This window comes from Roseomonas sp. HF4 (assembly GCF_005222755.1).
Lineage (GTDB): Bacteria > Pseudomonadota > Alphaproteobacteria > Acetobacterales > Acetobacteraceae > Neoroseomonas.
This window is the reverse complement of the sequence record NZ_STGD01000011.1, coordinates 54,127-164,178: the sequence shown is the minus strand read 5'-3', so window position 1 is coordinate 164,178 and position 110,052 is coordinate 54,127. Positions and strand designations below refer to the sequence as shown.

The following is a 110,052-nucleotide window of genomic DNA, read 5'->3' as shown; positions in this document are numbered from 1 at the left end:
GCCAGGCGCACCCGTCGTAAATCGAGTGTCGGGACCAAAGGCCATGACGTTGAAGACTCCTCCAAAGGGGGGATGATTCCCCACGGCCCACGAATATGGAGAAAAATTCAGGGCGTTCAACGGGGGACCACGCCAAGCGGCGGCCCGGCAACGCTCCGTAACATCGCAAACTTCGAATGCGCGCCGGCCGCAGGATGGTCGGCGCGCCGAAGGCCGGCTACTGGGCGGCCGGTTCGACCGAGATCGCCACGGCCTCGGCGATCGCGACGTTCACGCGCTGGCCGGGCCGGAGCGTGCGAATGAACTCCTGCATCTGCGGGGCCCGCACCGGTAGGGTCCGGCGCACGCCGCGGGAGGATGTGAAGGTCACGGTATTCGCCGCGGTGTCCACGGCGTTGATCGTGACCGTGTCGCGCACCGTCGCGACCACGGCGCCGGCCGGGCGGTCGCCGGGCGCGGCGCGCGCGGCGCCGACATCGGCCTCGGCCGGCAGGCTGGTGCCGCGCGGCGTGAGCTGAACCGCCACCGCTTCCTCGAAGCGGACCCGGACGCGGTTGCCGCGGCGGATCTGCGCGAAGTTCCGCACCTCCGGCCCCGCGATCAGGGTGACGCGGCCCTCGTTGGGCGTGCGGACCACGACTTCGCGGGTGCGCGCGTTCACGCGCTCGACCACGCCCACGGCTTCCTTGGCGGAGGACACCACCGTCGGCGGCGGCGGGGTGACGGGCTGCTGCACGTCCGACGCGCACGCGCCGAGGCCGAGCAGCGGGACGGCAACGAGGGCGGTCAGCAACAGTCTGGAGCGGGTCGTACGGGACATCGGGTATCCTTGCGTTCTTGGGGGGCGCTTCGCCCGGCGCGAGCCTAGTCCAGGTGCCGCCCGCGCCGGAAGCGCCTCCGGGGGCGCCATGCCGCTTCCGGATGTCGTTATTCGTTCCGGAGCAGCGGCGCCGGCCGTGCGCGCAGCGCCAGCGCCGTGCCGGCATAGCCGAAGCCCAGCGTCAGCAGGGTGCAGGCCAGCACCACCACCGCAAGCGTTCCCGGCAGGAAGACCCAGTCGGCCCGCATGACATAGGTGACGACGCCCCAGGAGGCCGCCGTGCCCGCCGCCGCGGCGATCAGCCCGGCCGTCGCGCCGAGCAGGCCGAATTCCACCAGGAAGGCCCGGCGGATCTGCGCCCGCGTGGCGCCGACGGTCTTGAGCACCACCGCGTCGCGCACGCGGCGGCGCTGTCCGGCCGCCACCGCGCCGGCCAGCACCAGGGCGCCCGCGGCCAGCGTGAGCGAGGCGGTGGCCGACAGCGCCGTGCCGATCCGCGCGAGCAACCCGGCCACCGCCTCCAACGCGTCGCGCACCCGGATGCCGGAGACGTTCGGGAATGCCTCGCTGATCGTGCGCAGCACCGCGCCTTCCTGCGCTGCGTCGTTGCGCACGGTCGCGATGTGCGTGTGCGGCGCCGATTCCAGCAATCCGGGGGAGGCGACGAAGACGAAGTTCAGCCCCAGGCCGCGCCATTCGATGTCGCGCAGGTTCGCGATGCGGAACGGCAGGTCGCGGCCGAGCACGTTCAGCGTGATCGTGTCCCCGATGCCGACCCCCCAGCCGCGCGCGAGGGTCGCGTCGAAGGAGACCAGCATCTCGCCGCGATGGTCGGCGGGCCACCATTGGCCCTCGACGATGCGCGTGCCGTCGGGCGGCGTCGCGGCATAGGTCAGGCCGCGGTCGCCGCGCAGCGCCCAGGCGGTCTCGGGCGTGGGGCGCACCTCCTCGGCCGGCGTGCCGTTCACGGCGACGACGCGGGCGCGGAGCGAGGGAACGCGCTTCACCTCGGTCACGGTGGGCTGCGCCGCAGCCAGGCGGTCGAACGCCGCGGCCTGCGTCGACTGGATGTCGATGAAGTAGAAATTCGGCGCCTGGTCGGGCAGTTGCTCGGAGATCTGGCGCCGAAGGTTGCCCTCGATCAGCGCGATGGCCGCCAGCGTGGTCAGCCCGATGCCGAGAGAGACGAGGATGAGCGGCGTCGGCGCCCCCGGCCGGTGCAGGTTCGCGAGGCCGAGCCTGAGCGTCGGCCGCCGCACGCGGGCGAAGCGCCGCGCGACGCGCATCAGGCCCCAGGCGCCAAGGCGGAACAGCGCGAGCGTCGCGAGCGCCCCACCCACGAAGGATAGCGCGAAGAAGCGGTTCTCCGCCGTCGCCACGACCAGCAGCGCAAGCGCCCCCCCGGCCGCCGCCGTCGCCGCCACCAGCATCAGCCGCGGCCGCACGCCGGAGGGCTGCAGCGTGTCGCGGAACAGCGCCGCCCCCGGGATCTCCATGGCGCGGCCGAGCGGCCAGAGCGCGAAGGCGAGCGCCGTCAGTAGCCCATAGAGCGCCGCCAGCAGCAGCGGTTCGGGATAGAGCCCTATCCGCGGCGGCACCGGCAGCGCGCCGGCCAGCACGGAGGCGCCCGCGGCCGTCAGCGCGAAGCCCGCCGCCAGCCCGATGACGATGCCGGCCAGCGCCAGCGCCACCACCTGCACGAGGTAGGTCGCGAAGATCACGGAGGGCGAGGCGCCGAGGCAGCGCAGCGTCGCAATGGTGCGCGCGCGCTGGTCGAGCCAGGCGCGCACGCCGGTCGCGACGCCGATGCCGCCCACCAGCAGCGCGGTGAGGCTCGCCAGCGTCAGGAAGAAGGCGGCGCGGTCGACGAAACGGTTGACGCCGGGCGCCGCCTGGTCGGCGGTGCGCACCCGCCAGCCATTCTGCGGGAAGGCCTCGCGGAAGGCATCCGCGAAGGCGCGGCGGTCGGTGCCCTCCAGCAGCGCGGCGCGGTATTCGAAGGTGACCAGGCTGCCCGGCTGGATCAGCGCCGTGGCCGGCAGGTCCGCCATGCTGATCATGGCGCGCGGGCCGAGGATGGCCGGGCTCGTGACCTTGTCGGGCTCGCTTGCGATGATGCCGCGCAGGCGGAAGCGCGCTTCCCCGATGCGGATCTCGGCGCCGGGCGCGAGGCCGAGCCGGTCGGCCACCACGCGCTCGACCGCGACCTCGCCGGTGGACAGGCGGCCCGGCGGGTCGAGCACGAGTTCGCCGAACAGCGGATAGGCGCCGTCGACCGCCTTCAGCTCGACCAGCGTGCGCTCGCCATCCGGCGCGACCGCCATGGCGCGCATCTGCACGACCTGCGACAGCCGCGCGCCGCGTGCTGTCATCCAGTCCAGCGCCGCGTCGGGGACGGGGCCCTGCTGGGAGCCGATCTCGACCTCGCCGCCCAGGATGCGGGCGCCGTCGGCGCGCAGCCCCTCGGCCACGCCGGCCCGCAGCGTTCCGACCGCCGCGATCGCAGCGACGCCGAGCGCCAGGCAGGCGAGCACGATTCGCAGGCCCTTCACGCCGCCGCGCAGGTCCCGCCGCGCGAAGCGGAAGGCGAGGGTGAGCGTGCGCATGGTCAGGCCGCGCCGTCCGCGACGATGCGCCCGTCCTCGATCCGCACCTGCCGCTCGCAGCGTTCGGCCAGCAGGGGGTCGTGGGTGATCAGCAGCAGCGTGGTGCCGAATTGCTCGCGCAGGCCGAACAGCAGGTCCATGACGTGGCCGCCGGTGCCGCGGTCGAGGTTGCCGGTCGGCTCGTCCGCCAGCAGCAGCCGGGGCTCCGCCACGAAGGCGCGGGCGAGCGCCACGCGCTGCTGCTCGCCGCCGGAAAGCTGGCCCGGGTAATGCGTCAGGCGATGACCGAGCCCGACCGAGCGCAGCGCCGCCTCGGCGCGGTCGAAGGCATCGGCCCGGCCGGCGAATTCCAGCGGCACCGCCACATTCTCGATCGCCGTCATGGTCGGCACCAGATGGAAGGCCTGGAAGACGATGCCGACCGTCTCGCGCCGGAACACCGCAAGCGCGTCCTCGCCCATGCGCGTCAGGTCGTGGCCCGCGACGCTGAGGCTGCCCGCCGTCGGCCGGTCGAGCCCGGCCAGCAGCATGAGCAGCGAGGTCTTGCCCGAGCCCGAGGGGCCGACGATGCCGACCGCCTCGCCGCCCCGCACGGCGAGGTCAACGCCGCGCAGGATATTGATCTCGCCCGCCTGGGCCCTCACCTGGAACCCGAGGCCGAGGGCCTGGATCAGCGGCGCGTCGCCAGGGGCCCCGGCAAGCTTCGGGGCGGCATGTGGAAGGGTGTCCATGTCGTTTTTGTTTCCGCGGCGTCCGGCCGGATATGGGCGTCGCCGCGCGATCCGCAAACTTTCGGCCTGTATCGCAGTGTTGCCGCTGCTGGCCGCGGGACCTGCGCAGGCGCGCGAGGTCCGCATCATGGTGCTGGGCGACAGCATCACCGCGGGCTACGGGCTGCCGCGCGGCCAGGCTCTCCCGGTACGGCTCGAGGCCGCGCTGCGCGCGAAGGGGCACCAGGTCCGTATCATCGACGCCGGCGTCTCGGGCGACACGACCGCGGGCGGTCGCGCACGGCTCGACTGGGCGCTCGCGGACCGGCCGGACGCCGTGATCGTGGCGCTCGGCGGCAATGACGGGCTGCGCGGGATCGAGCCGCGCGCGACGGCGGAGAATCTCGCCGCCATCCTCGACGCGCTGGCCGCGCGCGGGCTGCCGGCGATGCTGGCGGGGATGCTGGCGCCGCCCAACCTCGGCGCCGATTACGGGCGCGAATTCGCCGCGACCTTCGCCCGCCTGGCGGAACAGCGGCCCGGGGTCGTGTTCTATCCCTTCCTGCTGGAGGGCGTGGCCGGCGAGGCCGCCCTCAACCAGCCGGATCGCATTCACCCGAATGACGCTGGCGTCGCGGAACTCGTCCGTCGCATGCTGCCCTCGGTCGAATCGCTGCTGGCGCGGATTCCCGCCGGCTGAAGACGCCGCGACACGGAAGGGGGCTCCCGATGCTGCGCCTGTTCGTCGCCCTGACCCTTCCCGCAGACCTGCGTTCCGCCATTGCCGGGCTGGCGGGCGGCATCCCGGGCGCGAAATGGGTGCCGCCGGACAACTACCACCTCACGCTCCGCTTCATCGGCGAGATCGAGAACTGGCGCGCGCAGGAGGTGGACGACGCGCTCGCCGCCATCCGCGGCAATGCCTTCGACCTGTCGCTGCGCGGCCTCGGCACCTTCGAGAAGGCCGGGCGCATCCAGTCGCTCTGGGTCGGCGCAGAGCGCAACGATGCGCTGTCGCACCTGCAGGGCAAGGTGGAGACGGCGCTGCAGCGCGTGGGGCTGCCGCCGGAGCGCAAGCGGTTCAGCCCGCATGTGACGATCGCGCGGGTGGACCGCGCCCCGCCCGACAAGGTCGTGGCCTTCGTCCAGGCGCACAACCTGTTCCGTGCCGCGCCCATGCGCGTGGAGCACTTCACGCTGCTGTCCTCGCGCCTCGGCAAGGAGGCGTCGGTCTACACGGCGGAGGTGGACTACGACCTGCTGTCCCGCGCCGCGGCCTGACCGGGCGCTTGCCCGGGCGCGGCCCGGGGGGTAGGTGACCGCGATGCGCCGGCTGCCCCGCCTCGTTGCGCGCCTGGTCGCCGCGGTCCTGTTCGTGCAGGTCGTGGCGGCACCGGCGCATTGCCTCGCCCTGGTCTCGGCGCCCGCCGGCCTCGCGGCGGTGATCTGCAGCGCCGAGGGTGCGCGCACGGTCCATCTCGGCCCTGACGGCCAGGAGATGCCGGCGCATGAGGCGGGTCGCGGCTTCTGCCCCGCCTGCCATGCGCTGCCGCAGGTCACGCTGCCCGCCCCGCCCGCCCCGCCGGCCCCCGCCTGGGCCGCATCCGGGCGCGCCTGGAACCCGACCGCGGCGGAGGCCCTGCCGCCGCCCGCCCGCGCGCCGCCCTTCGCGCCCCGCGCCCCGCCCGCCTTCGGCTGACCTCCCGGCGCCTCCGGCGCCCTCCGTCACGTCATTCCGAAGGACTTCCCGCCATGCTTCGTCGTTCCCTCCTGGCGGCGGCTGTCGCCGTCGCCGCCCTGCCCGCCGCCGCGCAGGACCGCGCCGCCGGCGATATCCGCATCGTCCGGCCCTGGACCCGCGCCGCCGGCGCCAATGCCAACGGCGCGGGCTTCATGACGCTGCGCAACGGCGGCACAGAGGCCGACCGCCTGCTCTCGGCCGCCACGCCCGCCGCCCGCACCGTGGAACTGCACACCCTCATCCGGGAGGGCGACGTGATGCGCATGCGCCCGGTGCAGGACATCCCGGTGCCGCCGGGCGCGACCGTCGAGCTTCGTCCTGGCGGCCTGCACATCATGCTGATCGGGCTGGCGGCGCCGCTCCAGCAGGGCGGCCGGGTGCCGCTCACGCTGCGCTTCGAGCGCGCGGGCGAGGTGCAGGTGGAACTCGTCGTCGAATCCGCCGGCGCCCGGAGCAGCGGCCACCGGCACTGATACCTGACGCACGAAGGTTGCACCTTCGTGCCCCTCAGACGCCGGGCGGGCCGCATCCGCGGCCCTTGGCTCCGCCGGACAACCGGCGGACCGCAGTCGCGGCCTCGGCCCTTCGGGCCGAACGTCGGAACTTCGTGCGCTTGGTATGAAGGGGCCGCGCCGCTCAGTCGAAGGGCTGGGCGGCGATGTCCACGCGGGCTTCCGACCGCCAGAGCGCGACGGCGAAGCCAGCCACCACCGAGGCGTTCCATTCGCGCCGGAACAGCGGGCTGTCGGCATTCGCCGCGCCCGAGAAATTCTCGACCCGCCCGCCGACCACGACCGACAGGCGCTCGTTCAGCGGCAGGCGGTAGGAGGCCGAGACGCGCGCGCCGACATAGCCCGCGCGGCCGTCGAAGGCCGCGCGATCCGGCCGGGCGTATTCCCGGTCGACCTCGTAGAAGTAGTCCCCGTAGCGTTCGGTGCCGAACGCCACGCCCGCCGACAGGCGCAACCGCGCGAAGGGCGACAGGAAGTTGACGTGCTCGTAGGCGATGTCGGGCGCGAAGGTGAAACCGCGGAAGGACACGGACGACCAATCGGTCGAGAACACCGCGCGCACCGGCGTGTCGATCAGGATGCGCCGCGGCGCGGCCGGGTCGTCCCCGCGCCAGAGCGTGAAGCGCAGCGTCGGCCCGATCTCGCCCAGCCATTCGAGGTCGGGCATGCCTTCGCGCGCGGTGATGTCGCGCGAGGACCCGTTCACACCGCCGGAGGCGCTGAGGGTGATCTCGATCCCGTCGGCCAGCGCGGCGCGGGCGCGCAGGCCGGAATCATCCGCCCGGAACAGGTCCCCGCGGTAGATCACGTAGGGCACGGCCAGCCCGCGCCAGCGGTTCTGGTCCGAGGCCGGGTAGGCCGGCAGCCAGCCGCCGCCGCCGGCGATGCCCGCCTCGAACACCGGGAGTTGCTGCGCCCGCGCCGGCAGCGCGACGGCGACGAGGAGAAGCAGCGGGAGGAGGCGAAGGATCATGGGCGTTCCGCCACCAGAAGCACATTCGGCAGGGGCGTGCCAGCCCAGCAGGGCGTGATCGTGACGGCATAGCCCGCCGCTTCCAGCGGGCGCGCGATCTGGCCGAGCGGTCGCGGCGCGACGGCCCCGTCCAGCCCGCGGTCGCCCCCGAGGCGACGGCGGACGCGTTCCATCGCGAAGCCCAGGCTGCTGCGCCAGCCGCGCTCGGGGTCGAAGGCGCGGATCGCGACGCAGCGCGGCGCGGCGGCGAGGATCCTTGCCATCAGCGCATCCTGCGCGGCCTCGGGCAGTTGCAGCAGCACGTCGACCAGAAGCACGGTATCGGCGCGGGGGACCTCCGCCGCGACCAGGTCGGCGACGTCGAACCGGGCCGCAAGCCCCTCGGCGGCGCGCTGCGCCAGGGCGATCTTGGCGGCGTCGATGTCGAGGCCGGTCACGCGTTCGGCGACGCCCGCCAGGAGCAGCGCGATCGCGAGCTGCCCACGGCCGCAGCCGAGGTCCACCACCGCGCCCAGGTGGCGCGCCTGCCCGAGCGCCAGCAGCGCGGCCACGGCCGGGTCCGCGCGCAGCTTGCCGCCGATGAAGCCGCGCTCGGTGCGCGAGATGCCGGGATAGCGCGCCGCCACGCGCGCCGGGAGGTCGTGCATGGTGCCGTCAGAGATCCTTGAGCACGGCCCAGAGGTCGCCCTTCGCCTCGAAGCCGATGCCGGGGATGTCCGGCATGCGGATGCGCCCGTCCACCACCGGCGTGTCGGTCGCGAAGCCGCCGAAGGGGGCGAAGACCTCCGGGTAGGATTCGTTGCCGCCGAGGCCGAGGCCGACCGCGATGTTGAGCGCGAACTGGTGCCCGCCATGCGGCACGCAGCGGCGCGGCGACCAGCCATGGGCCTGCAGCATCTCGAGCGTGCGGAGGTATTCGACCAGCCCGTAGGACAGCGCCGGGTCGAATTGCAGGATGTCGCGGTCCGGCCGCAGCCCGCCATGGCGGATGAGGTTGCGGGCATCCAGCATGGAGAACAGGTTCTCGCCGGTCGCGAGCGGCGGCGCGTAGTGCTCGACCAGCGTCGCATGCGTCGCGTAGTCGAGCGGGTCGAGCGGCTCCTCGTACCAGCGGAGGTTCAGCGGCGCGAGCGCGGCCCCGTAGGCGAGCGCCGCATGCAGGCCGAAGCGGCCGTTGACGTCGACCGCGAGCCGCGTGCCGTCGCCGCCCAGCAGCTTCAGCACCGCCTCGATACGCGCCAGGTCCTCCTTCAGCGCGTCGCGGAGTGCGGTGCCCGGGGCGCCGCCGATCTTCATCTTCACCGTCGTGTAGCCTAGGCCGAGGTAGCGCTTCATCTCCTCGACCAGCGTGTCGACGTCCTTGCCGGGATAGTAGTAGCCGCCGGCGGCGTAGACCCAGGCGGCCTCGTCGGCCTCGCCCTCCCGATACCGATCGGCCAGCAGGCGCCACAGCGGCTTGCCCTCGAGCTTCGCCGCCGCGTCCCACAGCGCCATGTCGAGCACGCCGACGGCCACGCTGCGGTCGCCATGCCCGCCGGGCTTCTCGTTCTTCATCATCGCGGCCCAGGCAGCGTGCACGTCGAGCGTGCCGTCCCCGGCCGTCAGCATCGCCTCGGTGCAGGCTTCGAGGCGCGGGACGAAGCGTTCCGCCAGCAGGCCGGGCTGCGCGTAGCGGCCGTTGGAGTTGAAGCCGTAGCCGGTGGCCGACTTGCCCGCACCATCCTCGACGGTGATCGCGACGACACTCGCGGTCATCTTGGAGAAGTCGATATACGCGTTGGCGATGGCGCTGCTGATGGGCACGACGCCCTGGCGGATGCTGGCGATGCGCATGGGGCGCTCCCCTGGTGTGCTTGAGAGACGGGGGGCGAAGGGGACTTCTCCCCCACGCCCCCCGACCTGTCCTGGTAGCTGACGCCCTACCTTGCGGGTTCAGCAGCGGATGACAAGGAAGGGCGGCGGATCGACGCGGGAATTCACGCCCCGTGACCTTCCGCCCCCACGTCCCACCACAGCCCCGCCATGAGCCCGAGCCCTTCCCGCAGCAGCGGCGCCAGTGCGTGCTCGTCCGGCCCGTGCTGGTTGCACCCCGGGTAGGAGTTCGGGATCCAGATCGCCGGCACGCCGAGGATCTGGCGGAACAGTTCCGTGGGCGAGGAGCCCGACGAATTCGGCAGCACGTTCGGGCGGCGGTTGCTGCTGCGCGCCAGGCTCGCGACCACGCGCTTCACCCAGGGGTTGTCGGGCGGCGTGCGGGAGGCCGGGAACATGGCGCGGTTCATCATCTCGTGGATCTGCACCATGCCGAAGCCCTGCGCATCGAGGTGCCGGCGCAGCGCGGGGACGACCTCCTCCGCCGGCAGGTCTACCGTGTGGCGCACCTGTAGCCGCGCGCGGGCGCGCCCCTGCACCGCATTGGTCGGCGCGTCCGGATGCCCGCAGGTGAAGGCAAGGACGATCACGCTGGTCCAGCCATAGATGCGCCGTGGCTTCGACAGGCCCGGCTCGCCCCAGTCCGCGCTGCCCTGGGGCACGCCCGGCATGTCCTCGATGGTCAGCCCGTCGATCGCCTCGGTCACGCTGGCGGGCACGTCCTTCGGCAGCCAGCCCTCGACCAGGATCCTGCCGCGCGGCGTGACGATGCTGGCCAATGCATGCGCGAGCACGAAGCCGGCATCGTCCAGGACACCGCCGAAATGGCCAGAATGGTGCTCGGTCGCCCGGAAATCCACCGCCAGGTCGAAGGCGACGGCGCCGCGCGCGCCGAGCGAGACCTCCGGCAGGAAGGTGGTCTGGCGCGGGCCGTCCAGCGCGATGAACACGTCGGCCGCGCAGGTCTCGCGGTGGCGCTCCAGGAATTCTGCGAGGCCGGGCGAGCCCACCTCCTCCCCGGTTTCGACCAGCACCTTCACGTTGAAGCCGAGCGAACCGCGCTCCGCCAGCACGGCGCGCAGCGATTCGATTGCGATCAGGTGCTGGCCTTTGTTGTCCACCGTGCCGCGGCCGTACCAGCGGTCGCCCTCGATCGTGACGGCCCAGGGGTCGCGGCCGTTCGACCATTGCGGGGCGAGGCCGCGCACCACGTCGCCATGGCCGTAGACAAGGACGGTCGGCCGTGCCGGATCCTCCATGCGGGTCGAGACCAGCACTGGGCCGCGCCCGGCCTCGGGGTTGTCCAGCACCTGGTGCGCGAAGCCCATGTCGTCGAGCAGCGGCGGCAGCGTCTCGGCGCAGTAGCGGCGGAGGTCGGGCAGGCGTTCGGGCAGCTGGCTCTCGGTCGGCACCGCGACCAGCGCGCGCAGGCGATCGAGGTAATCGCCGCCGTCGAAGCAGCGATGGGCGCGGGCGATGGCGCCGCTGCGGGTTCCTGGCATGGCTCGTCCTCCGTGGCTGCGCGCAGCATCGCGCGGCGGAGGCGGCGGATAAAGGTCCCGCCGGGGCCGTGCGGGATCGCACGGCGCCCGGCGGGTTCGCTGCCTGGCTGGGGGGCAAATCAGCGCGGCAGGAATTCGGCGAAGTACTCGTAGCTATCGGCGTTCATCTGCGCCGCGGCGGGGTCGTCCTTGGCCAGGTTCTCGGCGCCACGGGGCTGGTAGGCGTGGTCGCGGGTGCCGAGCGCCAGGTGGCTCATCTCATGCACGACGATGCCGCCCTGGCTGTCCTGGCCGGTGCGATCGGCCTGGAAGAACATCTGGCAGAAGCCCATCGTCTCGCGCGCGGCGCCGCCCCAGCGGACATAGGCGAAGGTGCTGCCGCGGCAGGCATCGGCGCGGTTGCATTCATAGGCGATGCGGCCCTCGCGCTGTTCGAGCCCCTGCGCGATGACGCGGAAGTTCTTCGCGATGGCGCCGGGCGGGTTGGAGCCGAAGAAGCGCGTCAGATGCGGCCGGACCGTCTCGGGCTCCAGCGTCAGGGCCGCAATCGAGGCGTTGGTCATCTGGCGGGCGTCGCCGAAGGCGCGGCGGATGACCACGCGCTCGGCCTCGGTGCAGGTGCCGTTGCGCGACAGCGCGGGCCGGTCCTGGCCCTTGGTGCCCTGGGCCGCGGCCGGCGGCGGCGCGACGGCCAGGACGGCAAGGGCGGCGACGGTGGCGACGAAGGTCTTGCGCATCTCGGTCTGCCTTGGTCTCGGGTGGCAGACGGAGAATGCATCGCCGGCGCCGGGCCGGCGATGAAACGGTTCAGCCGGACGCGGCCGCCGGCTTCATCGCGCGCTTCTCCCGCGCATTCCGCAGCAGCGCGATGCCGCGATACACGCCGTGCACCATCTTGGAATAGGGCATCACCACGAAGAAGGCGAAGACCAGGCCGAGATGGATGGCGAGCATCACGCCCATGGCGCCGGTATGCCGGATCGCCAGCAGCAGCAACCCCGTGGCCGCAATCAGGAACAGCAGCGCGAGCATGGCGAACTCGCCGCCCAGCACCTTGCGGGAGACCGGACCCGGGTCGGTCACGACCTTCACCTGCATCAGCCCCGCCGCGCCGATCATCATCAGCACGCCGCCCCAGGTGCCGAACTGCACCGGCAGCGACAGGAAGGCATGCGGCGACTTCCAGCCAAAGATGTGGTGGTAGATCGCCCCCGTGGTGGTGGCGGCGAAGCAGAGCAGGAACCCATACATCAGCGCCTGGTGCAGCCAGCGCCGGCGCATGGCGAAGCCTTCGTCGAGGTCGTTGCAGCCATGCCCGCCACCGCCGAGGTTGCGCATGGTCAGGATATCCACGGCCGCATCCGCCGCCGGCGCCGGCGCGAAGGCGCCACCCATGCCGCCGGTCTCCCGCCAGTAGTTGCGCGCGCCCATCGCCATGGCGAAGACGCCGTAGCCAAAGGTCAGCGTGGCGAGGGAGACCATCAGCCAGTAGGGGATGATGCGAAAGAACGCGCCTACGCCGGTCTGCGCGGAGTAGAGCACCGCCGGGTCCTGCAGCGCCGCGACCAGAATCAGCGTGACCGCAACGCCGAGGGCGGCAAGCAGCGAGACGATCGTGCCGTTGCGCTCGAACAGCCGGCCCATCGGCGCGGGCCAGGCGTGGCGCGCGTAGCCCTCGGTGCGGAGTTCCGCGAAGGTCGCCGGGATGTTGATCCCGAAGGCGTGCGGCGGTGCGTACTGGCAGGCGTGGTAGCAGCCCTTGCAGCCGTGACAGAGGTTGGCGAGGTGCGTGAGGTCCGCCTCCGCGAAGGACCGACGCATCGCCATGGCGGGGAAGACCGCGCAATAGCCCTCGCAGTAGCGGCAGGCGTTGCAGATCTCCATCTGCCGCCGCGCCTCGGCGACGGTTTCGCTCTCGTGCGCCATCGTCCTAGTTCCTGATCAGTTTCGCCGCTTCCTCGCCCGCGAGGCGGCCGAAGACGGTGCCGATGGTCATGCCGAAGCCCGCGAGATAGCCCTGGCCGAGGATGTTGCCGGACATGATCTCGCCGGACGCGAACATGTTCGCGCTGGGCTTGCCGTCGGCCATCATGACGCGGGCGCGGTCGTTCACCTTGACCGACAGGAAGGTGAAGGTGATGCCGGGCTTGAGCGGGTGGCAGTAGTAGGGCGGCGTGTCGATCCGCCGCGCCCAGTGGGACTTGGGCGGGCTCAGCCCCTCGGTCCGGCAATCGTCCAGCGACTGCGCGCGGAAGGTGCCGGGCTGCACCGCGGCGTTGTAGTCCGCGACCACCTTCTCGAGCCTGCCGGGATCGAGGCCGATCAGGCCGGCGAGTTCCGCGATGCTGTCGGCGCGATAGGGGGCGAAGACCGGCGGCAGGTAGTCGTGCTGCGCCTTGCTGTCGTTGATCGCGAAGGCGACCTGGCCGGGCTGTTGCGCGATCAGCCGGCCCCAGATGGCGTAGCGCTTGGGCCAGACATCCTCGCCCTCGTCGTAGAAGCGCTCGACGTCGCGGTTCACGACGATGGAGAACGGCACGCAGTCGAGCCGCATGGCGAGGCCGCCATCCTCCATCGGCGCGCGGGCGTCGTTGGCGACGGCGTGGAACTGGGTCGGGTCGCCCACCTCCTGCACGCCCTGGGCCAGCAGGTCCTTCAGGATGCGCCCCTGCGCATAGGGCGTGCCGCGGATCTGGAAATTGTCGGCGGCATCGCCCCAGTACTGGCGCAGCCATTCGCGGTTCGCCTGGAACCCGCCGGCGGAGGCGACCAGCGCCTTGAAGCGGATGCGCGCGGGGAAGCCGCGGTGTGAGACGACGGCCTCGGTCGCGAAGCCGTCCTTCACCTCGATGTGCTGCACCTCGGTGTCGTACAGGATGGTAATGCCGAGCCGTTCAGCGGTGCGGTACAGCGCATTCACCAGGGCCTTGCCGCCGCCCAGGAAGAAGGCATTGGTGCGGCTGAGCGAGAGCGTGCCCGACAGCGAGGGTTGGAACACCACGCCGCAGGATTCGAGGAATTTCGGCGCCTGCTCGCTGGCCCGGATGCACATGCGGGCGAGCGGCTCGTCGGTCCTGCCGGCTGTTACGCGCCGCAGGTCGTCCCAGTATTCTTCCTCGAGGTAGGCGTCGGTCAGGACGCCCGTCGGCCCGTGGTGCAGCGCGCGCAGATTGCGCGTGTGGCGCGAATTGCCGCCGCGCATCGCCTTCGGCGCGTGTTCGGCCAGCACGACCGTGGCGCCGACCTGGCGCGCCGTGATGGCGGCACAGAGCGCAGCATTGCCGCCGCCCACCACCAGCACGTCGAAGGTCTGTGTCAGGTCCGCCATGGCGTCCCGTTCCCCCTGGATCAGGCTACGGTGTACAGATGTATCCAAGGATGTCCAGTTGGATGGTGCGGCGCGGGCGACGCTCGGCTACGATACGCCCCATGGACGGCGCCACCCCCACCCCCACCCGCGACCTCGGCGAAAGCGCCTATGCGCGCATCCGCGCGGCGATCCGCGACGGCGGCCTCGCCCCGGGGGAAAGGCTGACCGAGACGGACCTCGCGGCGCGCTTCGGCGTCTCCCGCACCCCGGTCCGCCAGGCGATCGCCAGGCTGGAGGCGGAGGGGCTGCTGACCCACGAGGCGCGCCGCGGCCTGGCCGTCACGCGCCCCGACCACCAGCAGGTGGTCGAACTCTATGTCATGCGGGAAGTGCTGGAAGGCGCCGCCGCGCGCCTCGCCGCGCAGCACGCCAGCGAGACCGAGATCGCCGCCATGGCCGAGATCGTCGAGCACGAGCCGGACGCCTTCGGCGACGCACGGGCGCTGGCGGCGGTGAATCAGCGGCTGCACGGGCTGCTCTACCTCGCAGCGCACAACCGCTACCTGCTGCGCAGCCTCGAGCAGCTCTCGGCGACCATGTCCCTGCTGCCGACGCTGCTGACGCGGGGCGGGCGGGCGGAACAGGCGCATGCCGAGCACCGCGCCATGCTCAAGGCCATCGTGAAGCGCGACGGGGAGGCCGCCGAGGCTGCCGCGCGCCGCCATGCCCGCGCGGCGCAGAAGCACCGCCTGGCCTGGATGGTCGGCACGCTCGGCGTGCCGGTCGCGACGCCGGGCGCGGCCGGCCAGGGCTGAGATGACCGGCACGATCTTTCGACTCGTGCCGAGGCCGCGAACGCGGCGCGCCGGACGTCCGGCACAGCCAAGTAATCCGGAGGGTTCCGCCCGGCGCCTGAGGGCACGAAAAGGCGAATGCCGGCGGTCGAGGCATTCGGCCGCCCGCATGAGCGCTCAGCCCAGTTCCTGCCGCACCAGCCCGACCCAGAGCGCGACCCCATGGGGCAACGCCTCGTCGTTGAAGTCATAGAGCGGCGTGTGCAGCCCGGGCGTGTCGCCCGCCGTCGCCCCGCCATTGCCCATGAAGACGAAGGCGCCGGGCTTGGCGTCCAGCATGAAGGAGAAGTCCTCCCCGCCCGTCACCGGCGGCGTCGCCGTGTCCACGGCCGCGTCGCCGCCCGTCGCGCGCGCGGCGGCGGCCAGCACGCCGGTCTCCCGCGGATGGTTGACCAGCGGCAGCGTGCCCCAGGACAGCACCGTCTCGGCGCGCGCGCCCTGGCTCGCGGCGGCAAGCTCCGCCAGGTCGCGGATGCGCCGCTCCAGCAACTCCTGCATCGGGCGGTTGAAGGCGCGCATGGTGCCGCCGACGACGAGTTCCGACGGCATGACGTTCAGCGCCTCCCGCGTCCCGGCGCCGAGGTAGCCGACGCTGACCACGACGCTTTCCAGCGCCGGCGCGTCGCGGCTGACGATCCCCTGCATCGCCTGCACGAAGATCGCCTGCGCCAGCACCAGGTCGTTCGCCAGGTGCGCGGCCGCCCCGCCATGCCCGCCGGACCCGCGGAAGGTGACGACGAAGCGCCCTGACGCCGCCATCAGCGCCCCCTCGCGCAGCGCGAAGCTGCCGACCGGCATGCCCGGCATGTTGTGCAGGCCATAGACGGCATCGCAGGGGAAGCGATCGAACAGCCCGTCCGCCAGCATCGCCTTCGCGCCGCCGCGGCCTTCCTCGGCGGGCTGGAAGATGAAGTGGACCGTGCCGGCGAAGTCCGGGTCGTCCGCCAGCACGCGCGCGGCGCCGAGCAGCATCGCCGTGTGCCCGTCATGGCCGCAGGCATGCATGCGCCCCGGGATGGTGGAGGCATGCGGCAGGCCGGTCTGCTCGGTCAGCGCCAGCGCGTCCATGTCGGCGCGCAGCCCGATCGCGCCCTGGCCGGGGCGCTTCCCCCGCAGCGTCGCGACCACGCCGAAGCGGCCGATACCCTCCACCGTCTCGAGCCCCAGCGCGCGCAGTTCGCGCGCGACGAGGGCGGCGGTCCGAGTCTCCTCCATGCCGAGTTCCGGATGCGCATGGATGTCGCGGCGGATCGCGACGAGGTCCGGCAGATGGCGCGCGATGCGCGCGCCCAGCGCTGCGTCCTGCATGACCGCTATTTCACGGCCGAGAAGGCGGTCGGCTGCAGGATCGCATTGCTCACGCTCATGACGATCTGGCCGTCCTTCTCGGTCTCCGCGCGGCCCGCGATCCATTCGGGGTCGGCCACGAAGGCGGCCCATTTCGCCTCCCGCTCCGCGAGCGACGACCATTCCAGGAGGTAGTGCAGTTCCTGGTTCGATTCGCCGATCAGGGTGGTCCAGAAGCCGGCCTGGCGGATGCCGTGGCGGGCCCAGATGCCGAGCGTCAGCGTCTCGAAGCGCTTGAGCAGCGCCGGCAGGCGCCCGGGCACGCAGCGGTAGATGCGGAGTTCGTGGATCATGACGTTTCCTTGCTTGCGGGGTCAGGCGCGCCGGACGCCCCAGAACAGCGCCGGGCCGCCCTTCACCACGCCGGTGATGGAGCGACGATAGGCCTGCGGCGGCATCACCAGGCCAAGCGGGACGAAGGGCACTTCCTGCCAGACCGTCGTCTGGATCTCGCGGGCGATGCGCTTCTCGGCATCGAGGTCCGGGGCCTCGAACCACGCATCGCGCAGTTCCTCGAGGCGCGGGATGGTCGGCCAGCCCGCCCAGGCGCCGGTGCCGTGGCCACGGATCGGCTGGTGGCTGCCGGGCACCGACACGTCCAGCCCTTCCCAGGTGGTGCAGAAGGCGGACCAGCCGCCCTGGTCCACCGGGCCGCGGTTGGTGCGGCGCTGGATATGCGTGCCCCAGTCCATGGCGACGAGCTCGACGTTGAAGCCGACGCGCTGCAGCGTGTCGCGCGCCACCTCGGCCAGGTTCTGCAGCACCGGCAGGTCGGTGGCGGACAGCATCACCACGCGCTGGTTGGCGTAGCCGGCCTCGCGCAGCGCGCGGCGCGCGGCATCGATGCTGCGCGGGCCCGACAGCACCTCGAGCCCTGCATCATTGGCCAGCGGCGTGCCGGGCGTGAACACGCCGGCCGGCACGATGGACAGCGACGGGTCGGTGCCGATCGCCGCATCCATGAAGGCGCGCTGGTCGATGGCCGGCAGCAGCGCGCGGCGGATGGCGGGGTTGTCGAAGGGCGGATTCAGGAAGTTGAAGCGCAGCACGCCAAGGTTGCCTGCGCTGTTGATGCGGTCGATGACGATGTCGCGGTTGCGCCGCAGCAGCGGCAGCAGGTCGGCGAGCGGCGTCTCCCACCAGTCGGCCTCGTTGTTCTGCAGCGCGGCCGAGGCGGTGGACGGGTCGGGCATCACGCGCCATTCGACACGGTCGAAATGCACGGGCTTGCCGCCGGCCAGGAAGTCGGACGGTTCCTGCCGTGTCTCGTAGCGGTCGAAGCGTTCGTAGACGGCGATATCGCCGGGCCGGAACTGGTCGTGGCGGAACCGGAAGGGGCCGGAGCCCGTGTAGTCGCGGATCTGGGTGAAGGGGTCTGTCTCTGCCACCCGCTCGGGCATGATGGCGCAGATGTTGGCCGACGGCTTGCCGAGCGCCCAGGCGAGGCCGGCCCAGGGCTTCTTAAGGCGGATGACGATGGTGCGGTCGTCGGCCGCGCGCATCTCCTCGAGCAGCAGGCCGAGGCGCTGGCCGAGCACGTCGCGCTTCGACCAGCGGTTGATCGAGGCGACGCAGTCCGCGGCCCGCACGGCTTCGCCGTCGTGGAAGCGAAGCCCCGGTCGCAGCCGGATGGTCCAGGTCAGGCCATTATCCGTGACCTCGTGCCCCTCGGCCATCTGCGGGCGCGGGCGGAAATCCGCGCCGAGGCCGAACAGCGTGTCATAGATCATCAGCCCGTGGTTGCGGACGATGACGGCCGTGGACCAGACCGGGTCGATGTTCGAGAGGTTGCTCTGCGGGATAAAGCGCAGCGTGCGCGCGGCGGCCTGGCCGAAGGCGATGCGCGGGGCGGCGAGCAGCGCGGCCGGGGCAGCCAGGACAGTGCGGCGGGAGGGCATGGCGGTCTCCGTTGTTGGGGAGGCGGCGGGAGGATGGGGCGGCTTGCGGGGGCCGGCAAGGGCAGCCGGCACGCGGGGCCGCTGACAGCGCGCGCGCGCCGGCGCAGTCTGCGCGCGCCCCGCGAATCCGAGGAGACCGCAGATGGACTTGCCGCAGTACGAGACGCTCGCCCTCGAGGCGCCCGAGCCGCACATACTGGTGGTGCGGCTGAACCGGCCGCAGGCCGCGAACGCCCTGAACACGCAGATGGGCCGCGACCTCCATGCCTGCTGGTCGCACCTGATCGCCGAGCCCGGCGACGTTCGCTGCGTGGTCTTCGCCGCGGCCGGCGAGAAGGCCTTCTGCGGCGGCGGCGACCTCAAGGAACGCCACGGCATGACCGATGCGCAGTGGCGCCATCAGCACGAGATCTTCGAACGCGCCTACTGGACGCAGCTTGACTGCCCGATCCCGATCGTCGCGGCGGTGTCCGGGCACGCCTATGCCGGCGGGCTTGAGATGGTGCTGGCTTCCGACTTCGCTTACGGGCTTGCGGCCGCGCGCTTCGCGCTGACGGAGGTCACCATCGGCATCATGCCGGGCGCGGGCGGCACCCAGACCCTGCCGCGCATCGTGGGCGAGCGGCGCGCCAAGGAGATCATCCTGACCGGCCGCCCCTTCACCGCGGCCGATGCGCTCGACTGGGGCATCCTGAACCGCGTGCTCGACACGCGCGAGGCGCTGACGGAGGCCGTGATGGAAACCGCGCGCACCATCGCGCGCAACGCGCCGCTGTCGGTCCGCCAGGCGAAGCGGTCGATGCATTACGGCCTGCAGATGGACATCCGCACGGCGCTGCGCTTCGAGATCGAATGCTACAATCAGCTCGTCGGGACCGAGGACCGGCGCGAGGGCATCGCGTCCTTCAACGAGAAGCGGAAGCCGGTGTTCAGGGGGCGCTGAGCGCCCCCCTCAGTTCGCCGAGGCGCCGGTGGCCTGGATGATCGGGCGCCACTTCGCCGTCTCGGCGCGGATGTAGCCGACCAACTCCTCGGGCGTCGACGGCGCCGGCTCGAGCCCGTGCTTCGCCAGGTTCGCGACCACGTCGGGGTCGCGCATCGCCTCGTTCAGCGCGGCGTTCATGCGGTCGACGATCGGCCGCGCCATCCCGCGCGGGCCCATCAGCGCGTACCAGTTCGCGACCTCGTAGCCGGGCAGGTTGGCCGCCTCTGCGACCGTGGGGACCTCGGGCAGAAGGGGGCTGCGCCGCGGCAGCGGCACGGCCAGCGCGCGCAGCCGCCCGACCTCGACATGCGGCAGCACCGTCGCCGCCGTCGCGATCGAGAAATCGACCTTGCCCGACAGCAGGTCCGTGATGAGTTGCCCGCCGCCGCGGTAGGGCACGTGGACGGTGCGGATGCCGGCCATGCTGTCGAGCAGCGCGCCGCCGAGATGCCCCGCGCCGCCGACCCCGGAGGATCCATAGGCCAGCGCATCCGGTCGGGTGCGCGCCGCCGCGATCATCTCGGGCAGGCTGCGCCAGGGCCGGTCGGGCGGCACGACCAGCACGTTCGTCACCTCGACCGAACGGCCGATCGCCGTCAGGTCCGCCAGCACGTCGAAGGGCAGCCGCGTCATGATCGGGTTCATCACCAGGGAGGCGATGGTGCCCATCATGAAGGCGCTGCCGTCGGCCGGCGCGTTGACGGTCGCCTCGCTGGCCAGGTTGCCGCCGGCGCCGGGGCGGTTCTCGATCACGATCGGCTGGCCGAGCAGCGCCTGCAGCTTCGCGCCGATGGTGCGCGTGGTGATGTCGGTGCCGCCGCCCGGGGCGAAGCCGACCAGGATGCGCAGCGGCCGCGTCGGCTGCCATTGCGCGAGGGCGGGCCGGGCCAGGACCGTGAGCGCAGCCGCGCCCGCGAGGCGTCGTGTGAGCATGTCGTCTCCTCCGCCCCCGGCAGGGCTGTGGCAGGCTAGCCCGGCACCCTGCGTCGCGCCAGCCGGGGTCCGCGCTAAGCTGGCGTCACCGCGAGAGGGGCTGAGCATGGCGACGGGATCCATTCAACGCGCAGTCTTCCTGCGCGCGACGATGCGGGGATTGCGGCTGACCTGGCCGATCCTCTCGGCGACGCTCAGCGTCAAGCTCGGGCTCGGCCTGGCGGTCGCGCTGGCCGAGGGCTGGAGCGCGATGGACGGGCTGTACTTCGCCTTCGTCACGGGCCTGTCGATCGGCTACGGCGACCTGGTGCCGCATGGTGTCGCGACGAAGGTGCTTGCGGTCGCGATCGGGCTGACCGGGCTGGTGTTCACCGGGCTGGTGGCGTCGATCGCGGTCGCCGCGGTGCAGCAGGCGCTGCGCCAGGAGCCCGCGGCCGGCGCGAACCGGCGCTAGCCCGTGCGGGCCAGCGCCCGGCGGCGGACCTCGGCCGCCTCCAGCCCCGCCGCGCGCATGTCCCGCAGCGTTGCGGCGCGGTCGCGCTTGGCGAGCCGTCGGCCCGCCGCGTCGCTCAGCAGCGCATGATGCGCGTAGCGCGGCTCCGGCCAACCCATCAGGTGCTGCAGCAGCCGGTGCAGATGCGTCGCGGGGCGCAGGTCCTCCCCGCGCGTCACGAGCGTGACGCCCTGGACCGCGTCGTCATGCGTGACGCAAAGGTGGTAGGAGGCGGGCACGTCCTTGCGCGCCAGCACCGCGTCGCCGAACTGCGCCGGGTCGCAGACGAGCCGCGTGCCGTGTTCCTCGAAGGTCAGCGGCGCCGCGAGCGTCGCCAGCGCAGTCCGCATGTCGAGGCGCAGCGCATGCGCCTCCCCGTGCGCGAGGCGCGCGGCGCGCTCCGCGGTCGGCAGGCGCCGGCAGGTGCCGGGGTAGAGCGGCCCGTCCGGCCCGTGCGGCGCCGCGGCGCTCGCCGCGATCTCGCGCGCGATCTCGGCCCGCGTGCAGAAGCAGGGATAGAGCAGCCCGCGCGCCTGCAACGCATCCAGCGCCCGGCGATACTCCGGCAGGTGCGCCGACTGCACCCGCACCTCCCCGTCCCAGTCGAGGCCGAGCCAGGCGAGGTCCGCGAGGATCGCCGCCGTGAAGTCCGGGCGGCAGCGCTGGGGATCGATGTCCTCGATGCGCAGCAGGAAGCGCCCGCCAGCCTCGCGCGCCAGGCGCCACGCCACCAGCGCGGCATGCGCGTGGCCGAGATGGAGGTATCCCGTCGGGCTCGGTGCGAAGCGGGTGACGATGGCGGTTGCGCCCATGGCCCATGCCCGGTAGCGGGCTGGCCTTGGTCATCGCAAGGGGGATCGGCGGATGGAGAAGCTGGACGGGCCGCGCTTCGGCCCCGCGGCCGGCGGGGCGCCCGACGCGCTGGTCGTGCTGGTGCACGGCTTCGGCGCGGATGGGCATGACCTGATCGACCTGGCCGCGATGTGGGCGGAGGCGGTGCCGGGCGCGCTGTTCGTGGCCCCGCATGCGCCCGAAGCCTGCGACGGCGTGCCCTTCGGGCGGCAATGGTTCCCGCTTTGGGATCGTTCGGCGGCGCAGCTTGAGGCCGGGGTCGCTTCGGCCGCCACGGCGCTCGGCGCCTTCGTGGCGGCCGAGGCGGCGCGGCTGTCCCTGCCGCCGGGGCGGGTCGGCCTGATGGGATTCAGCCAGGGCGCGATGACGGTGCTGGAGGCCGGGCTGCGCGGCGCCGTGCCGGATGCGGCCTGCGTGCTCGCCTATTCGGGCGGCATGATCGGGGGCGAGCGTCCGGTCGCCGCGCGGCCGCCGGTGCTGATCGTGCATGGCGACGCCGACGAGGTCGTGCCCGCCGCCGCGTCCCGCACCGCGGAGGCTGCGCTGCAGGGCGCCGGCGTGCCGGTGCGCGCGCTGTTCCGACCCGGCCTCGGGCATGGGCTGGACGAGGTCGGGCTCGCCGCCGGGGCCGAGGTGCTGCGCGGCGTGCTGGGCGCCGTGTGACAAGCCCCTGACACCCTGAGCCGAGGGTTGCGGCGCCCCCGGGCGCATGGCAATCATGCACCGCACACGCGGCGGCGCCACTGTATCTGGGGCCTTTCCGCCGGGTCAGGCCCCAAGGTCTAGGTGGCGCACCGCTGGAAGGAGCGGCGCTTGCCAGACGGCGGACACTTCATCGGCGGCCAGTCCTACCCGGCGCTCGTGCTGAACGCCGATTTCCGTCCATTGTCCTATTTCCCGCTCTCGGTCTGGGCGTGGCAGGACGCGATCAAGGCGGTCTTCCTCGACCGGGTCTCCGTGCTGTCGGAATACGAGGTCGAGGTGCATTCGCCGTCGCTGGCGCTGCGGCTGCCCTCGGTCATCGCGCTCAAGGAATTCATCCCGGCGGCGCGGCGGCCGGCCTTCACGCGCTTCAACGTCTTCCTGCGCGACCGGTTTGAATGCCAGTACTGCGGCCTGGGCCGGCCGACGCCGGAACTCACCTTCGACCACGTCATCCCCCGCTCGCGCGGCGGGCGGACCAGCTGGGACAACGTCGTGACCGCCTGCGGCCCGTGCAACCTGCGCAAGGGCAGCCGCCTGCCGCGGGAATGCCACATGCTGCCGCGCCAGGAACCGCGCCAGCCCACCACCTGGGAACTGCAGGACAACGGGCGCGGCTTCCCGCCGAACTACCTGCACGAATCCTGGCGCGACTACCTCTATTGGGACAGCGAGTTGGAAGGCTAGGTCGACACAGCCGCCACGGCCTGTCGCGCGCCTGCGTCATGGCCCGCAGGGATACGGGACCAGCCACCAGCCGGGATGCCCTGTCCGCGACGGCCCTCGGCAACACGCGGCCGGCGAAAGCGTCACCCCTTCACCGCCCCGGCCGTCAGCCCCGCCACGATCCGCCGCTGGAACACGAGCGCCAGGGCGATCAGCGGCACCGTCACGATGACGGAGGCCGCCATGATCCGCCCCCAGGGCAGCTCGAAGCTGCTCGACCCGCTGATCAGCGCGATCGCGACCGGCACGGTGCGCATCTCGTCCGTCAGGGTGAAGGTCAGCGCGAACAGGAACTCGTTCCACGCCGCGATGAAGGCGAGCAGCGCGGTCGTCACCATCGCGGGGCCCATCAGCGGCAGGAAGATGCGCGTCAGCACGATCCAGGGCGTGGCGCCGTCGATCACGGCCGCCTCCTCCAGCTCGAGCGGCATCTCGCGCATGAAGGTGGTCAGCACCCAGGTCGTGAAGGGCAGCGTGAAGATCAGGTAGGACAGCACGAGCCCGCCCAGGCTGTTGTAGAGGCCGAGCGCACGGATCAGCTCGAACAGCCCCGCCAGCACCGCCACCTGCGGGAACATCGAGACCGCGAGGATGGCCGAAAGCATCAGCCCCCGCCCGCGGAACACCACGCGGCCGAGCGCGAAGGCGGCCGTGACCGCAAGCGCCAGCGAGATCGCCACCACCGACCCCGCGACGACGACCGAATTCAGGATGTTCCGCGCGAAGGGGCCGTCGCGGAAGACGGCGGCGTAGTTGTCCCAGGCCGGGCGCGCGGGAAAGGCCTCCACCGTGAACAGCGCGCTTCCCGCCTTCAGCGAGGACACCACGGCCCAGTAGAAGGGGAACAGCGTGTAGAGCGCGATCGCCGCCAGCAGCAGCGCGAAGGCTGCGCGCCCGACCAGGCGCCTCAGGCGCCGCGCGCTCATCGCCCGGGCTCCCCGGCGCCCAGCCGCACGCGGCCGAGTGTCACCAGCAGCACCGTCGCCGCCGCGATCACCAGGAACAGCCCGGTCGCCGCCGCAGAGCCGTAGCCGACATCCTGGAACTCCACGAGGTGCCGGCGCGCATAGACCGACATCGATGCCGTTGCCGCGCTGCCGCCCGTCAGCACGTACATCAGGTCGAAGACGCGCAGCGCATCCAGCGTGCGGAAGATGATGGCGACCATCAGCGCCGGGCGGATCAGCGGCAGGGTGATGCGGAAGAAGCGGCCGACCGGGCCGAGCCCGTCGATCTCCGCGGCCTCGTACAATTCGCCCGGCAGCAGTTGCAGGGCGGCCAGCGTCAGCAGCGCCATGAAGGGCGTGGTCTTCCAGACATCCACCGCGACCACGGCCCAGAGCGCCAGGTCCGGGTCGGCGGTGAAGGCGAGCGGCTCCGCGATCAGGCCGAGGCCGAGCAGCGCCTCGTTCACCACGCCCACCTGGTCGTGCAGCATCCAGCCCCACATCTGCGCCGAGACGACGGTCGGAATCGCCCAGGGCACGAGCATCGCGGCCCGCATCAGCCCGCGCCCGCGCATCCGCGCATCGAGCGCGAGGGCGATGACGATGCCGAGCACCGTCTCGATCGCCACCGACACGATCGCGAAGACGAGCGTGTTGCGGACCGCGCCCCACCACTCCGGGTCCTCGGCCAGGAAGGCGTAGTTGAGCAGCCCGACGAAGGCCGGCGGCGCAAGGTCGTCGAGCCGCGCATCGGTGAAGGACAGCCAGATCGTGCGCGCCAGCGGCCAGCCCGCGACCAGCAGCAGCGCCACCACCATGGGCAGCAGGAACAACCAGGCGGCGCGGCGGCGTTCCAGCGCGAGCGCGGACAGGCCGCGTCGTGCGCGCGCTACCACCGCCCGCCGCGCCCGATGCGCGTCAGGTTGCGTTCGAGCCGCAGCAGCGCCGGTGCCGCCTGGCTGCGGCCGGACAGCACCGCATGCACGGCGTTCCAGACCTCCGCCGAGACCTGGTTGTAGCGCCCGCCCGTGACGCCCGAGGGGCGCGCCACGGCATTCTCGAAGGTGGCGCGCAGCGTCCCGAAGAAGGGATTGGCGGCGAGCACCTCGGCATCGTCATAGAGGTCGCGGATGGTCGGGTTGAAGCCGCCCGCGATGGCGCGGCGCTTCTGCTCGGCGCGGGAGGCGAGGTGGCGCACCAGCGCCACCGCGGCCTCCGGATGGCGCGAATAGCGCGGCACGCCGAGCTGCTCCCCGCCCAGCGTCGCAACGGGGCGACCGCCGTCGATCCCCCGCGGCAGCGCGGCGACGCCGACCCGGCCGGCGACCGCGCTGCCCGGCGCGTTCAGCAGCGGCCAGGCGTAGGGCCAGTTGCGCATGAACACCGCGTTGCCGGACTGGAACACGGCGCGCGCCTCCTCCTCGGCGTAGTTCAGCACGCCGGGCGGCGCGATGGTGCCGACCCAGGCGGCGGCATCGGTCAGCGCCGCCGCGGCGCGCGGGTTGTTCACCGTGATGCGGCCATCGGCGTCGACGATCGTGCCGCCATCGTGGCTCGCGATCCATTCGAGCGCGTTGACCGTCAGCCCCTCATAGGCGCGGCCCTGGAACACGAACCCCCAGAGGCGCGCATCGCCGGCGGCGCGCTCGGCCTGCATGATGGCCTGCGCGGTCTCGGCCAGCGCCTCCCATGTCGCGGGCACCGGGTGCCCGTGCTTCTCCAGCAGATCGCGGCGGTAATACAGCACGCCCGCGTTGGTGAACCACGGCATGGCGACGAGCCGCCCGTCCACCGTGTTGTTCGCCACCACGGCCGGGAAATGCGCGTCGAGCGTCGCGCGGTCGACATGCGGCGCGAGGTCGAGCAGGTGCGCGCCAAGGATGCCGGGCCACACGACGTCGAGCTGGAGCACGTCGATGTCGCCCGACCGCGCGGCGAGCAGCTGCTGGTAGAGCGCCAGGCGTTCGGTGCTGCCGGCCGGCGTCGAGACCATCTCGACGCGGTTGCCGGTCTCGCGCGCCCAGGCCTCGGCGCCCTCCCGGCAGAGCGCCGCCTCGATGCCGACGGCGCCGCAGGAGACGGTGAGCGTGACCTCCGCCCGGGCGGGGAGGATCGCGAAACACGCGGCCAATGCCGCGGCGAGGGTGAGGCGCATATCCTTCCTCCCGGCTGCGTTTGCGTGGGCAGTCTACCCCCGCAACGCGCCGGGAGGCGAAAAAGCGGCGCGTCAGATCCGTTCGCTGAGCCGGATCGCGACCTTGCAGCCAGCCTTGATCGCCGCGCTCAGCAGGCGGTAGGCGGGCGCCTGCTCCGCTTCGTTCTCGAGGCCGATGTCGCGGTGCTCCAGTTCCTCGGCGCGGAATTTCTCGATATGCGCCTTCAGCTCGGCCTCGTCCTCGCCGAGTTCCTCCTCCTGCGCGCGGTAGTGCTCGTCGATCGCTTCCTCGACCGCGACGGTGCAGGCCATGGCGCCCCGGTGTCCGAGCAGCGCCGTCGCGGCGCCGAGCGCGAAGCCGGCAACATGCCAGACCGGCAGCAGCGCGGTCGGGCGCACGCGGCGCTCCCCGATCAGGCGGGAGAACGTGTCGAGGTGGACCTGCTCCTGCGCCTTCATGTGTTCGATCATCGGGCCGTATTTCGTCCGGCCGAGCACGGCGAGCTGCCCCTCGTAGATGCGCTTGGCGCCGTATTCCCCGGCATGGTCGACGCGGATGGCGCGCCGCACGTATTGGCGCGGGGTCGGGTCGCCGGGCAGGCGGGTCTCGGCGGTGGTGCGGGCGGTCATGCGCGTGCTCCTCGGCGGGCCAGCAGCAGCGCCAGCGCGCCAAGGCCCAGCCCATAGATGAGGTTCATCGCCGCCATGGAAAGCGGCAATCCGGGAATGAGGTAGGTGGCGGCATCGCAGGGCTTGGCGGGCGCCGCGGCCAGGCTGCGCATCATGTCGTCGACGGACAGCCCGGCGCCCGCGGTCGGCGCCGCGCAGCCGGGCAGCGGGGAGGGCCACCAGCCCTGCTCCACGCCCACATGCAGGGCGCCGATCCCGGCCGAGGCCAGGGCCGCGACCCCGGCCAGCGCCAGCAGCGCCGCGCGTCCCCGCCCGGGCACCAGCAACGCGAGCGCCGCCAGCCCGGCCCCGGCCCAATAGGGCCAGCGCTGCCAGAGGCAGAGCGCGCAGGGCGGCAGCCCCCACCAGGTCTCGGTGCCCAGGGCGAACAGCGGCGCGCCGGCGGAAAGCAGCAGGATGATCACGGCCGGACCCATGGCCCATCATGTCGCGCGGCCGGCCGGCCGGCGCAACTGGACCGCCCGGGGCCGCCCGCCTAGCCTTCGCCGCGACAAGCGGGAGGGACGCGATGCGCAAGCTCTGGGGCCGGGCAAGTTCGAGCAACGTCATGAAGGTGCTCTGGACGCTGGAGGAACTCGGACTCGACTACGAGCGGATCGATGCCGGCGGTACCTTCGGGCGCACCCGCGAACCCGCCTACCGCAGCATGAACCCGATGGGCCTGGTGCCGACGCTGCAGGACGACGACGGCTGGTCGGCCTGGGAAAGCAACACGATCTGCCGCTATCTCTGCAACGCCCATGCGCCCGACAGCCCGCTCTATCCCGCGGCGGCGCGCGCCCGCGCGGCGGTCGAGACCTGGATGGACTGGACGCTCGGCCACGTCACCAACCCGATGGTGACCATCTTCTTCACCCATGTCCGCATCCCAGAGCCCGACCGCGACTGGGCGGCTGAGGGCAAGGCGCGGGAAGACTGCGGCAAGCTCTGGCGCATCGTCGATGCCGCCGCCGCGGGCAAGCGGTTCCTGTGCGGGGATGACCTGACGCTGGCCGACATCGCGATGGGGTGCTGGATCCACCGCTGGTTCGCGCTGCCGATCGAGCGGCCGGACCTGCCGAACCTGCGCCGGCTGTACGATGCACTGCTGGAACGTCCGGGCTTCACCCGGCACGTCGCGCTGCCGCTGGCGTAGAACAGGCCGGGGGAGGAGAATCTCCCCCCGGGGCTCCCGCCCTTCCCTGGCACCCGTTGCGGGTCCGGGAAGCGGGAGCGCCACGCCGAAAAGGAAGGTTGGGGGGCGGACGGAGAGGTTGCCTTCCCCCATTCGCTCGCAAGGGAGGACCAAATGACCGAGACCACCACCAGCCACGCCGAGGAAGCCCATTTCGAGCGCGGCCTGCGCGCCTTCTTCGAATACCGCGACCTCGGCATCCGGGAGGCCACCGGCGGTGCCTTCGGCGCGCATGTCATCCGCGCCATCCCCGGGGAGCACGCCACCGGCCAGTGGCACACCCACGACCTGAAGTTCCAGATGTTCTTCGTGTTGAAGGGCTGGGTGCGCTTCGAATACGAGGATATCGGCGAGAAGACCTTCTGCGCCGGCGATTCCTGCTACCAGCCGCCTTTGGTCAGGCACCGGGAGGTCGAGCATTCGGATGACCTGGAACTGATCGAGATCGTGGGGCCGTCCGAGTTCGCGACGGAGAACGTCCCGGCCCCGGCGCGTGCGGCGGAATAGCCCGGTGGGCTGGACGCGAGGCGGCGGGCCCGGCTAGGCAGGGGTCGGCCAGGGCCCCTGTGGCGGAACGGTAGACGCAGGCGACTCAAAATCGCTCGCCCGAAAGGGTGTGGGAGTTCGAATCTCCCCGGGGGCATGGCCATGGGTTCGAGACGGCAAAGGATCGGCAGGTGCCACCTGACCTGCCGCCGATCGTTCCCCACCTTGATCACGTCCGCTTCATCCTTGGCCTGCCCGCGGTCGGCTTCCTCGCCGCGCCGCTCCTCATCCTGGTCCATGACGGCTGCGGGGCTCTCATCGCCTTCGCCGCGATGGGATAGGGAGCCTCTGCCGTCCTGCCCACCTGCGCCCTTTGCGGTGCTCGGCCGCTGTTTATGGTCCTGACGCTCGGCACGGGCCTGAACCTCCTGTGTCCTGGTCCGGCAACGGCCCCACCCTTTCCGCGCTTCGACGCCGCAACCGGTGAGATGGTGGGCCGCTACGGGCGGCGCGGGTGCCCGGCGCAGCATGGGAGGGCACCTGGGATCCTGGGCCGGCAGGAACCAGCGGCCACCCCGTTCCCCGGGTTGCGCGAAGCGCCGCCGGGCGCCGCGGGATCGCCGGCACCCCCGACACTCCGGCAACGGGTCCCCATGAGAATTCGGTCTCCGCGCCGGGGGCCGGGAAGTCTTCGGCCCGTTCGTCCCGCTCCCGTTCCTGAGGGGCTCCGGCGTTGTTGTCGCGGCGATCCAGTCCATCCGGCAACCGCTCCGCTGGTGGTGAACCCGGCACCACCCCCGGCCGGCCAAACCTTGCCTTTCGCGTCCATTCGCGCCAAAGACGGCGCCCGATCCCTTACCCCACCCCGGATTCCGGAGGGCCACCCATGGCCTCGTCCTTCGACCGCATCGCCGACATCATCGCCGAGAACAGCGAAGTCGAGCGGGACAACATCCTGCCCGACAGTCACGTCATCAACGACCTCGGCATCGACAGCCTGGACTTCCTCGACATCGTCTTCGCCATCGACAAGGCCTTCGGCATCAAGGTCCCGGTCGAGGCCTGGACGCAGGAGGTCAACGCGGGCAACGCGCCGGCCGAGCAGTACTTCGTCATGAAGAACCTGGCCGCTCGCATCGACGAGCTCGTGGCGGCGAAGGCGGGCTGACGTCGTGACGCGGCCGCGCCGGCCGTCCGATCACCGTCGCGCCGTCGGCGCGACGCATCTGCGCCGCGCGGCTGGCGCGATCCGTCGACACCGCGCCGCGGGCGCGAAGACCTGAATCGACCGGCCCCCGAACATGCGCCTGGAATACTTCCAGATGGTGGACCGCGTGGCCTCGCTCGACGGTGAGGCCATCGTGGTGGAAAGCACCATCCCCGACGCCTCCCCGGTCTTCGAGGGGCACTTCCCGGGCTATCCGCTGATGCCGGGCGTGCTGCTGGTCGAGACGATGGCGCAGGCCTCCGGCTGGCTGCTGCTGAAACTCATGGACTTCCGGCGCATGCCCTTCCTGATGGGGGTGAAGGAGGCGAAGTTCCGCTCCTTCGTCGGCCCCGGCACGCCCGTGACGGTGCATGCGACGCGCCTGCACGACGGGTCGGGCTACGCCGTGACCAAGGCGCGCATCGAGGCCGCGGGCAAGCGGGTATGCGACGCGGAGCTGACGCTGCGCATCATGGACTTCCCCGCCCCCGAACTCGCCGCCGCCATGAAGCGGCGCGGGCAGGAGCTCGGACTCGCATGACCAGGCAGGACGTCGTCATCACCGGCATCGGCCTCGTCTCCTCGCTTGGCGAGGGGCCGGACACGCATTGGGACATCCTGTCCAGGCCCGGCGCCGCGCCCGTGCTGGACGAGGCCACCTTCGCCCCCTGGCCGGTGCATCCCCTGCCGGCGCTGAACCTCGACGCGCAGATCCCGAAGAAGGGCGACCAGCGGCAGATGGAGCCCTGGCAGCGCCTCGGCACCTATGCCGCCGGACTCGCCATCGACCAGGCGGGCGCGCGCGGGCTCGTGTCCGACATGCACCTGATCGTTGCCGCCGGCGGCGGCGAGCGCGACGTCGCGGTGGACGAGGCGGTGGCGACCGCGCTCTGCACGACGCCGCCCGCGGAAGCCGGTCCGATCCTCAACGAACGTCTCGCGACCGACCTGCGGCCGACGCTGTTCCTGGCGCAGCTGTCCAACCTGCTCGCCGGCAACATCTCGATCGTGCATGGCGTGACCGGCTCCTCCCGCACCTTCATGGGGGAGGAACAGGCGGCGGCCGATGCGGTGCGCATCGCGGCCGCGCGGCTTTCGGAAGGGCGCGGCGGCATTGCGCTGGTGGGCGGCGCCTATGCGTCCCAGCGCTGGGACCTCGTGCTGCTGTACGGCGCCGGCGGCGCGGTCTGGCGTGGCCCCTTCGCCCCGGTCTCGGCACGCCCGGACCCGGGCGGATTCGTGGGCGGTGCGCTCGGCGCCTTCCTGGTGCTGGAGACTGCCGGGCATGCCGCGGCGCGCGGCGCGAAGCCCCTGGCCCGCCTGGCCGGCGTCGCCACCGATGTGGCGCATGTGCGCGCCGGGGGCGGCGCGGCGCGGGCGGCTCAGGCGCTGCACGCCAGGCTCGGCGCCCCGGCCGGCGCGGGGCTCGGCGTGCTCTCCGGCATGACCGGGGTGGCCGAGGCACGGGCGGAGGAGGACGCCTTCCTTGCCACGCTCGGCGCGATCGCGGTGCGGCGCACCGGATCGCTGCTCGGCCATGGGGTGGAGGCGGCCTTCCCGGCCAATGTGGCGCTCGGTGCGCTGGCGCTGTCGCGCGGCGGCTTCTACCCGGCCATGGACCCCGCGGATGCCGGGGACGGGGCGGTCGAGCGCATCCTCGTCACCGGCTTCGGCCAATGGCGCGGCGAAGCCCTGGCCCTGCTGGAGCGCGCGGCATGAAGGACCATCTCGGGCGGCCGTTGGTCGCTGTCACCGGCATCGGCATCGTCACGCCGCTCGCCTGGGGGCGGGAGGCGAGCTGGGCGGCGGTCAAGGCGGGCAAGTCGGGCATCTCCCGCATCCGCCGCTTCCCGGTCGACAAGCTGCGCACCACCATCGCCGGCACGGTCGAATTGCCGGAGGAGGCGGCCGGCGGGCCGGTCGCGAGTTCCCCCCTCCGCGTCGAGCGCATGGCCGCCGCGGCGATCGAGGAAGCGCTGGCGCAGGCTGCGCTTGGAACGGGCGGCGCCTTCCCTGGCCCGCTCATGCTCGGCATGCCGCCCGTCGAATACGAATGGCCGCAGCGCTTCGAACTTGCGCGGCAGGCCAATGGCGACGGATCCTATCGCGCGGCGCTGGGCGTGGCGGCTGGGCGGCAGGACCTCTACGAGACCTTCATGTTCGGCGGCGTCGGCGAGCATCTGGCCGTGCGCTTCGGCACCACAGGCGCGCCGATCGCGCTCACCACCGCCTGCGCCACCGGCGCCTCGGCCATCCAGATGGCGGTCGAGGCGATCCAGCGCGGCGAGGCGGCGGCCGCCATCGCGCTCGGCGCCGACGGTTCGGTGCAGCCCGAGGCGGTGATCCGCTTCTCGCTGCTCTCGGCGCTGACGGCGCGGAACGACGCGCCGGAAAAGGCATCCCGACCCTTCGAGAAAACCCGCGACGGCTTCGTGATGAGCGAAGGCGCGGCCGCGCTGGTGCTGGAGAGCCTCGAGCACGCGACGGCGCGCGGCGCGACGGTACTTGGCATCCTTTCGGGCTGCGGCGAACGCGCGGACAGCTTCCACCGCACGCGCTCGAACCCCGACGGCCACGCCATCATCGGCGCCATGCGCAATGCCATCGCCGATGCTGGGCTCGCGCCCGCCGACGTCGGCTACGTCAACGCGCACGGCACCGGCACGCCGGAGAACGACAAGATGGAGACGCTCGGCATGCGCGCCGTCTTCGGCGAGGCGCCGCCGCCCATTTCCTCCAACAAGTCGATGATCGGCCACACGCTGAGCGCCGCAGGTGCCATCGAGGCAGCCTTCAGCCTGCTGACCATCCGCGACCAGGTGCTGCCGCCGACGATCAACCACAACGAGCCCGATCCGGCGATCACGCTCGACGTGGTGCCGAATGTCGCGCGGAGCGTGTCGGGGCTGCGGCACGTGCTGTCGAACTCCTTCGGGTTCGGCGGCCAGAACGTGTGCCTCGTGGTGAGCGCGGCGCCTTGAGTTTCGTGCGGGGGAGGGGAACCTCCCCCGCGCCCCCTCCCTTCTCTGGCATCTGGCGCCGATCCTGGGTGGTCGGGCGCCAGGTGCCCGAGAAGGTTGAGGGGGGTTCGGGGGGAGAAGTTCCCTTCTCCCCCTGCCGTCCTGGGAGACTTCCATGCGTGCCCTTCGCCTGCATGCCGACCGCGACCTGCGCCTCGAGGAGGTGCCCCCGCCGCCGCCGCCCGCCCCGGGCGAGGTCACGCTGCGCATTCACGCCGTCGCGCTGAACCACATCGATGTCTGGGGTTTCCGCGGCATGGCCTTCGCCAAGCGGGAGATGCCGCTGATCGTGGGCGCCGAGGCGGTCGGCGAGATCGTCGCCGTGGGCGAGGGCGTCACGGCCTGGAAGGTCGGCGACCGCGCCGCCCCCTATGGCGCGCTGACCTGCGGCACGTGCCGCCGCTGCCGCGCGGGGCAGGACAACCTGTGCGAGGACGTGCGCGGCGTGAAGGGCTTCCACGTCGGCGGCTTCGCCTGTGAGCTGGTGAACCAGGAAGCGCGGCTGCTGGTGCGGGTGCCGGACGGCATCTCCTGGGAGGATGCCGCCTGCGGGCCGATCACCTTCTCGACCGTCGAGCACATGCTGTTCGACAACGCGAAGCTCGAGCCCGGGGAGACGATCCTCGTGCATGCCGCGGGGTCGGGCATCGGCACGGTGGCGGTGCGGATCGCCAAGGACCTGGGCTGCACGGTCATCGCGACGGCGGGCGACGACGAGAAATGCGCCAAGGCGAAGACGCTGGGTGCCGACATCGTCGTAAACTACACGACGCAGAACTTCCCGACGGTTGCGCGGCGCGCGACGGGGAAGGTCGGCGTGGACGTGGTGTTCGAGCATGTGGGGGCGTCCACCTGGGCGGGCTCGCTGCTGTCGCTGCGCATGGGCGGGCGGCTGGTGACCTGCGGGTCGACCTCCGGCGTCTCGGCCGAGACCAACCTCATGATGATCTTCCAGCGCCAGCTGCGTATCTTCGGGTCCTTCGGCGCCTCGATGCGCAACATCGCCGACGGCTACGCCAAGATGGCGCGCGGCATCCTGCCGGTGCTCGACACCGTGCTGCCGGTGGACCGCTTCACGGAGGGGCTCGACCGGCTGGAAAGCCGCCGGGTCTTCGGGAAGATCGTTGTTACGCTTTAAGGTCCGTCTCTGGCTTTTCGCCGATCGGCTGTTCGGGCTCCTGGTCCGGGCGGTCTTCGCGCTGCTGCGCCTGCTCGGGCCGGATATCGGGCCGCGCATCGGTGCCTTCCTGGCGCGCAGCCTCGGCCCCCTGACCTCGGCCAACCGCATCGGGCGGGAGAACATCGCCGCCGCCTTTCCCGGGAAATCCGAGGCTGAGCGCGCGGCCATCCTGACCGAGGCGTGGGACAATCTCGGCCGCGTCGCCTGTGAATACGTCCACATGGACCGGATCTGGGACTTCGACGCCGCGCGGCCCGATTCCGGGCGCATCACCGCGAGCCCGGAGACGGTCGCCCTCTATGAACGGCTGCGCGACGACGGCAAGCCGGCGATCGTGTTCTCTGCCCATCTCGCGAACTGGGAATTGCCGGCCATCGCCGCGGCGAAGCACGGGATCGAGAGCGCGGTCCTGTACCGCACGCCGAACAGCCCCGCCGTCGCGAAGGAAATCCTGCGCCTGCGCCAGGACAGCATGGGCACGCTGGTCGCCGCCGGCATGTCGGCGCCCTTCAAGCTGGCCCGCGCGCTGGAACGCGGGCTGCACGTCGGCATGCTGGTCGACCAGCGCTTCGGGCGCGGGCCGGTCGTGACGTTCATGGGCCGCCCAGCCTCGGCCAATCCGCTGCTGGCGCAGCTTGCGCGCCGCTTCGACTGCCCGGTGCATGGCGCGCGCGCGATCCGCCTGCCCGGTGGCCGCTTTCGCCTGGACCTGACCGAGGAAATCCCGATGCCGCGCGACGCGGAGGGCCTGGTGGACGTGGAGGGCGCGACGCAGGCCATGAACACCGTGATCGAGGGCTGGGTGCGGGAATGCCCCGGCCAATGGCTCTGGATGCATCGCCGCTGGCGGTAGGCCTGGCGGGCCGCCCGGCGTGCGGCGGGATTGGCGTCGACCGTTTCCCCTTCCTGGGCTGAGCCCGCCGCCCGAGACTGTCCATCGCCTCGGTGCGGCGAAGGAGGGTTCGGGACATGGACATCGCGATGGTGACGGCCGGCACGCTCGACATCGCGGTCGAGCTGCACGGCCCCGCGGACGGGCCGGCGGCGATCCTGCTGCATGGCTTCCCCGACGATGCGCGCGCCTGGGACGGGGTGGCGCCCGTGCTCGCGGCCGAGGGGTTTCGCGTGGTCGTGCCCTACCTGCGCGGCTACGGGCCGACACGCTACCGTGATGCCGCGACGCCGCGGTCCGGCCAGCAGGCGGCGCTGGGTGCGGACCTGCTGGCGCTGATGGACGCCATGGGCATCCGCCGGGCGCTGCTGGCGGGCTACGACTGGGGCGGCCGCGCCGCCTGCATCGTGGCCGCGCTCTGGCCCGAGCGCGTGCGCGGGCTGGTTTCCGGCAATGGCTACAACATCCAGGACATCGCGGGTGCGGCGCGCCCCGCGGCCGCCGAGCAGGAGGCGCGCTACTGGTACCAGTGGTACCTGCACACGCCGCGCGGGGCCGCGGGCCTCGAGGCCGACCGCCGAGGCTTCTGCCGCCTGCTCTGGCGCATGTGGTCGCCGGGCTGGCGCTTCACCGAAGCGGAATTCGCCCGCACGGCCGAAAGCTTCGACAACCCCGATTTCGTTGCGACTGTGGTGCAATCCTACCGCCACCGGCACGGGGCGGCGCCGGGCGACCCGGCACTCGAGGAGATCGAGCGGCGCCTGGCCGCACGCCCGCCGATCCGGGTGCCGTCGGTGGTGTTGCACGGGGCCGAGGATGGTGTGGATCCGCCAGGCAACAGCGAAGGCTCGGCGCGCCGGTTCGCCGGCCCCTTCCGGCGGGAGGTGGTGGCCGGCGCCGGCCATTTCCTGCCACGGGAAGCGCCACAACCCTGGGTAGTATCGCTGCGGGAGCTCCAAGGCCCCTAAATCCCCACAGTTTGTCTCATTTTGCAATAAATTAATCGCGAGTTGCGTTTACGTTCCTTTCTTGACGCATCTAAAGCGTCAATTTGCGCTTGAAGATACGCGCATAGGTGGTATTTTACCCTCGTACCGTGAGGGGACCGAAAATGCGCGTCTTACTCGTTGAGGATGATCTCACCACAGCACGCGGCATCTCATTGATGTTACGCGCCGCGTCGATGATCGTGGACACCGCCGACACCGGCGAGGAGGCCGTCGAGCTGGCCCGCCTCTACGATTACGACATCGTCATCCTCGACCTCATGCTGCCGGACATCGACGGCTCCGAGGTCGTCCGCCGGCTCCGCGCGTCGCGCATCGAGACGCCGGTTCTGATCCTTTCGGGCGTGTCGCGCCCGCAGACCAAGGTGAAGGTGTTCGGCATGGGTGCCGACGACTTCATCACCAAGCCCTTCGACCAGCAGGAACTGGTCGCGCGGCTGCAGGCGATCGTCCGCCGCGCCAAGGGGTTCAGCCAGCCGACGCTGTCGATCGGCCCGCTCAACCTCAATCTCGGCTCGCGCGAGGTGACGGTCACCGGCCGCGCGGTCCACCTGACCGGCAAGGAATACGCCATCCTCGAACTGCTCGCGCTCCGGAAGGGCGTGGTGATGACGAAGGAGGCCTTCCTCAATCACCTCTACGGCGGCATCGACGAGCCTGAGGTGAAGATCATCGACGTGTTCATCTGCAAGCTGCGCAAGAAGCTTGCCCAGGCGGGCGCGAGCGACCTGATCGGCACCGTCTGGGGGCGTGGCTACGTGCTGCGGGACCCCGCCGCGGGCCGCGGCGCCGCGGCATGGCAGCCCGCCGGCGCCGAGGGCGGCGGCGTGACGGCAATGGGCGCCGCGCCCGGCATGCAGGCGGCCTGACGCGACTTCGGCCGGGGGCGAGTGCCGCCCGGCCGCCGGTCCGGGGACACCGCCGCGGCGGGGGGCGGCCCCGCCGCCTGTCCTACCCCGCGCGCGCGGCCTGGCGAGCCTGCTCATAGACCCCGCGCTCCCCGGCCGCCGGCGCCAGCCGCTCGGTCAGGCCGAGCACCGTCTCGGCCCCGCCGAGATAGACGACGCCATCCGGCGCCACCATGCCGGCGAGCATGCCGAGCACGCGGGACTTGGTCGGCGCGTCAAAGTAGATCAGCACGTTGCGGCAGAAGATCACGTCGAAGCGGCCGAGGCCGCGCGCATCCTCCAGCAGGTTGAAGGGCTGCCATCGTGCCATGGCGCGCAGTTCGGGCTTCACGCACCAGCGCGCGCCGTCCTGCCGGAAATACTTGACCAGCATCTGCACCGGCAGGCCGCGCTGCACCTCGAACTGGGTGAAGGCGCCGTCCCTCGCGCGGTCGAGCATCTCGCGCGACAGGTCGGTGCCCAGGATCTCGACCCGCCGCCCGCCCAGCGCCGCGCCGAGCTCGGTCACCACCATCGCCACCGAATAGGCTTCCTGGCCCGAGGAGCAGGCCGCGGACCAGACCCTGAGAGCCTGGCCCGGCGCGCGCGCCGCCGCGAGCTTCGGCAGCAGCCGCCGCAGGTGGTCGAAGGGCTTGCCGTCGCGGAAGAAGGAACTCTCGTTGGTCGTCAACGCCTCGACCACCTCGGCGGCGAGCCTCTCCTCGCGCGCCGAGCGCAGCCGGAGCGCCAGCACATCCAGGCCCGCCAAGCCTTCCCGCCGCAGCATCGGACCAAGGCGCGTTTCGAGCATGTAGCCCTTGTCGGCCGTCAGGACGATCCCGGACCTCGCCTTCACGAGGCCGGACAGGAAGGCGAAGCTTTCGGGCGTCATGCAGTGACCCTCTCGGCCGCCAGCGCGGCGATGCGTTCGGCCAGCGCCTCGGGCGGCGCGACCAGCAGGGGCAGGCCGGCGCGCGCGACGGCCCCCGGCATGCCCCAGACGACGGAACTTGCCTCGTCCTGCGCCAGCACCGTGCCGCCTGCATACACGACGGCACGACAGCCCGAGAGCCCGTCATGGCCCATGCCGGTCAGGATCACGGCCAGCACCTTGCCGCCGGCGGCGCGTGCCGCGCTGCGCAGCATGGGATCGACGGCCGGGCGGCAGTAGTTCTCGGGCGGGTCGGCGGTCAGGCGCGCCCGGAAGCCGCCCGGCGCGGCCTCCACCAGCAGGTGGCGATCGCCCGGCGCCACGTGGATGCGCCCCGGCTCCAGCGCCTCCCCGTCCTGCGCCTCGGCACAGCGCAGCGCGCCGAGGCGGTCCAGGTGATCGGCCAGCATCGCGGTGAAGCCGGCCGGCATGTGTTGCACCAGCACGACCGGCACCGCCAGGCGCGGCAGCCTTCGGACGAGCGCGGCCAGCGCCTGCGGCCCGCCGGTCGAACAGCCGACCGCGACCAGGGCGGGACGCGCGCGGGCGGCCATCGGCGCGGCACGCGCCACCGGGGCGGGCGGGGCGGCGGGCTGCGGCGCGGCGCCCGGCCGGCCCTGGCGCTTCACGCGCGCCCAGCCCCGCACCTTCGCGATCAATTCCGCCCGGAAGGCGGGGTCCGCCGCGCCGCCCGCGGCACCCTGGGGCTTCGGCACGTAGTCGGCCGCACCCGCGGCCAGCGCCGCGATCGCGGCCTTGGCGCCGCGCTGCGTCAGCGCGCTTGCGACGATCACCGCCGCGGCCGGCGCAGCCTTCAGGATCCGCGGCAGCGCGGTCATGCCGTCCATCACCGGCATCTCGAGGTCGAGCAGCACCACGTCCGGCCGGGCGCCGGCGAGCGCATCGAGCGCCGCCTGCCCGTTCGCCGCCCGATGCACCACGCGGATCCCGGGCTCGGCTTCGAGGACGCGGCCGAGGATGGCGCGTACGGTCGCGCTGTCGTCGCACAGCATCACGCGCACCTCCACCGCCGCGGGCGGGGAGACCGTGGTCACGCGGCAGGCTCCAGCAGCCCCACCTGGGTGAACTTGTCGCGAAGGATCTCCGCGTCGAAGGGCTTCATCACGTATTCCTGGGCGCCGGCCTCCAGCGCCTCGACGATGCGGGCGAATTCGGATTCCGTCGTGCAGAGCACGATGCGCGGATGCTCCGCGCCGAATTCCGCCCGCGCGGCGCGCAGGAAGGTGATGCCGTCCATCACCGGCATGTTCCAGTCGAGCAGCACGGCGTCGGGCAGGCCGGCGCGGCAGGCGTCCAGCGCCTCCTGGCCGTCCTTGGCCTCGCGCACCGCGAAGCCGAAGCCCTCGATGATGCGGCGCGCGGCCTTCCGCACCACCAGGCTGTCATCCACCACGAGGCAGGTTCGTCCGCTCATCGCCGGCCCCTCAGCCGATCGCCAGCACGCGGTCGATGTCGAGCGCGATGAGCAGCCGCTGCTCCTGCCGCTGCACCCCGCGCGAGATGTCGCGCCAGAAGGCGTCGAGGGTGGGCGGATTGGGCTCGAACCCCTCGACGGGCAGGGGGATCACCTCGCCCACCTCGTCGACCAGGAGGGAATAGAGTTCCCCGGCCTGCTCCACCACCACGCTCATCGGCAGGATGTTGGCGTCGCGCGGCGGCAGGCCGAGGCGCAGCCGGAGGTCCACGGCCGTCACGATCCGCCCGCGCAGGTTCAGGCTGCCCGCCACCTCGCCCGGCGCCAGCGGGATGCGCGTGATGGCCTGCGGGCCGAGCACGTCGCGTACGAGCAGCACCGGAACGGCGCAGCCCTGCGCGGCCACGGTCATGGTCAGGAAGACCTGTTCCTCGTCGCGCACGGCACGGGGGGGCGGCATCGCGTCGCGCAGCGCGGGCGCCGGGGTCGTGGTCTGCTGCATGGCGTCCTCCTCAGCCCACGAGCGGCGCGGCGAGGCAGTCGGCCAGCGACTGCATCAACGCTTCCCGGTCGTACTTCGCGACATAATCGGTGAAGCCGGCGTCGCGGCCGCGCGCGACATCGGCGGGCTCGGCGCGGGAGGACAGCGCGATCAGCGGCACCTCCGCCCAGGCACCGCCCGCGCGCAGCGCGCGGGCGAAGGCAATGCCGTCCATCTCCGGCATCTCGATGTCCGAGACCACGGCGTCGAAGCGCGCGCCCTCCTCCCGCATCCGGAGGGCGGCGGCGGCGCTGTCCACCGCCGTCACGTCGAAGCCGGCGGCCGCGAGCGACGGCACGACCAGATGCCGGAAGAAGGCGCTGTCCTCCACCAGCAGCAGCTGCGGGCGGCTTGCCGCGGCGGCCGCGGGGCGCGCGGCGCGGAACCAGTCCTCCCCCCCCTGCGCAAGCCAGAAGGCCGTGTCGATCAGCTCGGTCACGCTGCCGGCCACGACCGCGCTGCCGATGAAGCCGGGCCGGCCGGATCCGGGCTGGATCGTCAGCCGCTCGTCGAGCACGTCGAGGATCTCATCGACCATCAGGCCCATGGCGCAGCCATTCTCGGTGAAGACCAGCACCGCCTGGCGGGCCGTGCCCTCGGGCCGCATCCACCCCGACGAGACCGGGATCAGGGGCATCAGCGCGCCGCGGTACTGCACCACGGGGGTCGCGCCCGACATCTCGATGCGTTCGGCCGGAATGTCCTCGAGCCGCGCCACCAGGCCGAGCGGCACCGCCTTCGGCGTCGCGTCCCCGGCGCGGAACAGCAGCAGCGAGGTGCGGCTGTCCGAGCGCAGCGACGACCCCGACGGCGGGCCGCGGCGCTGCTCGGCCCCGGCGGCGTCCGCACCGACACCGGTGGCGCGCGCGATCCCGTTCGGATCGAGGATCATGATGACGCTGCCGTCGCCCAGGATCGTGTTCCCGCTGAACATCGTGACGTGGCGCAGGATCGGCGCCACGGGCTTCACCACGATCTCCTCGGTGTCGAAGACGCGGTCGAGGATGATGCCGAAGGCCTGGCCGCCCACCTGCATCACGGCGACGAAGCCCGCTTCCCCGGGCGTGGCGGGCAGGCGCAACAGCCCCGCGAGCGAGACCAGCGGCAGCAGGCGGTCCCGCAGCCGCAGCACCGGTGCGTCCTTGATGTGCTCGATCCGCGGCGCGCCGTCCTGCACGGCGCCGCCGGCGGCGACGCGCACGAGCTCGACCACGCCGATCTGCGGCAGTGCGAAGCGTTCGCCGCCCGCCTCGACGATCAGCGCCGAGACGATGGCGAGCGTCAGCGGGATCTTGATGGTGAAGGTCGCGCCGCGCCCTTCCTTCGAGACGAGCTCGACCGTGCCGCCGATCTTCTCGATGTTGGTCTTGACCACGTCCATGCCGACGCCGCGGCCGGAGACCGAGGTGACCTGCTGCGCGGTCGAGAAGCCGGGGGCGAAGATGAACCGCAGGATCTCGCGCTCGTTCATCTGGGCAAGTTCGGCCTCGGTCGCGAGGCCGTTCGCGAGCGCCTTGCCGCGGATGCGTTCGATCGGCAGGCCGCGGCCGTCGTCGCCGATCTCGATGATGATGTGGCCGCCCTCATGGTAGGCGTTCAGGAGGATGCGGCCGGTCTCGGGCTTGCCGGCGGCGCGGCGGTCGGCCGGGCCTTCCAGCCCGTGGTCGGCGGAGTTGCGCACCATGTGCGTCAACGGGTCGCGGATCAGCTCCAGGACCTGGCGGTCGAGTTCGGTGTTCGCCCCGCGCATGTCGAGGTCTATCTTCTTGCCGAGCTCGTGCGCCAGGTCCCGCACGAGCCGCGGCAGCTTCGCCCAGGCATTGCCGATCGGCTGCATGCGCGTCTTCATCACCCCTTCCTGCAGGTCGGATGTGATGTGCGACAGCCGCTGCAGTGGCACCGCGAAGGCGTCGGCCTGGTTGGCGCGCGCCAGCTGCAGCAGCTGGTTGCGCGTCAGCACCAGCTCGCTGACCAGCATCATCAGGTCCTCGAGCACGTCGACCGAGACGCGGATGGTCTGAGCCGCGACGGCCCCGCCCTCGGGCACCGCCTCGGCCGCGGGCTCGGCGGCCGGCGATGCGGGCGCCTCGGCGGCGTCCGGCACGGCGATGCCGCGCCCCTCCGACGCCGCATCCAGGTCGGCGATCAGGGCCGCGTCGTCGCCCGCAGGCTCGCGCCCCGTGGCCTCGAGCCCGGCGACGATGAGCTTCACGCGGTCGAGCGCCGAAAGGATGGTCGTGATGCCGGCCGGCGTGACCTGCAGCGCGCCGTCGCGGTAGCGGCCGAGCACGTTCTCGGCCGCGTGCGCCACCTTCTCGAGCCGCGGCAGGCCGAGGAAACCGCAGGTGCCCTTGATGGTGTGCACGAGGCGGAAGACCTCGGACAGGGTCGGGTGGTCGTCCGGGGTGCGTTCGAGCCGCACGAGGGCGGAATCGAGCGCGGTCAGCCCTTCATGCGTTTCGGTCAGGAAGTCCGCGAGCAGATCGTCCATCGCCGTCCCCAGGCCTCGAGAGGGCCGGAGGATCGCGCGTGGCGGCCGAAGAAAGCGTAAAGCGGCGGGCCGAGGCGAGCGGCCCCGCGGCCCCGGGTCAGTGCGCCGCCGTGATCAGCAGCGGGCCCGCCCCGGCCCCGGGCGGCAGCGCAAGGCCGAGGCGCATGCCGCCCGCGGTCGCGGTCGCGGCGAGCCAGAGCGCCATCACGTCGCGCCCTGTCGGCTCCTCGAGCGGTTCCCCGCCGGCGACGGCGCGGATCAGTGGCGCCGGCCATGCGGCGCGCGGGCCGTCCGGCAGCACGGCCATCTCGCCCGCCGGGTCGCCGGCCAGGCGCACCGTGCCGCCGCGCGGCAGTGCTTCCCCGGCCACCAGCATGGCCGACAGGATCACGGGCACCATCGGCTCGGCCACCATCGTGCCGGGGTCGAGCGTGGCGGCGTCGGCGCCGGCGCGCCCGCCTGCGAGCTGGCCCTCGAGCAGCCCGAGCAGGGTGCCGAGCGTCGCCTCGCCCTGCCCGCCCAGCACCGCGCGCCAGAGCAGCAGGCGCTGGCGCAGCACGCCGGCCGATTCCACGGCGAGCGCGGCCGCCTCCTCGCCCACGCCGGCCATCATCTCGAGCGCATTGCCGATGGTGCCGACCACCCCGCTCAGATCATGGCAGAGGCGCAGGCCCACGAGCCGCGCGAGGCGCAGCTCCGACCGCGGCGTTCCGGAAGGCATGGGCCGGGGCATCCCTTGCATCATGGCCGCAGACGGTATCCTCTGAGGGGCTTCCACCACCTTAGCGCCGGACCCGTGACCGCCATCATCGAACCAGGCATGCGCGTCCGCCTTCCGGCGCGGCCCGATTGGGGGGTCGGACAGGTCCAGTCCGTGGTGGGGGATCGTATCACGGTCAATTTCGAGCATGCCGGCAAGGTGCTGATCAACGTCGCGATGGCCGAACTCGACATTCTTCACGAGGATCGGCCTTGATCGAGGCGCTTGCCGGCGTCCCGCCCATCCTGGCCGACTGGGGTTTGCTGGCCGCCATCGCGGCGACCGGCGTGGCAGGAGTGATGCGAGGTTATTCCGGTTTCGGCACGGCCGTCATCCTGGCGCCGATCTACTCCCTGCTCTGGGGTCCGCGCGCCGGCATCCCGGTGATGCTGCTGATGGAACTGCTCGTCTCGCTCCAACTGCTGCCCGGGGCGATCAAGGACGCCGACCGGCGCGTGGTGCTGCCGCTCGGCGGCGCGGCGGCGGTCGCGACGCCGATGGGCGCCTGGATCCTGCTGACCGCGGATGGCGAGGCGCTGCGCCGCTTCATCGGCGGCTTCGTGCTGGTGTTCGGCCTGCTGCTGATGTCGGGCTGGCGCTACCATGGCTCCCGCCCGCTGCCGCTCAACCTTTTCGTGGGCACGGTGGCGGGGCTGCTCAAGGGCTCGACCGGCATGAGCGGGCCGCCGGTCATCCTCTACCTGCTCGCGGGGCTGGAGGAGGCGAAACGCCACCGGGCCAACCTCATCCTGTTCTTCGCGACCATCGCGATCATCTCGGTGGTGGCGCCCGCGCTCGGCGGACTGATCGACCTTGCGGTGTTCGTGCGCCTCGCGGTGCTGCTTCCGGTCATGGCGGTCGCGGTCCCGATCGGCGCGCGACTGTTCCGCGTCATCCCGGATCGGCTCTATCGGCCCTTCGCCATGGGGGTGCTCCTGGTGGCGGGCGGGCTGGCCCTGTTCGGGTAGGGCGTCCCGGCGGACATTGCCCTGGCGGAACCTTGCCCATGGCGGCATGCCGGAGGCCTAGGGTTCGTCCCGGCCGACCAGGGCGCCGGCCGAACGGGAGGACAGTCATGCCGCACTACCTGGTGCAGTTTTCCTTCGCGACCGTGCAGGTGAAGGGACTGGTGGACAAGCCGCAGGACCGCGAAGCCGCGGCGCGGCAAGTGGTGGAGGCCTTCGGTGGCCGCCTGGAGTGCTATTATTTCATGTTCGGCGAGTTCGACGGTGTCGGCATCGCCGAGTTTCCCGACAACGAGTCCGCCGCGGGCTTCAGCATGAGGGTCGGCTCCAGCGGTGCGTTCGCGGCCTTCCAGACCCATGCGTTGCTGACCGCCGCCGAGGGCCAGCGGGCCATGGAGAAGGCGAAATCCACCGGCGGCGGCTATCGCCCGCCGGCAGGCTGAGGACCGCTCGCGACGAACCGGAGCGGCACGGCACGGCCGCTCCGGCCCGCCGAAAGGGACTTGCGGCGGGCGCCCCTCCGGCCCCAAATCGTGGGCATGCAGTCACTTGTCCCCCTGCCCGCGGGCCTCGTCGATCCTTTCGGGCGCACCGTCTCCTATCTCCGCGTCTCGGTGACGGACCGCTGCGACCTCCGCTGCGTCTACTGCATGGCGGAGGACATGACCTTCCTGCCGAAGAAGGAGATTCTGACGCTCGAGGAGATCGACCGCCTCTGCGGCGCCTTCATCGCGCTCGGCACCGACAAGATCCGCCTGACCGGCGGCGAGCCGCTCGTCCGCAAGGGGGTCATGACGCTCGTGCGGTCGCTCGGCGCGCGCCTTAACGCTGGCGGGCTGCGCGAGCTCACCGTCACCACGAACGGCACGCAGCTCGTGAAGATGGCGGACGACCTCGTCGCCGCGGGCGTGCGCCGCATCAACGTCTCGCTCGACACGCTGGACCCGGCGGTCTTCGCCGCCGTGACGCGCTGGGGGAAGATCGAGCAGACGCTGGACGGCATCTTCGCCGCCCGCGCGGCCGGCCTCGCCATCAAGATCAACGCGGTCGCGCTCAAGGGCGTCAACGAGAACGAGTTCGACCGCATGGTCGCTTGGTGCGGCGAGCACGGCTTCGACCTCTGCCTGATCGAGACAATGCCGCTGGGCGACATCGGCGGTGACCGGACCGACCAGTACCTGCCGCTCTCGCTCGTGCGCTCGCGCCTGCGCCAGTCCTGGACGCTGGAGGACAGCGACTACCGGACCGGCGGGCCCGCGCGCTACGCGACGGTTAAGGAGACCGGGCGGCGCATCGGCTTCATCACGCCGATGACCCATAATTTCTGTGAATCCTGCAACCGGGTGCGGCTGACCTGCACCGGCACACTCTTCATGTGCCTCGGCCAGGACGATGCGGCCGAGTTCCGCCAGCTGCTGCGCGACCCCTCGGTGGACGATGCGGGGCTGGCGCAGGCGATCCGCGACGCGATCGCGCGCAAGCCAAAGGGGCACGACTTCGTCATCGACCGCCGCCGCAAGGCGCCGGCGGTGGCACGGCACATGAGCATGACAGGTGGCTGAAACGCTCCAGGGCCTGGCCGGACTGATGACGGTGCCGGGCCTGCCCGCCTGGACGGGCTTCGTGCTGCTGGTGGCCGTGGGCGTATCCGTCCTCGCCTTCCTGGCGATGCCCTTTTCGGTGTTCGGGGTGAAGTCGCGGCTGGAGGCGATCGAGGGCGAGCTCGCCGACCTGCGGGCCGAGATCCGTGCGCTGGCGCGCCTGCCGGCCGCCACCGCGGCCCCTTCGCGCAGCGCGGTGGTCGAGGAGGACTGGGCCGCGCCGCCGGCCCGCGCGGCACGCACCGTGGAGGAGCCGCGGCTCTCCCCGCCCGTGCCGCCACCGGCGGCCCGCGTCGAACGCCCGGCGCGCCCCGCGCGCGCGGAGCCACGGCTCGACTGGCCTAAGGCGGACCGCGGCGCGTGAGGCGCCGGCGCGGAACGACCACGCGCGACGGCCGGGCGATCGGACCGCTGCCACCCACCGCCTGAGGGCCCGGACCCATGCGCGTCTCCGTCATCCAGATGAACCAGGGCAGCGACAAGGCCGCCAACCTCGACCAGGCACGCCGCCTGATCGAGGCCGCGGTCGCCGCCGACCGGCCGGGCCTGGTGAGCCTGCCCGAGACCTGGACCAACCTCGGCGGCGGGCGCGACGCGCGGCGCGCGGCGGCCGAGGTGCTGCCGGACCCGGGCGGGACCGGGGGCGTGGCCTACGAGATGCTGCGCGGGCTCGCGCGGACGCATGGCATCACCGTCCATGGCGGCTCGATCATCGAGGATGGTGGCGAGAAGCTGTTCAACACGACCCTGGTGTTCGGCCCGGACGGCGCCGAGATCGCGCGCTACCGCAAGATCCACCTGTTCGACATCACGGCCCCCGACGGCACCGGCTACCGCGAGAGCGCGCTCTATGGCGCGGGGAGCAACCTCGCCTTCTTCGAGGCCGGCGGCATCCGCTTCGCCTGCACCATCTGCTACGACGTGCGCTTCCCCGAGCTTTACCAGGAACTCCGCCGCCGCGGCGCCGAGGCGATCCTGGTGCCGTCCAACTTCACCCTGCAGACCGGCAAGGACCACTGGGAGGCCCTGATGCGCGCCCGCGCCATCGATACCCAGTGCTGGATCATCGCCGCCGCCTCCCACGGCAGCTACGAGGAACGCGGCGCGACCCGCAGCGTCTATGGCCACTCCCTGGTGGTCGACCCCTGGGGCCATGTCGTCGCCAAGGCGAGCGACGGCGTTGGCTGGGCCACCGCGCGGATCGACCAGGCCATGACCGCGCGGGTGCGCGCGGGCATGCCGCTCGACCAGCACCGGGAGGCCGCCCTGGCCTGGCGCGCGAAAGCCGCTTCGTGAACGGCGCGCCGCGCTTCGCCATCCTGGCCGCGCAGAACGAGACCGCGCGCGCCGCGCAGGACGCGCTGGCCGCCCGCTACGGCGCCGCGCCGCCCGACCGGGCGGAGGTGATCGTGGCGCTGGGCGGCGACGGCTTCATGCTCGAGACCCTGCACCGCTTCCTCGGGCGGGGTATCCCGGTCTACGGCATGAACCGGGGCTCGGTTGGCTTCCTGATGAACGACTACCGCGAGGACGACCTGCCCGAGCGCATCGCGGCCGCCCAGGCGGCGACGCTGCACCCGCTGCGGATGCGCGCCACGGCCAATGGCGCGGCGCCGATCGACGCGCTGGCGATCAACGAGGTCTCCCTGCTGCGCGAAAGCCGCCAGGCGGCCAAGATCCGCATCCTGGTCGACGGCAAGGTGCGGTTGGCGGAGTTGATCTGCGACGGCATCCTGGTGAGCACGCCGGCGGGCAGCACGGCCTACAACCTCTCGGCGCACGGCCCGATCGTGCCGCTGGGGGCGAACCTGCTGCCGATGACGCCGATCTCGGCCTTCCGGCCGCGCCGCTGGCGCGGCGCGCTGCTGCCCTCCGACGCCGAGGTGGTGTTCGAGATCCTGGAGCGCGACAAGCGCCCGGTGGCCGCGGTGGCGGACTACACCGAGGTGCGGGACGTGACGCGCGTCGAGGTGCGGGAGGCGCGGGACGTGTCGCTCACGCTGCTCTTCGACCCCGACCACGGGCTGTCCGAGCGCATCGTCGCGGAGCAGTTCACGGTGTGAGCGACCGCGCGGGCCTCGGCGACCGCACGCTGGTCTGGGGTATCGCGGCCACGCAGGTGATCGGCTGGGGTACGCTCTACGTGCCCTTCCCGCTGATGGTCGCGCCGATGGAGGCGGAGCTCGGCTGGTCGCGCGTGCTGCTCAATGCGGGCTTCACCTGCGGGCTGCTGGCGTCGGGGCTCGCGGCGGTGCCGGCGGGGCGCTGGGTGGACCGGCACGGGGCGCGCGGGCTCATGAGCGTGGGCGCGCTTGCCGCCGCGGTACTGCTGTTCGGCTGGAGCCTGGTGCGCGACCCGGCGGCCTATTTCGCCGTCTGGGTGTTGATCGGCCTGGCGCAGGCGGCCTGCCTCTGGGGCACCGCCATGGCCGTGGTGGTGGCCGAGGCGCGCGACGCGACCCGCACCATCACCGCCATCACCTTCATCACGGGCTTCACCGGCACGGTCTTCCTGCCCGTGACGGAGGGGCTGATCGCGCTGCTGGGCTGGCGGGGCGCGCTGCAGGCGCTGGCGGCGCTGCAGGCGGGCGCGGCCGTCCTGACCTTTGCGATGATGCGCCGCGCCCGGGTGCCGGAGCGCGGCGCCGATGCCGTCTCATCGATGCCGCTGGGCGCGCGGGTGAAGGACCGCGCCTTCCTCGGCCTCGCGCTCTGCTTCGCGGCGCATGCGTTCCTCGGCACCGGGCTCGCCGCGCACCTGATCCCGTTGCTGCGCGACCGCGGCTGGCCGGAGGCGACGGTGCTGCTGCTGGCCGCCGCGCACGGCCCGGCGCAGGTGGCGGCGCGGGCGTTGCTGTTCGCGGCGGGACGGCGCGTCACGATGCGCAGCGTCGGGCGCTTCGCCACGGGGCTGCTGCCGGTCGCGATGGTCGCGCTGGCGACGGGGCCGGAGAGCCTGGCGCTGACGATCCTGTTCGTCGGCTGCTGGGCGGTGGCGGACGGGTTGCTGACCATCGTGCGCGCGGCCGGCACGGCGGAGATCCTGGGCCGGCAGGGCTACGGCGCCGTGACCGGCGCGCTCTCGGCCGCCGCGGTGCTTCCGCGGACGGCCGCGCCACTGCTACTGGCGCTGGCCTGGGAAGGGGCGGGCGGCTACGGGCCGGTGCCCTGGCTGCTGGCCGCGGTCGCGCTGGTGGCGGCGGGTGGGTTCTTCCTGGCGGCGTCGCGTCAAACGAGCGGCACGAGACTTTGATTCATGCCAGGGCCGCGAACGCGGCCCGCCGGAAGTCCGGCGAAGCCAAGGAACCCTGAGGGTTCCGCCCGGCGTCCGAGGGTAGGTATCAGTCGGACAGGCGGGACGCGCCGCCGCCGCCGCCCACGTAGAAGCCGCGCACGCCGTCCCGCGCGCAGCCTGCGACCAGCAGGACCAGCACGGCGAGAAGCGCCGCGCGCCTCATGCCGCGTCATTCAGATGGCAGGCGCTGCGCTGGCCCGGCGCGACTTCCCGCAGCACCGGGCGTTCCACCTTGCAGCGATCCATCGCCTGCGGGCAGCGCGGGTGGAAGTGGCAGCCGCCGGGCGGGTTGAGCGGCGAGGGGATCTCCCCCTTCACGACCGAGAAGGCGCGCTTGCGGCTCTCGATCCGCGGCACCGAGGCCAGCAGTGACTGCGTATAGGGGTGGTTCGGGTTGGCGAAGACCGTCTCGCTCGGCGCTTCCTCGACCACGCGGCCGAGATACATGATGACCACGCGGTCGCTCAGGTGCTCGACCACACCGAGGTCGTGGCTGATGAACAGGTATGTCAGGTCGAGCTCGGTCCTGAGCTTCATGAACAGGTTCAGGATCTGCGCCTGGATCGACACGTCGAGCGCGGCCACCGCCTCGTCGCAGACGATGAAGTCAGGCTTCACGGCCAGCGCGCGCGCGATGCCGATGCGCTGGCGCTGCCCGCCCGAGAACTGGTGCGGGTAGCGCCGCTTGAACGCCGCATCGAGGCCCGCGCGGCGCAGCTGTTCGTCCACATAGGCGTCGTAGCCCGCGCGCGAGACGATGCCGTGCACCAGCGGCGCCTCGCCCACGATGTCGGCCACGCGCATGCGCGGATTCAGCGACGCATAGGGGTCCTGGAAGATCATCTGCGTGCGCAGGTTCATCTCCCGCCCCGCGGCGTTCGAGAGCGCCAGGATGTCGGTGCCGTTGCGCAGGATGGTGCCGTCCGAGGGCGGCAGGATGCCCGCGACCATGCGCCCGAGCGTGGACTTGCCGCAGCCGCTTTCGCCGACCAGGCCGACCACCTCCCCCTTGCGGATGGTCAGGTCGACGCCGTCGACGGCGTGCACCACCTCCTCCCGCACCGGGGCGCCCAGGCGCTTGGCGATGCGGCCGGCGAAGTCGAGCTTCTTCTCGAACCGCCGGGAGATGCCGCGCAGTTCCACCATGGGCGAGCCGGCGTCGAGCGCCGGGCGGGGGGTCGTCGTCGTCGCGCTCATGCCACCTGCTCCGCGCCTTCGGTGATCGGGCGGAAGCAGCGGACCATGCGCCCGGGACCGGCGCCGCGGATCTCGGGCTCGGCCATGCACTCCTCCCCAGCGCGGGGGCAGCGCGTGCGGAAGGCGCAGCCGGGCGGCAGGTTGAGAAGGGAGGGCGTCATGCCCGGGATCTGGCGCAGCGGCTCCCCCCGCTTGTTGCGGGACGGGACGCTGCCGATCAGCCCTGAGGTGTAGGGGTGGAGCGGCCGGTCGAGCACCTCCGACACCGCGCCCTGCTCGACCACGCGGCCGGCGTACATCACCGCGATGTCGTCGGCAAGGCCGGCGACGACCGACAGGTCGTGCGTGATCCAGATCAGCGAGGTGCCCGTGGTCGCGGCGAGCTTCTGCACCTCGGCCAGGATCTGTCCCTGGATGGTGACGTCGAGCGCGGTGGTGGGTTCGTCGGCGACGATGAGGTCGGGCTCGTGCAGCAGCGCGATGGCGATCGCGACGCGCTGGCGCATGCCGCCCGAGAACTGGTGCGGATAGGCCTTCAGCCGCTCGTCGGGGGAGGGGATGCCCACCATGCCGAGCGTATCGCGCGCGCGCTGGCGCGCTTCCTCCCGGCTGACCTTCTTGTGGGCGAGAACCGTCTCGATCATCTGCGTGTCGATGCGCAGGACCGGGTTCAGCGTCATCATCGGGTCCTGGAAGATCATGGCGATGCGGTTGCCGCGCAGGTCGCGCATCTCCTCCTCGCTCAGCTTCGCGAGGTCGCGGCCCTGGAACAGGATGGAGCCGCCGGCGATGCGGCCGGGCGGGTCGACCAGCCCGATGATCGAGAAGCCGGTCACGGTCTTGCCCGAGCCGGATTCCCCGACCAGGCCCAGGACCTTGCCGCGCTCGACGGTGAAGGACACGTCGTCCACCGCCTTCACGATGCCGGCGCGGGTGAAGAAATGGGTCCGGAGGTTCCGGACCTCCAGCGTCGGTGCGGCCATGGTCTACTTCTTCAGGCGCGGGTTGAGCACGTCGCGCAGCTGGTCGCCCACCAGGTTGATCGAGACGATCGTCACCAGCAGCGCGATGCCGGGATAGAAGGAAATCCAGTACTTGCCCGACAGCATGTATTCGTACCCGTTGGCGATCAGCAGGCCGAGGGACGGCTCGGTGATCGGCACGCCGAGGCCGAGGAAGGACAGCGTCGCCTCCAGCGCGATGGCGCGCGCCACCTGCATGGTGGCCACCACGATCAGCGGCGGCAGGCAGTTCGGCAGCAGGTGGCGGAACAGGATGCGGTGCGTCGGCAGCGCCAGGCACTGCGCCGCCTCGATGTATTCGCGCCGGCGTTCGACCAGCGCGGTGCCGCGCACGGTGCGGGCGTAATAGGCCCATTCGACGATCACGAGCGCAATGACGACGTTCATGATGCCCTTGCCGAGGAAGGCGAGGATCATCAGGGCGACGAGGATCGAGGGGAAGGACAGCTGCAGGTCGACCAGGCGCATGATGGCGCTGTCCGTGCGCCCGCCCGCATAGGCCGCGAGCAGCCCGAGCGAGGCGCCGACCAGGCAGGCAATCAGCGCCGAGCCGGCGCCGACGGTGAGCGAAATGCGCAGCCCGTACATGATGCCCGACATCATGTCCCGGCCCTGGTCGTCGGTGCCGAGCCAGAAGGTGAAGCCGGCGCCGCCTGTAGTGCCCGGCTCCTGCCGCCCGTCCATGATGTCGAGCTGCGCCAGGTCGTAGGGGTTCTGCGGCGTGATCCAGGGCGCGAAGATCGCGATCAGTGCGATCGCGGTGAAGACGATCAGCCCGCCGATCGCGACCTTGGATTCGCAGAACTCCGAGACGAAGCGCCGGAACGGCGTCTCGACCTTGTCCTTGCGGGGCGTGGCGGGCGCCGTGCCGTTCGCCGTGGCGTCGCTCATGTGCCCTTGCTCTCCAGCCTCACGCGCGGATCGAGCAGCGAGTAGGTCAGATCCACGATCAGGTTGATGGTGATGAACATCAGCACGATAATCATCAGGTAGGCGACGATGACGGGCCGGTCGAGCACGTTGATGCTGTCGATGATCAGCTTGCCCATGCCCGGCCAGGCGAAGACGCTTTCCGTCACGACCGAGAAGGCGATGGTCGAGCCGAGCTCGAGGCCCACCACGGTCACGACCGGGATCAGGATGTTCTTGAAGACGTGGACGAAGGTGACGCGCGCGGGCGACAGCCCCTTCGCGCGGGCGAACTTCACGTAGTCCATCAGCATCGTCTCGCGCACGCCGGCGCGCGTCAGCCGGATGACGAGGCTGATCTTGAACAGCGCGAGGTTCAGCGCCGGCATCGCCATGTGGGAGAGCCCGTCGATCGTCAGGAACGACCATTGCAGGCCGAGCAGCGACGCGGTGTCGCCCCGCCCGGTCGAGGGCAGCCAGCCGAGCTGCACCGCGAAGACCATGATGAGCATCAGCCCGACCCAGAAGGTCGGCAGGGAGAAGCCGAGGATCGAGCCGGCCATGATCCCCTTGCTGACCGGGCTGTCCGGCCGCAGCCCGGCATAGAGGCCGAGCGGCAGGCCAACGAGGATCGACAGGAACATCGCGCCGAAGGCGAGTTCCAGCGTCGCCGGCATGCGCTGCAGGATCAGTTTCAGCGCCGGTTCGTTGAAGACGAAGGAATTGCCGAGGTCGCCCTGCAGCGCCTTGGTCAGGAACACAAGGTATTGCTGCCAGAGCGGCAGGTCGAGCCCGAGCGCCACGACCGCGCGCTCGCGCTCAAGCTGGTCGGCATCCGGGCTGATCAGGATCTCGACCGGGTCGCCGATGGCGTAGACGCCGACGAAGACGATCACCGACATCGCAAGCACGACGAGCAGCGCCTGCAGGAGGCGCCGCACCAGGTAGACCGTCATCGTCGGCGCTCCGCGCTCAGCGGGCCGCGGGGCGCACGTCCTGCGCCCGCGTCAGCTCGTCGTTGCGGGCGGTGTGCTCGAGGTTGCGGCGCATGGCCCAGATGTTTGCCTGGATGTGCAGCGGGATCACCGCCACGTCCTCCATCGCCATGCGCATGGCGTCGATCAGCAGCCGCTCGCGCTTCTCGTTGTCAAGTTCGGTCAGGGACTGCTCGAGCAGCGCATCGACCTGCGGGTTGGAGTAGCGCCCGCGGTTGGACGCGCCCCAGCCGCGTTCCCGCGAATAGGTGCCGATGATGTTGCGCAGCGGGTGCGACCCGTCCGGGTTGGAGCCCCAGCCGATCAGGAAGGTCGAGTACTCGATCCGGCTGGCGCGCCCGATGAAGGTGGCCCACGGCTGCGCCTCGACCGCCGTGCGCACGCCGATCCGCGTCCACATCTGCCCGATCGCCTGGGAGATGCGCGAATCGTTGATGTAGCGGTCGTTGGGCGAGTTGAGCTGGATCCGGAAGCCCTGCGGGTAGCCGGCCTCGGCCAGCAGGCGCCGCGCGCCGTCCGGATCGTAGGCCGGCGCGCCGAGGCCCGGCACGTGTCCGAACACGCCCTCGGGCAGGAACTGCCCGGCCGGCGCCGCCGCGCCTTCCATCACGCGGCTCACGATCGCGTTGCGGTCGATCGCCATGTTGAGCGCGCGGCGCACCCGCACGTCGCGCAGCGGGTTGCGGCCCAGGGGCTGGCCGTTGTTGTCGGTGACGAAGGGCGAATTCTCGCCCGGCGCGCGCTGGTGGTCGAGGCCGAGGAAGATCAGCCGCAGGCCGAGCGTTTCCGACAGCCGCACGCGGTTGTCGGCGCGCAGCTTCGCGAGGTCGGTGGTCGGCACCTGGTCGATGAACTCGACGTCGCCGGCCAGCAGCGCCGCCGTGCGCGCCGCGTCGTTCGTGATCATGCGGTAGCTGACGCGCTGGAAGCCCGGGCGCTCGCCCCAGTAGGTGTCGTTGCGCTCGAGCTCGATGCGGTCGCCGTTGCGGTGCGTCACGACGCGATACGGACCGGTGCCCTGGGCCGCGCGCACGTCGTTGAAGTCGGCGGTCGTGGCGTTCTCGACCGTTTCCTTGTCCACGATGCGCACGTTCGTCATGTCGAGCGGCAGCAGCGGGTAAGGCTGGTGCGTGTGGAAGCGGATGGTCAGCGGATCCACGATCTCGATGCGCGCGATCGGCCGGAAATAGACGGCGAAGGACGACGGGCTGTTCGGCACGTTCGGCAGGCGCTGCAGCGTGAAGGCCACGTCGTCCGCCGTGAAGGCGTTGCCGTTATGGAACCGCACGTTCGGCCGCAGGCGGAATTCCCACACCGTCGGCGCGACGGCGCGCCATTCGGTCGCGAGGCCCGGCTGGTTGCGCGACCGGTGGTCCTCGTTGATCAGCCGGTCGAAGATCGTGTCGGCGATCGCGTTGTTGGGGGAAAGCTGGTGGTAGTGCGGGTCGAGCGAGGTGACGGGCGCACCGACCGCCATGGTCATGGTCTGCGCGGCGGCGCCGGTCGCGACGAACGCGATGCCGGCGGCAACGGCGGTAGCGGCGGCAAGATGCCGCCGACGGGTCGTCTTCATGGTTACGTCCCCCAGGAAGTTACTTAACTTTTATTCTTGTAGCAGCCCGCCGGGGACGCGGCTAGGCATGGCGACGCGGGCGGCCGCGTCAGCCCTGGCGCGCCGCGACGAAGCGCTCGAGCCAATGGATGGTGTAGTCGCCGGACTGGAACTCGGAATCGTCCATCACGGCCTGGTGCAGTGGCAGCGTGGTGCGGATGCCGGCGACCACCATCTCGTTCAGCGCCCGGCGCATCCGACCGATGGCCTGGGCGCGGGTCGGCGCATGCACCACGAGCTTCGCCACCAGGCTGTCGTAGTGCGGCGGCACTGTGTAGCCGGAATAGAGCGCGCTATCGACCCGCACGCCGAGCCCGCCCGGCGCGTGGTAGGTGTTCACGCGCCCCGGGCTGGGTGCGAAGGTGTCCGGGTCCTCGGCGGTGATGCGGCACTCGATCGCGTGCCCCGAGAAGGCGATGTCCTTCTGCCCGTAGCCGAGGGGCTCTCCCGCCGCGATCCGGATCTGTTCCTTAACGAGGTCCACGCCGCAGACCATCTCGGTCACGGGGTGTTCGACCTGCAGGCGGGTGTTCATCTCGATGAAGGCGAACTGGCCGTCCTGCCACAGGAATTCCAGGGTGCCCGCATTGCGGTAGCCGAGCTTCGAAAGCCCGGCCGTGACCCGCGCGCCCAGCGCCTCACGGTCGGCGGCGGTCAGCACGGGGCTGCCGGCCTCCTCGACCAGCTTCTGGTGCCGGCGCTGCAGGGAGCAGTCGCGTTCCCCGAAATGCACCACGTTGCCGTGGGTGTCGGCCAGCACCTGCAATTCGATGTGGCGCGGGCGGTCGAGGTACTTCTCGAGGTAGACGCTGTCGTCGCCGAAGGCGGCCTTGGCCTCCCCGCGCGCGACGCGCCAGGCTTCCTCGAGTTCGTCCGCGCTGCGTGCCACCTTCATGCCGCGCCCGCCGCCGCCGGCGGCGGCCTTGATCAGCACGGGATACTTCACCTGCTCGGCGACGGCGCGCGCCTCCTCCAGGGTGTCGAGCGCACCCGGGGATCCCGGCACCAGCGGAACGTCGAGCCGCCGCATCGCGTCCTTGGCCGCGATCTTGTCGCCCATCATGCGGATGTGGTCGGGCGAGGGGCCGATGAACTTCAGGCCGTGCGCCTCGACCATCTCGGCGAAGCGGGCGTTCTCACTGAGGAAGCCGTAGCCGGGGTGGACGGCGTCCGCGCCGGTGATCGTCGCGGCCGAGAGGATGGCGGCGACGTTGAGGTAGCTGTCGCGCGCCGCCGGCGGGCCGATGCAGACGCTCTCGTCCGCGAGCCGCACATGCATCGCCGTCGCGTCCGCGGTCGAATGCACCGCGACGGTGCGGATGCCCATCTCCTGGCAGGCGCGGTGGACGCGGAGCGCGATCTCGCCCCGGTTCGCGATCAGGACCTTGCCGAACATGCGACGCGCCGGGCTATTCGATGATCATCAGCGGCTCGCCGTATTCGACCGGCGTGCCGCTCTCGACCAGGATGCGCGTGACGGTGCCCGTGCGCGTCGCCTTGATCTGGTTGTAGGTCTTCATCGCCTCGATCAGCAGCAGCGTCTGGCCCTGGGCGACCTTGGAGCCGACCGTCACGAAGGGCGCCGCGCCGGGCTCGGCCGAGAGGTAGGCGACGCCCACCATCGGGCTCGTGACCGCGCCGGGGTGGTCGGCGTCGAGCATCTCGGCCGGCGCGGCCGCGACCGCCACCGGCGCGGCGGCGGGGGCGGCGACGGTCACCTGCGTCGCCGGGGGGGCGGCGATCACCGCCTGGCGCACCACGCGCAGGCGCTGGTCGGCGTTCACCAGCTCGATCTCGGTCAGGTCGGTCTCGCGCAGGATCTGTGCGAGCTCCCGGATGGCCGCGGCGTCGAATTCGATGAAGTTGCCCATCATTCCTCGTCCTGCTCGACCAGGTCCGCCATCGCCCGCATGGCGAGCGCGTAGCCCGCCACGCCGAGCCCGCAGATGACGCCCGTCGCCGCCTTGGAGACGTAGCTGTGGTGCCGGAATTCCTCCCGGCGGTGGATGTTCGTGATGTGCACCTCGATCACCGGCAGGCCGACCGCCAGCAGCGCGTCCATCAGCGCGATCGAGGTGGTGGTGTAGCCGGCCGGGTTGATCACGATGCCGGCGGCGCGCCCGCGGCATTCCTGGACCCAGGTGACCAGCTCGCCCTCGGAATTCGTCTGCCGGAAATCGATGGCGAGGCCGTATTCCTCGGCCACCTCGGCGCAGATCGCCTCCACGTCGTCGAGCGTGGCTGTGCCGTATTTCTCCGGCTCGCGCACGCCCAGCATGTTGAGGTTCGGGCCGTTCAGCACGGCGATCAGGGGCGGACTCACGGGCGATTCCCGATTTTCAGGGGCGGAAGGGGCTAGCACGGGGGGTTTCCGGGGGGCAAGCGGGGGGCTCCCCAGCCATGCGGCCGGCGCGCCTTGCGGCGCCGGCCGCGCTTCGCCATCTTCCGCGCCAGCATGACCCAGCCGATCGCCATCACCGTGAACGGGGAAGCGCGCGAGGTCGCGGCGGGGGCGACGGTCGCCGGCCTGCTTACGGCCATCGGTCTCGACACCCGCAAGGTCGCGGTGGAGCGGAACGAGGAGATCGTGCCGCGTTCCGTCTACGACCGCGTCGCCCTGGCCCCCGGGGACCGGCTGGAAATCGTGCATTTCATCGGCGGAGGCTGAGCATGGACGGCATTCCCGCCAGCGCGGAGGACGACAGCTGGGAGGTCGCGGGGCGGCGCTTCCGTTCCCGCCTGATCGTGGGCACCGGGCGCTACAGGTCGCTCGAGGAGACGGCGGCGGCGATCGAGGCCTCGGGGGCCGAGATCGTCACGGTCGCGGTCCGGCGGGTGAACCTGTCTGATCCGAACGCCCCGATGCTGCAGGATTTCGTGCCGCCCAGCCGCTACACCTATCTGCCCAATACGGCCGGCTGCCACACGGCGGGCGATGCCGTCCGCACGCTGCGCCTGGCGCGGGAGGCCGGCGGCTGGAACCTCGTCAAGCTCGAGGTGCTGGGGCCGCCCCCCTTCCTGTACCCCGACATGCGCGCGACCTTCGAGGCGGCCGAGGCCCTGATCAGGGATGGCTTCGAGGTCATGGTCTACTGCGCCGACGACCCGCTGGCCGCCAAGCGGCTGGAGGAGATGGGCTGCGTCGCCGTCATGCCGTTGGGTGCGCCGATCGGGTCGGGCATGGGGGTCGTGAACCCCTACATGATCGGCGCCATCAAGCGGGAGGCGAATGTGCCCGTGCTGGTGGACGCCGGCATCGGCACCGCGTCGGACGCGGCGCTCGCCATGGAACTGGGCTGCGACGCGGTACTGCTGAACTCGGCCATCGCCCACGCCCGCGACCCGGTGCGGATGGCCCGCGCGATGAAGGCGGCGGTGGCGGCCGGGCGGGACGCCTTCCTGGCGGGCCGCATGCCGCGGAACTACAGCGCCGATCCCTCCAGCCCGATGGCCGGCCTCATCCGCTGAGCCGCGGCCGCGTGCGGCGGGTCACTTCCCCGTGCGCCGGCGCTGCGCCACCATGTTCCCCGCCCCGGCCACCGCGCCATCCCGGGCGTCGGATTGCAGGGGCGCAGGGGGATGCCAGCATGGCGACGCTGACGCCGTTCGATCAGGGGGAATTGCTGGTCGGCGTGACCGATCCGGCGGTCCGCAACGGGATCTGCGTCGCGCTCTGCGACCTCTGGCTCCATCTGATCCGGGACGGCACCACGCGCAGCCCGCGGGAGCGGATCGCGGCCATGCGCGCGCAGGCGCCGAAGGCACGGCAATACCAGGCCGCCTACGGCCAGCGACGCGAGATCTTCGGCCGGGTCGAGGCGCGGCAGCAGATGGGTCGCCGGCAGGGCCACGCGTTCGAGGAACAGACGGTGGTGTTGGCGCAGTGCGTCGGCGTGGAGGGCATGCACGACCGCATGGCCCGCGACCTCGAGGAACTGGGTGCCGCAGTCACCTGGACGATCGAGGTGCCGGGCTGGGGGCGCCATGCCCTGGCCGGCTTCCGCGGCCTGCAGAGCATCACCACCAACATGCACCGGGCGTCGGTCCACCTCTTCGACCCGAATATCGGCGAGTATGTCCTCGAGCCGCACCAGCTCCGCGCCGCGCTGCGGGACCTGTTCCGGCGCGATCCGAATTATGCGCGGGTGACCAGCATTTCGCGCATGACCACCTGACCGACGCCGTTTGGCGGAGCCGTCGTCGGGCTACCCCCCGGTCGCGCGTAGCGCGCGGATCTCCGTTTCCACCGCGCCGGCCGGCAGGTCCGCCTGCCACCGCGCCGGCACCTCCAGCGCCGTGCCCAGGCGCCGCTTGTACTCCGCCTTCGGAATCTCCCCCGCGCCGAAGCGCGCCAGGTGGGATGTCAGGAACTGGGTGTCCAGCAGCACGAAGCCGCACAGCCTGAGCCGTGCCACCAGGTTCACCAGCGCCACCTTCGAGGCGTCCGTGACGCGGGAGAACATGCTCTCCCCGAAGAAGGCCCCGCCGAGCGACACGCCATAGAGCCCGCCGACCAGCCGCCCATCCTGCCAGGTCTCAATCGAGTGGGCGGCGCCGCGGCCGTGCAGCTCGGAGAACAGGCGCTCGATCTCCGGGTTGATCCAGGTGTCCATGCGGCCGGGGGCCGGTTCCGCGCAGCCGCGGATCACGCCGGCGAAGTCGCGGTCGGCGGTTACCTCGAAGCGGCCGGACAGCGCGGTGCGCCGCAGCCGCCGCGGCAGGTGGAAGCCGTCGTCGAGCGGCAGGATCCCCCGCAAGGCCGGGTCGAGCCAGTAGATGCGGTCGGACTGCCGGCTCTCGGCCATTGGGAAGACGCCCGCCCCGTAGGCACGGAGCAGGAGGTCGGGCGTCACCTCCATGTGGCGGCGGCTCATGGCAAGCAGCCTGCACCAGCGGGGCAGGCCGCGTCACTCCTCCTCCTCATGCGGGGGGGCGACGGGCAGCATGGCGGTTTCCTTCGCGGTGGCCAGGGCGAGCAGGGTCTCGGTCCGCTCGACACCGGCCTGGCGACGGATCTCGCTCGCCACGAAAGCCTCGAGATCCGGCAGGCCCGCCACGCGCAGCTTGAGCATGTAGGACCACGCGCCGCTGACCGCATGGCATTCCAGCACCTGGTCGAGCGGCAGAAGCGCCTGACGGAACTTCGCGTCGCTGGCGCCGGGCCGCAGCGCCACGAAGACCCAGGCGAGCAGCGGGCAGCCCACGGACGCCGGGTCGAGATCAGCGCGCCAGCCGCGGATGGTCCCGCGTTCCTCGAGCCGCTTCACGCGTTCCGCCGTGGCGGAGACGGAAAGCCCCGCGACCTTCGCGAGTTCCGCGAGCCCTGCGGCCCCGTCATGCTGCAGCGCGACCAAGATGTTCCGGTCTATGCTGTCCATCGCCGCAGTCTATGCGGCCTGCCCGGCATTGAAAGAGAAAAATGCCGGGTGGAGCCGCTTCATACCGAGCGGACGAAGGTTTCACCTTCGTCCCCCCGGACGCGTCGTGCCGAAGGCACGCCTACGGTGTGACGTGCCGAAGGCACGCCTACGGTGTGACGTGCCGAAGGCACGCCTACGGTGTGACGTGCCGCGAATCCGCGCGGCTTGGCTTCGCGGCACAGGCCGCGGCGTCCGTTCGGGCGCCCGGCCCTTCGGGCCGGAGGTCTGAACCTGGTCCGCCGGGTATCAGACGTAATGTTCGGCGAGCGGCCGGAAGCCGTTGAAGCCCTGCGCGGCATAGGTCGTGACGTAGGCACCGGTCGAGAGCAGCTCCACCCTGTCGCCGCAGTCGAGCGCGAGCGGCAGGCGGTAGTTCGACTTCTCGTACAGCGTGTCGGTGCTGTCGCAGGTCGGGCCGGCGATCGTGACCGGGCCTTCTTCGGCCCCGTCATGCGGGGTGCGGAAGGCGTACTTGATCGCCTCGCCCTCGGTCTCGGCCAGGCCGCCGAAGCGGCCGATGTCGAGATAGACCCAGCGCACCGGGTCGTCCTTGCCCTTGCGGGAGACGAGCACGACCTCGCTGCTGACCACGCCGGCATCGCCCACCATGAAGCGGCCGGGCTCGATCACCATCTCGGGCAGGTCGTTGCCGAAATGCTTCGTCATGGCGCCCATGATGGCCATACCGAAATCGTCGATGGCGGGCACCTCGGCGCGGTAACGCACCGGGTAGCCGCCGCCGAGGTTCACCATGCGCAGCTTGACGCCCGCTTCCTTGAGGTCGGTGAACAGCATCGCGACCCGCGCGATGGCGCCCTCATAGGCGGCGGTGCTGGTCTGCTGGCTGCCGACATGGAACGATATGCCATAGGGGTCGAGACCAAGCTCGGCCGCCTGCACCATCAGGTCGCGCGCCATGTCCAGCTCGCAGCCGAACTTGCGGCTGAGCGGCCATTCCGCGCCCTTGTTCTCGACCAGGATGCGGCAATAGACGCGCGCGCCCGGGGCGTGGCGGGCGAGCTTCAGAAGCTCCGCCTCGCTGTCGAACGCGAACATGGTGACGCCGGCCTCGTGCGCCGCACGGATGGCCGAGACCTTCTTGATGGTGTTGCCGTAGGAGATCGCGTCGGGCTCCGCGCCCGCTGCGAGGCAGGCCTCGACCTCCTCCCACGATGCGGCGTCGAAGGACGAGCCGAGCGCGGTCAGGCGTTCGAGGATCGGCGCGGCCGGGTTCGCCTTCACGGCGTAGTAGACGCGCGCGAGCGGCAGTGCCGCCGTGAGGCGCCGATAATTCTCCTCGACCCGGTCCACGTCGAGGACGAGGCATGGGGTCGCGGGCGCATGGTCGCGCAAGAACTCGGCGATCTTCGGGGTCATCGCCACACTCCTCAGGCTCCGGAGGGCCGCCTGTCCAGGCGACGGCCCAAAGGTTGACGAAACGGTCGAACGAACCAGCGACCAAATTGAGCCGCCCGGCAGGGGCCGGACGGGGTTGCCAGAACGCTTGACGTCGTTGCGTAAACCCTTTGGCCGTGTGGGGCCGGGGGCCAGAGGCACGTGCGTACTGCGTCTGCGCGGGGCTATACGCGCTGACGCCCCGCGAGCAAAGCGAAATTCGCAAGCGGGCCGAAGTTTTTTCTCACGCCCGCGGGATTGTCCGGAAAATGTGCCCGGCGCGCCCCGGACTGCCGGGAGTTTCGGCTCGCCGCCGTCGCGAATCGCAGGAAGCTTCCCGGTCGGCGCGGCGCCGCCGTTCAGGCCGCGCGCGCCGGGGCCGCCATGTTCTCGTTCGCTTCGCGCCGGAGCGCGGCCTGGTAGCGGTCCCGCCGCCATTGCAGCAGCCGCCAGGCGCCCTTGGCGGCAATGTCCGCCATCCGCCCGCGCGGCTCGAGCCCGATCGACTTGAAGATCATGCCCATGCCGCGCTCGATGTGGCGGAAGCGATAGAAGGACATGGCCCGCCCCATGTAGCCGCTGATGCAGCGGTCGTGGTCGTAGGGCGTGCCCTCGGGCTCGTTGCCGCAATGGAAGGCATAGGCGAGCTCGTCATCCTCGCTTTCGCCGATCCGGCCGAGCGCCACGCGCAGCCGGCGCGGGAAGGACAGGTTCTCGCGCGCCAGGTAGCGGCGCAGGTGGTCGTAAAACAGCTTGAAATGCCGGTACTCGTCCGCCGCGATCAGCTTGCACACCTGCTTCAGCGCGGGCTCGTCGGTCGCCTCCGCCAGCGCGGTGTAGTAGGAGGACGTGCCGGTCTCGACCATACAGCGCGCGATCAGTTCCCCGCTGCGCGAGCCGCGGATCGAGGCATCTGCGTCGAGCTGCACCTGGTAGCCGGCGCGATAGCGCGCGAAAGCGGCCTGGAAGTCCCAGCCCGGATCGGCGATCTCGCCCCAGCGGCCAAGGGCATCGCCGTGCTGGGTTTCCTCGACACCCCAGTGCTCGGCGGCGGCCTTGAAGTCAGGGTCGTCGTGGAACACGCGCGACAGGTAGGTCACGTAGTCGGCCGCGTTGCGCTCCACCATCGCGGCGGCCTTCACGAGCGGCACGATCTCCGGATCGACCTTGGACGCGTCGAACCGGTCCCAGCCCACTTCGTCGATATGCCAGTGCTTCATGCCAACCTCGTGGGAAGGGTCGCGAAGGCACGGCGGACGTCATCCGGGCCTGGCGCAAACCGATTTTCGCCCGCGCCGTGGCGGATTCAAGGCGCATCGTCACATGGCGGCGTCAGCGTTGCGCGCGGGACACCCCGCATCGGACGGCAACCGGGGGTGGCTGGCGCCCTGGATCGGCCGCGTCAGCCCCGGCGGGTCAGACGGCTTCCGCGGCGGCGAGCATGGCGCGCGCCGAGAGCAGCCGCGCCATCGCGGCGTCGCGCTTCTCCGGCGTGGCCTCGACGGCCGCCTCGGCATAGGCCTTCTCGCACTCCGCGATGCGCGCCTCGGCATCGGCGCGGGACAATTGCGCGACGGGCGTCGCCTCGTCGGCAAGGATGGTCACGCGGGTCGGCGTGACTTCGGCGAAGCCGCCCGGGACATAGAGGCGCTCGGTTTCCTGGCCGCCTTCGCGCACCGAGATCACGCCGCCGCGCAGGGCGACGATCATCGGTGCGTGGCCGGGCAGCACGCCCATCTCGCCTTCCGCGGCGGGCAGCACCGCCATCTCCACAGGCCGGGAGAGCAGCAGCTTCTCGGGGGAGACGAACTCGAGCTGGAAGGTGGCCATCCGGGCAATCCCCTACGACATCGAAATCGACGCGGGCCGGCAGGCCAGGCGCGCCCTGTCCGGATCCGGCCGCACAGGGGCCGGCGCCGTCAACTCTCGACCTTCATCACCCAGGCGAAGCCGCGGGCGGACGATGCCGCCCGCCCGGCGCCTGGGGGCAGGAACTAAGCCGCCGCCTTCAGGCCTTCGGCCTTCTTCACGGCTTCCTCGATCGTGCCGACCATGTAGAAGGCGGCCTCGGGCAGGTGGTCGTACTCGCCTTTGCAGATCGCGGCGAAGGACCGGATCGTGTCCTCGAGCTTCACGAAGACGCCCGGCGAGCCGGTGAAGACCTCGGCCACGTGGAAGGGCTGGCTCAGGAAGCGCTGGATCTTGCGCGCGCGCGCCACGACCAGCTTGTCTTCCTCCGACAGCTCGTCCATGCCCAGGATGGCGATGATGTCCTGCAGCGACTTGTAGGTCTGCAGGATCTTCTGCACTTCGCGGGCCGTGTTGTAGTGGTCGTCGCCGACGATCCGCGGATCCATGGCGCGGCTGGTGCTGTCCAGCGGGTCCACGGCCGGGAAGATGCCGAGCTCCGCGATCGAGCGGTTGAGCACCGTGGTCGCGTCCAGGTGGGCGAAGGAGGTCGCCGGCGCCGGGTCGGTCAGGTCGTCGGCGGGCACGTAGATCGCCTGCACCGAGGTGATCGAGCCCTTCTTCGTGCTGGTGATGCGTTCCTGCAGCGCGCCCATGTCGGTGGCGAGCGTCGGCTGGTAACCCACCGCGGACGGGATGCGGCCCAGCAGCGCCGAGACTTCCGCGCCGGCCTGCGTGAAGCGGAAGATGTTGTCGATGAAGAACAGCACGTCCTGGCCCTGCTCGTCGCGGAAGTACTCCGCGATCGACAGGCCCGACAGCGCCACGCGCGCGCGGGCGCCCGGCGGCTCGTTCATCTGGCCATAGACCAGCGCCACCTTGGAGCCTTCGGTCGTGCCCTCGCCGAGCTTGATGACGCCTGCGTCGATCATCTCGTGGTAGAGGTCGTTGCCCTCGCGCGTGCGCTCGCCGACGCCGGCGAAGACCGAGACGCCGCCATGGGCCTTGGCGACGTTGTTGATCAGTTCCTGGATGGTGACGGTCTTGCCGACGCCGGCGCCGCCGAACAGGCCGATCTTGCCGCCCTTCAGGTACGGGGCGAGCAGGTCGATGACCTTGATGCCCGTGACGAGGATTTCGGCCGAGGTGGCCTGCTCATCGAAGGACGGCGCGTCGCGGTGGATGCTGTAGGACTTCTCGGCGTTCACCGGGCCGCGCTCGTCGATCGGCTCGCCGATGACGTTGAGGATGCGCCCGAGGGTCGCGGGACCGACCGGGACGGAGATGGGCGCGCCGGTGTCGACCACTTCCGTGCCACGCACCATGCCGTCGGTCGTGTCCATGGCGATGCAGCGCACGGTGCGCTCGCCCAGGTGCTGCGCGACCTCGAGCACCAGGGTGCGGTCCTCGACCTTGGTCTGCAGGGCGTTCAGGATCGAGGGCAGGTCCTGCGGGAACTGCACGTCGACGACGGCGCCCAGCACCTGCGTGACCTTGCCGACATTATTCTTCACGATGGCAATTCCCTGATCGATCGGCGCCGCCTCGGCGGCATCGGACTTCTTCTTCGGTGCACGCGCCATCACACAGCCTCCGCTCCGGAGATGATCTCGATCAGCTCCTTGGTGATGTTGGCCTGGCGGGTGCGGTTGTAGTTCAGCGTGAGCTTGTTGATCATCTCACCCGCGTTGCGCGTCGCGTTGTCCATCGCCGTCATCTGGCTTCCGTAGAAGCCGGCGTTGGTTTCGAGCAGCGCGCGGTAGATCTGCACGGCCAGGTTCTGGGGCAGAAGGGCGGCGAGGATCTCGTCCTCCGCCGGTTCGTACTCATAGAGCGCCTGCGGGCCGGCGAGGGTGTCCTCCTCGGTCTCCGGCACGGCGGCGGGAATGAGCTTCTGCTCGGACGGCGTCTGGGTGATGACGTTCCTGAAGCGATTGTAGAGCAGCGCGCAGACGTCGAACTCGGCCTTGTCGAGCATCGCCGTGATCTGCGCCGCCACCTCGGCCGCATCCTCGAAGCCTATCACCTTCTTGCCGGCGAAGGAGACCTCGCCCACGAAGCGGGAGGCGAACTCGCGCTTCAGGAAGGTCGCGCCCTTCCGGCCCACCGCCAGCACCTTCACGGTGCGGCCGTGGGATTCCAGCTCGCGGATCCGGGCGCGCGCGAAGCGGCCGATATTGGTGTTGAACGGCCCGGCGAGTCCCCGCTCGCCCGAGACGACGACGAGCAGGTGCACGCTGTCGCCGCCGGTGCCGACCAGCAGTCGCGGCGCGTCCGGCTGCCCGGCCACGGCAGAGCCGAGCGAGGCGAGCATGCGCTCCATCCGCTCGGCATAGGGGCGCGCGGCCTCGGCGCGGGTCTGCGCGCGGCGCAGCTTCGCCGCGGCCACCATCTTCATCGCCTGCGTGATCTTCCGCGTGGACTTCACGCTGTTGATCCGCATCCGCAGGCTTTTCAGGCTGGGCATGGGTCGCTCCCCGCGGCGTGCGCGATCAGCCGAAGGACTTGGCGAAGCCGTCGAGGAAGGCGACCAGCTTCGTCTCGGTCTCCTTCTTGATCTCGCGGTCGTTGCGGATCGCCTCGACGATGCCGGGCTCGCGGGACTTGATGTCCGAGAGCAGCCGGCGCTCGAACTCGCCCACCTGCGCGACCGTGATGCGGTCGAGGTAGCCGCGCGTGCCGGCGAACAGCGAGATCACCTGCTCCTCGACCGGGACCGGCTTGTACTGCGGCTGCTTCAGGAGCTCGGTCAGGCGCGCGCCGCGCGCCAGCAGCGCCTGCGTGGTGGCGTCGAGATCCGAGGCGAACTGTGCGAAGGCCGCCATCTCGCGGTACTGCGCGAGCTCGAGCTTGATCTTGCCAGCGACCTGCTTCATCGCCTTGATCTGCGCGGCGGAGCCGACGCGCGAGACCGACAGGCCCACGTTCACCGCCGGGCGGATGCCCTTATAGAACAGCTCGGTCTCGAGGAAGATCTGCCCGTCGGTGATCGAGATCACGTTGGTCGGGATGTAGGCCGACACGTCGCCCGCCTGCGTCTCGATGACCGGAAGCGCCGTCAGCGAGCCCGCGCCGAAATCGTCGTTCATCTTCGCCGCACGCTCGAGCAGGCGCGAGTGCAGGTAGAACACGTCACCCGGATACGCCTCGCGGCCTGGCGGGCGGCGCAGCAGCAGCGACATCTGGCGGTAGGCGACCGCCTGCTTCGACAGGTCGTCGTAGAAAATGACCGCATGCATGCCGTTGTCGCGGAAGAACTCGCCCATGGCGCAGCCGGAATACGGGGCCAGGAACTGCATCGGTGCCGGGTCGGATGCCGTGGCGGCCACGATGATCGAATACTCAAGCGCGCCCTGCTCCTCGAGCGTCTTCACCAGCTGGGCGACGGTCGAGCGCTTCTGCCCGATCGCGACATAGATGGTGTAGAGCTTCTTGGATTCGTCGCCCGAGGCGTTGATCCGCTTCTGGTTGATGATCGTGTCGATGATCACCGCGGTCTTGCCGGTCTGGCGGTCGCCGATGATCAGCTCGCGCTGGCCGCGGCCGATCGGGATCAGGCTGTCGATCGCCTTGATGCCCGTCTGCATCGGCTCATGGACCGACTTGCGGGGAATAATGCCGGGCGCCTTCACCTCGACGCGGGTGCGCGTCACGTCGGTCAGCGGGCCCTTGCCGTCGATCGGGTTGCCGAGCGCGTCGACCACGCGGCCGAGCAGCCCCTTGCCCACCGGCACGTCGACGATCGACCCGGTGCGGGAGACGGTGTCGCCCTCGCGGATGTTCCGGTCGTCGCCGAAGATCACGACGCCGACGTTGTCGTCCTCGAGGTTGAGCGCCATGCCGCGGATGCCGGCGTAGGGGAACTCCACCAGCTCGCCCGACATCACGTTCGCCAGGCCATAGACGCGCGCGACGCCGTCGCCGACGGTCAGGACGGTGCCGACCTCGGCCACGTTAGCCTCGGCGTCGAAGCCGGCGATCTGCGCCTTCAGGATCTCCGAGATCTCGGCAGGACGGATATCCATGGTCAGGCGGCCCCTTTCATCGCGTACTGCAGGCGCTGCAGCTTGGACTTGATGCTGTTGTCATAAAGGCGGGACCCGATCCGCACGATCAGGCCGCCAAGGATGGATGCGTCGACGCCCTCGGACAGCCGGATTCCGGAGAAGCCGGCCTCGGTCAGGCGCGCCGTGATCTGCGCGCGCTGCGTGTCCGTCAGCGGATGGGCGGTCACGACCTCGGCCGTCTGCTGGCCGCGGCGTTCCGCGAGCAGCGCGCCGAAGGCTTGCGCCACCGCGGGCAGCGCCGCGAGGCGCCGGTTCACGATCATGACGCCGACAAGGTTGCGGACCTCGGTGCCGATGCCGGCACGATCGAGGATGGCGAACATCCCTGCGCGCTGCTTGGCGCCATCGAGGCGAGGATCTGCGATGAAGTCCCGGAATCCGGCATCGTCGCGCCAGAGGCCGAACAGGCCCTCGAGGTCGGCGGCGATGCGGTCGACGGCGCCCGGTTCGTCCTTGCGCATGTCGTCGGCCAGCCCGAGCAGCGCCTGGGCATAGCGCGCAGGCGCGCCGACGGTGTTCGGCGTGGAGAGAGAGGCGGTCTGGATGGTCTCGGCGGCCACGAGCGATCCCGGTCCTGTTCCTGGTTGCGCGCCACGGCGCAGGGCCGCGCGAAGGCGTCCTCCGGCGGCGGCGGGCGCTTAACATAGCGATTGCCGCACCGCAACCTGACCCGCCGAGATTTCCGCCGCGGTCCGTGCAACGATGCCGTAGATGGCAGGTGGCTTCTTCGGCTGGCAGGTGGTGGGGGCGGCCTTCGCACTGGCCGCCTTCGCCTGGGGCATCGGGTTCTACGGGCCCGGCGTCTGGCTCCACGCCCTCACCGAGGAGCGCGGCTGGTCGGTCGCCGCCGTCTCCGGCGCCATCACCCTGCACTTCCTGGCCAGCGCCGCGATGGTCACGCGCCTGCCGGCGCTGCACGCGCGATTCGGGCCGGTCGCCGTCACCCGGGCGGGGGTGGCCTTCGCCGCCCTGGGCGCCGTCGCCTGGGCCGCGGCGCCGACACCCTGGCTGCTGCCCGCCGCGGCGCTGCTGACCGCCTGCGGCTGGGCGGTGACGAGCGGCGCCGCGATCAACGCGCTGGTGGCGCCCTGGTTCGAGCGCCGCCGCCCGGCCGCGCTCGCCATGGCCTACAATGGCGCCTCGATGGGCGGAATCCTGTTCGTCCCGCTCTGGGCGGCGCTGATCGCCTGGCTCGGCTTCCCTGCGGCGGCCGCGCTGATCGGCGCGACCGGCCTGCTGGCGCTCTGGCCGATAGCCGGGCGCTGGTTCCGGCCTGACCCGGCCGCAATGGGGCTCCACCCCGATGGCGCGGCGGCGCCGCCCGCCCCGCCGCCACCGCGCGTGCCGCCCAAACGGCTGCGGGCCCAGCCCGCCTTTCGCAGCCTCTCCCTCGCCTTCGCCCTCGGCCTGATGGCGCAGATGGGGCTGCTGTCGCAGCTGTTTTCCCTGCTGGCGCCGGCGCTCGGGCCACAGGGGGCGGGCTGGGCGCTCAGCCTGGCGACCGCCTGCGCCGTGGCGGGCCGCACCATCGTCGGCTGGCTGCTGCCGACGGGGGGCGACCGGCGCCCCGTGGCGGTCGTGAACTTCCTGGTGCAGGCCGTGGGCTCCGGCGCGCTGCTGGTCGCGGGCGGCACCAGCGCGCCGCTGCTTCTGCTCGCCTGCGCGCTGTTCGGGCTCGGGCTCGGCAACCTGCTCTCCCTGCCGCCGCTGATTGCCCAGGCGGAATGGCCGCCGGCCGAGGTCGCGGCGGTCGTCGCCGCCGTCACCGCCCTGAACCAGGCGTTCTATGCCTTCGCGCCTGGACTTTTTGGCGCGCTGCGCGACGCTGCGGGGGATGGCGCGGTCGCTGTGGCCGCCCTGGTGCTGCAGGTGGCCGCCGCCGCCGTCCTTCTGCGGCGCTGACCCGCTGGACGGCCGGGGCTCCGCGCGCGAGCATCCACCCGAACCAAGGGGAAGCGCCATGCTCGACAACCCGCCGCTGCTGACCATCCATCGCGGCCACCGGCGCCCGGACGCGGCGCTGATCGCCGCGTTCCGCGGCGCGCAGACGTCACACCTCGCGGACGCCATGGACGGGCGCGGCGCGCTCGACCACCGCATCAAGCCGATGGACCCGGACAATGCCGTCTTCTGCGGGCCGGCCTTGACCGCCCTCGCCTATCCGGCCGACATCGTCGGCGTCTACGGCGCGCTGGCCGAGGCCGAGCCGGGCGACGTGATCGTCGCCGCGAACGACGGCTATGCCGCGACCGCAGTGGTCGGCGACCTCGTGGCCGGGATGATGAAGAACAAGGGCGTGGCCGCCTTCGTGACCGACGGGCAGGCGCGCGACCGCGCGGGCATCGTCGCGGCCGGCCTGCCGGTCTTCGCCGCGGGCATCATGCCGGCCTCCCCGGCCGCGAACGGCCCGGGGGTGGTGGGGGCGCCGGTCACGCTGGGCGGCCAGCACGTCAGGCCGGGCGACATCATCGTGGGCGACGCCGACGGCGTGGTGGTCGTGCCGCTCGACCGCGCGGAGGAGGTGCTTGAGCGCCTCGCCGCCGTGCGGGCGGCCGAGGCAAAGGCCGTGGCTGCCGTCGCGGCCGGCGCGACCGCCACCGACCGCATCCGGGCCGTCGTCGCCGCCGCGCGCGTCATCGGCCCGTGAGCGGATCCCATAGCGGCAGGCCGAGAACGGCGGCGGCCAGGATCAGCGCGTAGCCGGCGCGGCGGAAGACCCGTTCGCTCGCCAGGCCGAACAGGGCGGTGCCACCCCAGAGCCCCGCCGCGTAGGACGGCCCGGCGGCCAGCGCGAGCCAGGCCGTCTCCCATCCGAACAGCCCGCTCCAGGCATAGGCCGCCACCACCGCGACGGTCAGGATGGCGAAATAGAGGTTCATGTTCGCCCGCATCGTCGCCGCGGCGGCCGAGCGGCCGAACCACCACACCGCCGGCGCGATGCCACCCAGCATCGCTGTGCCGCTCATGAGGCCGCCGGCCGCGCCGACGCCGAGCACCGCCGACACCGAATCGGGCCCCCTGTAGCGCCAGCCGGAGGCCAGAACCGCCACCGCCAGGAGCACGAGGCCGGCCAGCGCCCAGCGCAGCGCGACCGGGTCGGTCAGGGCCAGGATGATGGCGCCCACCGGCACGGCGCAGATCGCGGCCGCCGCCATGATCGCGACCTCCCGCCGCGCCGCGCGGGGCCAGGCGCCGGGCAGGAACGCTAGGCAGGAGACGCTTTCGAGCAGCGCCAGCACCGGCACCGCCGCCTTGGGCCCCACGGCGGCCGAGGCCAGGGGCACGAAGACCAGCGCGGCGCCGAATCCGGAGAACCCGCGCGACAGCCCGCCCAGCACCGCGGCGGCTGCGATGCCGAGGATCGCGCCCATGGCGGGCAGGTGGCCGAGCAGGAGATCCATCCGGCGGCCAGACTCCGCCGCCGCCAGGGCGGCGTCCAGGGCCGCGCCCGCAACCCGTGCTTGCAAGGGACGCCGGGCTGTCCTTCGAGGCCGGTCCCGCGGCTTGTCGTGCACTGGCGGGCGGGCGCATTGCGGCGTGTGTCACCGGCCCGGCTACGAGGGGCGCGACCAAGTGCCGCGCCTGGCCGGGCAGCTGGTGGAAGTGCTGGCCGCGGTCATGGTCGGGTATCGCGACGGCACGCGCGTCGGGGCCGATTCGCTGATGAACGGCGCGGTCTTCGGCCGTTCCGACGCCGGGATCGCGGCGCTTGCGCCTTACCTCGCGCAGCGGGATTGGCCGCCCGGCGCGGTTGCCGCGCGCCCGGGCACGGGCTAGAGCGTGTTCCGCATGATCGGCACCGGCCCGCACCCTCACCCGACGCCGGTGCCGTATCCGCCGAAGCGGAAAACACCCTGACGCCTGCCTGCCATGAACGCCCCGCCGGACGCGATGCCGGGTCCACCCTCCTCCGTCTCCCATCCTGAAGGCCCGCTGCCGGCACTGCGCGCGCTGGTGGCGGCCGGGCGCATCACCGCCGACCCGGCGCAGGAACTGGCGGCCGAGAAGCTGCAGGACCTCTGGCGCCGGACACGCGGCTACGACCCCAGTACCGAACCGCCGGACACCGGCGGCTTCCTGTCCCGCTTCTTCCGCCGCAAGGCGGTCGAGGAGGCGCCCGCGGGAACGCCGATGGGCCTCTATCTCGTGGGCGAGGTCGGGCGCGGGAAGTCCATGCTGATGGACCTGTTCTTCGCCAGCGCGCAGGTGACCCGCAAGAAGCGCCTGCACTTCCACCAATTCATGCAGCAGGCGCACCGGCGCATCCATGCCTGGAAGATGCGCGACGCCGATGCGCCGGCGCCGCGCGACGTGCACGACCACGACCCCATCCCGCCGCTGGCGGATTCGATCGTGGCCGAGGCCGCGCTGCTGTGTTTCGATGAGTTCCAGGTCCACGACATCACCGATGCCATGATCCTCGGCCGCCTGTTCGAGGCGTTGTTCGCCCGCGGCGTGGTCGTGGTCGCGACCTCCAACACCGCCCCGAACGACCTGTTCCGGGGCAAGCCGGGGCGCGACGCCTTCCTGCCCTTCATCGAGTTGATCCAGTCGCGGATCGAGGTGCTGGTGCTGGAGTCGGCGCGCGACTACCGCCGGGAACGCATCCGCGGCCTGCCGACCTGGCACGTGCCCCCGGACGGGCGGGCGGAACGCGCCCTCGACGCCGCCTTCGCGGAACTGACGGGCGACACGCCGGCGGGCGCCACGAAGCTCACGCTGCTCGGCCGCGCGGTCGAGGTGCCGCAGGCGGCGCGCGGCGTCGCCCGCTTCGGCTTCGACGAGATCTGCGGCCGGGCGCTCGGTCCCGCCGACTACCTGGCCGTGGCGACGCATTTCCACACGCTGGTTCTGGATGGCATCCCGCGCCTCGGCCCCGAGAATTTCGACAAGGCGCGGCGCTTCATCACGCTGGTCGATGCCCTGTACGAGCATCGCTGCAAGCTGGTCGCGAGCGCCGAGGACCATCCCGACCGCCTGTACGAACGGGGCGAGAACGCCGCGATGTTCGAACGTACCGCGTCGCGTCTCGTGGAGATGCAGAGCCAGGATTACCTGGCCTTGCCGCATCTGACCTGACCCGTGCCGGCCCGCCTGCCACGGGATCGCCATACTCGCCCGGCAGAGGTTTCGGGCTTTCCCCGGCGGCCCCGCCCCTCTAGGGTGCCGCGGCTTTGCAACATGGCGCAACGATTCGAGAGGTGCTCCGCATGCGTGTTCTGGCGGCTGTCCTGATCGCCCTGGCAACCCTGGCCTGGAACATCCCCGCCGCAGAGGCGCGGACACGATCCGACCAGACCCAGGCGCAGGGACGGAGCGCCGGACAGCAGGCGAGCCGCGCCTCGGCCACCCGGCGCACCGCCGCGCCGCGGCAGGACGCCCGCGCCTCCGGACGGTCGTCCCGCGAGGCGGCGACAACGTCCCAGCGCCGCGGCAGTGCCACGCGCGGCACGCCGACCCGCCAGTCGGCCGCGCCCGCCCGCACGTCCCGGCAGGCGGCGGCGGGCGACGCCCGCGGGACGCGCAACGCAACCGCCCGCAGCGGTGCGCGGCAGACGGCAGGCGCGACCTGCCGCGGGCGCAACTGCGCGACGCAGCGTCGGCCGGTCTCCTGGCAGGCCGGCCTCGAGCCGCCGACCAACGAGCAGGCGCGGTCCTGCCCGGTCGGCACCATGGCGACGCTGGCGCGCGGCCACTCCGACATCGTGCGCTGCATGCCGCTCTGACGGCGGGCCTCCCGGCCGGCCGGCCCGGCGCCGACCAGGCAGGGCCGGGCGGCGCCTTGCCCGAGGCCGGCCCGCGCGGTAGGTAGCGGCGCTTTTCGCACTGCACATACCTTCGAGGAAGCCCATGGCCCGCAAGAAGATCGCGCTGATCGGCGCCGGCAACATCGGTGGCACGCTGGCCCACCTGATCGGCCTGAAGGAACTCGGCGACGTGGTGATGTTCGACGTCTTCCCGGGCGTCGCCGCGGGCAAGGCGCTCGACATCATGCAGTCGGGCCCGGTCGACGGCTTCGACAGTGCCATGGCCGGCAGCGGCGACTACGCCGCAATCGCGGGCTCGGACGTCGTCATCATCACTGCCGGCTTCCCGCGCATGCCGGGCATGAGCCGCGACGACCTGGTGTCCAAGAACGCCGGCGTCATCGCCCAGGTGGCCGAGGGCGTGAAGCAGCATTGCCCGAACGCCTTCGTCATCGTCATCACCAATCCGCTTGACGCCATGGTGTGGGTGTTCCGCGAGAAGTCGGGCCTGCCGGCGAACAAGGTGGTCGGCATGGCGGGCGTGCTGGACAGCAGCCGCTTCCGGCTTTTCCTGGCCCAGGAATTCAACGTGTCCGTCGAGGACGTGACCGCCTTCGTGCTGGGCGGCCATGGCGACACCATGGTTCCGCTGACGCGCTATTCGACCGTGGCCGGCATCCCGGTGCCCGACCTCGTGAAGATGAGCTGGACGACGCAGGAGAAGGTCGACGCGATCGTGGCGCGGACCGCGAATGGCGGCGGCGAGATCGTGAAGCTGCTCGAGAAGGGCTCGGCCTTCTACGCACCGGCCGCCAGCGCGATCGCGATGGCCGAGAGCTTCCTCAAGGACAAGAAGCGCGTCCTGCCCTGCGCCGCCTGGCTGACCGGCCAGTACGGCGTGAAGGACCTCTATGTCGGCGTGCCGGTCGTGATCGGCGCCGGCGGCGTCGAGCGGATCGTCGAGATCGAGCTGAACGCGGCCGAGAAGGCTGCCTTCGACAAGTCCTGCGGTGCGGTGCGCGAACTGATCGACGCCTCCAAGAAGCTGGTGGGCTGACCCACCCGGGCCCGGCGGCGACGCCGGGCCCTTTTCCTGTCAGCCCCGAGGGGAATCCGGCATGAACATCCACGAATACCAGGCGAAGGAACTGCTGCGCCGCTACGGCGTGGCCGTCCTCGATGGCCATGTGGCCTGGACGCCCGAGGAAGCGGTCGCCGCGGCGAAGCAGCTGCCCGGCCCCGTCTATGTCGTGAAGTCGCAGATCCATGCCGGCGGCCGCGGCGCGGGCCGCTTCAAGGAAGACCCGAACGGCAAGGGCGGCGTGCGCGTCGTGAAGTCGCTCGAGGACGTGAAGGCGGCGGCCGACGCCATGATCGGCAAGACGCTGGTGACCAAGCAGACCGGCGAGGCCGGCAAGCTCGTCTCCCGCGTCTATGTCGAGGACGGCTGCGACATCGCGCGCGAGCTCTACCTTGGCCTGCTGATCGACCGCGACACCTCCCGCCTCACCATCATGGCGTCCACCGAGGGCGGCATGGAGATCGAGGAGGTGGCCGAGAACCACCCCGAGCGCATCCTGAAGGTCACGGTGGACCCGGCCTCGGGCATTTCGGGCTTCCACGCGCGGAAGCTCGCCTTCGGGCTCGGGCTGACGGGCAAGCAGGTGGGCTCCTTCTCGAAGTTCGTGACCGCGCTGTATGGCGCCTTCAACGAGCTCGACTGCGGCATCGTCGAGATCAACCCGCTGGTCGTGACCGGCGCGGGCGAGATCGTGGCGCTCGACGCCAAGGTGTCCTTCGACGACAGCGCGCTGTTCCGCCACAAGGACCTCGAGGCGCTGCGCGACGACAGCGAGATGGATCCGAAGGAACTGGACGCCATCAGGAACGACCTGAACTACGTCGCGCTGGACGGCGAGATCGGCTGCATGGTGAACGGCGCGGGCCTCGCCATGGCGACGATGGACATCATCAAGCTGTATGGCTCCTCGCCCGCCAACTTCCTCGATGTGGGCGGCACCGCGAACGCGGCGCGCGTGACCGAGGCGTTCCGGATCATCACCTCGGATGCCAACGTAAAGGCCATCCTGGTGAACATCTTCGGCGGCATCGCCAAGTGCGACATGATCGCCGAGGGCATCGTCGTGGCCAGCAAGAACCTGTCCCTGAAGGTGCCGCTGGTGGTGCGCCTCGAGGGCACGAACGTCGAGCTCGGCAAGAAGATCCTGGCCGAGAGCGGCCTTGCCATCATCCCCGCCGACAACCTCGCCGACGCGGCCCAGAAGGTTGTCGCGGCGGTGAATGAAGCGCGCGTCTCCGGCGCGACCAAGGGAGCCTGACGCCATGGCCGTTCTCGTCGACAAGAACACCCGCGTCATGACCCAGGGCTTCACCGGCGCCCAGGGCACCTTCCACGCCAGTCAGGGCATCGCCTACGGCTCGACCTATGTCGGCGGCACGACGCCCGGCAAGGGCGGCACGATGCACCCGGAGCTCAACCTGCCGGTCTTCGACACGGTGGCCGAGTGCGTGGCGCGGACGCAGGCCAACGCCTCCGTCATCTACGTCCCCGCGCCCTTCGCGGCCGATGCGATCCTGGAAGCGATCGACGCCGAGCTGCCGCTCATCATCTGCATCACCGAGGGCATCCCGGTGCTCGACATGGTGAAGGTCAAGCGCGCGCTCACCGGCTCGAAGTCGATCCTGGTCGGGCCGAACTGCCCGGGCGTGATCACGCCGGACGAATGCAAGATCGGCATCATGCCGGGCCACATCCACAAGCGCGGCTCGGTCGGCGTGGTGTCACGCTCCGGCACGCTGACCTACGAGGCGGTGGCGCAGACCTCCGCCGCGGGGCTCGGACAGTCCTCCTGCGTCGGCATCGGCGGCGACCCGGTGAAGGGGATAGACTTCATCGATGTCCTTGAGCTTTTCCTGAAGGACGACGAGACCAAGTCGATCGTGATGATCGGCGAGATCGGCGGCCAGTCCGAGATCCGCGCGGCGGAATACCTCAAGGCCGAGAATTTCGGCCCGGGGAAGCCGAACAAGCCCGTGGTCGGCTTCATCGCCGGCGCGACCGCCCCCCCGGGGCGGCGGATGGGACATGCCGGCGCCGTGATCTCGGGCGGCAAGGACACGGCCGAGGCCAAGATGGACGCCATGCGCTCGGCCGGGATCCATGTGGCGGACAGCCCGGCGGCGCTCGGCTCGACCATGGTGAAGGCGCTGAAGGGCTGACCCGCCCGGGCGCGCCGCGTAGCCGAAAGGCCTGCCACGGCGCCGCCACAAGGTCTATGGTAACCAGCCCCGCCGCATCCTGCCCCGGTTGCGGCGGCGACCCGCATCAAGACTGAGGAAGAGTGACCCGGCGGCCGGACCGCCGGCACGGAGAAGAACGATGGCCGGAGTAGACGTCCTCGCGACCGCGATGACCGGCGCGAATGCCGCGTATCTCGCGGACCTTTACGCCCGCTGGGCCGAGAAGCCGGACAGCGTCGACCCTTCGATGGCGGAGCTCTTCGCCGCGCTGAACGACGAGGCGCGGGCGGTGCTGACGGACGCGACCGGCGCCTCCTGGGCCCCGCGCATCCGCGGTGCCTTCGGGCCCGAGCCCGAGAAACCCGCACCGAAGCCGGCCAAGCCCGGCGCCGCCGCCGACCCCGAGGCGACGCGCCGCGCCGTGCTGGATTCGATCCGCGCGCTGATGCTCATCCGGTCCTACCGCGTGCGCGGGCATCTCGAGGCGCAGCTCGACCCGCTCGGCCTGACGCAGCCGAAGCCGCATCCCGAGCTCGACCCGAAATCCTACGGCTTCACGGAAGCGGACCTCGACCGGCCGATCTTCCTCGACTTCGTGCTCGGCAAGGAGACGGCGACGCTGCGCGAGATCATCGCGATCTGCCGCGCCTCCTATTGCGGGCCGATCGGCGTCGAGTTCATGCACATCCAGGATCCCGACCAGAAATCCTGGATCCAGCGGCGGATCGAAGGCGCGCCCTGGCTCACGGCTTTCGACGTGGAGGCCAAGAAGCGCATCCTCAACGAGCTGACCGAGGCCGAGGGCTTCGAGAGCTTCTGCGCGCGCAAGTTCGTCGGCACCAAGCGCTTCGGCCTTGAGGGCGGCGAGAGCACCATCCCCGCGCTCGAGACCGTGATCGAGACCGCCGCGAAGGAAGGCGTGAAGGAGATCGCGATCGGCATGGCCCATCGCGGGCGGCTCAACGTCCTCGTGAACGTGGTCAAGAAGCCCTACGTCCAGGTCTTCTCGGAGTTCAAGGGCGTCGGCGCCAACCCCGACGACGTTCAGGGCTCGGGCGACGTGAAGTACCACCTCGGCACCTCGACCGACGTCGAGATCGCCGGGCACATGGTGCACCTGTCGCTGCAGCCGAACCCGTCGCACTTGGAAGCCGTGGACCCGGTCGTGGTCGGCAAGGTGCGGGCGCGCCAGGACATGGCGGGCGACACCAAGACGCGCCGGTCGGTCATGGGCATCCTGCTGCACGGCGACGCCGCCTTCGCCGGCCAGGGCGTGGTCTACGAGACGCTCGCGATGAGCCAGCTGATCGGCTACCGCACCGGCGGCACCATCCACATCATCACCAACAACCAGATCGGCTTCACGACCGTCGCGGCGCATGCCTATTCCGGCCTCTATTGCACCGACGTGGCGAAGGCGATCCAGGCGCCGATCCTGCACGTGAACGGCGACGATCCCGAGGCGGTCGTGTTCTGCGCCCGCATGGCGGCCGAATTCCGCATGACCTTCGGCGCCGACATCGTGCTCGACATCGTCTGCTACCGCCGCCACGGCCACAACGAGGGCGACGAGCCGGCCTTCACCCAGCCCATCATGTACAACCGCATCCGCGAGATGCGGACGACCCGCACCCTCTATGCCGAGAAGCTGGCGCGGGAGGGCAGCATCCCGGCCGAGGAGTCGAAGGCCGTGCTGGACGCCTTCAACGCCCGCCTCGAGGACGCCTTCCAGGCCGCGCAGTCCTTCCGCCCGAACAAGGCGGACTGGCTCGAAGGCCACTGGTCCGGCCTGAAGTCGGCCACCGCGGGCGAGGAGGTCGAGAAGCTGCACGACACCGCCGTGCCGCTCGACACGCTGCGCGAGGTCGGCGCCGCGCTGAGCAACGTGCCCGACGACTTCGCCGTCAACCCCAAGATCGCCCGCCAGCTCGAGGCCAAGAAGCAGGCGGTCGACGCCGGGGAGGGGATCGACTGGGCGACCGGGGAGGCGCTGGCCTTCGGCACCCTGCTGCTGGAAGGCCACCGCGTGCGCCTGTCGGGGGAGGACGTGCAGCGCGGCACATTCAGCCACCGCCACGCCTACCTGATCGACCAGCAGACCCAGGCGGAATACGTCCCGCTGAACAATATCCGCGACGGCCAGGCGCGGTTCGAGGCGTTCAACTCCCTGCTCGCGGAGTTCGGCGTGCTTGGCTACGACTACGGCTACACGCTGGCCGACCCGCACACGCTGGTGCTGTGGGAAGGCCAGTTCGGCGACTTCGCGAACGGCGCGCAGGTCATCATCGACCAGTTCATCGCGTCCGGTGAGACGAAGTGGCTGCGCATGTCGGGCCTCGTGATGCTGCTGCCGCACGGCTACGAGGGGCAGGGGCCGGAGCATTCCTCCGCCCGGCTCGAGCGCTACCTGCAGATGTGCGCCGAGCGGAACATGCGCGTGTGCAACTTCACCACGCCGGCCAACTACTTCCATGCGCTCCGCCGGCAGATGAAGGCGAACTACCGCAAGCCGCTGGTGCTGATGACGCCGAAGTCGCTGCTGCGCCACAAGCTGGCCGTCAGCAGCCTGTCCGATTTCGGCCCCGGCAGCGCCTTCCGGTATGTCATCCCCGAGACCGACGCGATCGCGCCCGAGGAGAAGGTCCGGCGCGTCGTGCTCTGCACCGGCAAGGTCTACTACGACCTGCTGACCGAACGCCGGGAGAAGGGCATCGACGACGTCGCCATCGTGCGCGTCGAGCAGATGTACCCCTTCCCGAGGAACAGCCTGGCCAAGGCGCTGGCGCCCTATCGCGGCGCCGAGGTGGTCTGGTGCCAGGAGGAGCCCGAGAACATGGGTGCATGGACCTTCATGGACCGGCGGATCGAGGCTGTCCTCGGCACGCTCGACATCAAGGCGAAGCGCCCCGTCTTCGTGGGGCGCGAGGAAGCCGCGAGCCCGGCCACGGGCCTCGCCAAGATCCACCAGCAGCAGCAGGACGCCCTGGTGCGCGCGGCCCTCGGGCTCTGAGGCGCGCCACGGCCATCAACGGACCGCAGACATGACCGACATCCTGGTTCCGACGCTCGGCGAGAGCGTCTCCTCCGCCACCGTCGCCCGCTGGCTCAAGAAGGCCGGGGAGGCTGTCGCCGCCGACGAGCCGCTGGTCGAGCTCGAGACCGACAAGGTGACGGTGGAGGTCAACGCGCCCGCCGCCGGCGTGCTTGAGGCGATCGCCGCGGCCGAGGGCGCCGAGGTCGCGCCCGGCACCGTGCTCGGCTCGATCGCCGCCGGCGCGGCCGCCGCCGCGGCGCCCAAGGCCGCCGAGGCGCCGCAGCCCGCCGCTGCCCCCGCTGGACGCAAGACGGAGACGCCGCGCGCCGTCTCCGGCCCCGTCGCCGTGCCGGGCACGCATGCGCCGATGCCCGCCGCGGCGAAGCTGATGGCCGAGACCGGCGCCTCCGCCGCCGCGATCGGCGCGGGCACCGGCAAGGACGGGCGCATCACCAAGGGCGACGTACAGGACTTCCTCGCCCGCCCGGCCGCGGCGCCCGCCGCCGCCGCGCCGAAGCCCGCCCGCGCGCCGGCTGAAGGCGAGGAGCGCGTGAAGATGACGCGGCTCCGCGCCACCATCGCGCGCCGGCTGAAGGAGGCGCAGAACACCGCCGCCATGCTCACCACCTTCAACGAGGTGGACATGGGCGCGGCGATGGCGCTGCGCGCCGAGTACAAGGATGCGTTCGAGAAGAAGCACGGCGTGAAGCTCGGCTTCATGTCCTTCTTCGTGAAGGCCTGCGTGGCCGCGCTGAAGGAATTCCCCGCGGTCAACGCCGAGATCGACGGCGACGAGATCGTCTACAAGAACTTCGTGCATATGGGCATCGCGGTCGGCGGGCCTTCGGGCCTGGTGGTCCCGGTGGTGCGCGACGCCGATGCGATGTCCTTCGCCGAGATCGAGAAGACCATCGGCGCCTTCGGCAAGAAGGCCCGCGACGGCGCGCTGAAGCTCGACGAACTCGCCGGCGGGTCCTTCACCATCACCAATGGCGGCATCTACGGCTCACTGATGTCGACGCCGATCCTGAATCCCCCGCAATCGGGCATCCTCGGCATGCACAAGATCCAGGACCGGCCGATGGCCGTGGGCGGCAAGGTGGAGATCCGCCCGATGATGTATATTGCGCTGTCCTACGACCACCGGATCGTCGACGGGAAGGAAGCCGTATCCTTCCTTGTGCGGGTGAAGGAAAGCATCGAGGACCCGCGCCGCCTGATGCTCGACATCTGACGCGGCCGCGCAGCCACGGCCCGAGCAGCCAGGCCCGGGCCCAAGCAAGAAGGGGATTTTCATGCGAAGCCGGGAAGGCCAGTTCTCCGACGCACGCCCGATCCAGCGCAGCCGCGCGGAGAAGGAGAAACTGCTCAGGGAACTCAAGGACACGCTGGCGGGGCTGAAGCCGCACGCCTCGCCGGCGATGCGGACCACGCTGCAGGCGCGGATCCGCGAGATCGAGGCGGAACTCGGGATCCCGGCCAGGAAGTGACGGCCGCGCGCGCCGTCATGCCAGCGACCGCACGCGTTGATGCGTGAAGCGGTCGGGCGGCCGCCGGTATGGGTTTGATTTCGCGCGCAGCCGCCACACCGACCCTGCGCGCAGATATGTCCGGCGATAGTGGCGGCCGTATCAGACCGTCAGCAGACGGCGGACGGCCTCCTCGTCCAGCGTGCCCGGCGCGCCGGCGAGCGCCACCTCGCCGCGCACCATGATCGCGATGTGGTCCGCCAGGCCGCGGGCGAATTCGTAATACTGCTCGACCAGCAGCACGCCCATGCCGCGGTCCTTCGCCAGGTGCGCGATGACGCGGCCGATGTCCTTGATGACATTGGGCTGGATGCCTTCGGTCGGCTCGTCGAGAATCAGCAGGCGCGGGCGCGCGCAGAGCGCCCGCGCGATGGCCAGTTGCTGCTGCTGCCCGCCCGAGAGGTCGCCGCCGCGCCGGCGCAGGAAGTCGCGCAGCACGGGGAACAGGTCGAACACCTCCTGGTCCACGCTCGAGCCGCGCGGCGCGGCCGCGAGCGCCGTCTCGAGGTTTTCCTGCACCGTCAGGAAGGGAAAGATCTCCCGCCCCTGCGGCACGTAGCCAATGCCCGCGCGCGCACGTTCCGCCGGGCCAAGCCGGCTGATGTCGCGCCCCTCCCACATGATGCTGCCGGCACCGATGCGCTCCAACCCCATGACGGCGCGCAGCAGCGACGACTTGCCGACCCCGTTGCGGCCGAGCACGCAGGTGACGCGGCCGGCCTCGACCCCGAGCGACACGCCGCGCAGGCAGAGGCTGGCGCCGTAGGACAGGTCGATGGCGCGGACATCCAGCATTGCTCAGCGCCCCAGATAGACCTCGATCACGCGCGGGTCGTTCTGCACGTGGTCGATCGAGCCCTCGGACAGCACGGAGCCCTCGTGCAGCACCGTCACGCGCCGGCCGAGCGCGCGCACGAATTCGAGGTCGTGCTCCACCACCACCACGCTGCGCGTGCCGGCGATCGACACGAGCATCGCCGCGGTGTGCTCGGTCTCGGCATCGGTCATGCCGGCGACCGGCTCGTCGACCAGCAGCAATTCGGGGTCCTGCGCCAGCAGCATGGCGATCTCGAGCCACTGCCGCTGGCCGTGGGAGAGGATGCCGGCCGGGTCGTGCGCGCGGTCGGTCAGCCCGACCTCGGCTATGACCTGACCGATCCGGTCGGCGGCCTCGCCCGAGAGATGCCAGCGGATGCAGGCGATCGGCCCGCGCGGTGCCTTGAGCGCGAGCTCGACATTCTCGAACACCGTCAGGTCGTCGAACACCGTCGGCTTCTGGAACTTGCGCCCGATGCCGAGCGTCGCGATCGAGGCCTCGTCCATCCGCGTCAGGTCGGTCTCCCCGAAGCGCACGGTGCCCGCGGTCGGGCGCGTCTTGCCGGTGATGACATCCATCATCGTCGTCTTGCCCGCGCCGTTCGGGCCGATCACGGCGCGCAGCTCCCCGGGTTCGACGATCAGCGACAGGTTGTTCAGGGCCCGGAACCCGTCGAAGACGACCGAGACGCCGTCGAGGTAGAGCGCCCGACCCTTCATGCGTCGCGCCCCTTCCGGCGGCCGCCGAACAACCCGATCAACCCGCGCGGCAGCAGCAGCGTGACCGCAACGAACAGTCCGCCCAGGACGAACAGCCAGAGGTCCGGCGCGGCCGAGGTCAGCCAGGTCTTGAGCGCATTGACCGAGAAGGCGCCGAGCACCGCGCCGACCAGCGTGCCGCGCCCGCCGACCGCGACCCAGATCACCGCCTCGATCGAGTTGCCGGGGCTGAACTCGCCCGGGTTGATGATGCCGACCTGCGGCACGTAGAGCGCGCCGGCAAGGCCCGCCAGCATGGCGGACAGCACGAAGGCGAACAGCTTGTGCCGCGTCGTGTCGTAGCCGAGGAAGCGCGCGCGGCTCTCGGCGTCGCGGATCGCGGTCAGCACGCGCCCGTACTTGGTGCGCGTCAGCGCCGAGCAGACCAGGAAGGACGCGACCAGCGCGATGAGGGAGGCATAGAACAGCGCCGCCCGCGCCCCCGGCGTGCCGAGCGGCATGCCGAGCAGTTCCTTGAAATCCGTGAAGCCGTTGTTGCCGCCGAAGCCCATGTCGTTGCGGAAGAAGGCCAGCATCAGAGCGTAGGTCATCGCCTGCGTCAGGATCGAGAGATAGACGCCGGTGATGCGGCTGCGGAACGCCAGGAATCCCACCACCAGCGCCAGCGCGCCCGGCACCAGCAGCACCATCAGCATGGCGTAGGGAAAATGCTCGAAGCCGCGCCAGAACCAGGGCAGGTCCGTGTAGCCGAGGAAGACCATGAAGTCGGGCAGCACAGGATGTCCATAGGCACCGCGCGGCCCGATCAGCCGCATCAGGTGCATCCCCATCGCATAGCCGCCGAGCGCGAAGAATGCCCCGTGGCCGAGCGAGAGGATGCCCGCATAGCCCCAGGCCAGGTCGAGCGAGAGCGCCAGGATCGCGTAGCAGATCCATTTGCCCGTGACCGAGACGATGAAGTCCGACACGTGCAGCGCGTGGTCGGCCGGCAAGGTGTTCAGCGCCGGCAGGGCGGCGAGCAGCAGCACCGCGCCCGCCAGCCCCGCGCGGAAGCCGAGCCGCGCGCGCGAGTCGGCAGGATCGGCGAGGGTCGCGCTCACTGTTCCGCCGCCCGGCCCTTGAGGGCGAACAGCCCGCGCGGGCGCCGCTGGATGAACAGCATGATCGCGACCAGCACGAACACCTTGGCCAGCACCACGCCGGCATAGGGCTCCAGCACCTTGTTCACGACGCCGAGCGTCATGGCGCCGACCAGCGTGCCCGCCAGCGACCCCACGCCGCCGAACACCACCACCATGAAGCTGTCGATGATGTAGCTGGTGCCGAGGTTGGGGCTGACATTGTCGATCTGGCTGAGCGCCACGCCCGCGATGCCGGCGATGCCCGAGCCGAAGGCGAAGGTCAGCGCATCGACGCGCCCCGTGCGGATGCCCATGGCCGAGGCGATGCGCCGGTTCTGCGTCACCGCCCGCATCTCGAGCCCGAAGCGCGTGAGGCGGATGGCCGCGACCGTCAGCAGCAGCACGACGAGCGAGAAGACCAGGATCCAGAGCCGGTTCTGCGTGACCATGACGCCGAAGGGCAATTCCAGCGTCCCCTGCATCCAGGGCGGGCTGGTCACCTCCCGGTTCTGCGCCCCGAAGCCGAGGCGCACCGCCTGCTGGATCATCATGCCGACGCCGAAGGTCAGCAGCAGCGTCTCCAAAGGCCGGCCGTACAGGTGGCGGATCAGCCCGCGTTCCATCGCCGCACCACAAGCGGCCGCGACCAGGAAGGCGGCCGGCACCGCCAGCGGCAGCGACCAGGGCGCCAGCGCCGGGATGTCGCGCAGCGCCTCCTGCATCACGAAGGTCGTGTAGGCGCCGAGCATCACGAACTCGCCATGCGCCATGTTGATCACGCCCATCACGCCGAAGGTGACGGCGAGCCCGAGCGCGGCCAGCAGCAGCACCGAGCCGAGCGAGAGCCCCTGGAACAGCGTCTCGGCCGCGCGGCGGATCTCGAGCCGACGGTCGATCGCCGCGACCGCCGCCTCGATCTCCGCGCCGAGCGCCGGATTGCCCGCGCGCGCCTCCAGCAATACGGCCCGCGCCTCCGTCGAACTGGAGGCGCCGAGTGCGGATATGGCGGCACGCTTGGCGTCATCCTGGCCGGCCGCCAGGCGCGACGCGGCAAGCGCCAATTCCATCCGCGCGCGGATGGCGGCGACGCTCTCGCGCGCCAGCGCCGCCTCCAGCAGCGGGATGTTCTCGGCCGCACGGCTGCGGAAGACCGCTTCCGCGGCCGCCATGCGCTCGGCCGCATCGGGCGAGAGCAGGGACAGCCGCCCGAGCGCGCCACGCAGCGCCGCCCGCACGCGGTTGTTGATGCGGACGGGCTCGGCGCCCGCCGCATCGGCCGCGGCACCACCCGGGAACTCGGTCACGCGTTCGCCGTCCCGCAGCAGCAGCGTTCCGTCCGGGCGCTTCAGCAGCCGGCCGTCCGACAGCGCGCGGAGAACGGCCGCGGCACGCGGGTCACCCAGCGTGCCGAGCCGCTCGACGGTCTGCGCCTGCTGCGCGAAGCCGCCGGCGAGGCCCGGCAGCAACGCCTCGAATGCCTCCTGCCCGCGTGCCTGGAGCGGCGCGAGCAGGAGCAGCAGCAGGACGAGAAGCCGCGGCATCACCCGCGGCGGCGGTTCGCGTTCTCCGGGATGAAGGGCGACCAGTTCTCGGCCTGGATGGCGTTCGGCGTCTTCCAGACGATGTTGAACTGGCCGTTGGCCTGCACCTCGCCGATCATGACCGGCTTGGACAGGTGGTGGTTGCGGTGCATCTCCAGCGTGTAGCCGCTGGGGGCGTCCACCTTCTGGCCATACATCGCGGTGCGCACGGCATCGACCGCCGTGGTGCCGGCCTGCGCCACTGCCTGCGTCCACATCTTGAAGCCGACCAGCGTCGCCTCCATCGGGTCGTTCGTCACGCGGCGCGGGTTGTTGATGTAGGCCCGCCACATGTTCAGGAAGTCGGTGTTCACCGGCGACTGCACGGACATGAAGTAGTTCCAGGCCGCCAGGTGGCCGACCAGGGGACGGGTGTCGATGCCGGCCAGTTCCTCCTCGCCGACGGAGAAGGCAACGGAGGGGATGTCCTCGGCCTTGATCCCCTGATTGCCGAGCTCGCGGTAGAAGGGGACGTTGGCGTCCCCGTTGATGGTCGAGACGATCGCGGTGCGCTTGCCCTCGCCGGCGAAGCGCTTCACCCGCGCCACGATCCCCTGCCAGTCGGAATGTCCGAAGGGGGTGTATTCCTCCATGATGTCGGCATCGCTGATGCCCTTCGAATTGAGGAAGGCGCGCAGGATGCGGTTGGTGGTGCGCGGATATACGTAGTCCGTGCCGAGCAGCGCGATGCGCTTGGCCTCCCCGCCATCGGCGCCCATCAGGTACTCGACCGCCGGGATCGCCTGCTGGTTCGGCGCGGCGCCGGTATAGAAGATGTTGCGGCTTTCCTCCTCGCCCTCGTACTGGACGGGGTAGAAGAGCATGCCGTTCAGCTCCTCGAAGACCGGCAGCACAGATTTGCGGGACACGCTGGTCCAGCAGCCGAAGGTGACGTCCACGCGCGCCACCTGCAGCAGCTCGCGCGCCTTCTCGGCAAACAGTGGCCAGTTCGACGCCGGGTCGACCACCACCGCCTCGACCCGCCGGCCGAGCAGCCCGCCGCGGCCGTTGATCCAGTTCGTCATCATGAGGACGGTGTCGCGCAGCGCGGTCTCGCTGATCGCCATGGTGCCGGAGAGCGAATGCAGCACGCCGACCTTGATCGGCGCTGCCTGCGCGAGGGACGGGCGGATGGCGGGCAGCGTCAGCGCGCCGCCGAGGCCGGCCAGCGCCGCGCGCCGGGTGAAGGTGGAAAGGGTCATCGGGCAGCCTCCTCGCTGGGGCTCGCGCGACCGGATCGGGGCGCGCGGCGGGTCCGGCTGAAAAAGCGGAGCGAATTCCGTGCCAGCGTCCGTCGATGCGGTATCGCGCGCAGGGCGCGCCATGCCGAGCCACGGCCTGCCTCGTTCGCGGGCAGTCGGTGGTACTGGGTTCGCCACTCGCCTCAGGCGCGGGCAGTCGTCCGGATGAAGCCTGCCGCGCGTTCCGCCACCAGCATCACTGCCGGCTGGATGTTGGGCGAGGGGATCAGCGGGAAGGCCGAGGCATCCGCGACCCGGAGCCCCGCCACGCCGCGCAGGCGCAGCTCGGGGTCGAGCACGGCCCTCGGGTCCGTGCCCATCCGCGCCGTGCCGCAGGGGTGGAACACCGTGCCCGCCGTGGCGCGGATATTCGCCAGCACGGCCTCGTCCTCCGTCGCGGCTGGTCCGGGGCGCAGTTCCTCCTCGATCAAGGAGGCGAGCGGCGTCTCGGCCGCGATGCGCCGCGCGAGATGCGCCGCGCCGAGCATGACGCGCACGTCGTTCGGGTGGTCGAGGTAGTTGGCGCGGATGCGCGGCTTGTCCCGCACGTCGGGGGAGGCGAGCGACACCTCCCCGCGGCTGTCCGGCCGGCAGACGCCGTAATTCACCATGAAGCCCGGGAAGTCGTGCAGGCCGGCGGCGTAGTCGAAGGTCGAGAAGTTCACGAACAGGAACTGCACCTCCGCCTCCTCGGCGCCCGGCGTGACGCGCGCGAAGGCATTCGCCTCCCCCGCCCCGATCGCGAGCGGCCCGGTGCGGGAGAGCAGGTAGTCGAGCCCGATGCGCGCCTTCTTCAACGGCGAGAGCATGATCTCGTTCAGCGTGCCGCAGGGGCGCGCGCGGTAGATGCACTTCGCGATCAGGTGGTCCTGCAGGTTGCGCCCGACGCCCGGGCTGTGGTGCGCCACGGGAATGCCGAGCGCCTGCAGCGCCGCGCCGTCGCCGATGCCGGACAGCATCAGCAGCTTCGGCGTCTCGATCGCGCCGGCCGAGCAGACGACCTCGCGTGCCGCGCGGAAGGTCACGGGTTGCCCCCCCTGCAGCGCCTCGACCGCCACGGCGCGGCCGTCCTGCACGACGATTCGCGTCGCCAGCACGCCGGTCTCGACGCGAAGGTTACCGCGCGCCATGGCGGGGCGGAGGTATTCCCGCGCCGTGGAGGAGCGCCGGCCGCCGTTGACGTTGAGCTGCACGGGGCCGGCGCCGTCGATCGGCCGGCCATTGTTCCAGTCGGCGTTGCGCGGAAGCCCGGCTGCGACGCAGGCCTCGACGAAGGCGGCGGCGGCGGGGGCGAGGCGCCGCGGTTCCCGCACATGGATCGCGCCGGCGTCGCCGCGTGCCGGGTCGGGCGGGCCGTCCCAGGTCTCGATGCGGCGGAAGACCGGCGCAACCTCCTCGTAGGACCAGCCGCGCGCGCCCGCCTGAGCCCAACGGTCGTAGTCGTGCGGGGAGCCGCGCAGGTAGACGAGCCCGTTCACGCTGCCCGACCCGCCCAGCACCTTGCCGCGCGGCCAGTGGATGCGCCGGCCGTCGAGGTTGGGCTCCGGCTCGGTCTCGTAGCGCCAGTCGTACTTGCCGCTGCCGTAGAGCTTGGCGTAGCCCGCCGGCAGCGAGATCCAGATGTCGCGGTCGGGCGGCCCGGCCTCAAGCAGGAGCACGCGGCAGGACGGGTCCTCGCTCAGCCGCGCCGCGACGATACAGCCGGCCGAGCCGCCGCCGACCACGACGACATCGGCCGCCTGCTCCATCCTCTATTCCTCGAGCCGCAGGTTGGTGCGGTTGACGTAGTCGCGCCAGCGGCCCTGCTCGGCGACGAAGTAGGCGCGCGCCGCCTCGGGCGTGTTGTCGCCGGGCCAGGGGTCGAGCGCGGCGGTCTTGAAGCGGTCGCGCAGCTGCGCGTCGGCCAGGGCGTCGCGGATGGCGCGGTTCAGCCGCGCCGTCACCTCGCGCGGCATGTTGGGCGGACCGATGATGGCGTACCAGTTCACCAGGTCGAAGCCGGCGACGCCGCTTTCGGCCAGCGTCGGGATATCGGGGAAGGAGACGGAGCGCTCGGCCGAGGTCACGGCGATGCCGCGGATGCGCCCGCCCTGGATCTGCGCCGCGGCCGAGGCGAGCGCGGCGGTGCCCCAGCCGGTCTCGCCGCGCGCGATGCTCTCGACCATCAGCCCGCCCGAGCGGTAGGGCACGTTCGGGAAGCGCCCGCCGCGACCGAGCTGGTTGACCAGCAGCTCGGCGGCGAAATGCGTCGCGTTGGCAACGCCGGATGTCGCGAAGGGCAGCGATTCCGGCTCGGCGGTGCGCAGCCGCGCGACCATCTCCTGCGCCGTGCGGGCCGGGAAGTCGGGCCGCGTGATCAGCACGTAGGGCGTCGTGCAGACCATCGCGACCTGCGTGAAGTCCTCGACCGGGTTGTATGGCGTGCCGCGCCGCACTGCATGCGGCAGCAGCGCGTGGGAGGAGCTTTCGGTCAGCATCAGGATATAGCCGTCGGCCGGTTGGCGCCGCAGCCAGTCGGAGGCGACGCGCCCGGCCGCGCCCGGCCGGTTCTCGACCACCACGCGCGCATCGGGGCCGAGGAAGCCCTGCATGCGCTCGCCCACCAGGCGGGCCGAGATGTCTGTCGAGCCGCCGGGCGCATAGCCGCTGACCAGCGTGATCGCGCGGGACGGGAAGCCCTGCGCGCGCACCGCGGGGGCGGCGAGCACGAAGGCGCTGGCAAGCAGGTTGCGTCGGAGCATCTGGACGTGGTTCCCCCTCGGTTTCATTCTTCTGCCGGCCGAGTGTGCCGCGGCCGCGGCGGCGCGCAAGGGCCGTCGCGCGGTCAGGCCGCCAGGGCCCGCGCGAAGACCGCCGGGTCGACGTTGCCGCCGCTGACCACGACGCCGATCACGCCGCCCTTCGCTGCGACCTTGCCCGCGAGCACGGCCGCGAGCGCCACGGCACCGCCGGGTTCCGCCACGATCTTGAGGTGCTCGAACGCGAAGCGCATGGCGCGGAAGATCTCCGCTTCCGTGACGACGACGCCGCCTGCCAAATGCCGGTGGTTGATCGCGAAGGTCAGCGCGCCCGGCTGCTTCGCGAGCAGCGCGTCGCAGAGGCCGCTGCCCGGCGCCTCGTTGGCGACGCGCCGCCCGGCTTCGAGGGACCGCCGCGTGTCGTCCCAGCCCTCGGGCTCGACGGCGAAGACCTCGGCCTTGGGCGCCAGCGCCTCGAGCGCCAGGACGCAGCCCGCGGTCAGGCCCCCGCCGCCCGTGCAGACCGCGAAGGCGTCCGGCACCAGGCCGAGCGCGCCGGCATCCTCCAGCAGCTCGAGCGCCGCGGTCCCCTGCCCCGCGATCACGTCCGGGTGGTCGAAGGGCGGGATGAGCGTCGCGCCGCGCTCGGCGGCCAGCGTCTCGGCCAGCGCGTCGCGGTCCACGCCGTGGCGGTCGAAGGTCACGATCTCGGCGCCCCAGCGGCGCGTCGCCTCGACCTTGATGGCGGGCGCGTCGGACGGCATTGCGATGGTCGCCGCCATGCCGAGCATGTGCGCCGCCGCCGCGCAGGCCTGGCCGTGATTGCCCGAGGAATGCGTCACGATGCCGCCGCGCCGCGCCTCGGGCGGCAGCAGCAGGGCGGCGTTGGTCGCGCCGCGCAGCTTGAAGGACCCGGTGCGCTGCAGCGGCTCGGGCTTCACCACCACCGTCGCGCCCGTGATCTGGTCGAGCAGCCGGTGGCGCAACAGGGGCGTATGGACGATCCGGCCGGCGAGCCGGGCGGCGGCGGCGCGGACCTGCTCGAAGCCTGGCAGCGGCGCGGTCATGCCGCGGCCTTCCGCGCGAAGCGCAGCGGGTCGCAGAGCGGCACGGCGGCGGCCAGGTCCCCGGGATCCTGGCCGGCGACGAGCGCGGCCAGCAACCGCCCGGCCGCCGGCGCCGTCTGCATCCCGTAGCCGCCCTGCCCGACCATCCAGAAGAACCCCTTCTCGGTGCCTACGCCGATCGCGAGGCCGCGGTCGGGCGTGAAGCTGCGCAGCCCGGCCCAGCGATGCTCGATGCGCGAGACCGGGATTTCGAGCGCCTGCTGCATCCGGTCCACGGCGACGGCGACGTCGAACTCGTCGGGCTGCGCGTCGCAGGGGTCGCTGTCGGTCTCGTCGGCGGGGCTCACCATCAGCTTGCGCCGCGCCTCAGCGCGCACGTACCAGGAATGGCCGGCATCGCCGAGCAGCGGCCAGTCCGCGCAGTCATGCGCGCCCGGGTCGATGATGCAGGCGGTCCGGCGCTTCGGCTGCAGGCCGATGGGCGCGAGGCCTGCGATCCGCGCCACCTCGTCGCCCCAGGCGCCGGCCGCGTTCACGACGACGGGCGCCGAGAAGACCGCGCCCGATGCCGTTTCCGCATGCCAGGCGCCGCCCTGGCGCCAGATCCGCCCGGCGCGGCTTCGCAGCGCCAGCGCGCCGCCGGCCGCGCGCGCCTGGCGGAGGAAACCCTGGTGCATGGCGGCGACGTCGATGTCGAAGCAATCGGCCTCGATCGCCGCCAACGCCGCGTAGCCGGGGCGGAGGGCCGGCACCATGGCGCGCACCCGGTCCAGCGGGATCTCGCGCATGTCGGCGCCCTCGGCGATCATGGCACGGAGGTCCGCCACCTGGTCCGCCGGCGCCAGGTGGACAACGGGCCGCGCGCGCATCAGGGGTGCATCGGCGAAGCCCGGCGGCGGCGCCTCGAAGAAGCCGCGCGAGGCCGCGGTGAAGATGCGCGCGTCGGGGCTGCCGTAGTTGCGGATCCAGATGGCGGCGGAGCGGCCCGTGGCGTGGTACCCGGCGGTCTCCTCGGCCTCGAGCAGCGCGACGCGGCGGGTGGCGGAGAGGTGCGCGGCAGCCGTCGCGCCGGCGATTCCGGCGCCGATGACGATGGCGTCGAAGGCGTGGTGTTCCATGGGATGCAAGCCTGCGCCGGGGTGCCGCTGCGGGCAAGTGTCGGCAATTTCGGGCCGGGGACGGTTGCAATGCATGATTTTCCGCGCCTAACCTGAGCGTCACCGACGAGCGGGCCCGTCATTGAGGCCCGCCCCGGGGAGAGAACGGAAGGGAAAGCATGTCCAAGAACGGGATCACCCGGCGCAATGCGCTGCGCAACGGGGCTGGCGTACTGGCGGCGACGGCGGTCGGGGCGCCGATGGTTCACGCCCAGGGGACCGGCGGCACGATCCGCTGCGGCTTCTGGGACCACTGGGTGCCGGCCGGCAACGGCGCGCTGCGCGAACTCTGCGCCGAATGGGGCACGCGCAACCGTGTCGAGGTGAACATCGACTTCATCACCTCGGTCGGCAACCAGAACCTGCTGACCATCGCGGCGCAGGCGCAGAGCCGGTCGGGCCACGACCTGCTGTCCTTCCCGACCTGGGAGCCCGCCGCGAAGGCGGAACTGCTGGAACCCGTCGACGACGTTATGGGCCGGCTGATCCAGAAGTACGGCGCGGTGACGCCGGCCGCCGAATACCTCGGCAAGATCCGCGGCAAGTGGGTGGCGATTCCCGCCGTCTCCGGCACGCAGATGAAGCCCGCCTGTGTCCGCTTCGACCTGTTCCAGCAGCATGCCGGGATCGACATCCGCGCCATGTGGCCGGCGCGCAACGAACGCGGCCCCGGCGCCGACACCTGGACCTGGGACACCTTCCTGACGGCGGCGGAGAAGTGCCACGCCGCGGGCTTCCCCTTCGGCATCCCGATGGGATCCTTCACGGACGCGGTCGACCTGGTCGGCGCGCTGATGGCGTCCTACGGCGCCTTCATGATGGATGCGCGGGGCAACCCCACCGTGCGCGGCAACGCGAAGCTGCGCACTGCGGTTGAATACCTGGTGCGGCTGTCGCGCTTTCTGCCCAACGACGTCTGGGCCTGGGACGACGCCTCGAACAACCGGGCGCTGATCTCGGGCCGCTCGGCGATGATCTTCAACCCGCCCTCCGCCTGGGCGGTGGCGAAGCGCGATGCGCCGCAGGTCGCGGCGAATTGCTGGACCGTGCCGGTGCCGGCCGGGCCGGAGGGCCGCTTCACGCCGTACCTGCCATATTTCTGGGGCATCTGGTCGTTCAGCCGGCAGAAGCCCGCGGCCAAGGGGCTGCTCGAGTTCCTGTCGGAGCGCACCAGCGCCGAGAAGCAGACCACGACGTCGAACGGCTACGACATCCCGCCGTTCCTGAGCATGAACGACTTCCCGGTCTGGGCCACTGAAGGCCCGCCGGTCGGCACCGTGTTCAACTATCCGCAGAAGCCGCACCACAATGCGCAGACCAGCATCGCCATGGCGCCCGCACCGGCCGAGTTCGCGGTGCAGGCCTATCAGCAGGCGCTGAACACCAAGGTCGTCGCGCGCGTGGTTCAGGGCGGCGAGACGATCGACCAGTCGCTGGCCTGGCTCGAGCGGGAACTGACCAACATCCGCCGCGGCGGCTGACGCCAGGGACCGGGTGCGGGCGGATGGCATCGCGCCGTCCGCCCGGCCTGCAACGACAAGGGAGAGCAGCATGGCAGCCGACGGCAGTCTGGCCGTGAGCGATGCATCGGGCGTCAGCCGAGGATCCGCCAACACGATGCAGAGATTCGCGCGGCGGCGATCGACGATCGCCTTCGTCATGACGTTGCCGCTGCTCGTTGTCATCGTCGGGCTGGTCGCCTATCCGGCGGTCTACGCGATCTACCTCTCGACGCTGAACCGGCGCATGACGGAATTCGCCGGGCTGCTGAACTTCGAACTGCTGTTTGAAAGCGACACCTTCTGGAACGTCGCCTTCCAATCCTGCTTCTTCGCCATCACGGCGGTGCTGCTGAAGGCGTCGATCGGCTTCTGGCTGGCGCACATGCTGCACCACATCCCGAACAAGGGGCAGCGCAAGTGGCGCGGCATGCTGCTGGTGCCCTGGGTCATCCCGCCCGCGCTCTCCACCCTGGGTTGGTGGTGGATGTTCGACCCGTCCTATTCGTCGATCAACTGGCTGCTGGCGGTGATCTCGGTGCCCGAGGTGCCGTGGCTCGGCCATCACTGGTGGGCGCGCATCGCCATCATCATGGTCAATGTCTGGATCGGCACGCCGTTCTTCATGATCATGTACCTGGCGGCGCTCAAGTCCGTGCCGGAGCAGCTGTACGAAGCCGCGGCGATCGACGGCGCATCGTCCTGGCAAAGGCTACGCTACGTCACGTTGCCGATGATGGCGAACATCATCTCGATCACCGTGCTGTTCAGCCTGATCGTCACCTTCGCGAACTACGACATCGTGCGCGTGCTGACAAATGGCGGCCCGCGCGACCTGACGCATGTCTTCGCGTCCTACGCCTTCCAGGTCGGCATCCTGTCGGGGAACATCCCGCGTGGCGCGGCAGTGTCGCTGTTCATGTTCCCGATCCTCGCGATCTGCGCCTTCTTCGTGCTGCGCAGCGTCACCCGGCGCAACAAGGAGCAGATGTGATGTCGGCGACCGCCGCGGAGCCGGGCGCGCCCGGCATCTACCACAAGGCCGGCAGCCTTTCGCGTGAGCGGCGCTGGGCGCTGTGGACAGCCTATGCGTCGCTGACCGTGGCCGCCATCATCTTCCTGGCGCCGCCTTTCTACATGCTGATCACCAGCTTCAAGACCAGTGCCGAGGTGGCCGGCATGACCGGCAACCCGTGGCTGGTGCGCGACCCGACGCTCGAGAACTACTGGGCGATCCTCGCGAATCCGATGTTCGCGCGCTTCATGCTGAACAGCATCATCATCACGGCCTGCGTCGTGGCGCTGACGATGGTGATCTCGATCCTCGCCGCCTTCGCGCTGGCTCGGATGCGCTTCTTCGGAAGCCAGGTGTTGGCGACGGGCGTGTTCCTCACCTACCTCGTGCCGGACACGTTGCTGTTCATTCCATTGTACCAGATCGTCGGCGGGCTCGGCCTGCTGAACTCGATCTGGGGGCTTATCCTGGTCTATCCGACGCTGACGGTGCCGTTCTGCACCTGGATCATGATCGGCTACTTCGCCTCCATCCCGAAGGAACTGGACGAGGCGGCGCTGATCGACGGCGCCACCTGGCCGCAGATGTTGCTGAAGATCTTCATCCCCGTCGCCCTGCCCGGGATCATCGCGGCAACGATCTTCGCCTTCACCGTGTCCTGGGCGGCCTTCGTCTACCCCACCGCCTTCGTCACCACGCCCGACCAGATGCCGCTGACCATCGGCGTCGTGTCGCAGCTGGTACGCGCGGACACCTTCGCGTGGGGGCAGATCATGGCCGGAGCGCTGATGGCGGCGCTGCCGCCGGTGATCATCTACGCCTTTCTCATGGACTACTACATCGCCGGGCTGACCGCCGGCGCCACCAAGGGTTGAGGACCGAGCATGGCCGAGGTTTCGCTTCGCAAGATCATCAAGGCCTATGAAGGCGGCGTGCAGGCGGTCAAGGGCATCGACCTCGAGATCGACGACCATGAGTTCGTCGTCCTCGTGGGCCCTTCCGGCTGCGGCAAGTCCACGACGCTGCGCATGATCGCGGGCCTCGAGGAGATCACGGGCGGCGACATCGCGATCGGCGGCACCATTGTCAACGACATCCCGCCGCGCGACCGCGACATCGCCATGGTGTTCCAGAACTACGCGCTCTATCCGCACATGAGCGTCTACGAGAACATGGCCTTCGGCCTGACGCTCCGGAAGTTCCCGAAGGCCGAGATCGACAAGCGCGTGAAGAACGCGGCCGAGATCCTCGACATCACGCCGCTGCTCGAACGCAAGCCCAAGGCCCTGTCGGGCGGTCAGCGCCAGCGCGTCGCCATGGGCCGCGCCATCGTGCGCAACCCCAAGGTCTTCCTGTTCGACGAGCCGCTGTCGAACCTCGACGCCAAGCTGCGCGTGCAGATGCGCACCGAGATCAAGAAGGTCCACCAGCGGGTCAAGACCACCACCATCTACGTCACGCACGACCAGGTGGAGGCCATGACGCTGGCCGACCGCGTCGTGGTGATGAACCACGGCATCATCGAGCAGGTCGGCCCGCCGCAGGAACTGTACCACAGCCCGGCGACCAAGTTTGTCGCGGGCTTCATCGGCAGCCCGGCGATGAACTTCTTCCCGGCGCGACTCGAGGAGGCTTCGGGCGCGCTCCGCCTCCACCTGCCGCAGGACATCGTGCTCGAGGTGCCGGAGGCGCGTGCCGCGCGCTACCGCTCCTACGCCGGCAAGCAGGTGCTGTTCGGCATCCGCCCCGAGCACCTGACCGACGACAAGCCGACCGATAAGACCAATCCCGCGCCGCTCACCCTCACGCCCGAGGTGATCGAGCCGATGGGCATGGAGACGCTGGCGCACTTCAAGATCGACGGCGCCGAGATCTCGGCCAGGCTCGACCCCGAGACGCCGGCCAGGGCAGGAGAGCCGCTGCGCCTGATCGCGCACATGGACCAGATGCACCTGATCGACCCCACCACCGACAAGGTGATCTGAATGAAACGCCTGGAAGGAAAGTCCGCCTGGGTCACCGGCGCGGGAAGCGGAATCGGCCGCGCCATCGCCGTCGCCTTCGCGCAGCAGGGTGCCAAGGTCGCGCTGACCGGCCGACGCACCGGGCCGCTCGAGGAGACGGCGGCGATGATCGGCGCCGCCGCCATCGTCGTGCCTGCCGACCTGACCGATGAGGCGCAAGTCGCGGCCGCGCTCGCGAAGGTCGAGGGCGGTATCGGCGGCCCCGACATCCTGGTGAACAACGCCGGCGTGAACCTGCCGAAGCGCTACCTGCACCAGCTGACGCCGGACGCGATCCGCACGCTGGTGGACGGCAACCTCACCGCGCCGTTCATGACCTCGGTCGCCGTGCTGCCGGGGATGCGCAAGCGCGGCGGCGGGCACCTGATCCAGATCGCGTCCATGGCGGGGAAGAACATCTCCTTCCTTTCGGGACCCGGCTACACGGCGGCCAAGCACGGCTTCGTGGCGCTGTCGCAGGCGATCAACCAGGAGAACGGGATCCACAACATCCGCTCCTGCTGCATCTGCCCCGGGGAGGTCGCGACCGACATCCTGAAGAACCGCCCCGAGCCCGTGCCGCAGGAGGATCTCGAGCGCCTGCTGCAGCCCGAGGACATCGCGGCGATGGCGCTGTTCGTCGCGACCATGCCGCCGCGGGCCAACATCACCGAGATGCTGGTCACGCCCACCTACATGCGCCTGCTCGCGCCGCAGGCCCGCAAGATCGCCGCGATGTAGACGGTTGCGGGGGAGGAGAATCTCCCCCGCCGCCCCCACCCTTCCTTGGTTTCTGGCGCCAGGTAGCAAAGAAGGTTGGGGGGGTTCGGGGGGAAGTTCTCTTCCCCCCGTTTCTTTTTTCCCTCCGCAGGACCACCCATGGACACCCAGCACATCCCCGCCGAGGCCCTCACCGCCCTGGTGCGCGACGTCTTCCTCGCCGCAGGTTGCGACGCCGCGGAATCGGGCCGCATCGCGACGCACCTGGTCGGCGCCAACCTCGCCGGCCATGACAGCCACGGCGTGGTGCGCGTGCCACGCTATGTCGAATGGCTGGAAGCCGGCTTCGTCGTGAAGGGCCAGACCGCCGACGTGGTGACCGACGGCGGATCCTTCGCGGTGCTCGACGGCAAGTGGGGCTTCGGCCAGACCGTGGCGCCGCAGGCGGTCGCGCTCGGCATCGCGCGTGCGCAGGAACATGGCGCCTGCATCACCGCGTTGCGCAACGCCGGCCATATCGGCCGCGCCGGGGACTACGCGGAACAGGCGATCGCCGCCGGGCTGATCTCGATCCATTTCGTCAACGTCGCCGGCAGCGTGCTCGTGGCGCCCTTCGGCGGCACGGAGCGGCGCTTCTCGACCGCGCCGGTCAGCATCGGGGTGCCGCTGCCGGGTCGGCCGCTGGTGCTCGACTTCGCGACCTCGCTGGTCGCCGAGGGCAAGGTGCTGGTCGCCTCCTCCGGCGGCAAGAAGCTGCCCGAGGGCGCGCTGATCGAGCCCGACGGCCGGCTGTCCACCGACCCGCACACGCTCTATGGCGCCTATGACGCGGTCGGGCCGCGCAACCCCTCCGGCGGTGCCGGCGCCATCCGCGCCTTCGGCGAGCACAAGGGCTCGGGCCTCGCCTTCATGTGCGAGATGCTGGCGGGCTGCCTCACCGCCGGCGGCACCTCCGGCCCGGTCACGGGGCGCGGGCGGATCGCCAACGGGATGCTCTCGATCTTCCTGTCGCCCAGGCATTTCGGCACGCAGGCGGAATTCGAGCGCATGGGCCTCGCCTATGCCGAATGGGTCGCCGCCTGCCGTCCGGCGGATCCGTCCGCGCCCGTGCGGCTGCCCGGCGAGCCCGAGGCGGAGCGCCGTGCGGAGCGCCTGGCGCAGGGCGTGCCGCTGCCGGCGGAGACCTGGTCGAACATCCTCGCCACGGCGACGCGGCTCGGGGTCAAGAGCCCCGTCTGACGCGCGGCGCACGAATGTCGGGCCTGCGGCCCGGCGGGAGTCCGGCGAAGCCAGGGCGGCGGGACGATCACCGCTCAGCGTCCGAGGGCTCTCCTGGTCGCCAAGCGCCGCGTCGCCCCGTGAGGATCTGCCGGGGCAGCGCGCGATCCGGCGGGCGCCGACCGGATCGGTCCTGGTGCGTTGGCCGAGCGCGGTGCCGAAGACGTGGACCCGGGCGAGATCGACCACTGCGACGGGCATGCCGGCGGCGCCGAGCGCGGCGGCTGCAAGACCCATACCGAGCGGGCGAAGGATTCACCTTCGTCCCCCTCAGACGCGTCGTACCGAAGGCACGCCTGCGGCGTGCCGCGCCGCGCATCCGCGCGGCCTGGCTTCGCGGCACAGGCCGCGGCGCCCGTTCGGGCGCTCGGCCCTCCGGGCCGCAGGTCGGAACTTCGTCCGCCGGGTATTACAGGGGCATGAAACGAGGCAGCTGCCAGAGGTCGATTCCTCGACCGCTGGCCCTAAGCGCCGGCCATCTCCGCCAGCGGCCAGCGCGGTCGCGGCGCATGGTCGAGCGGGTCCGTGAGCCCCGCCCGCAGTCGCTCGATCCCCGCCCAGGCCACCATCACCGCGTTGTCGGTGCAAAGGCGCAGCGGCGGCGCGAGCATCGGCACCCCCGCCATCCCGGCGACGCGCGCAAGCGCGGCGCGCACCGCCTGGTTGGCCGCGACGCCGCCCGCCACCACGATCGCGCTTGCCTCCGGCAGCAGGCCGAGCGCGTTGCGCGCGCGGTCGGCCAGCACGGCGGCGACGGCGGCCTGGAACCCGGCCGCGATGTCGGCATGCGCCGCGCCGCCCGCCGCCACCGCCCGCGCCACGGCGGTCTTGAGGCCCGAGAAGGAAAAGTCGCAGCCCGGCCGCCCGAGCAGCGGCCGCGGCAGCGCCACCGCCCGCGCATCGCCCTGCGCCGCCAACCGCTCCAGATGCGGCCCACCCGGCCAGGGCAGGCCCATCAGCTTGGCCGCCTTGTCGAAGGCCTCCCCCACCGCGTCGTCGAGCGTGCTGCCGAGCCGCCGGTAGCGCCCCAGCCCTTCCACGGCGACGCATTGGCAATGCCCGCCCGAGACCAGCAGCAGCAGGTAGGGGAAGGCGGGCGGGCCGTCGGGCAGCAGGCCGGGCAGGCGGGCCGTCAGCGCATGCGCCTCCAGGTGGTTCACCGCCACGAAGGGCAGCCCGCGCGCGATCGCGACGCCCTTGCCGAAGCAGGCGCCCACGATCAGCCCGCCGATCAGCCCGGGCCCCGAGGTCGCCGCCACCGCGCCGAGATCCGCGAAGCCGAGCCCGGCGCGGTGCAGGACACGCTCCGCGAGGCCCGGCAGCGCGTCGAGATGCGCGCGTGCCGCGATCTCGGGCACCACGCCGCCGAACGCCGCGTGCTCGCGTTCCTGGCTCAGCACCGCCTCGGCCAGGATGCGGCCGTCCGGCGCCAGCACGGCGGCGGCCGTCTCGTCGCAGCTGCTCTCGAGCCCCAGCACCGGCCTGTCCACTGCGAAGCCACCTTCCGCGCCCATGGGCGGGGTTCTATGACGGGACCATGCCTCCTGCCCATAGCGGCACCCTGCCGCAGCACCGTCGCGCCCTGCCGCTGCGCGTCGGCACCCGCGCCTCGCCCCTCGCGCTCTGGCAGACGCGGGATTTCCTGCTGCGCGTCACGCGCTTCTGCCCCGTGCTGCGCGACGCGGAGGCCTTCGAGGAACACCAACTCATCACCTCCGGCGACCGCATCCAGGACCGCCTGCTGTCCGAGATCGGCGGCAAGGGCCTGTTCGCGAAGGAGATCCACGAGGCGCTGCTCGACCGCCGGATCGACTTCGCCGTCCATTCGCTGAAGGACCTCGAGACCGAGATGCCGCCCGGCATCGTGCTGGCCTGCACCCTGAAGCGGGAGGACGCGCGCGACGCCCTGCTGCCGGGCCCCGCGCTGCCGCGCTGCGACGCCGCCGACCCCTTCGCGGCGCTGCCGCGGGGCGCGGTGATCGGGACGTCGTCGGTCCGGCGCCAGTCCCAGCTGCTGCACCGCCGGCCGGACCTGACCGTCGTGATGTTCCGCGGCAACGTGCAGACGCGCCTGCGCAAGCTGGCCGAGGGCGAGGCCGCGGCGACGCTGCTGGCGCTGGCCGGGCTGCGGCGGCTCGGCCTCGATCCCGAGGGCAGCGTCGCGATCGACCCGGAGGCGATGGTGCCCTCCGCCGGGCAGGGCATCGTCGGCGTCACGGTGCGCGCCGACGACACCGAGCTGCGCGAGCTTCTCGCCGCCATCGAGGACCCCGAGGCACGCGCCGTCTCATCCGCCGAGCGCGCGCTGCTCGCGGCGCTCGACGGGTCCTGCCGCACGCCGATCGGCGGCCATGCGCGCCTGCTGCCGGACGGGCGGCTGCGCCTGACCGGCCTGGTCGCGCGCGCCGACGGATCCTTCCTGCTGAAGCGGACGGAGGAAGGGGCGGCGGCGGATGCCGTGCGGATTGGCGACGCGCTCGGCCAGGCGCTGCGGCGGGACAGCCCCGCCGATCTCTTTGCGTGAAGGGCGCGCCGGTCCGGGCGCGGCGCGGGCCGGTGCCGCGCCGGATCGCCGGGCGCTGGCCGAGCCCCCGCGCCGGGGCGGGACCCGCGTCGCGGCCGCTGGGCGTGCGCGGACGGACGCCGCGACCGGCGGCCCGCTTGCGCGGCACGCTCTGCGCCTCGGCGCGGTCTGCGCGGCGCTGGCGCTTGTCGCTCTGCAAGCGCCCGCCACGAGAGCCCAGGACGCCGTCCCGGGCCTCGGCCGCACCGACACCCGCCGTCCCGTGCCGCCCGAACGCGCGCCCTGGAACGCAGTGGGCGAGGTCGAGACCACGGCCGGCAGCCGCTGCACCGGCACGCTGGTCGCGCCGCGCAGCGTCCTGACGGCGCAGCACTGCCTGCTGACCGCCGACCAGGCCGGCCTCGTGCCCCCGCGCGACATCACCTTTCGCGTCGGCGGCCGCACGGCCCGCGCCACCGCGCTGCGCCACGGCCCGGGCTTCGACCCGCAGCGCGAGGAACCGTGGCGCGCCGACTGGGCGGTGCTAACGCTCGACGCGCCGCTCGGCACCGGACGGGCGCTGCGGCTCTCGGCCGAGCCGCCGCGGGAAGGGCTCGCGCTGGCGCTGCCCGGATGGCAGCACGACCGGCCGGGCGTGCTGATGGCCGACCTCGGCTGCCGCGTCGTCATCTTCGGGACCTTCGGCCCGCAGGGGATGCTGGTCGGGCACAATTGCGCGGGCACGCTCGGCAGCAGCGGCGCGCCGCTGATCGCGCGCGGCGAGGATGGCGGCTTCGTGGTGGTGGGGGTGCAGGCGAAGGCGGCACTCGGACGGCCGCTCGGCGTCGCGGTGCCGGCCTTCGCTATTCCGCTGCGGTGAGAGCGGAAAGGCCGGGGGAGGGGAACCTCCCCCGGGGCCCCCTCCCTTCTTTGGAATTCCGCGTCAGGCGTCCCGCAGGGGGCCTAGGATCTCGGCGTCGTGCTCGCCGGGCTTGGGCAGGTCGAGGCGCAGCGGCAGGCGGGCATCGCCGAACTGCATCGGCAGCGCCGGCACCGCGCCCGGCCGGCCATCCGGCAACGTGATGGGCACCAGCCCGCCGCTGGCCTTGAGATGCGGATCCTCGAACAGGTCCCAGGGCCTCGCGATGCGGGAGAAGGGCAGGCCGGCCCGCTCGCACATCGCTTCCAGCGCCGCGACGTCGTGCTTCGCGATCAGCGTCTGCACCAGCGGGATCAGCGTCTCGCGGCGTTGCGCGCGGTCGGTGTTGGTGGCGTAGGCGGGGTCGTCCAGTACGGGTTCCCGCAACTCGCGCCGGAAGATCTCCCATTGCCGGTCGGTCACGACGCCGATGAAGATCTGCTGGCCGTCCTTGGTGTCGAACACGTCGTAGACGCCCCAGGCGCGGCGGCCGGCCGGCATCGGCGTCGGGTCCTGCCCGGTCATCGCCTGCTGCAGCATGGCGGTCGAGACGAGAAAGGCGGCGTTCTCGAACAGCCCCGACTGCAGATGCTGGCCGCGGCCGGTCGCGTCCCGCTGGCGCAGCGCCGCCATGATGGCGATGGCGCCGAACATGCCGCCCATCATGTCGTTGACCGGCGCGCCGGCCCGCAGCGGCCGCCCCGGTGGGCCGGTCATGTAGGCGAGGCCGGACTGCATCTGCACCACCTCGTCCAGCGCGGTGCGGTTCTCGTAGGGCCCGGGGAGATATCCCTTGAGCGAGAGGTAGATCAGCCGCGGGTTGCGCGCCGACAGCGCGGCATGGCCGAGGCCCTTCGCCTCGAGACCGCCGGGGCGGAAATTCTCGATGACCACGTCGGCGGTGTCGATCAGGCGCCTGAGCGTCTCGAGGTCGGCCTCGTCCTCGGTATCCAGCTGCACGGATTTCTTGTTGCGGCTGAAGGCCGGGAAGAAGCCGGTGCCGGATGAGGTGAGGTAGCGCGTGCGGTCGCCCTTGCCGGGGGGTTCCACCTTGATGACCTCGGCGCCGAGGTCGGCCAGCACCAGGCCGCAGGTGGGGCCCATGACCATGTGGGAGAACTCGACGACGCGGATGCCGGCGAGGGGGAGCGGGGCGGGAGACATGCTTCGATCCTCAGGAATTGGAGGGGCCTTGCCCCACCAAGCCACCCCACCCGAGGCCGAAGGGCCTTTGCAAACCATCATCGGCTGCCGGGCGGTGGGGGCGGGCCGGGGCGCCATGCAGCATGTCCCGGCCGCGATGCCCGGAGGGCGCGCCGAGGCATCGTGCCGCCCATCCTGCCCGGTGCCAAAGGATGGTTTGCAAAGGCCTTTCGGCCTTTGCCGGGTCCAGGGCGGAGCCCTGGCCGAGAGGTCTGGAGGGGCGGAGCCCCTCCGGATCGCGACCTGGCCTGGACGGGCCCAGCCCCACCCTCACGCCGCCCGCGCCTTCGCCCGGAACCCTGTCAGCGACCCGCCGCGCAGCAGCGCCGAGGGCAGCGTGCGCCCCAGGATCCGTTCCGCGAGATGTCCCGCCGCGATCAGCGCGTCGATGTCGATCCCCGTGGCGATGCCCATTTCCTCGCAGAGCATCACCAGCTCCTCCGTCGCGATGTTGCCCGGCGCGCCGGCGTGGCCCGCGAAGGGGCAGCCGCCCGTGCCGCCCACCGCCGCGTCGAAGTCCGCCACGCCGAGGCGCAGCCCCGCCAGCGCATTGGCGATGCCGAGCCCGCGCGTGTCGTGCAGGTGCAGCGACACCGCCTGGCCGGGCCAGCGCGTGCGTACCTCGCCCACCACGCGCTCGACCAGCAGCGGGTTGGCCCAGCCCATGCTGTCGGCCAGCGAGATGCGCTCGATCGTGCAGCCGGTCTCGGCCGCGAGCGCCATGGCGTCGGCCACCGCCGCGACCGCCTGCGCGGGCGCGATGTCGCCGGCGAAGTTGCAGCCGAAGGCCGCCTGGACCGAGACGCGGTTCACCGGCACGCCGGCGGCCAGGTGCCCGGCCACGTTCTCGCGCATCGCCGCGATCTGCCCGGCGCGGTCGCGGTTGAGGTTCCGGCGCGAGAAGGCCTCCGACGCCGCGACGGTGATCGAGCCGTAGACGGACAGCCGGTCGCGGAAGGCGAGCGCGCGCGCCAGCCCCTGCGGGTTGAACCACAGCGCGGTGAAGGCGACACCCGGCCGCGGCGCGATGCCGGCGACCACCGCATCCGCATCCGCCCAGCCCGGCACGCGCTTCGGGCTCACGAAGGACGCGACCTGCAGCCGCGCGACGCCGGTCGCCGAGAGCGCGTCGATCAGCGCGATCTTGTCCGCCGTCTGCAAGGGCTCGGGGGCGATCTGGAAGCCCTCGCGCGGGCCTTCCTCGGTGATGCGCACGGCGCGCGGCAGGTCGGTCATGGGCCCCTCCTCATGCGTGCGGTCAGACTACGCCGCCCCGGTGCGACGGAACACCACGGTCATGTTGTTGGCGGGCATCTCCGTCGCCTCGGGCGGGCCGAAGCCTTCGCGCGCCGCCAGCGCCGCCACCGCCTCGAGGTCCCTGACGCCCCAGGCCGGGTCGCGCGCGCGGAGGCTTTCGTCGAAGGCCGCGTTGGACGGTGCGGTATGCGCGCCGCCGCGCCGGAAGGGGCCATAGAGCACCAGCATCGCGCCGAGTGCCGCGGCGCCGCGCACCAGGCCCTCGCAGGCGGCCCAGGGGGCGATGTGGATCATGTTGATGCAGAGCGCGGCATCGGCGGCGGTCGCCGGCCAGGGCAGGCGCGCCGCATCGAGCGCGAGCGCGGGGCGGATGTTCGGCGCGCCGGCGGCCCAGGCGTCGATGCTGGCGCGCGCATCGGCATCCGGGTCACTCGGCTGGAAGGTGAGCGCCGGCAGCGCGGCGGCAAGGTGCGCGCAATGCTCGCCGGAGCCGCTCGCGACCTCCAGCACCAGGCCGCGCGGCGGCAGCACGCGGCGCAGCACGTCGAGGATGGCATCGCGGTTGCGCGCGGCAGCGGGGGCGAAGCGGCGCGGGTCGGTCATGGCCGGACGTGGGGGGGAGGGGAACCTCCCCCGCGCCCCCTCCCTTCTCTGGAATTCCGCCCTTGCCGGGTCACGGCACCAGGACCTCCGGGGCGAGGGCGCAGTAGACGTCGCCGCTGTTGGCGGCGTGCGGCAGGGCGGCGATCCAGGCGGACATCGCGGCGGCATCCACCGGGGCGGGATGGGCGAAGGCCATCCCCTCCCCCAGGCAGGCATTGAAGGCGCGGTAGCCGAGCGCGGAGAGCAAGCCGAGGCAGTCCGCCGCCACGCCGCGCTGGATGGTGGTGAACTCGAAGGACAGGGCGCGTGGCGGGCGCGTCAGGCCGCGCAGCACGGCGGCCTCGAAGCCCTCGACGTCGATTTTCACGAAGGCCGGCAGGCCATGGCGCATCGCGAGCGCGTCGAGCGTGGTGAGGGGGCGCGCGATCTCGGCATCCCAGCGCTGGCCCTCCCACCCCGGGGCACCGTCGGCGGCGGCGATGAAATCGGCGCTGGCGGTGGCGACGGTCGGGTTCGCGGTGTTCAGGCGGAGCACGGCCTCGCCCGCGGACGCCCCGACCAGCGCCTGCACCAGCGTCACGCCGGGATCGCCGCGGAACAGCAGGCGCAGCGCGCGCGCGAGCCGCGGTTGGGGCTCGACCGCGACGACGCGGGCGCCGAGCCGCCGGAAACTCGCCGTGCGGTCGCCGACATGCGTGCCGACATCGAAGGCGAGGTCGCCGGGCCTGAGGAAGCGCGCGTGGAAGGCATCGAGCAGCGCCGCGCGGCCAGGCGCGTAATAGGTGCGGAGCGAGGCGCCGACGGCTTTCGCGAAGCCGGTCATGGCAACAGGCCGGGGGAGGGTGAACCTCCCCCTGACCCCCTCCCTTCTTCGGGTTTCTGGCGCCGGTCGCCGATGTTGGTTCCACGGCGCGCGCGCCTCCCTCGTGCCGGGCGCGGGGATGCGTGCCGCCGGCAGCCCGGCGCCTGGGGGCATGTGAGGGCGAACACCAGCGGCCGAACACTCCGACCGGCGACGTCACTCCCCAAATCGCCAAAAAGGGGTAGGGGGGTATGGGGGGAGAAGTTCTCTTTTTCCCCCATCAAACGTTGCCCCCCGTCACGCGAACACCACCGCCGCGCCCGCGGCATAGGCGGGCGGCACCATGATCCCCTGCGGCGCCTCGACCGTCGGGATACCGGCCAGCACGCCGCGCGCGGCGGCGGTGCCGTCCTCCGTGCGGATCACCATTCCGGCCATGAAGGGTGAGGCCGGCGCGGTGACGCCCGGCAGCACCGTGGGCAGCGCGGCCTCCGCCAGCACGCGCACGCGGGTTTCCATCGCGGGCGCGAAGGGGCCGGCCGCGCCGGCGGCGCCGGGCAGGCGCAGCAGGAAGCCGCCGGCCGGGTCTGGCTCGACCGGCAGGCCGGACAGGCGCGACAGGCGCGCGGCCGTCTCGGCGGGTTCGCGCGCGCTGAGGATCGCCTCCTCCAGCGCCACGGCCTTGTTGGCGTGGTCCATCCATTTCGGGTTCCACACCAGTTCGGGCGTCAGGTGGCGGATGAGCTGCACCCGGCCTTCCGGCGGGTCGGGGAAGGGCAGGCGGGCGAATTTCGCGATCGGGCCGCCGGCCTCCACGGGGCGTTCGAGCCAGGCGATGCCCGGGATGTCGATGCCCGCCGCGCGCATGCGCGCCAGGTTCGCCTCAGGGTCCTCGATCGCGAGCGCCAGGATGTGCATCCCTCGATAGCGCGCCAGGAAGGCGTTCAGCGTGTTGTCGTAGAGCGCGGGGTCCAGGATCGCGATCAGCTCGATGTAGCCGTGCTTCAGGAAGGCGCAGCGGTTGCCCGAGCCCCAGGGTTCCACCGGCAGGTCGGGGCGGCGGCGGCCGGATTGCTGCGCGATGGGGCTGAGCGCGAAGCCGAGCCGCTCATAGGCCGCGGCCATGGGCGCCAGGTCACGCGCGGCGACGCCGAGGTGGTCGAGCGCGACGGCGGTGCTCATGCCGGGTCCTCGTATTTCGGCAGCAGCCAGTCCGCCGGCTCGGCGGCGGCCTCGGCGTACCAGCGTTCCATAAGCGGGTGGCCGCGCACCGCCTGCATGTAGCCGCGGCTGATTGCCGAGACCTCGGGCCGCCAGGTCAGGAACCGCGTCACGACGGGCGCGTACATCGCATCCGCGAGCGTGAAGCGGGCACCGAACAGGAAGGGGCCGCCGTGCAGCGCCAGCGCCTCGGCCCAGATCCCCTCGATCCGGGCGATGTCGGCCAGGGCCTCGGGCGTGCGGCCGCGGCCGGAGAAGTCGCGGCCGAGGTTCATCGGCATGGCCATGCGCAGGCCGCGGAAGCCGGCATGCATCTCGGACGCGATGGCGCGGGCATGGGCGCGGGCGGGGCGGTCGGCGGGCCAGAGCAGCGGCGCGATCTCGGCGCAGTATTCCGCGATCGCGAGGCTTTCCCAGATGCGCGCGCCGTCGTGCTCCAGGTAGGGCACCATGCCGTTCGGCGAATGGTCCCGGATGGCGGCCGTGTTGCCGCCGCCGGCCAGCGGGATCAACACCTCCTCGACATCGAGGCCGGCGAGGCGCACCGCGAGCCAACCGCGCAGCGACCACGACGAATACCGCTTCGTGCCGATGACGAGCCTGCCCCTGGTCATGCCCCTGCCCTTCCTGCCTCGCGCGCGGACCATGCCATGGCGGCGGCGCCGGGCGAAGCCCGCTTGCCCTGGCGGCGGCAAGGGTGTTGTTTCGCGGCAGCCGACCGGAGGCCCCGATGAACGAACTCAGCGTGCCGCGCCCGAATTCCCTCGACGCGTTCTGGATGCCCTATTCCGACAACAAGTACTTCAAGGGCGACACCTCGCGCATGCTCGCCCGCGCCGAGGGCATGTCCTACTACACCCCCGAGGGCCGGGAGGTGCTGGACGGCACCGCCGGCCTCTGGTGCTGCAACGCCGGCCACGGGCGGCGGGAGATCGTGGAGGCGATCCAGAAGCAGGCCGCGATCCTCGATTTCGCGCCGACCTTCCAGCTGGGCCACCCGATCGCCTTCGAGGCTGCCGCGCGCGTGGCCGAGCTGACGCCCGACGGCATGGACCGCGTGTTCTTCACGAATTCCGGCAGCGAGAGCGCGGACACCGCGCTCAAGATCGCGCTCGCCTACCACAAGGCGCGGGGCGAGAGTTCGCGCGTGCGCCTGATCGGGCGGGAACGCGGCTACCATGGCGTCGGCTTCGGCGGCATGTCGGTCGGCGGGATCGGGCCGAACCGCAAGCAGTTCGGCGCCCTTCTCCCATATGTGGACCACCTGCCGCATACCCACGGGCTGCAGGACAACCTGTTCGCCCGGGGCGAGCCGCCAGCCGGCGCGCACCTGGCCGATGCGCTCGAGAACCTGGTCGCGCTGCACGGCGCGGAGACCATCGCCGCCGTGATGGTCGAGCCCGTGGCGGGATCGACCGGCGTGCTGGTGCCGCCGGTGGGCTACCTGCAGCGCCTGCGCGACATCTGCACGAAGCACGGCATCCTGCTGATCTACGACGAGGTGATCACGGGCTTCGGCCGCCTCGGCACCAATTTCGGCGCCGAGCGCCTGGGCGTCGTGCCCGACATCATGACCATGGCCAAGGGCCTGACCAACGCGGCGGTGCCGATGGGCGCCGTCGCGGTCAGGAACGGCATCTACGATGCCATCGTGGAAGGCACCGCGGCCGGCATCGAGTTCTTCCACGGCTACACCTATTCCGGCCATCCGCTGGCGGCGGCGGCCTCGATCGCGACGCTGGAACTGCACAAGACCGAGGACCTGCCCGGCCGCGCCCGCGCCATCGAGCCCTACTGGCAGGACGCGATGCACAGCCTGGCCGATGCGCCGGGCGTCATCGACATCCGCAACATCGGCCTGATCGGCGGCATCGAGCTGCAGCCGCGCGCCGGCAAGCCCGGCCAGCGCGCCATGGACGTGTTCCGCCGCTGCTTCGACGCCGGCGTGCTGGTGCGCGTGACGGGGGACATCGTGGCACTCTCCCCGCCCTTGATCGTGGAGCGCCCGCATGTCGACCGGCTGGTCGGCACGCTGGCCGACGCGATCCGCGCCGAGGCCGCCTGAACCCTCCGATGCAGGACGAGGCCCCGCCGCCGCTCAGAATCCTGCTGGTCGACCCGAATGCGGGCGCGTCGGCGCATACGCGGACGATGCTGGAGGCGGCCGGACACAGCGTGATCTTCGTGCATGACTGGCCGGCGGCCGAGACGCGCCTGACGCTGCACCATGTCGAGGCGGTGGTCATGTGCATCACCACCCGCGGCGTCGGGCGGACCAGCGCGCCCGCGCGCCTGCGCGCCGCCGCGCCGCGCAACGCCGCGCTGCCGCTGCTGGGCCTGTCCCCCGGCACCGACCACCTCGCGCCGGCCGAGGCGCTCGCGGCCGGCTTCGACGCCGTGATCAGCCGCCCCTTCGGCGCCGAGGCGCTGGCGGCCGCGTTGCGCGAAGCCGTCCGCCGCCGCACGCCGCCCATGCTGCTCGATGCCGACCGGCGCGCCGCGCTGCGACGGATGCACGGCCCCGCCGCCCTCGCGGCCCTCGACGCCGCGGCGATGGAGACCGCCGCGCGGCTCCTGGCACCCATCCTGGACGATGGCGGCGCGCCCGAGGCCATCGCCGCCGCGGCCGAGGAAGTGGCGGCGGCCATGCAGGGCATCGGCGCCGTCTACGCCGCCGCGGCGGTGCGGGAGGCGGGGGCGCAGGCCGGGCTCGGCCGCCGCGCCGTGCGGCCTGCCATGGCCACCCTGACCAGCACCCGCTTCGCGCTGCGCCGCGACAGGATGACCGCGGCCATCCGCGACCCCATATGGGCGGCAAGCGAAATATCCCCTGGAGACACAACGTGAGCGAAACAAGCGCCCGCGCGCCCGTGCCCGTGACCGTGCTGACCGGCTACCTCGGCGCCGGCAAGACCACGCTGCTGAACCGCATCCTGACGGAGAACCACGGCAAGAAATTCGCCGTGGTGATCAACGAGTTCGGTGAACTCGGCGTGGACAACGACCTCGTCGTCGATGCGGACGAGGAAGTGTTCGAGATGAACAACGGCTGCATCTGCTGCACCGTGCGCGGCGACCTGATCCGCATCCTGGGCGGGCTGATGCGCCGGCGCGACCGCTTCGACGGCATCATCGTGGAAACCACGGGCCTGGCCGACCCCGCCCCCGTGGCGCAGACCTTCTTCGTGGACGAGGACGTCAAGCGCGCGACGAAGCTCGACGCCATCGTGACCGTGGTCGACGCCAAGCACCTGCCTGCGCGCCTGGCGGACAGCACCGAGGCGCAGGAACAGATCGCTTTCGCCGACATCATCGTGCTGAACAAGATGGACCTGGTCAGCGCCGAGGAGGCCGCCGAGGTCGAGCGCCGCATCCGCGCCATCAACCCCTATGCCGAGATTCGCCGCGCCACCAAATCCGACGTGCCGATCAGCGCGGTGATCGGGCGCGACGCCTTCAACCTGGCGCGCATCCTGGAACGCGAGCCGGAATTCCTGTCGGGCGAGGACGATCACGAGCACGATTCCGACGTGAACAGCGTGTCCTTCGAAGTCGACCGCCCGATCGACGCGGAACGCTTCAACGCCTGGATCACGCAGGTGCTGGCCGCCAAGGGCCAGGATCTGCTGCGCACCAAGGGCGTGCTGCACTACGAGGGCGACAGCCGCCGCTTCGCCTTCCAGGCGGTGCACATGATCGCCGATGGCGACTTCATCGGCGAGGTGAAGGCGGGCGACCCGCGGAAGTCCAAGATCGTGTTCATCGGGCGCGACCTGAACCGGCCTTGGCTGCGCCGCGGCTTCGAGGCCTGCCAGGCCGGCGAGGACGAGGCGAAGATCCAGGCGGAGATCGCGCGGTGGACGCCGCCCGCATGAGGCAGGCCGGGGGAGGGGAACCTCCCCCAGACCCCCTCCCTTCTTTGTCTTTTTGGCGTCGTCCCCCGATGTCGGTTCCAAAGTCCCAGAAAAAGGAGGCGGTTCGGGGGAGTTCTCT

At 71.5% G+C, this 110,052-nt stretch carries 114 protein-coding genes and 1 tRNA gene (1 of these 115 only partly in view); 54 read left to right on the top strand and 61 right to left on the bottom strand.

Annotation, left to right across the window (positions count from 1 at the left end):
• From E8M80_RS17315 to E8M80_RS17300, 4 genes are all read right to left on the bottom strand, one after another.
• Positions 1-45 carry the 5' end (the start) of a Bax inhibitor-1/YccA family protein gene (locus E8M80_RS17315; protein ID WP_137126959.1) on the bottom strand. It extends 744 nt beyond the left edge of the window, so 45 of the gene's 789 nt are visible here — the first part of the coding sequence; the start codon lies at positions 43-45; its stop codon lies off the left edge, out of view.
• Between the two features lie 172 nt (positions 46-217).
• Positions 218-820: a hypothetical protein gene (locus E8M80_RS17310; protein WP_137126958.1), complete on the bottom strand. Its 603-nt coding sequence runs from the start codon at positions 818-820 to the stop codon at positions 218-220.
• A gap of 107 nt (positions 821-927) precedes the next feature.
• The gene (locus E8M80_RS17305; RefSeq protein ID WP_137126957.1) at positions 928-3,426 is read right to left on the bottom strand and encodes an ABC transporter permease; all 2,499 of its coding nucleotides are present in this window, start codon (positions 3,424-3,426) and stop codon (positions 928-930) included.
• A gap of 2 nt (positions 3,427-3,428) precedes the next feature.
• Positions 3,429-4,157, bottom strand: coding sequence for an ABC transporter ATP-binding protein (locus E8M80_RS17300; RefSeq protein WP_137126956.1), 729 nt, complete (start codon positions 4,155-4,157; stop codon positions 3,429-3,431).
• 76 nt (positions 4,158-4,233) lie between these two features.
• Between E8M80_RS17300 and E8M80_RS17295 the strand changes: the two genes are divergently transcribed.
• From E8M80_RS17295 to E8M80_RS17280, 4 genes are read left to right on the top strand one after another with little or no spacing between them, the layout of a single operon-like run.
• Positions 4,234-4,836 (top strand): arylesterase, encoded by a 603-nt coding sequence (locus E8M80_RS17295; RefSeq protein WP_240790090.1) that lies wholly within the window; start codon positions 4,234-4,236, stop codon positions 4,834-4,836.
• A gap of 29 nt (positions 4,837-4,865) precedes the next feature.
• Positions 4,866-5,417 (top strand): RNA 2',3'-cyclic phosphodiesterase, encoded by a 552-nt coding sequence (gene thpR / locus E8M80_RS17290; protein ID WP_170979473.1) that lies wholly within the window; start codon positions 4,866-4,868, stop codon positions 5,415-5,417.
• 43 nt (positions 5,418-5,460) lie between these two features.
• On the top strand, positions 5,461-5,835 hold the full coding sequence (locus E8M80_RS17285) for a DUF2946 family protein (protein WP_137126954.1): 375 nt from the start codon (positions 5,461-5,463) through the stop codon (positions 5,833-5,835).
• Between the two features lie 53 nt (positions 5,836-5,888).
• Positions 5,889-6,350, top strand: a complete 462-nt coding sequence (locus tag E8M80_RS17280) for a copper chaperone PCu(A)C (protein ID WP_137126953.1) — start codon at positions 5,889-5,891, stop codon at positions 6,348-6,350.
• Positions 6,351-6,513: 163 nt separating this feature from the next.
• Here E8M80_RS17280 and E8M80_RS17275 read toward each other — a convergent pair whose 3' ends face one another.
• The 7 genes from E8M80_RS17275 to tcuA form a co-directional block, all read right to left on the bottom strand.
• Entirely contained in the window at positions 6,514-7,362 is an 849-nt protein-coding gene (locus E8M80_RS17275) for a MipA/OmpV family protein (protein ID WP_137126952.1), read from the bottom strand.
• On the bottom strand, positions 7,359-8,009 hold the full coding sequence (locus tag E8M80_RS17270) for a methyltransferase domain-containing protein (protein WP_137126951.1): 651 nt from the start codon (positions 8,007-8,009) through the stop codon (positions 7,359-7,361). The genes E8M80_RS17275 and E8M80_RS17270 overlap by 4 nt, the downstream gene beginning before the upstream one ends.
• Before the next feature lie 7 nt (positions 8,010-8,016).
• Positions 8,017-9,195: an enolase C-terminal domain-like protein gene (locus E8M80_RS17265; protein WP_137126950.1), complete on the bottom strand. Its 1,179-nt coding sequence runs from the start codon at positions 9,193-9,195 to the stop codon at positions 8,017-8,019.
• 143 nt (positions 9,196-9,338) lie between these two features.
• Entirely contained in the window at positions 9,339-10,736 is a 1,398-nt protein-coding gene (locus E8M80_RS17260) for a M20/M25/M40 family metallo-hydrolase (RefSeq protein ID WP_137126949.1), read from the bottom strand.
• A 119-nt stretch (positions 10,737-10,855) separates the two neighbouring features.
• Positions 10,856-11,473, bottom strand: coding sequence for a M35 family metallopeptidase (locus E8M80_RS17255; RefSeq protein WP_137126948.1), 618 nt, complete (start codon positions 11,471-11,473; stop codon positions 10,856-10,858).
• Positions 11,474-11,543: 70 nt separating this feature from the next.
• Positions 11,544-12,662 carry a tricarballylate utilization 4Fe-4S protein TcuB gene (gene tcuB / locus E8M80_RS17250; RefSeq protein ID WP_137126947.1) on the bottom strand — a complete coding sequence of 373 codons (1,119 nt, stop codon included), beginning with the start codon at positions 12,660-12,662 and terminating at the stop codon, positions 11,544-11,546.
• A 4-nt stretch (positions 12,663-12,666) separates the two neighbouring features.
• Positions 12,667-14,064: an FAD-dependent tricarballylate dehydrogenase TcuA gene (gene tcuA / locus E8M80_RS17245; protein ID WP_170979472.1), complete on the bottom strand. Its 1,398-nt coding sequence runs from the start codon at positions 14,062-14,064 to the stop codon at positions 12,667-12,669.
• A gap of 101 nt (positions 14,065-14,165) precedes the next feature.
• On the opposite strand from tcuA, the gene E8M80_RS17240 reads away from it, so the two are divergent.
• Complete coding sequence (locus E8M80_RS17240) at positions 14,166-14,861, top strand: GntR family transcriptional regulator (RefSeq protein WP_137126946.1); 696 nt, start codon at positions 14,166-14,168, stop codon at positions 14,859-14,861.
• Between the two features lie 156 nt (positions 14,862-15,017).
• On the opposite strand, the gene E8M80_RS17235 is transcribed toward E8M80_RS17240, so the two are convergent.
• From E8M80_RS17235 to E8M80_RS17225, 3 genes are read right to left on the bottom strand one after another with little or no spacing between them, the layout of a single operon-like run.
• Positions 15,018-16,208: an amidohydrolase gene (locus tag E8M80_RS17235; protein WP_137126945.1), complete on the bottom strand. Its 1,191-nt coding sequence runs from the start codon at positions 16,206-16,208 to the stop codon at positions 15,018-15,020.
• A gap of 5 nt (positions 16,209-16,213) precedes the next feature.
• Entirely contained in the window at positions 16,214-16,540 is a 327-nt protein-coding gene (locus E8M80_RS17230) for an NIPSNAP family protein (RefSeq protein WP_137126944.1), read from the bottom strand.
• Between the two features lie 21 nt (positions 16,541-16,561).
• Positions 16,562-18,145, bottom strand: a complete 1,584-nt coding sequence (locus E8M80_RS17225) for an ABC transporter substrate-binding protein (RefSeq protein ID WP_137126943.1) — start codon at positions 18,143-18,145, stop codon at positions 16,562-16,564.
• 142 nt (positions 18,146-18,287) lie between these two features.
• On the opposite strand from E8M80_RS17225, the gene E8M80_RS17220 reads away from it, so the two are divergent.
• Positions 18,288-19,088, top strand: a complete 801-nt coding sequence (locus E8M80_RS17220; protein ID WP_137126942.1) for an enoyl-CoA hydratase/isomerase family protein — start codon at positions 18,288-18,290, stop codon at positions 19,086-19,088.
• 9 nt (positions 19,089-19,097) lie between these two features.
• On the opposite strand, the gene E8M80_RS17215 is transcribed toward E8M80_RS17220, so the two are convergent.
• The gene (locus E8M80_RS17215; protein ID WP_170979471.1) at positions 19,098-20,063 is read right to left on the bottom strand and encodes a tripartite tricarboxylate transporter substrate binding protein; all 966 of its coding nucleotides are present in this window, start codon (positions 20,061-20,063) and stop codon (positions 19,098-19,100) included.
• 106 nt (positions 20,064-20,169) lie between these two features.
• Here E8M80_RS17215 and E8M80_RS17210 point away from each other — a divergent pair, with 106 nt between their 5' ends.
• Entirely contained in the window at positions 20,170-20,517 is a 348-nt protein-coding gene (locus E8M80_RS17210; protein WP_206035653.1) for a potassium channel family protein, read from the top strand.
• Here E8M80_RS17210 and gluQRS read toward each other — a convergent pair.
• On the bottom strand, positions 20,514-21,368 hold the full coding sequence (gene gluQRS, locus E8M80_RS17205; protein WP_137126940.1) for a tRNA glutamyl-Q(34) synthetase GluQRS: 855 nt from the start codon (positions 21,366-21,368) through the stop codon (positions 20,514-20,516). The two genes, E8M80_RS17210 and gluQRS, sit on opposite strands and share 4 nt — an antisense overlap.
• Before the next feature lie 52 nt (positions 21,369-21,420).
• Between gluQRS and E8M80_RS17200 the strand changes: the two genes are divergently transcribed.
• Positions 21,421-22,071 carry an alpha/beta hydrolase gene (locus tag E8M80_RS17200; protein WP_137126939.1) on the top strand — a complete coding sequence of 217 codons (651 nt, stop codon included), beginning with the start codon at positions 21,421-21,423 and terminating at the stop codon, positions 22,069-22,071.
• Positions 22,072-22,221: 150 nt separating this feature from the next.
• Positions 22,222-22,797: an HNH endonuclease gene (locus E8M80_RS17195; protein ID WP_170979470.1), complete on the top strand. Its 576-nt coding sequence runs from the start codon at positions 22,222-22,224 to the stop codon at positions 22,795-22,797.
• A gap of 122 nt (positions 22,798-22,919) precedes the next feature.
• Here E8M80_RS17195 and E8M80_RS17190 read toward each other — a convergent pair whose 3' ends face one another.
• The 5 genes from E8M80_RS17190 to E8M80_RS17170 all read right to left on the bottom strand — a co-directional run bounded on the left by E8M80_RS17190 (position 22,920) and on the right by E8M80_RS17170 (position 27,044).
• On the bottom strand, positions 22,920-23,762 hold the full coding sequence (locus tag E8M80_RS17190; RefSeq protein WP_137126938.1) for a carbohydrate ABC transporter permease: 843 nt from the start codon (positions 23,760-23,762) through the stop codon (positions 22,920-22,922).
• Complete coding sequence (locus E8M80_RS17185) at positions 23,759-24,679, bottom strand: carbohydrate ABC transporter permease (protein WP_240790089.1); 921 nt, start codon at positions 24,677-24,679, stop codon at positions 23,759-23,761. Before E8M80_RS17185 ends, E8M80_RS17190 begins: the two co-directional genes overlap by 4 nt.
• Positions 24,673-25,938, bottom strand: a complete 1,266-nt coding sequence (locus E8M80_RS17180) for an ABC transporter substrate-binding protein (protein WP_137126937.1) — start codon at positions 25,936-25,938, stop codon at positions 24,673-24,675. Before E8M80_RS17180 ends, E8M80_RS17185 begins: the two co-directional genes overlap by 7 nt.
• A 72-nt stretch (positions 25,939-26,010) precedes the next feature.
• Positions 26,011-26,568, bottom strand: a complete 558-nt coding sequence (locus tag E8M80_RS17175) for a demethoxyubiquinone hydroxylase family protein (protein WP_137126936.1) — start codon at positions 26,566-26,568, stop codon at positions 26,011-26,013.
• A complete protein-coding gene (locus tag E8M80_RS17170) occupies positions 26,565-27,044 on the bottom strand; it encodes a disulfide bond formation protein B (protein WP_137126935.1) in 480 nt (159 codons plus the stop codon). Before E8M80_RS17170 ends, E8M80_RS17175 begins: the two co-directional genes overlap by 4 nt.
• Positions 27,045-27,136: 92 nt before the next feature.
• On the opposite strand from E8M80_RS17170, the gene E8M80_RS17165 reads away from it, so the two are divergent.
• From E8M80_RS17165 to ctrA, 12 genes are all read left to right on the top strand, one after another.
• Positions 27,137-27,763, top strand: a complete 627-nt coding sequence (locus E8M80_RS17165; RefSeq protein ID WP_137126934.1) for a glutathione S-transferase family protein — start codon at positions 27,137-27,139, stop codon at positions 27,761-27,763.
• 153 nt (positions 27,764-27,916) lie between these two features.
• Entirely contained in the window at positions 27,917-28,309 is a 393-nt protein-coding gene (locus E8M80_RS17160; protein ID WP_137126933.1) for a cupin domain-containing protein, read from the top strand.
• Positions 28,310-28,362: 53 nt separating this feature from the next.
• Positions 28,363-28,445: transfer RNA gene (locus E8M80_RS17155), tRNA-Leu, on the top strand.
• Between the two features lie 34 nt (positions 28,446-28,479).
• Positions 28,480-28,629, top strand: a complete 150-nt coding sequence (locus E8M80_RS26035; protein ID WP_170979469.1) for a hypothetical protein — start codon at positions 28,480-28,482, stop codon at positions 28,627-28,629.
• A 545-nt stretch (positions 28,630-29,174) separates the two neighbouring features.
• Positions 29,175-29,456 carry an acyl carrier protein gene (locus E8M80_RS17150; RefSeq protein WP_137126932.1) on the top strand — a complete coding sequence of 94 codons (282 nt, stop codon included), beginning with the start codon at positions 29,175-29,177 and terminating at the stop codon, positions 29,454-29,456.
• Positions 29,457-29,589: 133 nt separating this feature from the next.
• Entirely contained in the window at positions 29,590-30,036 is a 447-nt protein-coding gene (locus E8M80_RS17145; RefSeq protein WP_137126931.1) for a 3-hydroxyacyl-ACP dehydratase FabZ family protein, read from the top strand.
• Positions 30,033-31,214: a beta-ketoacyl-ACP synthase gene (locus tag E8M80_RS17140; RefSeq protein WP_137126930.1), complete on the top strand. Its 1,182-nt coding sequence runs from the start codon at positions 30,033-30,035 to the stop codon at positions 31,212-31,214. Before E8M80_RS17145 ends, E8M80_RS17140 begins: the two co-directional genes overlap by 4 nt.
• Entirely contained in the window at positions 31,211-32,476 is a 1,266-nt protein-coding gene (locus tag E8M80_RS17135; RefSeq protein ID WP_137126929.1) for a beta-ketoacyl synthase N-terminal-like domain-containing protein, read from the top strand. Before E8M80_RS17140 ends, E8M80_RS17135 begins: the two co-directional genes overlap by 4 nt.
• A 154-nt stretch (positions 32,477-32,630) precedes the next feature.
• Complete coding sequence (locus E8M80_RS17130; RefSeq protein WP_137126928.1) at positions 32,631-33,653, top strand: zinc-binding dehydrogenase; 1,023 nt, start codon at positions 32,631-32,633, stop codon at positions 33,651-33,653.
• A complete protein-coding gene (locus tag E8M80_RS17125; RefSeq protein ID WP_137126927.1) occupies positions 33,640-34,548 on the top strand; it encodes a lipid A biosynthesis lauroyl acyltransferase in 909 nt (302 codons plus the stop codon). Before E8M80_RS17130 ends, E8M80_RS17125 begins: the two co-directional genes overlap by 14 nt.
• 116 nt (positions 34,549-34,664) lie before the next feature.
• A complete protein-coding gene (locus E8M80_RS17120) occupies positions 34,665-35,555 on the top strand; it encodes an alpha/beta fold hydrolase (protein WP_137126926.1) in 891 nt (296 codons plus the stop codon).
• Positions 35,556-35,698: 143 nt separating this feature from the next.
• A complete protein-coding gene (gene ctrA, locus E8M80_RS17115; RefSeq protein ID WP_137126925.1) occupies positions 35,699-36,463 on the top strand; it encodes a response regulator transcription factor CtrA in 765 nt (254 codons plus the stop codon).
• Positions 36,464-36,545: 82 nt separating this feature from the next.
• Here the strand turns inward: ctrA and E8M80_RS17110 are convergent, their stop codons facing one another.
• From E8M80_RS17110 to E8M80_RS17085, 6 genes are all read right to left on the bottom strand, one after another.
• Positions 36,546-37,373 carry a protein-glutamate O-methyltransferase CheR gene (locus tag E8M80_RS17110; protein WP_137126924.1) on the bottom strand — a complete coding sequence of 276 codons (828 nt, stop codon included), beginning with the start codon at positions 37,371-37,373 and terminating at the stop codon, positions 36,546-36,548.
• Positions 37,370-38,467: a chemotaxis-specific protein-glutamate methyltransferase CheB gene (gene cheB, locus E8M80_RS17105; RefSeq protein WP_240790088.1), complete on the bottom strand. Its 1,098-nt coding sequence runs from the start codon at positions 38,465-38,467 to the stop codon at positions 37,370-37,372. Before cheB ends, E8M80_RS17110 begins: the two co-directional genes overlap by 4 nt.
• Positions 38,464-38,847 carry a response regulator gene (locus E8M80_RS17100; RefSeq protein WP_137126923.1) on the bottom strand — a complete coding sequence of 128 codons (384 nt, stop codon included), beginning with the start codon at positions 38,845-38,847 and terminating at the stop codon, positions 38,464-38,466. Before E8M80_RS17100 ends, cheB begins: the two co-directional genes overlap by 4 nt.
• A gap of 10 nt (positions 38,848-38,857) precedes the next feature.
• Entirely contained in the window at positions 38,858-39,349 is a 492-nt protein-coding gene (locus E8M80_RS17095; protein WP_370287457.1) for a chemotaxis protein CheW, read from the bottom strand.
• Between the two features lie 10 nt (positions 39,350-39,359).
• On the bottom strand, positions 39,360-41,879 hold the full coding sequence (locus tag E8M80_RS17090) for a chemotaxis protein CheW (RefSeq protein ID WP_137126922.1): 2,520 nt from the start codon (positions 41,877-41,879) through the stop codon (positions 39,360-39,362).
• A 97-nt stretch (positions 41,880-41,976) separates the two neighbouring features.
• Positions 41,977-42,600 (bottom strand): histidine phosphotransferase family protein, encoded by a 624-nt coding sequence (locus E8M80_RS17085; RefSeq protein WP_170979468.1) that lies wholly within the window; start codon positions 42,598-42,600, stop codon positions 41,977-41,979.
• Between the two features lie 75 nt (positions 42,601-42,675).
• On the opposite strand from E8M80_RS17085, the gene E8M80_RS17080 reads away from it, so the two are divergent.
• The 8 genes from E8M80_RS17080 to E8M80_RS17045 all read left to right on the top strand — a co-directional run bounded on the left by E8M80_RS17080 (position 42,676) and on the right by E8M80_RS17045 (position 48,458).
• The gene (locus E8M80_RS17080) at positions 42,676-42,855 is read left to right on the top strand and encodes a DUF3553 domain-containing protein (RefSeq protein WP_240790087.1); all 180 of its coding nucleotides are present in this window, start codon (positions 42,676-42,678) and stop codon (positions 42,853-42,855) included.
• Positions 42,852-43,607, top strand: a complete 756-nt coding sequence (locus E8M80_RS17075) for a sulfite exporter TauE/SafE family protein (protein ID WP_240790086.1) — start codon at positions 42,852-42,854, stop codon at positions 43,605-43,607. The genes E8M80_RS17080 and E8M80_RS17075 overlap by 4 nt, the downstream gene beginning before the upstream one ends.
• A gap of 107 nt (positions 43,608-43,714) precedes the next feature.
• On the top strand, positions 43,715-44,047 hold the full coding sequence (locus E8M80_RS17070; RefSeq protein ID WP_170979467.1) for a GYD domain-containing protein: 333 nt from the start codon (positions 43,715-43,717) through the stop codon (positions 44,045-44,047).
• Between the two features lie 96 nt (positions 44,048-44,143).
• Positions 44,144-45,166 carry a GTP 3',8-cyclase MoaA gene (gene moaA / locus E8M80_RS17065; RefSeq protein WP_137126919.1) on the top strand — a complete coding sequence of 341 codons (1,023 nt, stop codon included), beginning with the start codon at positions 44,144-44,146 and terminating at the stop codon, positions 45,164-45,166.
• Positions 45,159-45,569, top strand: a complete 411-nt coding sequence (locus E8M80_RS17060; RefSeq protein ID WP_137126918.1) for a hypothetical protein — start codon at positions 45,159-45,161, stop codon at positions 45,567-45,569. The genes moaA and E8M80_RS17060 overlap by 8 nt, the downstream gene beginning before the upstream one ends.
• A 77-nt stretch (positions 45,570-45,646) precedes the next feature.
• On the top strand, positions 45,647-46,501 hold the full coding sequence (locus tag E8M80_RS17055) for a carbon-nitrogen hydrolase family protein (RefSeq protein ID WP_137126917.1): 855 nt from the start codon (positions 45,647-45,649) through the stop codon (positions 46,499-46,501).
• Positions 46,498-47,268: an NAD kinase gene (locus E8M80_RS17050; RefSeq protein ID WP_240790085.1), complete on the top strand. Its 771-nt coding sequence runs from the start codon at positions 46,498-46,500 to the stop codon at positions 47,266-47,268. Before E8M80_RS17055 ends, E8M80_RS17050 begins: the two co-directional genes overlap by 4 nt.
• Positions 47,265-48,458, top strand: coding sequence for an MFS transporter (locus E8M80_RS17045; RefSeq protein ID WP_137126916.1), 1,194 nt, complete (start codon positions 47,265-47,267; stop codon positions 48,456-48,458). Before E8M80_RS17050 ends, E8M80_RS17045 begins: the two co-directional genes overlap by 4 nt.
• A gap of 201 nt (positions 48,459-48,659) precedes the next feature.
• Here E8M80_RS17045 and E8M80_RS17040 read toward each other — a convergent pair whose 3' ends face one another.
• The 8 genes from E8M80_RS17040 to aroQ form a co-directional block, all read right to left on the bottom strand.
• Positions 48,660-49,697, bottom strand: a complete 1,038-nt coding sequence (locus E8M80_RS17040; protein ID WP_137126915.1) for an ABC transporter ATP-binding protein — start codon at positions 49,695-49,697, stop codon at positions 48,660-48,662.
• On the bottom strand, positions 49,694-50,680 hold the full coding sequence (locus tag E8M80_RS17035) for an ABC transporter ATP-binding protein (RefSeq protein ID WP_137126914.1): 987 nt from the start codon (positions 50,678-50,680) through the stop codon (positions 49,694-49,696). The genes E8M80_RS17040 and E8M80_RS17035 overlap by 4 nt, the downstream gene beginning before the upstream one ends.
• A 3-nt stretch (positions 50,681-50,683) precedes the next feature.
• Entirely contained in the window at positions 50,684-51,610 is a 927-nt protein-coding gene (locus E8M80_RS17030) for an ABC transporter permease (protein ID WP_137126913.1), read from the bottom strand.
• Positions 51,607-52,584 carry an ABC transporter permease gene (locus tag E8M80_RS17025; protein ID WP_137126912.1) on the bottom strand — a complete coding sequence of 326 codons (978 nt, stop codon included), beginning with the start codon at positions 52,582-52,584 and terminating at the stop codon, positions 51,607-51,609. The genes E8M80_RS17030 and E8M80_RS17025 overlap by 4 nt, the downstream gene beginning before the upstream one ends.
• Positions 52,585-52,600: 16 nt before the next feature.
• Positions 52,601-54,196 carry an ABC transporter substrate-binding protein gene (locus E8M80_RS17020; RefSeq protein WP_137126911.1) on the bottom strand — a complete coding sequence of 532 codons (1,596 nt, stop codon included), beginning with the start codon at positions 54,194-54,196 and terminating at the stop codon, positions 52,601-52,603.
• Positions 54,197-54,284: 88 nt separating this feature from the next.
• On the bottom strand, positions 54,285-55,631 hold the full coding sequence (accC, locus tag E8M80_RS17015) for an acetyl-CoA carboxylase biotin carboxylase subunit (RefSeq protein ID WP_137126910.1): 1,347 nt from the start codon (positions 55,629-55,631) through the stop codon (positions 54,285-54,287).
• Positions 55,632-55,644: 13 nt separating this feature from the next.
• A complete protein-coding gene (gene accB, locus E8M80_RS17010; protein WP_137126909.1) occupies positions 55,645-56,109 on the bottom strand; it encodes an acetyl-CoA carboxylase biotin carboxyl carrier protein in 465 nt (154 codons plus the stop codon).
• Complete coding sequence (aroQ, locus tag E8M80_RS17005) at positions 56,106-56,558, bottom strand: type II 3-dehydroquinate dehydratase (protein WP_137126908.1); 453 nt, start codon at positions 56,556-56,558, stop codon at positions 56,106-56,108. Before aroQ ends, accB begins: the two co-directional genes overlap by 4 nt.
• A gap of 132 nt (positions 56,559-56,690) precedes the next feature.
• Here aroQ and thiS point away from each other — a divergent pair, with 132 nt between their 5' ends.
• The 3 genes from thiS (at position 56,691) to E8M80_RS16990 (ending at position 58,410) form a co-directional block, all read left to right on the top strand.
• The gene (gene thiS / locus E8M80_RS17000) at positions 56,691-56,903 is read left to right on the top strand and encodes a sulfur carrier protein ThiS (RefSeq protein WP_137126907.1); all 213 of its coding nucleotides are present in this window, start codon (positions 56,691-56,693) and stop codon (positions 56,901-56,903) included.
• Positions 56,904-56,905: 2 nt separating this feature from the next.
• Positions 56,906-57,703: a thiazole synthase gene (locus E8M80_RS16995; protein ID WP_137126906.1), complete on the top strand. Its 798-nt coding sequence runs from the start codon at positions 56,906-56,908 to the stop codon at positions 57,701-57,703.
• 119 nt (positions 57,704-57,822) lie between these two features.
• The gene (locus tag E8M80_RS16990) at positions 57,823-58,410 is read left to right on the top strand and encodes a YopT-type cysteine protease domain-containing protein (protein ID WP_137126905.1); all 588 of its coding nucleotides are present in this window, start codon (positions 57,823-57,825) and stop codon (positions 58,408-58,410) included.
• 30 nt (positions 58,411-58,440) lie between these two features.
• Here the strand turns inward: E8M80_RS16990 and aat are convergent, their stop codons facing one another.
• From aat to atpH, 9 genes are all read right to left on the bottom strand, one after another.
• Positions 58,441-59,109, bottom strand: coding sequence for a leucyl/phenylalanyl-tRNA--protein transferase (gene aat, locus E8M80_RS16985; protein WP_137126904.1), 669 nt, complete (start codon positions 59,107-59,109; stop codon positions 58,441-58,443).
• Positions 59,110-59,142: 33 nt separating this feature from the next.
• On the bottom strand, positions 59,143-59,613 hold the full coding sequence (locus E8M80_RS16980) for an Lrp/AsnC family transcriptional regulator (RefSeq protein ID WP_137126903.1): 471 nt from the start codon (positions 59,611-59,613) through the stop codon (positions 59,143-59,145).
• Between the two features lie 288 nt (positions 59,614-59,901).
• Positions 59,902-61,032: a type III PLP-dependent enzyme gene (locus E8M80_RS16975; protein ID WP_137126902.1), complete on the bottom strand. Its 1,131-nt coding sequence runs from the start codon at positions 61,030-61,032 to the stop codon at positions 59,902-59,904.
• Between the two features lie 377 nt (positions 61,033-61,409).
• The gene (locus E8M80_RS16970; RefSeq protein WP_137126901.1) at positions 61,410-62,270 is read right to left on the bottom strand and encodes a ferritin-like domain-containing protein; all 861 of its coding nucleotides are present in this window, start codon (positions 62,268-62,270) and stop codon (positions 61,410-61,412) included.
• Positions 62,271-62,466: 196 nt separating this feature from the next.
• Positions 62,467-62,880 carry an ATP synthase F1 subunit epsilon gene (atpC, locus tag E8M80_RS16965; protein WP_137126900.1) on the bottom strand — a complete coding sequence of 138 codons (414 nt, stop codon included), beginning with the start codon at positions 62,878-62,880 and terminating at the stop codon, positions 62,467-62,469.
• Between the two features lie 164 nt (positions 62,881-63,044).
• Entirely contained in the window at positions 63,045-64,475 is a 1,431-nt protein-coding gene (gene atpD / locus E8M80_RS16960; RefSeq protein WP_137126999.1) for a F0F1 ATP synthase subunit beta, read from the bottom strand.
• Between the two features lie 65 nt (positions 64,476-64,540).
• Positions 64,541-65,425, bottom strand: a complete 885-nt coding sequence (locus E8M80_RS16955) for a F0F1 ATP synthase subunit gamma (RefSeq protein WP_137126899.1) — start codon at positions 65,423-65,425, stop codon at positions 64,541-64,543.
• A gap of 25 nt (positions 65,426-65,450) precedes the next feature.
• Positions 65,451-66,983, bottom strand: a complete 1,533-nt coding sequence (atpA, locus tag E8M80_RS16950) for a F0F1 ATP synthase subunit alpha (protein ID WP_137126898.1) — start codon at positions 66,981-66,983, stop codon at positions 65,451-65,453.
• A gap of 2 nt (positions 66,984-66,985) precedes the next feature.
• Positions 66,986-67,585 carry an ATP synthase F1 subunit delta gene (gene atpH / locus E8M80_RS16945; protein ID WP_240790084.1) on the bottom strand — a complete coding sequence of 200 codons (600 nt, stop codon included), beginning with the start codon at positions 67,583-67,585 and terminating at the stop codon, positions 66,986-66,988.
• Between the two features lie 151 nt (positions 67,586-67,736).
• Between atpH and E8M80_RS16940 the strand changes: the two genes are divergently transcribed.
• Together E8M80_RS16940 and E8M80_RS16935 are read left to right on the top strand one after the other, a co-directional pair.
• A complete protein-coding gene (locus E8M80_RS16940) occupies positions 67,737-68,927 on the top strand; it encodes an MFS transporter (RefSeq protein ID WP_137126897.1) in 1,191 nt (396 codons plus the stop codon).
• A gap of 58 nt (positions 68,928-68,985) precedes the next feature.
• Complete coding sequence (locus tag E8M80_RS16935) at positions 68,986-69,672, top strand: RraA family protein (protein ID WP_170979466.1); 687 nt, start codon at positions 68,986-68,988, stop codon at positions 69,670-69,672.
• Here the strand turns inward: E8M80_RS16935 and E8M80_RS16930 are convergent.
• On the bottom strand, positions 69,659-70,426 hold the full coding sequence (locus tag E8M80_RS16930) for a sulfite exporter TauE/SafE family protein (RefSeq protein ID WP_137126895.1): 768 nt from the start codon (positions 70,424-70,426) through the stop codon (positions 69,659-69,661). The two genes, E8M80_RS16935 and E8M80_RS16930, sit on opposite strands and share 14 nt — an antisense overlap.
• Positions 70,427-70,562: 136 nt before the next feature.
• On the opposite strand from E8M80_RS16930, the gene E8M80_RS16925 reads away from it, so the two are divergent.
• The 9 genes from E8M80_RS16925 to E8M80_RS16885 all read left to right on the top strand — a co-directional run bounded on the left by E8M80_RS16925 (position 70,563) and on the right by E8M80_RS16885 (position 80,557).
• Positions 70,563-70,802, top strand: coding sequence for a hypothetical protein (locus tag E8M80_RS16925; RefSeq protein ID WP_137126894.1), 240 nt, complete (start codon positions 70,563-70,565; stop codon positions 70,800-70,802).
• Positions 70,803-70,895: 93 nt separating this feature from the next.
• Positions 70,896-72,104: a cell division protein ZapE gene (gene zapE / locus E8M80_RS16920; RefSeq protein ID WP_240790083.1), complete on the top strand. Its 1,209-nt coding sequence runs from the start codon at positions 70,896-70,898 to the stop codon at positions 72,102-72,104.
• A 131-nt stretch (positions 72,105-72,235) separates the two neighbouring features.
• Positions 72,236-72,751, top strand: a complete 516-nt coding sequence (locus tag E8M80_RS16915) for a hypothetical protein (RefSeq protein ID WP_137126893.1) — start codon at positions 72,236-72,238, stop codon at positions 72,749-72,751.
• A 124-nt stretch (positions 72,752-72,875) separates the two neighbouring features.
• Entirely contained in the window at positions 72,876-73,829 is a 954-nt protein-coding gene (gene mdh, locus E8M80_RS16910) for a malate dehydrogenase (protein ID WP_137126892.1), read from the top strand.
• Positions 73,830-73,890: 61 nt separating this feature from the next.
• Positions 73,891-75,111 carry an ADP-forming succinate--CoA ligase subunit beta gene (gene sucC / locus E8M80_RS16905; RefSeq protein WP_137126891.1) on the top strand — a complete coding sequence of 407 codons (1,221 nt, stop codon included), beginning with the start codon at positions 73,891-73,893 and terminating at the stop codon, positions 75,109-75,111.
• Positions 75,112-75,115: 4 nt separating this feature from the next.
• Positions 75,116-76,012 carry a succinate--CoA ligase subunit alpha gene (gene sucD / locus E8M80_RS16900; RefSeq protein WP_137126890.1) on the top strand — a complete coding sequence of 299 codons (897 nt, stop codon included), beginning with the start codon at positions 75,116-75,118 and terminating at the stop codon, positions 76,010-76,012.
• A gap of 160 nt (positions 76,013-76,172) precedes the next feature.
• Entirely contained in the window at positions 76,173-79,043 is a 2,871-nt protein-coding gene (locus E8M80_RS16895; RefSeq protein WP_137126889.1) for a 2-oxoglutarate dehydrogenase E1 component, read from the top strand.
• A 31-nt stretch (positions 79,044-79,074) separates the two neighbouring features.
• Entirely contained in the window at positions 79,075-80,301 is a 1,227-nt protein-coding gene (gene odhB / locus E8M80_RS16890) for a 2-oxoglutarate dehydrogenase complex dihydrolipoyllysine-residue succinyltransferase (RefSeq protein ID WP_137126888.1), read from the top strand.
• Between the two features lie 61 nt (positions 80,302-80,362).
• Positions 80,363-80,557 (top strand): hypothetical protein, encoded by a 195-nt coding sequence (locus E8M80_RS16885; RefSeq protein WP_137126887.1) that lies wholly within the window; start codon positions 80,363-80,365, stop codon positions 80,555-80,557.
• Between the two features lie 141 nt (positions 80,558-80,698).
• On the opposite strand, the gene urtE is transcribed toward E8M80_RS16885, so the two are convergent.
• The 9 genes from urtE to E8M80_RS16840 form a co-directional block, all read right to left on the bottom strand.
• Positions 80,699-81,391: an urea ABC transporter ATP-binding subunit UrtE gene (gene urtE / locus E8M80_RS16880; RefSeq protein WP_137126886.1), complete on the bottom strand. Its 693-nt coding sequence runs from the start codon at positions 81,389-81,391 to the stop codon at positions 80,699-80,701.
• A gap of 3 nt (positions 81,392-81,394) precedes the next feature.
• A complete protein-coding gene (gene urtD / locus E8M80_RS16875; RefSeq protein ID WP_137126885.1) occupies positions 81,395-82,132 on the bottom strand; it encodes an urea ABC transporter ATP-binding protein UrtD in 738 nt (245 codons plus the stop codon).
• Positions 82,129-83,232, bottom strand: a complete 1,104-nt coding sequence (gene urtC / locus E8M80_RS16870; RefSeq protein ID WP_170979465.1) for an urea ABC transporter permease subunit UrtC — start codon at positions 83,230-83,232, stop codon at positions 82,129-82,131. Before urtC ends, urtD begins: the two co-directional genes overlap by 4 nt.
• Positions 83,229-84,794 (bottom strand): urea ABC transporter permease subunit UrtB, encoded by a 1,566-nt coding sequence (urtB, locus tag E8M80_RS16865; RefSeq protein ID WP_137126884.1) that lies wholly within the window; start codon positions 84,792-84,794, stop codon positions 83,229-83,231. Before urtB ends, urtC begins: the two co-directional genes overlap by 4 nt.
• Complete coding sequence (gene urtA, locus E8M80_RS16860) at positions 84,794-86,035, bottom strand: urea ABC transporter substrate-binding protein (RefSeq protein ID WP_137126883.1); 1,242 nt, start codon at positions 86,033-86,035, stop codon at positions 84,794-84,796. The genes urtB and urtA overlap by 1 nt, the downstream gene beginning before the upstream one ends.
• A 182-nt stretch (positions 86,036-86,217) precedes the next feature.
• Positions 86,218-87,822, bottom strand: a complete 1,605-nt coding sequence (locus E8M80_RS16855) for a GMC family oxidoreductase (protein WP_137126882.1) — start codon at positions 87,820-87,822, stop codon at positions 86,218-86,220.
• Positions 87,823-87,825: 3 nt separating this feature from the next.
• Complete coding sequence (locus E8M80_RS16850; protein ID WP_170979464.1) at positions 87,826-88,815, bottom strand: tripartite tricarboxylate transporter substrate binding protein; 990 nt, start codon at positions 88,813-88,815, stop codon at positions 87,826-87,828.
• A gap of 83 nt (positions 88,816-88,898) precedes the next feature.
• Positions 88,899-89,879 (bottom strand): threonine/serine dehydratase, encoded by a 981-nt coding sequence (locus E8M80_RS16845; RefSeq protein ID WP_137126880.1) that lies wholly within the window; start codon positions 89,877-89,879, stop codon positions 88,899-88,901.
• Positions 89,876-90,997, bottom strand: coding sequence for an FAD-binding oxidoreductase (locus tag E8M80_RS16840; protein ID WP_137126879.1), 1,122 nt, complete (start codon positions 90,995-90,997; stop codon positions 89,876-89,878). The genes E8M80_RS16845 and E8M80_RS16840 overlap by 4 nt, the downstream gene beginning before the upstream one ends.
• A gap of 158 nt (positions 90,998-91,155) precedes the next feature.
• On the opposite strand from E8M80_RS16840, the gene E8M80_RS16835 reads away from it, so the two are divergent.
• The 6 genes from E8M80_RS16835 to E8M80_RS16810 all read left to right on the top strand — a co-directional run bounded on the left by E8M80_RS16835 (position 91,156) and on the right by E8M80_RS16810 (position 97,512).
• The gene (locus E8M80_RS16835) at positions 91,156-92,517 is read left to right on the top strand and encodes an ABC transporter substrate-binding protein (RefSeq protein WP_137126878.1); all 1,362 of its coding nucleotides are present in this window, start codon (positions 91,156-91,158) and stop codon (positions 92,515-92,517) included.
• Between the two features lie 136 nt (positions 92,518-92,653).
• On the top strand, positions 92,654-93,529 hold the full coding sequence (locus tag E8M80_RS16830) for a carbohydrate ABC transporter permease (protein ID WP_240790082.1): 876 nt from the start codon (positions 92,654-92,656) through the stop codon (positions 93,527-93,529).
• Entirely contained in the window at positions 93,529-94,425 is an 897-nt protein-coding gene (locus tag E8M80_RS16825; protein WP_137126876.1) for a carbohydrate ABC transporter permease, read from the top strand. The genes E8M80_RS16830 and E8M80_RS16825 overlap by 1 nt, the downstream gene beginning before the upstream one ends.
• Before the next feature lie 9 nt (positions 94,426-94,434).
• The gene (locus E8M80_RS16820) at positions 94,435-95,535 is read left to right on the top strand and encodes an ABC transporter ATP-binding protein (RefSeq protein ID WP_137126875.1); all 1,101 of its coding nucleotides are present in this window, start codon (positions 94,435-94,437) and stop codon (positions 95,533-95,535) included.
• Entirely contained in the window at positions 95,536-96,294 is a 759-nt protein-coding gene (locus E8M80_RS16815) for an SDR family oxidoreductase (RefSeq protein WP_137126874.1), read from the top strand.
• A 138-nt stretch (positions 96,295-96,432) separates the two neighbouring features.
• Positions 96,433-97,512, top strand: a complete 1,080-nt coding sequence (locus tag E8M80_RS16810; protein WP_137126873.1) for a malate/lactate/ureidoglycolate dehydrogenase — start codon at positions 96,433-96,435, stop codon at positions 97,510-97,512.
• 503 nt (positions 97,513-98,015) lie between these two features.
• Here the strand turns inward: E8M80_RS16810 and tsaD are convergent.
• Positions 98,016-99,065, bottom strand: coding sequence for a tRNA (adenosine(37)-N6)-threonylcarbamoyltransferase complex transferase subunit TsaD (tsaD, locus tag E8M80_RS16805; RefSeq protein ID WP_137126872.1), 1,050 nt, complete (start codon positions 99,063-99,065; stop codon positions 98,016-98,018).
• 23 nt (positions 99,066-99,088) lie between these two features.
• Between tsaD and hemC the strand changes: the two genes are divergently transcribed.
• Together hemC and E8M80_RS16795 are read left to right on the top strand one after the other, a co-directional pair.
• The gene (gene hemC / locus E8M80_RS16800; RefSeq protein WP_137126871.1) at positions 99,089-100,075 is read left to right on the top strand and encodes a hydroxymethylbilane synthase; all 987 of its coding nucleotides are present in this window, start codon (positions 99,089-99,091) and stop codon (positions 100,073-100,075) included.
• A 262-nt stretch (positions 100,076-100,337) separates the two neighbouring features.
• Positions 100,338-100,934 carry a serine protease gene (locus E8M80_RS16795; RefSeq protein WP_170979463.1) on the top strand — a complete coding sequence of 199 codons (597 nt, stop codon included), beginning with the start codon at positions 100,338-100,340 and terminating at the stop codon, positions 100,932-100,934.
• Positions 100,935-100,997: 63 nt separating this feature from the next.
• Here E8M80_RS16795 and E8M80_RS16790 read toward each other — a convergent pair whose 3' ends face one another.
• The 6 genes from E8M80_RS16790 to E8M80_RS16765 form a co-directional block, all read right to left on the bottom strand.
• On the bottom strand, positions 100,998-102,137 hold the full coding sequence (locus E8M80_RS16790) for a CaiB/BaiF CoA-transferase family protein (RefSeq protein ID WP_137126869.1): 1,140 nt from the start codon (positions 102,135-102,137) through the stop codon (positions 100,998-101,000).
• Between the two features lie 309 nt (positions 102,138-102,446).
• The gene (locus tag E8M80_RS16785; protein WP_137126868.1) at positions 102,447-103,412 is read right to left on the bottom strand and encodes a hydroxymethylglutaryl-CoA lyase; all 966 of its coding nucleotides are present in this window, start codon (positions 103,410-103,412) and stop codon (positions 102,447-102,449) included.
• Positions 103,413-103,439: 27 nt separating this feature from the next.
• Positions 103,440-104,036, bottom strand: a complete 597-nt coding sequence (locus E8M80_RS16780; RefSeq protein ID WP_137126867.1) for a DUF938 domain-containing protein — start codon at positions 104,034-104,036, stop codon at positions 103,440-103,442.
• Between the two features lie 70 nt (positions 104,037-104,106).
• Entirely contained in the window at positions 104,107-104,859 is a 753-nt protein-coding gene (locus E8M80_RS16775; protein WP_137126866.1) for an FkbM family methyltransferase, read from the bottom strand.
• Positions 104,860-105,135: 276 nt separating this feature from the next.
• On the bottom strand, positions 105,136-106,020 hold the full coding sequence (locus E8M80_RS16770) for a VOC family protein (protein WP_137126865.1): 885 nt from the start codon (positions 106,018-106,020) through the stop codon (positions 105,136-105,138).
• The gene (locus tag E8M80_RS16765) at positions 106,017-106,673 is read right to left on the bottom strand and encodes a glutathione S-transferase family protein (protein WP_137126864.1); all 657 of its coding nucleotides are present in this window, start codon (positions 106,671-106,673) and stop codon (positions 106,017-106,019) included. The genes E8M80_RS16770 and E8M80_RS16765 overlap by 4 nt, the downstream gene beginning before the upstream one ends.
• Positions 106,674-106,789: 116 nt before the next feature.
• Here E8M80_RS16765 and E8M80_RS16760 point away from each other — a divergent pair, with 116 nt between their 5' ends.
• Genes E8M80_RS16760 through E8M80_RS16750 form a run of 3 tightly spaced genes read left to right on the top strand, consistent with a single transcriptional unit; the run spans position 106,790 to position 109,934 of the window.
• On the top strand, positions 106,790-108,124 hold the full coding sequence (locus tag E8M80_RS16760) for an aspartate aminotransferase family protein (RefSeq protein ID WP_137126863.1): 1,335 nt from the start codon (positions 106,790-106,792) through the stop codon (positions 108,122-108,124).
• 8 nt (positions 108,125-108,132) lie between these two features.
• On the top strand, positions 108,133-108,906 hold the full coding sequence (locus E8M80_RS16755) for a response regulator (protein ID WP_137126862.1): 774 nt from the start codon (positions 108,133-108,135) through the stop codon (positions 108,904-108,906).
• Positions 108,903-109,934 carry a GTP-binding protein gene (locus E8M80_RS16750; RefSeq protein ID WP_240790081.1) on the top strand — a complete coding sequence of 344 codons (1,032 nt, stop codon included), beginning with the start codon at positions 108,903-108,905 and terminating at the stop codon, positions 109,932-109,934. Before E8M80_RS16755 ends, E8M80_RS16750 begins: the two co-directional genes overlap by 4 nt.
• Positions 109,935-110,052: the final 118 nt, after the last annotated feature.

Bases quoted from the DNA above. Each gene is read 5' to 3' on its own strand.
- E8M80_RS17310 (WP_137126958.1), bottom strand. From the start codon at position 820: ATGTCCCGTACGACCCGCTCCAGACTGTTGCTGACCGCCCTCGTTGCC.
- E8M80_RS17305 (WP_137126957.1), bottom strand. From the start codon at position 3,426: ATGCGCACGCTCACCCTCGCCTTCCGCTTCGCGCGGCGGGACCTGCGC.
- E8M80_RS17300 (WP_137126956.1), bottom strand. From the start codon at position 4,157: ATGGACACCCTTCCACATGCCGCCCCGAAGCTTGCCGGGGCCCCTGGC.
- thpR (WP_170979473.1), top strand. From the start codon at position 4,866: ATGCTGCGCCTGTTCGTCGCCCTGACCCTTCCCGCAGACCTGCGTTCC.
- E8M80_RS17285 (WP_137126954.1), top strand. From the start codon at position 5,461: ATGCGCCGGCTGCCCCGCCTCGTTGCGCGCCTGGTCGCCGCGGTCCTG.
- E8M80_RS17280 (WP_137126953.1), top strand. From the start codon at position 5,889: ATGCTTCGTCGTTCCCTCCTGGCGGCGGCTGTCGCCGTCGCCGCCCTG.
- E8M80_RS17275 (WP_137126952.1), bottom strand. From the start codon at position 7,362: ATGATCCTTCGCCTCCTCCCGCTGCTTCTCCTCGTCGCCGTCGCGCTG.
- E8M80_RS17270 (WP_137126951.1), bottom strand. From the start codon at position 8,009: ATGCACGACCTCCCGGCGCGCGTGGCGGCGCGCTATCCCGGCATCTCG.
- E8M80_RS17265 (WP_137126950.1), bottom strand. From the start codon at position 9,195: ATGCGCATCGCCAGCATCCGCCAGGGCGTCGTGCCCATCAGCAGCGCC.
- E8M80_RS17260 (WP_137126949.1), bottom strand. From the start codon at position 10,736: ATGCCAGGAACCCGCAGCGGCGCCATCGCCCGCGCCCATCGCTGCTTC.
- E8M80_RS17255 (WP_137126948.1), bottom strand. From the start codon at position 11,473: ATGCGCAAGACCTTCGTCGCCACCGTCGCCGCCCTTGCCGTCCTGGCC.
- tcuB (WP_137126947.1), bottom strand. From the start codon at position 12,662: ATGGCGCACGAGAGCGAAACCGTCGCCGAGGCGCGGCGGCAGATGGAG.
- tcuA (WP_170979472.1), bottom strand. From the start codon at position 14,064: ATGGCGGACCTGACACAGACCTTCGACGTGCTGGTGGTGGGCGGCGGC.
- E8M80_RS17240 (WP_137126946.1), top strand. From the start codon at position 14,166: ATGGACGGCGCCACCCCCACCCCCACCCGCGACCTCGGCGAAAGCGCC.
- E8M80_RS17235 (WP_137126945.1), bottom strand. From the start codon at position 16,208: ATGCAGGACGCAGCGCTGGGCGCGCGCATCGCGCGCCATCTGCCGGAC.
- E8M80_RS17230 (WP_137126944.1), bottom strand. From the start codon at position 16,540: ATGATCCACGAACTCCGCATCTACCGCTGCGTGCCCGGGCGCCTGCCG.
- E8M80_RS17225 (WP_137126943.1), bottom strand. From the start codon at position 18,145: ATGCCCTCCCGCCGCACTGTCCTGGCTGCCCCGGCCGCGCTGCTCGCC.
- E8M80_RS17220 (WP_137126942.1), top strand. From the start codon at position 18,288: ATGGACTTGCCGCAGTACGAGACGCTCGCCCTCGAGGCGCCCGAGCCG.
- E8M80_RS17215 (WP_170979471.1), bottom strand. From the start codon at position 20,063: ATGCTCACACGACGCCTCGCGGGCGCGGCTGCGCTCACGGTCCTGGCC.
- E8M80_RS17210 (WP_206035653.1), top strand. From the start codon at position 20,170: ATGGCGACGGGATCCATTCAACGCGCAGTCTTCCTGCGCGCGACGATG.
- gluQRS (WP_137126940.1), bottom strand. From the start codon at position 21,368: ATGGGCGCAACCGCCATCGTCACCCGCTTCGCACCGAGCCCGACGGGA.
- E8M80_RS17200 (WP_137126939.1), top strand. From the start codon at position 21,421: ATGGAGAAGCTGGACGGGCCGCGCTTCGGCCCCGCGGCCGGCGGGGCG.
- E8M80_RS17190 (WP_137126938.1), bottom strand. From the start codon at position 23,762: ATGAGCGCGCGGCGCCTGAGGCGCCTGGTCGGGCGCGCAGCCTTCGCG.
- E8M80_RS17180 (WP_137126937.1), bottom strand. From the start codon at position 25,938: ATGCGCCTCACCCTCGCCGCGGCATTGGCCGCGTGTTTCGCGATCCTC.
- E8M80_RS17175 (WP_137126936.1), bottom strand. From the start codon at position 26,568: ATGACCGCCCGCACCACCGCCGAGACCCGCCTGCCCGGCGACCCGACC.
- E8M80_RS17170 (WP_137126935.1), bottom strand. From the start codon at position 27,044: ATGGGTCCGGCCGTGATCATCCTGCTGCTTTCCGCCGGCGCGCCGCTG.
- E8M80_RS17165 (WP_137126934.1), top strand. From the start codon at position 27,137: ATGCGCAAGCTCTGGGGCCGGGCAAGTTCGAGCAACGTCATGAAGGTG.
- E8M80_RS17160 (WP_137126933.1), top strand. From the start codon at position 27,917: ATGACCGAGACCACCACCAGCCACGCCGAGGAAGCCCATTTCGAGCGC.
- E8M80_RS17150 (WP_137126932.1), top strand. From the start codon at position 29,175: ATGGCCTCGTCCTTCGACCGCATCGCCGACATCATCGCCGAGAACAGC.
- E8M80_RS17145 (WP_137126931.1), top strand. From the start codon at position 29,590: ATGCGCCTGGAATACTTCCAGATGGTGGACCGCGTGGCCTCGCTCGAC.
- E8M80_RS17140 (WP_137126930.1), top strand. From the start codon at position 30,033: ATGACCAGGCAGGACGTCGTCATCACCGGCATCGGCCTCGTCTCCTCG.
- E8M80_RS17135 (WP_137126929.1), top strand. From the start codon at position 31,211: ATGAAGGACCATCTCGGGCGGCCGTTGGTCGCTGTCACCGGCATCGGC.
- E8M80_RS17130 (WP_137126928.1), top strand. From the start codon at position 32,631: ATGCGTGCCCTTCGCCTGCATGCCGACCGCGACCTGCGCCTCGAGGAG.
- E8M80_RS17120 (WP_137126926.1), top strand. From the start codon at position 34,665: ATGGACATCGCGATGGTGACGGCCGGCACGCTCGACATCGCGGTCGAG.
- ctrA (WP_137126925.1), top strand. From the start codon at position 35,699: ATGCGCGTCTTACTCGTTGAGGATGATCTCACCACAGCACGCGGCATC.
- E8M80_RS17110 (WP_137126924.1), bottom strand. From the start codon at position 37,373: ATGACGCCCGAAAGCTTCGCCTTCCTGTCCGGCCTCGTGAAGGCGAGG.
- E8M80_RS17100 (WP_137126923.1), bottom strand. From the start codon at position 38,847: ATGAGCGGACGAACCTGCCTCGTGGTGGATGACAGCCTGGTGGTGCGG.
- E8M80_RS17095 (WP_370287457.1), bottom strand. From the start codon at position 39,349: ATGCAGCAGACCACGACCCCGGCGCCCGCGCTGCGCGACGCGATGCCG.
- E8M80_RS17090 (WP_137126922.1), bottom strand. From the start codon at position 41,879: ATGGACGATCTGCTCGCGGACTTCCTGACCGAAACGCATGAAGGGCTG.
- E8M80_RS17085 (WP_170979468.1), bottom strand. From the start codon at position 42,600: ATGCCTTCCGGAACGCCGCGGTCGGAGCTGCGCCTCGCGCGGCTCGTG.
- E8M80_RS17070 (WP_170979467.1), top strand. From the start codon at position 43,715: ATGCCGCACTACCTGGTGCAGTTTTCCTTCGCGACCGTGCAGGTGAAG.
- moaA (WP_137126919.1), top strand. From the start codon at position 44,144: ATGCAGTCACTTGTCCCCCTGCCCGCGGGCCTCGTCGATCCTTTCGGG.
- E8M80_RS17055 (WP_137126917.1), top strand. From the start codon at position 45,647: ATGCGCGTCTCCGTCATCCAGATGAACCAGGGCAGCGACAAGGCCGCC.
- E8M80_RS17040 (WP_137126915.1), bottom strand. From the start codon at position 49,697: ATGAGCGCGACGACGACGACCCCCCGCCCGGCGCTCGACGCCGGCTCG.
- E8M80_RS17035 (WP_137126914.1), bottom strand. From the start codon at position 50,680: ATGGCCGCACCGACGCTGGAGGTCCGGAACCTCCGGACCCATTTCTTC.
- E8M80_RS17030 (WP_137126913.1), bottom strand. From the start codon at position 51,610: ATGAGCGACGCCACGGCGAACGGCACGGCGCCCGCCACGCCCCGCAAG.
- E8M80_RS17025 (WP_137126912.1), bottom strand. From the start codon at position 52,584: ATGACGGTCTACCTGGTGCGGCGCCTCCTGCAGGCGCTGCTCGTCGTG.
- E8M80_RS17020 (WP_137126911.1), bottom strand. From the start codon at position 54,196: ATGAAGACGACCCGTCGGCGGCATCTTGCCGCCGCTACCGCCGTTGCC.
- accC (WP_137126910.1), bottom strand. From the start codon at position 55,631: ATGTTCGGCAAGGTCCTGATCGCGAACCGGGGCGAGATCGCGCTCCGC.
- accB (WP_137126909.1), bottom strand. From the start codon at position 56,109: ATGATGGGCAACTTCATCGAATTCGACGCCGCGGCCATCCGGGAGCTC.
- thiS (WP_137126907.1), top strand. From the start codon at position 56,691: ATGACCCAGCCGATCGCCATCACCGTGAACGGGGAAGCGCGCGAGGTC.
- E8M80_RS16995 (WP_137126906.1), top strand. From the start codon at position 56,906: ATGGACGGCATTCCCGCCAGCGCGGAGGACGACAGCTGGGAGGTCGCG.
- E8M80_RS16990 (WP_137126905.1), top strand. From the start codon at position 57,823: ATGGCGACGCTGACGCCGTTCGATCAGGGGGAATTGCTGGTCGGCGTG.
- aat (WP_137126904.1), bottom strand. From the start codon at position 59,109: ATGAGCCGCCGCCACATGGAGGTGACGCCCGACCTCCTGCTCCGTGCC.
- E8M80_RS16980 (WP_137126903.1), bottom strand. From the start codon at position 59,613: ATGGACAGCATAGACCGGAACATCTTGGTCGCGCTGCAGCATGACGGG.
- E8M80_RS16975 (WP_137126902.1), bottom strand. From the start codon at position 61,032: ATGACCCCGAAGATCGCCGAGTTCTTGCGCGACCATGCGCCCGCGACC.
- E8M80_RS16970 (WP_137126901.1), bottom strand. From the start codon at position 62,270: ATGAAGCACTGGCATATCGACGAAGTGGGCTGGGACCGGTTCGACGCG.
- atpC (WP_137126900.1), bottom strand. From the start codon at position 62,880: ATGGCCACCTTCCAGCTCGAGTTCGTCTCCCCCGAGAAGCTGCTGCTC.
- E8M80_RS16955 (WP_137126899.1), bottom strand. From the start codon at position 65,425: ATGCCCAGCCTGAAAAGCCTGCGGATGCGGATCAACAGCGTGAAGTCC.
- atpA (WP_137126898.1), bottom strand. From the start codon at position 66,983: ATGGATATCCGTCCTGCCGAGATCTCGGAGATCCTGAAGGCGCAGATC.
- E8M80_RS16940 (WP_137126897.1), top strand. From the start codon at position 67,737: ATGGCAGGTGGCTTCTTCGGCTGGCAGGTGGTGGGGGCGGCCTTCGCA.
- E8M80_RS16935 (WP_170979466.1), top strand. From the start codon at position 68,986: ATGCTCGACAACCCGCCGCTGCTGACCATCCATCGCGGCCACCGGCGC.
- E8M80_RS16930 (WP_137126895.1), bottom strand. From the start codon at position 70,426: ATGGATCTCCTGCTCGGCCACCTGCCCGCCATGGGCGCGATCCTCGGC.
- zapE (WP_240790083.1), top strand. From the start codon at position 70,896: ATGAACGCCCCGCCGGACGCGATGCCGGGTCCACCCTCCTCCGTCTCC.
- E8M80_RS16915 (WP_137126893.1), top strand. From the start codon at position 72,236: ATGCGTGTTCTGGCGGCTGTCCTGATCGCCCTGGCAACCCTGGCCTGG.
- mdh (WP_137126892.1), top strand. From the start codon at position 72,876: ATGGCCCGCAAGAAGATCGCGCTGATCGGCGCCGGCAACATCGGTGGC.
- sucC (WP_137126891.1), top strand. From the start codon at position 73,891: ATGAACATCCACGAATACCAGGCGAAGGAACTGCTGCGCCGCTACGGC.
- sucD (WP_137126890.1), top strand. From the start codon at position 75,116: ATGGCCGTTCTCGTCGACAAGAACACCCGCGTCATGACCCAGGGCTTC.
- E8M80_RS16895 (WP_137126889.1), top strand. From the start codon at position 76,173: ATGGCCGGAGTAGACGTCCTCGCGACCGCGATGACCGGCGCGAATGCC.
- odhB (WP_137126888.1), top strand. From the start codon at position 79,075: ATGACCGACATCCTGGTTCCGACGCTCGGCGAGAGCGTCTCCTCCGCC.
- E8M80_RS16885 (WP_137126887.1), top strand. From the start codon at position 80,363: ATGCGAAGCCGGGAAGGCCAGTTCTCCGACGCACGCCCGATCCAGCGC.
- urtE (WP_137126886.1), bottom strand. From the start codon at position 81,391: ATGCTGGATGTCCGCGCCATCGACCTGTCCTACGGCGCCAGCCTCTGC.
- urtD (WP_137126885.1), bottom strand. From the start codon at position 82,132: ATGAAGGGTCGGGCGCTCTACCTCGACGGCGTCTCGGTCGTCTTCGAC.
- urtB (WP_137126884.1), bottom strand. From the start codon at position 84,794: ATGCCGCGGCTTCTCGTCCTGCTGCTGCTCCTGCTCGCGCCGCTCCAG.
- urtA (WP_137126883.1), bottom strand. From the start codon at position 86,035: ATGACCCTTTCCACCTTCACCCGGCGCGCGGCGCTGGCCGGCCTCGGC.
- E8M80_RS16855 (WP_137126882.1), bottom strand. From the start codon at position 87,822: ATGGAGCAGGCGGCCGATGTCGTCGTGGTCGGCGGCGGCTCGGCCGGC.
- E8M80_RS16850 (WP_170979464.1), bottom strand. From the start codon at position 88,815: ATGCTCCGACGCAACCTGCTTGCCAGCGCCTTCGTGCTCGCCGCCCCC.
- E8M80_RS16845 (WP_137126880.1), bottom strand. From the start codon at position 89,879: ATGACCGCGCCGCTGCCAGGCTTCGAGCAGGTCCGCGCCGCCGCCGCC.
- E8M80_RS16840 (WP_137126879.1), bottom strand. From the start codon at position 90,997: ATGGAACACCACGCCTTCGACGCCATCGTCATCGGCGCCGGAATCGCC.
- E8M80_RS16835 (WP_137126878.1), top strand. From the start codon at position 91,156: ATGTCCAAGAACGGGATCACCCGGCGCAATGCGCTGCGCAACGGGGCT.
- E8M80_RS16830 (WP_240790082.1), top strand. From the start codon at position 92,654: ATGCAGAGATTCGCGCGGCGGCGATCGACGATCGCCTTCGTCATGACG.
- E8M80_RS16825 (WP_137126876.1), top strand. From the start codon at position 93,529: ATGTCGGCGACCGCCGCGGAGCCGGGCGCGCCCGGCATCTACCACAAG.
- E8M80_RS16820 (WP_137126875.1), top strand. From the start codon at position 94,435: ATGGCCGAGGTTTCGCTTCGCAAGATCATCAAGGCCTATGAAGGCGGC.
- E8M80_RS16815 (WP_137126874.1), top strand. From the start codon at position 95,536: ATGAAACGCCTGGAAGGAAAGTCCGCCTGGGTCACCGGCGCGGGAAGC.
- E8M80_RS16810 (WP_137126873.1), top strand. From the start codon at position 96,433: ATGGACACCCAGCACATCCCCGCCGAGGCCCTCACCGCCCTGGTGCGC.
- tsaD (WP_137126872.1), bottom strand. From the start codon at position 99,065: ATGGGCGCGGAAGGTGGCTTCGCAGTGGACAGGCCGGTGCTGGGGCTC.
- hemC (WP_137126871.1), top strand. From the start codon at position 99,089: ATGCCTCCTGCCCATAGCGGCACCCTGCCGCAGCACCGTCGCGCCCTG.
- E8M80_RS16790 (WP_137126869.1), bottom strand. From the start codon at position 102,137: ATGTCTCCCGCCCCGCTCCCCCTCGCCGGCATCCGCGTCGTCGAGTTC.
- E8M80_RS16785 (WP_137126868.1), bottom strand. From the start codon at position 103,412: ATGACCGACCTGCCGCGCGCCGTGCGCATCACCGAGGAAGGCCCGCGC.
- E8M80_RS16780 (WP_137126867.1), bottom strand. From the start codon at position 104,036: ATGACCGACCCGCGCCGCTTCGCCCCCGCTGCCGCGCGCAACCGCGAT.
- E8M80_RS16775 (WP_137126866.1), bottom strand. From the start codon at position 104,859: ATGACCGGCTTCGCGAAAGCCGTCGGCGCCTCGCTCCGCACCTATTAC.
- E8M80_RS16770 (WP_137126865.1), bottom strand. From the start codon at position 106,020: ATGAGCACCGCCGTCGCGCTCGACCACCTCGGCGTCGCCGCGCGTGAC.
- E8M80_RS16765 (WP_137126864.1), bottom strand. From the start codon at position 106,673: ATGACCAGGGGCAGGCTCGTCATCGGCACGAAGCGGTATTCGTCGTGG.
- E8M80_RS16760 (WP_137126863.1), top strand. From the start codon at position 106,790: ATGAACGAACTCAGCGTGCCGCGCCCGAATTCCCTCGACGCGTTCTGG.
- E8M80_RS16755 (WP_137126862.1), top strand. From the start codon at position 108,133: ATGCAGGACGAGGCCCCGCCGCCGCTCAGAATCCTGCTGGTCGACCCG.